Below are 113,156 nucleotides of genomic sequence, written 5' to 3' on the forward strand. Positions count from 1 at the left end.
TCATCGAACTCGACATCGCCTATCCAGGCCGCATCAGGTAAAGACCGCTCTCAAGCTCTCAGGAACGATCTTTACACACCTGAAGTGACAACCTCTGGCTGCCAGCCGGTAGGGGTCCGGCCGGACCGAAGGCCTCCTCGGTCATCGGGTGGTGAAGTTGGCCATCATGGCCATGTCCTCGTGTTCCAGATTGTGGCAGTGGAAGACGTACTTGCCGGGATAACCGTCGAATCTGATCGCGATTGCTGCTTCTTCCGAAGCCCGTACGTCGATGGTGTCCTTCCATCCGGCGTCGAATGCCCCGGGGCCGCCGATACCTCGGGAGAGCACCTGGAAGGGGCTGAGATGGAGGTGCACGGGGTGATGGAAGTCGGCGATGAGCCGCCAGACCTCGATGGTACCGAGCTTCGGCGCGGCGGCGATGTCGTCGGGGCTGAATGGCTGCCCGTCGATGAGCCAGCCCTTCATATGGTTTACGTCTCCCGATTGAAAGCGGAAGGTGCGGGTCGTGACGGCCTGGGCCGCGGTGAGCGATTCGACTGTGGAGAGTTTGTCGGGAACGGTGAACGGCTCGTCGGCCTTCTCGCCAACGATGAAGCGCATGATCTGGGACATGTTCCCGTCACCGAAGTCGTTGAGCAGCGTCACCGCGGTTCCGGGTTTGTAGCTGGAGAAGTCGATGATGACGTCGAGACGTTGCGCGGGGGCGAGTTCGACATGCTCATGACGAATGGGTGCGGCCAGGAGCCCGCCGTCCGTGCCGATCTGTGTCAGGAGGCCATCAGGTTGCGGGTCGAGACGCAGGTCGAGGCGTCTGGCATTGCAGGCATTGATGATGCGCAGGCGGTATGTGGCGCCCTCGACTCTGGCAACCGGCCAGGGGGTGCCGTTGACGAGCATGACGTCTCCAAGGACGCCGGCGACGAATGAGCCGGTGACGCCGGGTGTCCTCATCAGGCTCCCGTCGATGCTCGGGTAGGACAGAGAGCCGTCCGCGGCGAAGCTGCGATCGGTGATCATGACAGGGAGCTCGCGTGGGCCGGAGGGCAGGCCGAGAGCGTCTTCTTCGTCGTCTCGCACGAAGTGGAGGCCGGCAAGTCCGCGCCAGACGCTCGGGCCGGTGAAGTCCATCCGGTGGTCGTGATACCAGAGCATCGCCGCGCGCTGGTCGAGTGGATAGGTGTAGGAGCGGTGGCCTTCGGTGGTGTCTCCGACCATCGAGCCGCCCATGTTCATGTGGTCCATGCTCATGTGCTGGTTCATGTACGACCTGTCGACGGGGTAGACGAAGTCGATCGGGTATCCGTCGCTGTCGGGCGGGGTACGGCCGGCGTGCAGGTGCACGACCGTGGGAACGGGAAGGTTGTTGGTGTGCCTTACCATGGTCGTGCGGGCACGTCGGCTGACGATGGTGGGGCCGGGGAAGATCCCGTTGTAGCCCCAGATCTCCGTCTTCACCCCGGGCAGGATCGAGGCCGTCGCCGCGGTCTGAGTGATCTCGTAGTAATCGGTATCGGCGTCGCTGCGCACCGGCTTCAGTACGGGCGGGGTCTGGAAGGGCATCGTGAACGGCTGCGGGAGTGGCAACCGGCTGCGGAGCAGATTGCCGGTCGAGGTGGATCCGGCCGCGCCGAAGGAGAACGGGATCCCCACTCCCAGGCCGATGCCGGCGACAAGGCCGGCGCCGATGAACGCCCGGCGGCTCAACGTGATCCGGCGCTTCTCCTCGGTCATCGGGGTCTCCAGGCCCAGACAGCGAGAGCGGTGGCGAGCAGGATGATCGCCACACCGAGCGGGATATGCAGGCTGATCGCTCGCGAGAAACCGAGAACGATCTGCAGCGCGATCAGGCCGAAGAGGCCGAGGCAGGCCAGGATGGGCCACCAGGGTCCGCGTCCGGGCCAGCGCTGAAGTACGGCCGCGACGGTAGAGATGAGGACGGAGATGCCGGAGAAGGTCGCGTTCTCGCGGTGCACGTGCAGTGAGTCGTAGCTGCCGGAGAGGAACTGACCGGCGAAGACCGCCTGATCGAACAGCATGATCACCGCGACTGTGCTCGTGATGCGGAACACCCAGCACGGCCAGCGCGGCGCGAGCCTGCATGCCACGGCGGCATCCCCCGTTGATTGTGTCGTCGTCACACGCCGTCCTCGCTTCACCAAATAGATTCACTTGAATCCGATCCATTTGAATCTAACATAGGATGGGACCATGCCGAAACCGCGGAGAGTCGACCTCCAACTCGGCCTGTTGCTGCGCCAGTCGCACCAACGAGCCGCCGGGACGCTGAACAACGCCCTCTCCTCGCTCGGCCTGACCGGCCGCCACTTCGGCGTGATGATGCTCCTGGGCCGCGACGGCGTCTCGACCCAGCGTGACCTGATCCAACAGACCGGCAGCGACAAGGCGGGCATGGTCCGTACCGTCGAAGACCTCGAAACCCTCGGATACCTCTCCCGGGTCCGGTCCACCACCGACAAACGGGTGGCCAATCTCAGCCTGACCGACAAGGGCATTGACGCTCTCGACACCGCCCAGCGCCTCGCGGCCGGCGCCGCGGAAGACCTGTTCGGATCATTCACCGATGCCGAACTCGACACCCTCCAAACTCTCCTGACCAGGTTCGTCGCCCCGACAGAACGCGACGTATGACTCGCCTGACGCGGGCAAGCACGGGCCCGGGCTCGCCCAGGGCGAACTGACCGCGTCCGCCTGGCCCAGCACCTACCCGGCGGCGGAACCCTCGACTTCCTGTCCTGGCTGACCCGGCCGGGCAGGCGGCTCTCTTACTCGATCGGCTTCACCCTCACTCAGGAGATCCAGCAGGCCATCCTGCGCCTGCCCGACAGCGCCTGGACGCCCGCCTACGACGCCGACCGGCAGGTCCGGCCCGGCGCCTGGGTCGCTGAAATCACCGCCATGCTGGACCTGAACAGCTGGCCCACAGGCATGTGGACGCGGACTTGATCGCCGAGTCGATCAAGCGGAACGACTTTTATGGCACGGTCCTGGACCCCGGCGGGGTGTTGGTCATCGCCAACCTGGTCGAGCGCGCCCCCCTTACTGACGAGCAGCGCGGCAGACTGGAGGCCTCCTACCACGACTCCCACATTGACTCGATCATCCCGCTGCGGAACTATCCCGGCTTCATCGCGGACAGCGGACTCGCGCTGAAAGAGATCATCGACATCTCCGAACACACGATGTCTCCGACACTGCATCGCATCGTCGAGAGAATCGCCGGACTGCGTGAGGAGTTCCCAGAGTTCGACGGCGTGATCGAGCCGCCGCCGTTCGTGGCCCGGCTCATCGAAACGCCGGAAATAGGGTACGCGATCATCGTGGCCGCAAAGCCTGAGCGCCTGGCGGGGAGCTAAGCCTTCGCCAGGGCCGCGAGCAGGCGGTCCTCGGTCACCTCGGCGCCGTTGAGCTGCTCGCTGATCGCGCCGTCGCGCAGGACCACCACGCTGTCGCAGTTGCCCGCCAGCTCGGCCACGTCCGAGGAGATCAGCAGGATGGCCAGCCCGTCGACGGCCAGCTCGTCGAGCAGCGCCTGCATCTCCAGCTTGGTGGCCACGTCGACGCCGCGGGTCGGCTCGTCGAGCAGCAGCACCTTGGGGTGCATGGCCAGCCAGCGGGCCAGCAGCACCTTCTGCTGATTGCCGCCCGACAGCTCGCCCGCGGGCTGCCGGGGTGAGACGGCCTTGATGCCGAGCCGCTTCATGAACGTCGCCACGATGCCGTCGATCTGCGCGTCGGAGACGATTCCGGCGCGGGACAGCCGGGGGAGCGCGGCCAGGGCGATGTTGTCGCGCACCGAGAGGGTCGGGATGATGCCCTCGGTCTTCCTGTTCTCGGGCACGAGGCCGACGCCGGCGCGGATGGCGCTCCTGATCGACCACTTGCGGGCCGCCGCCCCGGCCACGGTCACCTGGCCCGCGTCCACCGGCATGACACCCGCGATCGCCCTGGCCGTCTCGCTGCGTCCGGCGCCGAGCAGGCCGCCGAGGCCGACGACCTCGCCCGCGCGCACCGCCAATGACACGCCGTCCAGCACGTGATGGCGGGTGAGCCCCTTCGCCTCCAGGACGGGGTCGTCGCCTGGTTCGTCGGGCTGGGCAGCGGAGTGCGGCTCCTCGACGGGGTGGAACGGCCTGCCGAGCATGAGCGACACCAGCCGGAGCCGATCCAATCCGGTCAGCGGGCCGGTGTGCACGACGCGGCCGTCACGCAGCACGGTGACGCGGTCGCAGACCTCGTACAGCTCCTCCAGCCGATGGGTGACGTAGACGACCGAGCGGCCCTCGTCGCGCAACCGGGCCACCGCGCCGAACAGTATCTCCAGCTCGGCGTGTTCGAGTGCCGAGGTGGGCTCGTCCATGATGACCAGCCGGGCGTCCGCGGTGGCCGCCCTGGCCAGGGCCACGAGCTGCCTGGCCCCCTCGCCCAGCGTGCCCAGGGGTTTGCGGACGTCGGTGCGCAGGCCGTACTCGGCCAAAATCCGCTCGGCGCGGGCGTTGGCGGCCGTGAAGTCGATCAGCCCGAGGCGGCCGCGCGGCTCCCGGCCGAGCAGCAGATTGCGGGCGACGCTCATGGTCGGGACGAGGTTCGTCTCCTGGTGGATGGTGGCGATGCCGGCGCGCCGGGCCTCGGCCGGGCAGCCGAACCTGACGGGCTCGCCCAGGTAGCGCAGCTGGCCCGCGTCCGGCTGGCACGCGCCGGAGAGCACCTTGACCAGGGTGGACTTGCCGGCGCCGTTGCCGCCGATCAGCGCATGCACCTCGCCGGGGCGCACGGAGAGCGTGACGTGGTCGAGCGCGGTCACGCCCTGGAATGTCTTGAGAACTCCAGCCACCTGCAGCACGGTTGCCTCCGCCTCGATCGTGGTCGCGGCAGGAAACAATCCAGTAACAGAAGTGTCACATTCGATCAGATCCGGGCGACGTGCAGCCTGACGCCCCTGCCGCTCAGCTCGTCGAGCACGTCGCCGGGGGCGCCCTCATCGGTGACCAGGTGGTCGATCTGCTCGGCGGCGACGGTCTGCACCATCGTGTCGACGCCGATCTTGGTGTGGTCGGCCAGCACCACGACCTCCTCGGCCGCCGCGGCCAGCGCCCGGTCGACGCCCGCCACCTGCATGTTCGGCGTGGACAGGCCGCGCTCGGCGGTGAGCCCGTTGCCGGAGATGAACGCCCGGCGCACCCGCAGCCCGGACAGCGAGTGCTCGGCCGCGCTGCCCACCAGGGCCAGGATCGAGCCGCGCAGCGTGCCGCCGGTCAGCATCACCTCGATCCGCGGCGAACCGGCCAGAACCTGGGCGACGAGCAGGGAGTTGGTCACCACGGCGAGCTCGGCGTGCCTGGTCAGGCGGCGGGCGAACTCCTGCGTGGTGGTGCCGGGGCCGATCACGATGGCGTCGCCGTCCTCGACCAGCGCCGAGGCGAGGTCGGCGATCGCGCCCTTCTCGGCGGACTCCAGCGAGACCTTGTGCGCGTAGCCCGCCTCCCGCGACAGTTCGCCGGGCAGGGTCGCGCCGCCGTGGTGGCGGTTGAGCAGGCCCTCCGACTCCAGCGCGCGCAGGTCGCGGCGGACGGTCACCTCGGAGGAGTGCACGGACTGGGCGAGCTCGCGCAAGGACACGGCGCCGTTGGCGCGCACCAATTCGAGGATGCGCTGCCGGCGTTCTGCGGCGAACACCGGCCGTCGGCCGTCGCTCTGCGTGTCGCTCACGTCCCGATCATAGTCGAATGCTCAACTCCGGCTCACCTCTGATCATATGAGAACGAATTTGATCGGAAATCTTGACCGGCTCGGTCCACGGGTGCTTATTTGGGAGCCAGACAGGGTCATAACCTGTCCGATCCTGATCGAAGGACATGCCATGCGTCTTGTCTGTCCGGTCGTCGTCCCGCGGTCCTCCGCTTGCTCCCTCCGCCCCCCAGCGTGAAAGGACACTCCGTGCGAAAGTCACTCGCGGCTATGATCGCCGTGCTGCTGGCCGTGTTATGGCAGGTTCCCACCCCCGCGGGCGCCGCGGCCGAACGGCACGGGCTGCGCGGCGACTACTACCTCGCCTCGGCGCCCGGCGCGTTCGACTTCGGCGAGCTCAAGGCCAGTGTCGTGGATCCGAGCCTCGAACAGGGCGATCTCAACCCCGTGTTCAAGCTGCTGGCCGGCCGGGAGGACGACGTCACCGTCCGGTGGACCGGCAAGATCCGGCCCGCGTACTCCGAGACGTACACCTTCTCGATCATCGGTGACAACGGCTTCCGGCTCTGGGTGGACGGCAAGGCCGTCATCGACCACTGGGTGGACGACTGGGACAGGGAGCAGGTGGGCACGCCCATCGCGCTGGAGGCGGGCAAGGACTACGACATCAAGGTCGAGTACTTCGAGCACTTCGGCGGGGCGAACCTGCACCTGCGCTGGCAGAGCGCCAGCCAGCCGAAGGCCGCGGTCCCGGCGACGGCGTTCACGCTGCCGGACGGGTTCGACCCGCCCGGACCGGCGGCCGCGTCGGTCGGCGCCTCCGGTGATCTGGCCACGCTGACGTTCGCCAAGCCCCTGAGCTCGCTGCCGACCACCCTGACCGACCACCTGGCGCTGACGGTCGCAGGCACCAAATGGCCCATAGCCTCCACAGCTCTGAAAAATCGGGACACGGTGGTGCTTAAGCTGCAATATCCGGTTCCGGCAAAGGCGGGCAACACACTCCGCGCCACCTACGACGGCACCGGCCTGAGCTACGCCGACGGCACGCCGGTGGCGGCCTTCCCGTACGCGTACGTCCTCAACGACTCCAAATACATCCTCAGCACCCGTTGGTCCAAGGACGTCGACCGGAAGAATCCGCTGCCCGAGTACCCCCGCCCCCAGCTGGTCAGGGACAGGTGGCGCAGCCTCAACGGCGTCTGGCAGTTCGCCGCCGCCAAGCAGGGCGAGGCCGCCCCGGCCGGCCGCGACCTGGCCGAGCGCATCGTCGTGCCGTACCCGGTGGAGTCGCAGCTGTCGGGCATCGGCCGCCACGAGGACCGCATGTGGTACCGCAGGACGTTCGAGGTGCCGCGCTCGTGGAGCGGTGACCGACTGCTCCTGCATCTGGACGCGGTCGACTGGGACGCCACGATCTACGTCAACGGCAAGCAGGTCGGCACGCACAAGGGCGGCTACGACCGCATCACCGTGGACGTCACCGACGCGCTCAAGCGCGGCGGCCGGCAGGAGCTCGTCGTCGGCGTCGCCGACCCGACCGACTCCGGCGCGCAGCCGATCGGCAAGCAGCGGCTCGACCCGAGCGGCATCTGGTACACCGCCGTCTCCGGCATCTGGCAGACGGTCTGGATGGAGCCCGTCGCCAAGGACCACATCGAGCGCGTCGACACCGTCCCCGACGTCGCGGGCCAGGCGCTGCGCGTGACCGTCCAGGGCGCAGCGGGCACGGCCACCGTGGTCGCCAAGGACGGCCACCGCGTCGTGGGCACCGTGACCGGCCCCGTCGGCACCGAGCTCAGGCTGCCGGTCCCGAACCCCAAGCTGTGGTCGCCGGACAAGCCCTTCCTGTACGACCTGAAGGTCCGTACCAAGAAGGACGATATTTCGTCCTACTTCGGGATGCGCTCCATCGAGCTGAAGAACAACCGCATGCTGCTCAACGGCCGGCCCGTCTTCCAGCTCGGCCCGCTCGACCAGGGCTTCTGGCCTGACGGTATCTACACCGCCCCCACCGACGAAGCGCTCAAGTACGACCTCACGCAGACCAAGAAGCTCGGCTTCAACACCGTACGCAAGCACACCAAGGTCGAGTCCGACCGCTGGTACTACCACGCCGACAAGCTGGGCCTGCTCGTCTGGCAGGACATGCCCGCCATGTTCAGGACCAGCGACAAGCCCCAGTTCGAGGTCGAGCTGCGGGAGATGGTCGACCAGCACCGCAGCGTCCCGTCGATCGTCATGTGGGTGCCCTTCAACGAGGGCTGGGGCCAGTACGACCAGGCGCGCATCGCCGACCTGGTCAAGAGCTGGGACCCCTCGCGCCTCGTCGACAACATGAGCGGCATCAACTGCTGTGGCGCCCAGGACGGCGGCAACGGCGACGTCAAGGACTACCACATCTACCCGGGCCCCGGCGTCCCCGGAAAGCCCACCGGCACCCGCGCGGTCGTCATCGGCGAGTACGGCGGCCTGGGACTCCCGCTCATCGGCCACACCTGGTCGGGCGGTGGCTGGGGCTACGCGGTCGAGCCTGACCCGGCGGCCCTCACCACCCGCTACGTCGGCATGATCCAGGAACTCCAGAAGCTGCACGCCTGCGACCAGCTCAGCGCCGCCATCTACACCCAGACCACCGACGTCGAGACCGAGCTCAACGGCCTCATGACCTACGACAGAGCCGTCACCAAGCCCGACGTCGAGCGGGTCAGCGCCGCCAACCGGGCGCTCACCGGGCAGATCAGCCCGGCCTGCGCCTGATAGGAAGGAACCCCCATGAATCTCCGGACAGCCTGCCTGGCGCTGGCCGTACTCCTGACCGCGTCGGCCTGCGCCAAGGCGGAGGAGCCGCAGAGCGCGCCCGCCGCCACCAGCACGGCCGGGCAGCAGGTCCTGCAGAGCCCCAGCGGTACGGCCGGGCCGACGTGCACGCTCGACCAGTTCGGCGGCAAGAAGTTCGACCTCAAGACGGCCACCGTCGGCTTCTCCCAATCGGAGAAGGAGGCCAACCCGTTCCGCATCGCCGAGACCAAGTCGATCAAGGACGAGGCGGCCAAGCTCGGCATCGCCAACCTCAAGGTCACCAACGCCCAGTCGCAGTTCTCCAAGCAGATCACCGACGTGCAGCAGCTCATCGCCCAGGGCGCGCAGCTCCTGGTCATCGCGCCGCTGAACTCCGACGGCTGGGAGCCGGTGCTCCAGCAGGCCGCGGCCAAGAAGGTGCCGATCATCACGGTCGACAGGAAGATCAACGCCAAGGCGTGCAGCGACTATCTGACCTTCATCGGCTCCGACTTCTACGAGCAGGGCAAGCGGGCCGCCGACCGGATGATCGACGCCCTCGCGGGCAAGGGCAAGGTCGCCATCCTGCTGGGCGCGCCCGGCAACAACGTCACCACCGAGCGGACGAACGGGTTCAAGGACCGGATCAAGGAGAAGGCCCCCGGCATCACGATCTCCTTCGAGCAGACCGGTGAGTTCGCCCGCGAGAAGGGTCAGCAGGTCACCGAGCAGCTCATCCAGTCCAACCCCGACATCAACGGCATCTACGCCGAGAACGACGAGATGGCGCTCGGCGCCGTCACCGCTCTGAAGGGCGCGGGCAAGGAGGCGGGCACCATCAAGATCGTGTCCGTCGACGGCACCCGCAGCGCCGTCCAGGGCATCGCCGACGGCTGGCTGCACGCGGTCATCGAGTCCAACCCCCGCTTCGGGCCGCTCGCCTTCGAGACCGCGCAGAAGTTCCTCGACGGCCAGGCCATCCCCGACAAGGTGATCATCTCCGACCGCGACTACGACACGTCCAACGCCAAGGACTCCCTCGGTGAGGCGTACTGAGTTGGCAGCGGTTCTCGAGGCGAAGGGGATCAGCAAGCGCTTCTCCGGCGTACTCGCTCTCGACGGTGTGCATCTCGCCCTCCTTCCCGGCGAGGTGCACGCCCTCGTGGGGGAGAACGGCGCCGGCAAGTCCACTCTGATCAAGGTCTTCACCGGCGTGTACCATCCCGACGGCGGCGAGCTGCGCCACCACGGCGCGCCCGCCGCCTTCGGCACGCCGCTCGACGCGCAGCGCGCCGGGATCTCCACCATCTACCAGGAGGTCAACCTCGTCCCGATGATGAGCGTCGCCCGCAACCTGCTGCTCGGCCGCGAGCCACGCGGCCGATTCGGGGTCATCGACGCCACGAAGATGTACGCCGAAGCCGCCCGCGTCCTGTCCGGCTACGGCGTCGAGACCGACGTCCGGCGGCCGCTGCGAACGCTCGGCATCGGCGCCCAGCAGATGGTCGCCCTGGCCAGGGCCGTGGCCGTCGACGCCCGCGTGGTCATCATGGACGAGCCCACCTCGTCCCTGGAGCCGCGCGAGGTCGAGACGCTGTTCGGGGTGATCAGGCGGCTGCGCGACGAGGGCATCGCCGTCATGTACGTCAGCCACCGGCTCGACGAGCTCTACCAGGTGTGCGACCGGGTCACCGTGCTGCGCGACGGCCGCGTCGCGCACACCGGGCCGCTGGCCGGGCTGGACCGGCTCAAGCTCATCTCGCTCATGCTGGGCCGCGACCTGAACGAGGTCAAAGCGGACGGCCTGACCAGGTTCTCCCGCGACCGCCACCGCGCCGCCGACGGCCAGGAGCCACCGGCCGTCGAGGCGCGCGGCCTCACTCGGCGGCACATCCTGGACGGGATCGACGTGTCCGTACGACCCGGCGAGGTCGTGGGCCTCGGCGGTCTGCTCGGCGCCGGCCGTACCGAGACCGCCAAGGCCATCGTCGGTGCGATGCCCCTGGACGGCGGGCAGGTGCTCGTGGCCGGGCTGCCGCTGCGCGGCGGCTCCACCACCGCGGCCATCAGGGCGGGCGTCAGCCTGCTGCCCGAAGACCGCAAGGCCGAGGGCATTGTCCCGACGCTGTCCGTCCGCGAGAATATCGCGCTGGCCGCCCTGCCCGCCCTGGCCAGGGCGGGCGTGGTGTCCGACGCGAAGATCGACCGGATGGTCGAGATCTTCATGCGGCGGCTGCGCATCAAGGCGGCCTCGCCGAACCAGCTCGTCTCGGAGCTGTCCGGCGGCAACCAGCAGAAGGTGCTGCTGGCCCGCTGGCTGGCCGTCCGCCCCAAGGTGCTGCTGCTCGACGAGCCCACCCGCGGCATCGACGTGGGAGCCAAGGCCGAGGTGCAGGCGCTGATCGACGAGCTGGCCGAGGAGGGGCTGGGCGTGCTGCTGATCTCCTCCGACCTGGAGGAACTGGTCGAGGGCGCCGACCGCATCCTGGTGCTGCGCGAGGGCGCGGTCGTCGGGGAGCTGACCGGCGACGAGGTGACCGAGGAGAGGATCATGGCAACTATCGCGGATGACCGCGCTCACCTCGACGGCGACGATCGCGGGGCGGTCCGATGACTGAGCTCACCTCGAAACCGGCGCCTCGGAGCGGGGCGATGTCGATGACGGACCTCAAACCGCGGATCTTCGCCTGGGTGCAGGACTACGGGGTGTACGCGGCCGTGCTGGCGCTGCTGCTGTTCAACGTGCTGTTCACGCCGCACTTCCTCGACGCGTCGAACTTCCGCACCCAGTTCGTCCAGGTCACGCCCATCGTGATCGTGTCGCTGGGCATGGCGCTGGTGATCGGCACGCAGGGCATCGACCTGTCCGTCGGCTCGGTCATGGCGCTGGCCGCCGCGCTCGTCGCCCTTTACCTGGGGTACGGCGCGCTGCCCGCGCTGATCGTCGCCGTGATCGGCGGGGCGGTCGTCGGCGCGGCGGGCGGGGCCCTGGTCGCCTACGTGGGCGTCCAGCCGATCGTGGCCACCCTGGCGCTGCTCGTGGGCGTACGCGGCATCGCCAACGTCCTGGTGCCGCAGCTCGTGGAGTTCCGCAACCCGGACCTGATCGCGCTGGGCAGCAGCTCGATGGCCGGGATCCCGGTCATCGTGCTGATCGCCGCGGGGCTGACGCTGATCGTGCTGTTCGTGGTGCGGCGCACGACGTTCGGCCGCCAGGTCGTCGCGATCGGCGGCAACCGGTCGGCCAGCGAGCTGTCCGGGCTGCCGGTCAAACGGGTGCTGCTGATCGTGTACGTCATCTCCGGGCTGCTCGCCGCGCTGGCCGGGGTGCTGGCCACGGCCCGCCTGCAGGCCAGTGACCCGACGTCGCTCGGCCTGTTCATCGAGCTGTCGGCGATCACCGCCGTCGTGGTCGGCGGCACGCCGCTCACCGGCGGGCGTATCAGGGTGCTCAGCACGGTCATGGGCGCGTTGCTCATGCAACTGCTCGCGGCGACGTTGATCAAGCACAATCTGCCGCAGTCGTGGACCCAGATGGTCCAGGCGGTCATCATCCTGGCCGCCGTCTACGCCACCAGGGAGCGTGCGAACCGATGACCTCTGCTTCTTCCGCTTCATTTGCTTCTTTGCGACGTGAGCAGGTGAGCCGGGTGCTTCAGCAGCACGGGGCGCTCATGGTGCTGGCGCTACTGGTGATCGTGGGCAGCGTGGCCTTCGACTCCTTCGCCACGGCGGGGAACGCGGCCAGCGTGGTGGTCTCGTCGTCGTTCCTGGCGATCATCGCGATCGGGATGACGTTCGTGATCATCAGCGGCGGGATCGACCTGTCGGTGGGTTCGCTGTTCGTGCTGGGCGGGGTGCTGGCGGCCTATGGGTCCCAGTACGGCCTGCTCGTGGCGCTGGCGCTGCCGCTGGGCGCGTGCGGGATCGTCGGCTTGCTGCAGGGTTTGGTCATAGCTCGCACCGGTATGGCTCCCTTTATCGTGACATTGGCGGGTTTGTTGGGTGTGCGGGGGTTGATGCTCGCGATCTCGGGGGAGGGCGCAACCACCTATTTGGTGAAAAATCCCGCTTTCGCGTCCTTGGGGCAGGGGGAGTTGCTCGGCCTGACGTACCCCGTGTACATCACCGCGGCGCTGGCGCTGGTCGCGATGGTGCTGCTGCAACGCACCGGCTTCGGGCAGAACGTCTACGCGATCGGCGGCAACGAGCAGGCGGCGGCGCTCATGGGTGTGCCCGTGGCGCGTACCAAGGTGACCGTGTACGTGATGTCGGCCCTGCTGGCCGGCCTCGCCGGCGCGCTGAACGCGGCACGGCTCTCGTCCGGGGTGACGATCCTGGGCATCGGCCTGGAACTGGACGCGATCGCCGCCGTCGTCATCGGCGGCACCCTGCTGACCGGGGGCGCGGGCGGAATCACCGGGACGGTGGCAGGAGTGCTGCTGCTGGGCGTGATTCAGAGCCTGATCAACCAGGTGGGGAACCTGACATCGGCCTTTCAGCAAGTAGTTAGCGGGGCGTTCCTGGCGCTGGTGGTGGTGGCGCAGCGACTGCTGAGCAAGGCACAGCGGCTGTCGTAGTGGTGGCGTGGCCGCCCCCGAGTCGCGTCTGGTGCCGTGTCCTCTCGAACCGAGACAGTCAATGCTGAGGCTTTATTCACCTTTGCTTTTCCTGTCCGGGGAAGTCCCTTTCGGCGTGGCGCCGAGGGGAGCCTGGCTATGACTGTAAGCATCTTTATCGTCACGCTGGGTTGCTCAGCGGGCAGGAATGGGCCGTCTTCCGGCCAATGGGTTAGCCGCGACCGCTGGCCGCGCTCCAAAAGAAACGGTACCTCTATGTTCACGCACACTCCGAGAGCCGACGCCACAGGCATACCGACCCGCCCGGCGAGGCGGCGGGCCAGAAGACGGATGATGCTGGCCGTGGCGGCCCCTCTGTCCGTGGCCCTTGCCGGCATCACGACCACCCCGGCCAACGCCGATCCGCTACCGGACCATCGGTTCAACCGCCACCACCACTTCTTCCATAGGTTCCACAAGCCAGTCCTGACCGACAGCGGGAATGGCTGCGAGCCGGGAACCTTCGTCAGGGCTCACTCTCTGAGGCCCCACAACTTCTTCATTCCTCGCACCAGGTACACCGACGGTCCCGGCGGCTCGATGACCGTCTCGGTCCACCACGAGTATGAGGTGCTCGCGTTCGTGGAGGCCGACAAGATCAAGACCAAATCGGTCACCGACTCGGTCGCCAAGACGATCGGCAGCACGGTCACCACCGAGGACATCCTGCGCGCGCTCACCAGGGAGGTCACGCCACACCTCGAGAAGAGGCACATGATCTTCACGGGGCACGACTACACGCAGAACATCAGCAAAGGCAAGTACGGAAACATGTGGTATCGCGTCTTCGGTTACCGCATCGGCTGGGGTCAGTGGGCCCGGCTCCACAACTGCGCCGAGGTCAGAATCGCTACGGGTATCGCCGACATTCCATCGAGAATCGAAGGCTGGCGCTACTGGGAGACCGACCACCCGATTTTCCGCGGTCACAAGCTTTCCGACAAGTAAGGGCCGAGCCGCCCGGGGCCTCCCGGCCCCGGGCGTCAAAAGGCGAAGACGGCTATCCGTTCTTCCTCTCCCCCGAAGGCAGCTATGACGGGCCGTCTTCCTCGGCTCCCCGGAGGGGTATTCCTCCATGGGACCCGTGTCGCGACGAGCCCTCGTCTTCTCCTCCTCCGGAGGAGGTATCCCTTCAGGGGGCCTGTGCCACGACGGGCCGTCTTCTTCCTGTCCCCCGAAGGGGCATTCCGCTAAAAGGACCCCAGCCGCCACGGACCGTCACGGGCATCGGGACGGTCGTGTGGCGAACTGCTCGGGAGCCATCGTGGTCGCCGCACTAGTTGTGCTGGGGCTCTTCGGCGGGGAGGGGGATGCCGAAGTGGGCGAACAGCGTCTCGAACATCCGAGTGTGCTTGGCCAGGGTCTGACCGTGCTCGGCCAGCGTCTGGGTGTGCCCGGCCAGTATCTGGGTGTGCCCGGCTAGCGTCTCACTGTGCCCGCCCACCACCGTGGCGAGCTCGTTGAACGTTTCGTCGAGCTTGTCGAACTTCTCGTCCAGCGCGTCGATTTTCTGCGTGTGCGTACGCTGGACCTTCAGGATCTCGTCCTGAGTCAGAAGGATCTTGGAGACCTCTGAGCCGATGACCTGGATGTCTTCTCGCTGGTTGTCCGTGCGCTCTTCGAGGCGCGTCACCCGGATCTCCAGCTCCTGGAGGGTTGTCATGCCGAGAATCCTAGCGGTGATCAGTACATCACACTGCGTCACAAGTCGAGATCGAGGAGGGCATCTTTACTCCCGGGATGAAGATCCTGTAACCGCGGCTCGGCCCCCCGTCATTAGCGCAGCGGAGAGGAAGCTCGCCACGAGCATGCCGCCCGCGACGCAGCAGGTCACCTGGATCGCGCCGCCAGGCGAGCCGGCCGTGGAGCCGTTGAGGTAGACGCTGCCCAGGACGGCGACGCCGAGCGTGGCGCCGAGTTGCTGGACGGCGTTGAGCAGGCCGGCGGCTGAGCCGATCTCTTGAGGCTTGAGCGGTTCCAGCGCGGCGGTGAAGAACGACGGGGTGAACACCCCGACGCCGAGGCCCGCGACTCCCAGGGCGCCGAGCAACGGCGTGGGATAGGCCATGGGGGAGGCCGTGTGGTAGACGACGATGGCGGCCACTATGCCCACCCCCAGCGTGGCGAGTCCGGCGAACATCACCCGCCGCCCGTAGCGAGGAACCAGATACGCGCCCGCGACCCACGACGACACCGCCAGGCATACCGACCAAGGCGTCATGGTCAGGCCCGCGGTGCGCGCGTCAGCGCCCACTCCCAGCTGCAGGTGCAGGACCACGACGAACATCAGCCCGGTCGTCACCGCGAAGAACAGGGCCGACGTCACCAGCGCGGCAGGGAAGGCGCGGTGCGCGAACAGGCTGGTCTCCACCAGCGAACTGCGGCCGAGCCCGGCCCTCCGTCGCTGCTGCAGGCCGAAGCCGAAGACGGTCGCCAGGCCGATGCCGATGGCCACCCAGTTCCCCGTCGACATGTGCGCCGTCCCACTCCCGATCAGGGGGTAGACGATCAGAGTCGTGCCGAGCATCGCCAGCGTGGTGCCCGTGGGGTCGAGACTCGGTCGCCGCGGCGCGTGGTCCTCGATCAGCGTCGGCGCGACGGCCAGCACGGCGACGCAGAGCGGGACGTTGACCAGGAACGCCGAGCGCCATGACGAGCCGAACAGGTCGGCCTGGGTCAGCACGCCACCGAGAATGGGCCCGCAGACAGCGGCCAGCCCCATGACGGGACCGATGCTGCCTAAGGCCTTGGACATCTCCTCGCCGTCGAACATGGCGCGGATCAGGCCGATGGTCTGCGGAATGATCGCCGCGGCCGCGGCGCCTTGCACGGCGCGGAAGCAGATCAGCGCGCCGACCGAGTCCGCCAGGGCGCAGGCCAGCGACGCGGCCAGGAACCCCGCGACACCGATCCGAAAGACCAGCCGCCGACCGGCGATGTCACCCAGCCGGCCCCCGGCGATCAGAAGCAGGGCGAAAGGCAAGGTGTACGCCGTGCTGAACCACTGCATGTCCGACGCCGACCCGCCCAGGTCGACCCGGATCGCCGGTGTGGCGACCTGCACGATCGTCGAGTCCAGCAGATTCATGGCCTCGGCCAGCAGCAACGCCGCCAGCGCCACCCACCGCCACCGGTAAGCCCCCCTCGGGGGCGATGACACATGTACCGACATCCCACGTTCCTCTCCAACTCCGCTAACCCACGCCGTCGACGGGCGGGGTCCCAGCGTGAAAGAGGCCGGGTCGGTTGTTCCATCCAGAGCGTATAGTTGGCGACTATCTTCCAAAACTGACGGATCTGTGAGGGAAATGCTCACGCTCGACGATGTGGACCGAGGGCTGATCCACGCCCTGAGCATTGACGGGCGAGCACCCTTCGGCCGTATCGCCGAGGTGATCGGCACCTCGGCGCAGACCGTGGCTCGCCGCTATCGGCGACTGCGCGCCGAGGCCGCGTTGCGCGTGGTCGGGCTCCCGAACCCGGACCGGGCAGGCCAGACCCAGTGGATGATCCGGCTCACCGCCACCCCGTCCACCGTGCGAGATCTTTCGCATTCGCTGGCCCGGCGAGCCGACACCTCGTGGGTCAAATTGGCCTCCGGAGGTACGGAGATCTTCGCCGTCATCCACGCGCCGAGCGGTGCGCAGGCCGTACCGTCGCTGCTGCTGCACGACATCCCCCGAAGGGCCGGCATCACCGCGGTCTCCGCCCACTGCCTGCTGCACACCTACCTGGGCGGGCCGACCGGGTGGCGAGGCCGCCTCGAGACCCTCACCGAACAGCAGCAACAGCGGCTCGCACAGGCCCGCGACACTGATTCGCCAGCCCGCCGGCCATCACCGACCCATCAATCGGCCCACCCGCCATCGTCGACCCATCAGTCGGCCCGCCAGTCATCTCCGACTGATCGGCAGACTGATCAGTCGACCGGTCGGCTGGCCGGTCAGCTGACCAGTCGGTCGGCCGATCAGCCGACCGATCAGTCGGACGGTCGGCCGCCGCTGGCGGGTGTCGATCACGACCTGATCGACGCTCTGCGTCACGACGGCCGGGCCACGTACGCAGACCTCGCCGCGGCCACCGGACTGTCCCAAGCCACCATCGCCCGCCGTCTGGCCGAACTGCGCACCAACGAGGCGATCTTCTTCGATGTCGAGGTCGCCCCCGCCGTTCTCGGGGCCACCACCCAAGCCCTGCTCTGGATGTCCGTTCAGCCAGGACACCTCGACCGCGTCGCGACCACCCTGGCCGGTCACCGTGAACTCGCCCTGGTGGCCGCCACCACCGGCCGGACCAATCTGCTGGCCAACGCGCTCTGCCGCAGCCCTGCCGATCTGCACGATTACCTCACCCATCGGCTGGGTGGCCTCGACGCCATTCACACACTCGAAACGGCCCCCGTACTGCACACCGTCAAGGCCGCGGGCCCGCTGGTCCCGATGGGTATGCGCGCCCCGTCGTCCATGCTGTACTGACACGAAATTTCCGGACAGGGCAAGTTAAGTCATTCGCAAGAAGCACGCCCATAATTTGGTCATGCCGTCGATGAGTGAGCTGAGAGCAGGAGATCCCGCCGGTCTCGGAGGTTATGAGATCCGCGGACGGCTGGGAGAAGGCGGACAAGGCGTCGTTTATCTGGGCGTCGACGAGCAGGGCGACCAGGCCGCCATCAAGTGGTTACGGCCGAACCTGGCGGGCGACGAGGTCGCGGCCGAGCGGTTCGCGCGGGAGGCGGCCGTGGCGCAGCGGGTGGCGCCGTTCTGCACCGCGAAGGTACTGGCGACCGGGGTGCACGAGGAGCGGCCGTTCATCGTCAGCGAGTACGTCGAGGGGCCGCCGCTGCGGCAGGTGGTGACCGAGGAGGGGCCGCGCGCGGACGCCGCCCTGTACCGGCTGGCCATCGGGAGCGTCACCGCGCTGGCCGCCATCCACCAGGCGGGCATCGTGCACCGCGACTTCAGCCCGAACAACGTGCTGCTCGCCGGCGAAGGTCCCCGGGTGATCGACTTCGGCATCGCCAAGGCGCTCGACGCCACCTCCACGATCACCTCCACCCCGGTGGGGACGCCCGCGTTCATGGCGCCGGAACAGGTGTTGGGACAGCCGGTGGGACCGGCCGCGGACATGTTCGCGTGGGGGAGCACCATCGTGTTCGCCGCTACGGGCACCGGGCCGTTCGAGGCGGAGTCGGTGCCGGAGATCGTCGATCAGGTGCTGTACAACGAGCCCGATCTGTCCTCGCTGACCGGGCCATTGCGCGAACTCGTGGCCGCCTGCCTGTCGAAGGACCCCGTCCGGCGGCCCACCGCCGAACAGGTGATCATGCGGCTGCTGGAGCATCCCACGTCGAACCCCGCGGAGCTGGAGCAGGCGGCCGCCCTGGTCAGCGGCTCCCCATCCCATCCCTCGGTTCCGCCTCAGCCCTCGTCCAGCCCGACGGCTCCGCCTCCACTCCAATCCCAGCCGCCGTCCCAGCCGGGGTCGGGGCTCCCTATGCAGCCCCCATATGGACAGCCCTCATACGGTCAGCCTCCGTACGCGCAGTCGGGGCCATACCCCCAAGGGCCGTACTCCCGGGCTCCGTACGGGCAGTCGGGGTCATACTCCGAGGGACCGCAACCGCAGTCGGCGCACCCGTACGGGCCACCACCCCAAGGTCCGATCCCACCGGGACCGCCGCTACAAGGACCGCCACCACAGGGCCCGCAAGTACAAGGACCGCAAGCACAGTCGGGGCCGCACCAGCAGTCGCAGTGGGTCCCTCCGACCACGCAGGGGCAGTCCCCGCAGTACGGCTCCGGCCCGCAGGTGCCGCCGCCTCGATCGGGCGGGAAGAAGAGCTACGTGGTGGCGGCGATCGCCGCGGCTCTGGCCATCGTCGCGACCGTCGTCGTGGTGGCCATCGCGCTGACCAACCTGCCTGCCCCGCCGACCCCGACCTCCTCCCCGAGCGCCGAAGGCACGGCCACATCCGCGGCCCCGGCGGTCGTTCCCACGGCGAACCTGGTCACCTCGACGCTCCCCGGCACCGACGCGGTCATCTACGAGAATCCGGGCGACGCCGTCAGACTCACCACCTACATGGTCCGCGACGCCAAGACTCAGAACTGGATCTACTACGCCCGGGACTCCCTGACCGGACCGTTCACGAAATATCCGGATATGTGGGAGAGCATGCTGTCGCCCAACGGCCGCTATCTGGCCCAGCGCGGCAAGAACTTCGTCGACGGCTACGACAGCGTCAAGATCACCGACAAGGTGTCGGGTGAGGCGTTCACGGTCAAGACCTCGCGCCAGCCGCTCAGCGCGTACGTGCAGGGCTGGTCGCGTGACAGCGGCCGCCTGCTGTTCAACGTCGGTAACCCGGTGAAGGGCGTCTGGCAGTCGACCGGGTTCGCGATCGTGACCGTCGCCACCAGGCAGGCCACGGTCGCCTCGCTCAGGGAGGGCTCGCTGCACGGCATCCGTTACGGTTTCGACCAGGCCGACATGGGCGTGGTGGCCCTGTCGAACGACGCCAAGCAGCAGGCCCTGCGCTTCTTCGACGCGAACGGGCTGCGGCTGCGCCGGATTCCGAACGTGGGACCGGGCATCGCCGATTCGCTGTTCTCGCCGTCGGGCAAGCAGTTCGTCACCAACTGCCCCGGTCTGGGCAACGGCAACAACTGCGTCTACGACACCCAGACCGGTGCCGAGCTGAAGCGCTTCGAGTCGCCCTGTACCGGCCTGGCCACCTGGTACGACGACAGCCACTTGGTCTGCTGGGTCAGGCCCGACGCGAGTGCGGAGAAGCAGCAGGTGCAGGTGGTCGATTTCGCGGGCACCGCGGTGCGCCTGCTGGCCGAGATGCCGACGAACGGCACGAACATGGACGTGATCTACACCTTCCCACACCGGAACTAGCCCTGTTTCCGCACGTCACCGGACCTGGCCCTGTTTTCTGTACGCCACCGGCACTGGTCCTGTTGTCCGCACGTCACTGTCCCCGGGCAGCATCGATGACATTGAGTGCTGGATCAGCCATAGCAGCTGACCTGCGGCAAGGCGGGCGGTATGTGCGGGAAACGGAAAACTAGCGGACGCGGCCCCTGGGCCGCAGCCGGGTGCCCGGCAGGACGGGCGCGGGGAGCGGGCCGCCGTCGAACCCTTCGACGGCGCCGAACCCCTCGCCCTCCATCCACTCCTTGCGGAACGCGACGATCTCGTCGTGGTCGCGGCCGACGAAGTTCCACCACATCACGATCTCCTCGGCGAACGGCTCGCCGCCGATCAGCAGTACCCGCCCGCGCCCGCTCAACCGCAACAGGCTGCGGCCCGGCGGCAGGTAGAGCAGCGGTCCCGCCTCCAGCGGCTCGACCTTCCCGTCGAGCAGCAGCAGCCCGTGCTCGAAGCCGGGGTCGAGCGGCACCTCGGCGCTCCCTTCGACGGCCACCTCGGCGCCCACCAAAGGGCTGTAGGTGGTCGCGGGCGAGGTCACGCCGCCGAGCGACCCCATGATCACCGTGGCGTCGAACCCGGGGCCGGACCGCACGGGCAGTGACGCGTGGTGTTCGAACCCGGGCCCGGTCCGCCGGTCCGCGCCGGGCAGCGCGACCCACAGTTGAACGCCGTGCAGCAGCGTCTCGGGCGACTCCTCCGAGTGGGAGATGCCGTGCCCGGCGGTCATCAGGTTCAGCTGGCCGGGGCGTACCTCCTGGAGACTGCCGACGCTGTCGCGGTGCAGCACCTCGCCGGCGAGCAGCCAGCTCACGGTCTGCAGGCCGGTGTGCGGATGCGGAGGCACCCGCATCACCGCCACCTCGGGGCCGTAGGCGTCCACGAAGCACCACGCGCCGATCATGCGGCGGTGCGCGTTGGGCAGTGTCCTGCTCACCGACATGCCGCGCGGACCGCCCAGCGGCACCGCGCGCCCGGCGAGCACCTCGGTCTCGCCGCCGCTCTCGGCGCCGCAGCGGATCTCGTTGGGGTCCTGCTCCAGGTTGCTCACGTTATGAACTGTACGACGGCATGGATCAGCTCTCGGCGGGGGCAGGAGCGGAGGCGCGGCGGCGGACCAGAAGCGACTGCGCGATGCCCACCACGACCACCGCGAGCGGGAAGACGGTGCCGACCAGCAGCCCGGCACGGAGTCCGGAGCCATCGCCGAGCAAGCCGCCCTGGGGGACGAGCAGACCGCCTTGGGCGACGGCGCCCGCCAGCCACGGACCCGCCGCCGCCCCCGCGTCGCCGAACATCGCCAGGACCCCGAACATCGCGGTCCCGCCCAACGGGAAGCGGGCGGCTGTCAGGCTGAACGTCCCCGGCCACATCAGGCTGACCGCCAGCCCGCACATCGCACACCCGACCAGGCTGAGCACCGGGTCCCGGGCCAGGGCGGCGGCGAGGTAGCAGGCGGTGGCCAGCGCACCGCAGGCGATCACGGCGGGCAGCAGGGGGATCCGGCTGCCCCAGAGACCGTAGGCGATCCGGCCGAGCCCCATGAGCACCGCGAACAGGCACGGTCCCGCGAGGTCCCCCCACACCTTGGCCACGCCCAGCCCCTGCTCGGCGAAGAGCGAGGACCACTGCGACATGGTCAGCTCGGCCGCGCCCGCGCAGAGCATGAGCAGCAGCGCAGCCGCGAAGAACGGGGTCCGCAGCAGCGCCCCGAGCCCGGTCCGATGCTCCTCGGGCACCGTCGCGGGCAGCGGGACCCGCAGGAAGAGCACGAGCCCGGCCAGTGGTACGAGTGCCCACAGCAGCGGCAGCGCCTGCCAGGCCGCGTCGCCGATCCAGGCCAGCACCAGCGTCGTGCCCAGCACGACGGCGACCTGGCCCCAGCAGTAGAAGGAGTGCAACAGGCTCATCCTGGCGGCCCGGTGCTCAGCCGGTGCGGGCAGGGCGTCCACCACCGGGCTGACCAGGACCTCCAGCAGCCCGCCGCCGATCCCGTAGACCACCACCGCCACGGCCAGCCCTGTGTACGGCGATGGCAGCGCCGACGGAGCGACCGCCAGCAGCACCAGCCCGGCCACGCTGAACACGTGCGCCAGTGCCAAGGGCACCCGGTAGCCCGTCCGGTCCACCACCTTGACCGCGATCAGGTCGGTGACGAGCTGGGTGGCGAAGTTGAGCAGGACCAGGCGGCCCAGCATCTCGTACGGCACCTGATAGCGCGTCTGGAAGACGATGAACAGCAATGGCGCCAGGTTGTTGACGATGGCCTGGGTGACATATCCGGCGTAGCAGGCCCGCCGGGTGTGGTCGAAGGTGGTCAGCCCAGGGTCTCCCACCAGCCGTCGACGGCCGGAGCGCCGTCGGTGTCGACGGCCTCACCGGGGCGCGGCACCACGATCTCGACGTCGCGGGCCTTCGCCTCGCGCCACAGCCGCTCCACCGGCTCCGCCCATGGGTGCAGCGCCAACGTGAACGTCGCCCAGTGCACCGGCAACAGCAGCCTGCCGCCCAGGTCGAGGTGGGCGTTGATCGCCTCTTCCGGGTTCATGTGGATGTCGGGCCAGGAGGGGCTGTAGGCGCCGATCGGCATGAGCGTCAGGTCGAACGGGCCGTGCGCCGACCCGATGCCCCGGTAGCCCTCGAAGTAGCCGGAGTCGCCCGCGTAGAAGACCCGCTTGCTCTCTCCGGCCACCACCCAGGAGCCCCACAGCGTGTCGTTGCGAGTGAGCACGCGGCCGGAGAAATGGCGGGCGGCCGTCGCGATGAAGCGCAGCCCGGCCACCTCGGCCTCCTCGTCCCAGTCGAGCTCGATGATCCGGTAGGCGGGCACGCCCCATCGCTCCAGGTGGGCGCCGATGCCCAGCGGGACCAGGAACGGCGCCTTCTGCGTCGCGGTGAGCGTGCGCACGGTTCCCATGTCGAGGTGGTCGTAGTGGTCGTGTGAGATCGCGATCGCGTCGACCTGCGGCAACCGGTTCAGCGGGATGGGCACCGGGTGGTGCCGCTTCGGCCCGACAAGCTGCGACGGCGACGGCCTCCTGCTCCACACCGGATCGAACAGCACCCGACGCCCCTCGATCTCCACCAGCGTGGAGGCGTGGCCGTACCAGATCGCTCTCAGCCCGGTCGGCGACGGGTCGCCGGTCGGCGGGACGCGCAGCGGAACGGGGCCGGACGGGCGGCGCAGGTCTCTGTCCTTGGACATCTCGCGCAGCAGACCCGGGGGTGGCGCGGACAGCATGGTGGTGGATTCCGGCATCGGGTTGTAGAAGGCGCCGTCCTTGAACTGCGGTGAGCGCCGCACCCTGGCCGCCCGGTCCGGTCCCGAGGTCAAAGGCCGCACGCCCAGCTCGGCGGGTACGTCACGCAGGGCCCAGCCCGCCGCGGCCAAGGCCGCCCCGCCTACGAGAATCCGTCGTATCGTCCGCAGTCTCGCCATCGCTCACACTCCCCTGAAAGTCGGTCCACACCACTCAACTGATCGCGATATCCCCGATGTTCCCGATTTCGACGATATATCGCGATAGATTCAGACCGTCTTGATCGCGCCGCCGTCGATGACGTAGTCGGCGCCGTTGACGCTCGCGGCGTGTGGCGAGGCCAGATAGGTCACCAGGGCGGCGACCTCCTCGGGAGCGACGAACCTACCCGTCGTCATCCCCGTGCTCGACGGCAGCCCCGCCAGGAGCTGATCGTGCTCCAGGCCCATCTTGGCGGCGAGCGCCGCGCCGTAACCGTTGGGGTCCTCCCACATCGACGTGCGGCTGGCACCGGGGGAGACGGTGTTGACCCGCACCCCCTGCGGCCCGAACTCCTCGGCCAGCGCCTTGCCGAACGCGGTCAGCGCGGCCTTGGCCGTGGTGTAAGTGATCGGGCCGGCGTGCGGCATGCGGGCGCCGTTGGAGGAGATGTTGAGCACGGTCCCGCCCCGGCGCAGCAGGCTGGGCAGGGCGGCCCTGGTGGCGCGGACGGCGCTGAGGAAGTTGAGATCGTGGGCCTGGCGCCAGTGCTCCTCGGTGAACCCCAGGAACCCGTCCAGCTGCCCCTCGCCGCCGTCGCCGCCGCCCACGTTGTTGACCAGCAGATCGAGCTCGCCCAGCTCGGCCAGGGCGGTGCCGATCAGCTCGGCCGGGCCTTCGGCGCTGGACAGGTCGACCGCGATCGCCGTCGCGCCGGTCTCCTTCAGTTCGGGCGAGATCGTCCGCGAGCCGGCCACGACCCGCATCCCCTCCGCTCGCAGCGCGGCGACGATGGCGAGACCGAGGCCCCTGCTGGCGCCGGTGACGACGGCGGTCTTGCCGGTGAGTCGCATGTCCATGGTGACGCGTTTCCTCCATAAGTGCATCGCTGATGATGCCAAGAACGTAGCACTTGCAACATTGGTGTTGCAACTCTGGAGTGTATGGTTGCACTGTGGAAGCGATTCAGCAGGGGCGCGCGCTGCGTTCCGACGCCGAACGGACCGTACGCACGATCCTGGAAGCGGCCGAGCGGGTGCTCAGCAAGAATCCGTCGGCCAGCATGGAGCAGATCGCCGAGGCGGCCGGGGTCGCCCGGACGACCGTGCACCGGCGCTTCGCGTCCCGCGATGCCCTGGTCAGCGCGATGGAGGGGTGGGCCACGCGGCAGTTCGCGGCGGCGGTCGAGTCCGCCAATCCCGAGACCACGCCGCCGCTGGTCGCGCTCTACCAGGTCACGGCCAGCGTGTTGCGGGTGAAGATCGATTGGGGGTTCGCGATGAGCCGCGCGTCGTCGGACCCCGAGGTGGCCCGCGTGCACTCAGAGGTCGAGGACAGGTGCGACCAGCTGTTCCGCAAGGCGCAGGCCACTGGCCTGCTGCGGGCCGACGTGGATCCGGAGTGGGCCAGACGCGTCTACTACGCGCTGATCCACGAGGCCGCGCAGAGCCAGGGCGACGACGCCGACACCCTGGCCACGCTCCTGGTCGACACCCTGCTACGGGGTGTCGGCACCGACCGGGGCCTGGGATAGTCGTCCCGCAACGCGTCGGCACCGACCGGGGCCCGGGATAGTGGTCCCGCAACGCGTCGGCGCCGACCGGGGCCCGGTCGACACCTTGCCATGCGGTGTGGGCACTGACCGGGCCCGGGCTGAGAACTGGGTCGGCAGATGGCACCTGGCAGATGCTGCTGACCGCGATCCAGACCGAGCCGCCCGGCTGCTCTCACCGAGGCGGCGCCGGCGATGCGGTCGCATGTTCGGGTTCAGCTTGCTTTGACCAGCAGTCGGCGTGGCCAGTAGACGAACCCGTCGCTCCACACCACGGCCGACGGGTCCTCCTGCGCGTGCAGTCCTGGCAGGCGCGTCACCAGAGCGTGGAACGCCTCCTGCAGTTCCATTCTCGCCAGGTTCGCGCCTAAGCAGTAGTGAGGGCCATGGCCGAATGCCAGGTGCGGAGTGGACTGGGCATCGGTGAACCTCTTCACGTCGAACCGCAGCGGGTCCTGGAACACCGACGGGTCGTGGTCGGCGGCCCAAAGGTTGGGCAGCACAACCGTGCCGGCCGGGATGGTCCCGCCGGACACCTCGACGTCATCAGTGATCCGCCGGAGCATGCCGTTGGAGCCAGGTCCTTCGTGACGCAGGATCTCCTCCACCGCAGGCTCGACCAGTTCGGGATGGGCCGCGAGTTCGGCGTACTGGTCGGCGTGGCAGAGCAGGCGGAAGCTGCCCCGGACGATCATTGAGGCGGTCGTCTCGTGCCCGGCCATGATCAGCGTGAACACCATGTTGGTCAGCTCGTCCTCGCTGAGCCCATCGCCTTCGTCGCGTGCCGCGATGAGCAAGTCGATCAGGTCCTCGCCGGGCTCGGTCCGGTGCTGCTCGATCAGCTCCCGCGCATAGGCCGTGAACGCGGCGAATCCCTGGGCCCGAGCGTCGGCGCTCGCGTCCGAGGCGGACAGAAACATCTCCGTCCAGCCGCGGACCTGCTCGAAGCGGTCCATCGGCACGCCGAGCAGCTCGCAGATCACCCGAGCGGGCAGCGGCAGCGCGAAGTCCGCGACCATATCGAACTTATCACCGGCCGCGTCGATCAACTCGCCGGCGATGGCCGCCACGCGGGGCCGCCAGCGTTCGATGTGCCTGGGCGTGAACGTGCCGTGCATGATGCGCCGGTATCGGGTGTGCTCCGGCGGATCCTGGTTCATCAGCGCCGCCGGGTCGTTGTCCAGGAACGTGCCGCTGACCATTCTGGGCAGGCCGGGCTCGCGCAGGTTACGACTGCTGGCCGGCGAGGTGAGCACGCCGCGGACATCCGCGTACCGGACGATCATGGGCACCCGGTCGCCGCTCGGCAGCGTGGCCGCCTCCATCGGCGCCTCAGCGTACCGGCGGGTCAGGTCGGGCGACGGGGTGCCGTACGGTCCAGGGGGAAGGTCCGGCCAGGTCGATGTGGTGCTGGACTGTTCTGTCAAAGCCGCCTCCGGGCGATGTCGTCGTCCAACAAGCTCGCCGGGAACGTACGAAACAAGCCGCCGACGGTCAAGACCCCAACCATGCGTGGAAGGGGTGCGTGGAGCGGCTGGCCTGGTCCTTTGGCTCCAAACCTGATCCAAGGAACAGCTCTCAGCCGTCCTGCCCGCCGTCTGGGGGCCGGATGTCGATGGGCGGGCTCAGGCGGGGATGCGCGCGTACGGGCTGATGTCGATGGGCGGGCTCAGGCGGGAATGTGCGCGTACGGGCTGATGTCGATGGGTGGGGGTTCGCCCAGTGCGAGAGCGGCGGCGATCTGGCCGGTGAACGGGCCGGCCGTCAGGCCGTACGCGCCCAGGCCCGTCGCCACCACCACCCGGTCTGTGAGCCGGTCGATGAGTGCCGTGCCCGCCGCGTACACCGGACGCAGGCCCACCCTCGTCTCCACCACCCTCGCGCCGTCCAAGCCCGGCGCCAGTCGCAGGCCCGCCGCCAGCACCTCGTGGATGCCGCCGATGGTGATGTACGGCGAGAACCCGGCGTCCTCCACGGTCGCGCCGACCACCAGTCGCGAGCCGGGGAAGCCCAGCAGGTACGGCCCGCTCCGGGGCAGCACGATCGGCCAGGAGGTGGTGTCCACGCCGTCGAGGGCGGCATGCACGATCTGCCCGCGTCTGGGGGACACCGGGATCTCCACCCCAAGTCCGCGGCACACCTCCCCGCTCCAGGCTCCGGCGGCCACGATCACCACATCCGCCTCCACACGTACCCCGGCCTCCTCGACCGGCGCGAGGACCCTCTCGCTGGGCGTCCCCGCTCGCTCAACCGGTGACCTGAGCCTGTCTCTTGGCGCCCCCGCTCCCTCGGTCGGCGGCCTGGGCCTGTCGCTGGGCGCTCCCGCTCCCTTGCCTGGCGACTTGAGCCTGTTGCTCGGTGCTCCCACCTCCCCAGCCGGGGACTCAAGCCTGCTACCCGGCATCCCCGCCTCCCCGATCCGTGCCTGCGCGCTCGGCTCCGGGCCGGGCGCGCCAGTGGTGGTGCGGCGGAGCGGATCGTCGTCGGGTGCGGTGTGGAGGAGCACGCCGCCGTCGGGGGTGAGAGTCGCGGTGCCCATACGGAGGTCGGCGCCTTGGCGGATGGCGGCGCGGAGGAGGGCGTCACGTACCGCCCGACCGTCCACCCGAGCGGCCCCCGGCACGTGGATCGCGCTCAGACCGTTCCTGAGCGGCGGGAACAGTGCCGACGGAGCCGCCACATCCGTGATGTCCCCCATTTCGGGTGCCTCCGGATGGCGGCACAGCAGGAGGGCGCGTATCGGCTCCAGTTCGACCGGGTCCGTGGCCACCAGCAGGGCTCCCACCCGTGCGTACCCGATGTCCTCGCCCAGCGCCGACACCAGATCCGGGTAGCGGCGAGCCCCCTCGCGCGCCAGCGTGTACCAGGCGTCGTCGTCGGGATGGTCCACCCACGGGCACACGATGCCCGCGCCGGCCTCCGTCGCCCGCCCGCTGAAAGCCCCGTCCACCACCGTCATGGACACTCCGCGCCCGCTCAGGTGCCAGGCCGCGGCCGCTCCGACGATCCCGCTCCCGATCACCGCAACACGCATGTCCCCATGATCGCAGCCAGGAGGACGCCGAACGAAGCGGGTCAGCCGCCGGCGGTCCAGCCGTACGTCTTCATGAGGTGGGCCGCCACGCGGGCGAACCGCGTACCGTCGAGCACCGCGCCCTCACGCCTGATGTCGTCCTCGTCCAGGCCGAACACGCGGTCCAACCGCAGGTAGGACGTCTTGCCGTCGCGCCCCCACACGCCGACCTCCAGCCAGTCGGGGCCGTCGTCGCCCTGGCTGGACAGCATCATGCCCAGCAATCTGCGTCCGGTGCGGCCCACGATCAGCAGTGGCCGGTCCTTGCCGCGCTCCGGGTCCTCCTCGTAGGGCACCCAGGCCCAGACGATCTCGCCGGGGTCGGCCAGTCCGTCGAGGTCGGGGGAGTAGGACAGGGTCGCCGCCTGGCTGAGCGAGTGGATCTCCCGCACCGCACCGCGGGCGGGCCGGGGGTCCTCACCTGAATCACGCACGCGAGGGAGCTTACGCCACCGGGCCGTCGTTGATCGAATCCGGTGCGGCCGCCCGCCAAGGGGACCACGACGTCAACACGTCAACGGTCACGACGCGAGCCCTCCGCCGGTGATCCCGGAGGGGCGAGCAGGCGGCGCAGCGCCGCGGGGGTGCGGCCGGCGTGGCGGCGGACCGTGCGGGTCAGGTGGGCCTGATCGGCGAACCCCAGCTCGGCGGCCAGCAGCGCCAGGTTCGCCGCGCCGCCCTCCAGGTGGTCGAGGGCCCGTCCGACGCGTACCCGGTTGCGGTAGTGGGTCAGGGACACACCGAGCTCCCGGGTGAAGGCCCGGCTCAGCTGGTACGGCGAGACGGCCAGGAACTCCGCCAGCGGCAGGAGCCCATCGGCGGCGGGATGGCCCGCGGCGATGGCCTCCCGCGCACCCTCCACGATCACCTCCGAGCTCGCCGGAGCCCGGCCGCGCCGGGCCGGCGCGGGGGTGAGCTGGTCGAGGGCGGTGGAGAGGAGGGGCAGCAGGGCCTCGGCGAGCTCGAAAGCCGTGTCGCCGGTGCGGGCGGCGGCCAGGAAGCGGCGGTGCGCCAGGTCGAGGCGGGCATCCACATAGATCGTGGAGCGGGAGGGCACCACATTGTCGCCCGCGAGCGAGCGCCACAGGTCCGGCGTCACGCACAGGGAGGTGCACACGTCGCCACCCGCCGGGTGTGCGTAATGCTCCTCCTCGCCAGGAATGCCGAGATAGGCCATCGTCGGATCCACCACGGCGGCCCGCCCGTCGGCCTTGCGGCGGAAGCGGCCGCGGCGCACCAGCACCACCCGGTAGGCGGAGCTCGTTTCGGGCGGCGACCACCTGCGATGATCGTCGTGGCAGGTCACCGCGTCGAGGGTGAACCCGGACCCGGTGCCGAGACGGACTGCTGAACGCACGTGCCGAACCCTACGCTCCGGCTACGACAATCCTGCCGCCGTCGCAGCCAGGCGGCGGTGCAAGGATGTTCAAGACCCGGCCGCCCGCCCCGCCCCACCCTGGACCCATGACAACAACCATCACGGTCTCCACCGTGATCTTCGACTGCCAGGACCCGGCCGCTCTCGCCGACTTCTACGCCAAGGCCACCGGCGGCCGGATCGCCCACAGTGACGATGACTTCGCCACCGTCGAGGGCGGCCCCGTCGGGCTGGCGTTCCAGCGTGTCGCCGGCTACCGCGGCCCCGGCTGGCCCGCCGACGCCAAGCACGTCCACCTCGACCTCCAGGTGACCGACGTCGAGATCGCCGTCAAGGAGCTGGTCGGGCTCGGCGCCGCCGTACCGGAGTTCCAGCCGGGGGGCGCCGACTGGACCGTGCTCACCGACCCTGAGGGCCACCCGTTCTGTGTCGCGGCAGGTGGCTGACCCCATGGCCGCCATTCACAAGGAAGCGGTGCTCGACGTCCCCGCCGAGCGGGTGTGGGCGGTTCTGCGCGAGGCCGGCCGGGTTGATCTGCTCGCTCCCGGGTTCGCGCTCGAGTGCCACATGGAGGGCGATGTCCGGATCGTCACGTTCTTCAACGGAGCCGTCGCCCATGAGCTCATCCTGGACGTCGACGATGAGGCCCGCCGCATCGCCTACGCCATGGTCGACAGCCCGCTCGGGCTGCGGCATCACAACGCGTCCTCGACGGTGGTGGACGAGGGCGACGGCCGTTCGCGGTTCGTCTGGCACGCCGACCTCTACCCTGAGGAGGCGGTGCCCGTCGTCGCCGAGTTCATGGATCGGGGGCTGAGCGCTATGAAGAACGCCTTGATGTCCTCGGCGAGCAGCGTCGGCGCCTGAAGCGCGGCGTAGTGGCCGCCGGCGGGGAACTCCGACCAGCGCACCACGTTGTGCGCGACCTCGGCGTAGCGCCGCACCGAACTGTCACCGGGGAAGACCGCCACGGCGGTCGGCGTCCTGCCCGGCTCGGTGGGTGGCTCCCAGGCTGAGGCGCCCTCACGGTAGAGACGCGCGGAGGAGCCCGCCGTGTCGGTGAGCCAGTAGATCATCACATTGGTCAGGATGTCGTCGCGCGACAAGCCGCCGATGTCCTGACCCCAGGAGGCGTACGCGTCGAGGTTCCAGGCGAGCTGGCCGGTCGGCGAGTCGGCCAGGCCGTAGGCCAGGGTCTGCGGCCTGGTCCCCTGGATCATCGCGTATCCGGAGTAGTGGCGGTGCCAGCGCTCCACCCCCTTGGCCCGCTCCACCTCGGCCGCGCTCAGCCCGGCCTGGTCGTCGTTGACGATCGTCGTGAGCGCGTTCAGGTGCACCCCGACGACGTGGTCCGGGTCGAGCCTGGCCACCTCCGGGGAGATCAGCGAGCCGAAGTCGCCGCCCTGCGTGCCGTACCGCGTATAGCCGAGCCTGCTCATCAGCTCCGCCCAGGCGGCGGCGACGCGCCGCACGCCCCAGCCGGTCTCCGCCGTCGGTCCCGAGAAGGCGAAGCCGGGGATCGACGGGATGACCAGGTGGAAGTCGCGGCTGAGGGGTTCGGCGACGCGCGCGAAGTCGGCGAACGTGCTGGGCCACCCGTGCGTCAGCAGCAGCGGCAGTGCGTCCTCGTGCGGGGAGCGCAGGTGCGCGAAGTGCACGCGCTGTCCGTCGATCACGGTCGTGTACTGGGGAAGGGCGTTCAGCCTGGCCTCGTGTTCACGCCAGGAATAGCCGTCGAGCCAGTAATCGGCCAGCTCGCGTACCGCTGGAAGCGGTACGCCGTAGGACCAGCCCACGCCCTCCAGCGCGTCGGGCCAGCGAGTACGGCGCAGCCGCTCCGCCAGATCGGTCAACTCGGCCTGCGGGACATCGATCACGAATTTCTCCATGTCGCCAAAGCTAGGCGGCATCGCGGCCAGGATCAGGACACAATTGCCCTTGTGTTGGACACCTCCGCCAGGCTGCTCCGCCTGCTGTCCCTGCTGCAGGCGCGGCGCGACTGGCCCAGCGCCGACCTGGCCGAACGGCTCGGCGTCGCGGTCAGGACCGTACGCCGCGACGTCGAGCGGCTGCGCGGTCTCGGGTATCCGGTCCACTCCACGCCGGGTGTCTCCGGCGGTTACCGGCTGGGCGCGGGCGCCGAGCTGCCGCCGCTGCTGCTGGACGACGACGAGGCCGTGGCCGTCGCCGTCGGCCTGCGCACGGCCGCGGGCGGCACGGTGACGGGCATCGAGGAGACCTCCCTGCGCGCCCTGGCCAAGCTGGAGCAGGTGCTGCCCGCCCGGCTGCGGCACCGGGTCAACGCGCTGCAGACCCACACCGTGCCGATCACCACCGACGGTCCGACGGTCGCCGCCGAGGTGCTGACCGCCGTGGCCGCCGCCTGCCGCGACCACGAGCAGCTCCGCTTCGACTACACCGGCCGCGACGGCGTCACCACCGAGCGCAAGGCCGAGCCGCTCACCCTGGTCAACTGGTCGCGCCGCTGGTATCTGGTCGGCTGGGACGTCGACCGGCGGGACTGGCGCACCTACCGCGCCGACCGCCTGCGCCTGCGCACGCCGAACGGTCCCCGCTTCACTCCTCGCGAGCTGCCAGGCGGCGACGTCGCGGCCTGGGTCGAGCGCCGGCTGGGTCACGACATGTGGCCGATCCAGGCGCGCGTCCTGCTGCACGCCCCGGCCGGTGAGGTCGCGGGCCGTACGGCGGGTGTCGTCGAGCCGGTCGGGAAGGACACCTGCGTGCTCACCCTGCGCGGCGACGACCTGCATCTGATCGCCGTGGTCGTGGCCTTTCTCGACCTCGACTTCGAGGTGCTGGAGCCGGTCGAGCTCAAGGAACGGCTGCGCGGGCTCGGGCGGCGACTCACCACCCTCTAGAATCTCATTCTGTGACGTCAGCGTTCTTCACGCGTAAGACGGGCGAGTTCGTGCCCGCTCCGCACGCCCGCAGCCCTTGGTCGCCCGACATGCTCCACGGCCGCCTGCTCGGGGGCCTGGCCGCCAGGGCCGTCGAGCAGGAGTACGGTGAGGCGGACCTGCGCTTCGCCCGGCTCACCGTCGACCTGTTCCGCAACAGCCCGATGCTCCCGGTCACCGTCGAGACCGAGCTGGTCAGGGACGGGCGCCGGATCCGGGTGGCCGACGTGACGATCCGTACCGACCAGGGCGTGATCGGCCGGGCCAGCGCCGTGCTGCTCAGGCAGAGCGAGCAGCCGGACGGCGAGCGGAGCGACACGCCCGCGTGGGACGAGCCGCCGCCCGCCGGACCGCCTGTGACGGGCGGGGAGTGGGAGCCGCCGTTCGATCTGTGGCGGCTGACCGACTGGAGCGAGCCGGGCCCCAACCGGGTCTGGCTGCGCGAGACCCATCCGCTCGTGGACGACGAGCCGGTCACGCCGTTCACCAGGGTGGCGCTCGCGGCCGACTTCGCCAGCCCGCTCAGCACCGGCGGCACCGGTGGCGTGCACTTCATCAACGCCGACTACACGATCACACTCGGCCGGGTCCCCGAGGGGGAGCTGGTCGGCGTGGAGGCGACCGGGCACCTCAGCGATGGCGGCGTCGCCACAGGGCAGTGCACCCTGCACGACGCCGCTGGGCCGATCGGCTTCTGCCTCGTGACCGCGGTGGCCAACCCGATCCCCTTGCGGACCCGCTGAAGTAGAAAGCTGCGGGAAACTAAGCGGGACGCTCGGTGCGGTCGCCGGACCAGTCGGTGTGGTAGGCGCCCTCACGGTCCACCCGAAGGTAGGTGTGCGCGCCGAAGAAGTCGCGCAGACCCTGGATCAGCGCGGCGGGCAGCCGCTCGCGGCGCAGCCCGTCGTAGTAGGCCAGCGCCGAGGAGAAGCCCGGCGTTGGCACGCCGATCTGCACCGCCGTGGTCACCACCCGGCGCCAGGACTCCTGCGCCAGGTTAAGTGCCGCCGCGAACGTCGGGTCGGCCAGCAGCGTCGGCAGCGCCCGGTCGGTGTCGTAGGCGGCGCGGATCCGGTCGAGGAAGCGGGCTCTGATGATGCAGCCGCCCCGCCAGATGGTGGCCATGGCGCCCAGGTCCAGGTCCCAGCCGTACTCCTTGGAAGCGGCGGCCATCTGGTCGAAGCCCTGCGCATAGGCGACGATCTTGGAGGCGTACAGGGCCTGCCGTACGTCCTCGATCAGCTCCCGCCCGCCGACGCCCGACAGCTTCGGCCCTTCCAGGGACGCGGCGGCGGCGCGCTGCTCCGGGTGGCCCGACAGCGCGCGAGCGAACACCGCCTCGGCGATGCCCGTCACCGGTACGCCCAGGTCGAGCGCCCCCTGCACGGTCCAGCGGCCGGTGCCCTTCTGCTCGGCCTGGTCCACCACGACGTCCACGAACGGCTTGCCGGTGGCCGCGTCGACCTGGTCGAGCACCTCGGCGGTGATCTCGATCAGGTAGGACTCCAGCTCGCCCTGGTTCCACTCGCGGAAGACCCCGGAGAGCTCCGCCGGGGTGGCGCCGAGAGCCTGACGCAGCAGGTCGTAGGACTCGGCGATGAGCTGCATGTCGGAGTATTCGATGCCGTTGTGCACCATCTTGACGAAGTGCCCGGCACCGTCGGGGCCCACGTGGACGGCGCACGGGACGCCGTCGACCTTGGCCGAGATGTCCTGCAGGATCGGGCCGAGCGCCTCCCACGACTCCTTGGAGCCGCCGGGCATGATGCTCGGGCCGTTGAGCGCGCCCTCCTCGCCGCCGGAGATGCCGGTGCCGACGAAGTGGATCCCCTTGTCGCGCAGGGCCGCCTCGCGCCGCCGGGTGTCGGCGAAGTGCGCGTTGCCGCCGTCGACGATCATGTCGCCCGGCTCCATCAGCTCGGCGAGCTGGTCGATCACCGCGTCGGTGCCCGGACCCGCCTTCACCATGATGATCGCCCGTCGCGGCCGCTTGAGCGAGGCCACGAAGGCGGCCAGCTCCTCCGACGGTACGAACGTGCCCTCGCCGCCGAACTCCTTGACCAGCTGCTGCGTCCGGCTGGGCGTGCGGTTGTGCACGGCCACCGCGTAGCCGTGCCTGGCCAGGTTGCGCGCCAGGTTCCTGCCCATGACCGCCAGGCCGGTGACCCCGATATCTGCCAAGTCCATATCAAGCTCCTCTGTGGGGGATACGCATGATCCAGCGGTAGAGGTTCGGCTGGATATTCCAATATTTCAGTCGCTTTGGCGTACGCCCAGCTCGTCGAGCCGATGCAGCATGTCAGCCGGATCGGAGTACACGCGGAAAGCACCCGCGCGCTCCAGTTCGTCCCTGCCGTATCCGCCGGACAGCACCCCGATCCCGAGCGCCCCCGCCCGGCGGGCGGCGAGCAGGTCCCAGACACTGTCTCCTACCACCATCGCATGCCGCACATCCACCTCCAGCAGCGCCGCACCCGCAAGGAACAGGTCGGGGTCCGGCTTGGCCCGGCGCACCATGTCGCGGGTCACCATCGGAGTGTCCTCCGGCAGGCCCAGCATGCCCAGCGCCAGCCGGGCCGTACGCGCGTAACCGCTGGTCGCGATCGCCCACGGCACGCCACGCGAGGTCAGCTCGCTCAGCAACTCGGCGGCGCCCGGCAGCGGGCGGACGGAGTCGATCTGCTCGGTGTAGGCGTCACCGTGGATCGTCTGCAGCTCGTCGATCTGCTCCGCCGACAGTTCCAGCCCCGTCTCCCGCAGCAGCGCGCTCACGAACAGCCCGCCGCTCATCCCGATGCGGCGGTGGATGCGCCACACCGACAGGTCGATGCCTAGTCCGGACAGTGCCTGGCGCCAGGCGATCACATGCTGGTAGACGCTGTCGATCAAGGTGCCGTCGAGGTCGAACAGGAACGCCGGTGTGGGTGCGTGCGGGAACGTAGGTGCGTGGGAGAACTCCGTCATGGTTCCATGACACCACGGCCGCCATGAACGCCCTCATCGCGGGCGGCCACGGGAAGCTCGGGGATGCGTGATCGACGAGGCGGTCATGCCAGAGTGAGGGCATGACGGAATATCGGGTACTCGGACATACCGGTCTCAAGGTCAGCCCTCTTTGCCTCGGCGCGATGATGTTCGGCGGGTTCGGTGAGGAGTCCGCCGAGAAGTCGGCCGACATCATCGACCGCGCCCTCGACTCGGGCATCAACTTCATCGACACCGCCGACGTCTACTCGCGGGGCCAGTCGGAGGAGTTCGTCGGCAAGGCTCTGGCCAGGTCGGGCAAGCGCGACGACATCGTCCTGGCCACCAAGTGCCACGGCGCCATGGGTGACGGCCCCAACGAGGGTGGCAACTCAAGGCGCTGGATCTTCCAGGCCGTCGAGAACAGCCTGCGCCGCCTCGGCACCGACTGGATCGACCTCTACCAGATCCACCGCCCCGACCCCGCCACCGACATAGACGAGACGCTCGGCGCCCTCACCGACCTCGTCCGGCAGGGCAAGGTCCGCTACATCGGCAGCTCCACCTTCCCCGCGCACCAGGTGGTCGAGGCCCAGTGGGCGGCCGAGCGGCGCGGGCTCGAACGCTTCGTCTGCGAGCAACCGCCGTACTCCCTGCTCGCCCGTGGCATCGAGGCCGACGTGCTGCCCACCGTGCAGAAGTACGGCATGGGCGCCATCGTCTGGAGCCCGCTGGCGGGCGGCTGGCTGAGCGGCCGCTACCGCAAGAACCAGGAACTGCCGGAGAGCCGCCGCGCGAGCCGGCTGCCGCACCGCTACGACATGAAGCTGGAGGTCAACCAGCGCAAGCTGGACGCCGTCGAACAGCTCGCCGTCCTGGCCGAGGAGGCCGGGCACACGCTGATCGAGCTGTCCCTGGCGTTCACGCTCAGGCACCCGGCGGTCACCTCGGCCATCATCGGGCCGCGCACGATGGAACACCTGGAGGGCCAGCTCAGCGCCCCCGATGTACGGCTCAGCGACGACGTCCTGGACAGGATCGACGCCATCGTGGCGCCGGGCGTCACCATCAACCCGGGCGACGAGGGCTGGCAGCCCCCGGAGCTGTCCGACGCCAAGCTCCGCCGGCGCCCCTGACCGTCACCGGGCGAGTGCCGCCAGCTCACGGCACTCCTCCAGGGTGTGCTGGGACAGCTCCTCGCGTACGGACGGCACGCACACCGCCGCCATGGACAGGCTCGTCACCCCCAATCCCACCAGCACCGGGGCGAGCCGGGGATCGCCGGCGGCCTCGCCGCAGACGCCGACCGGCTTGCCGGCGGCGCGACCGGCGTCCGCGCAGGCGGCGATGAGCTTCAGGAGCGCGGGCTGCCACGGGTCCAGGAGGTCGGCCAGGCCGGGGTGCTGACGGTCGGCCGCGAAGGTGTACTGGCTGAGGTCGTTGGTGCCGATGCTCAGGAAGTCCACCTCCGCCAGCAGGCGGTCGGCCAGCAGGGCGGCGGCCGGCACCTCGACCATCGCGCCGACCCGGGTCAGGCCCCGGGCGCGGGCGCGGCGGGCGAAGCCGGCCGCCTCCGCCGGGGTGGTGACCATCGGGGCCATCACCCAGGCGTCGGCGCCCGTCGCGCGGGCCGCCTCCGCTATCGCGTCGAGCTGCGTATCCAGTACGGCCGGGAGCACCCGGTCCACCCGCAGGCCGCGGATGCCCAGCGCCGGGTTCGGCTCCGGGAGCAGGCCGAGGAACGGCAGCGGCTTGTCCGTGCCCGCGTCGAGCGTGCGCACCACGACCGTCCCGGCCCGCGCGAACACCTCGGCGTAGGCGGCCACCTGCTCCTCGAACGACGGCTCCCGCTTGCGATCCAGGAACAGGAACTCGGTCCTGAACAGTCCGACCCCCTCCGCGCCCGGCCGGAGGTCGGCGGCCGAGCCGATGTTGAGCAGCAGCTTGACCGGGTGGCCGTCGGCCGTCCTGCCGGGGCCGCTGCTGTTCGCCAGGCGCTCGCGCTCCTCCCGGTCGCTCCTGCGGACCTCCGCCACGGCCTCATCCGTCAGGCCGACGCCGACCTGGCCGGTCTTCCCGTCGACCGAGATGACCGTGCCGTCGGCCAGGGCGGTGATGCCCGCGCAGGCGACCACGGCGGGCAGGCCGCGGCCGCGCGCCAGGATCGCGGTGTGGCTGGTCGGGCCGCCCTTCTCGGTGACCAGCGCCACCACGTCCGTGCCCAGGCCCGCCGTGTCGGCGGGGGAGAGGTCCTCGGCCACCAGGATGTACGGGTGGCCGGGGGCCGGGATGCCGGGCATCGGCAGGCCCAGGCAGGCGGCGATGGCGCGATGCTTGAGATCGTCCAGGTCGGCGGCCCGCTCGGCGAGGTAGCCGCCCAGGGCGGCCAGGGTCTCGCGGTGGTGGGTGAAGGCGGCGTCCAGGGCGTGGGGCGCGTCCAGGCCGTCACGGACGGCGGCCTCGGCGTCCTCGCGCAGCATCGGGTCGTCGGCGATCATGGCGAGCGCGTCGAGAATCTCCGCCGCGTCGTCCGCGCCCGCCGAGGCCGTGCCGTCACCGCCGCCCGTGTCCCGCGCGGCGTTGGCCGCGCGTTGCCGCAGGTCGGCGGTGACCGACTCCAGGGCCTTCACTACTGCGGCGGCCTCCGCGGCAGGGTCGGCGACCTGCCGGGGACTGGGAAGTACGGGCGGCGGCGCCATGCGTATCACCGGCCCCGCGGCCCGCCCCTGACTGACCCCCAGCCCCGCCAGCTCCGCACCCGCGAGCCCTGCCCTCGGCGAGCCCTCGTCCGGTGGGCCCTCGCCCGGCACGACTGGTCGGCCGGGGTCAGCCATCGAGGGCCCCTTCCGCGTCCAGGTCCTGGGCGAGCAGTGCCACCAGCGTGTCCAGCGCGGCGTCCGCGCCCGGCGCGTCCGACTCCAGCGTCACCTCGGTGCCCTGGGTGGCGCCGAGCGACAGCACGCCCAGCATGCTGTTCGCGGGCACCGACCTCTCGCCCACCCGGATCCGCACCGGAACCCCCAGCCGCACCGCCTCCTGGACGAACAGCTTCGCGGGCCGCGCGTGCAGGCCGCTCGCCGATGCCACCGTCACCGTACGTTGTGCCATCACAACCCCCTCAGGGCTCGATCGTGACCTTGATGGCCGCGCCCCGGCTGACGAGGTCGATCCCGTCGAGCACCTGGGACAGCGGCAGCCGGTGGGTGATCAGGTCCGCCACCGGCACCAGACCTTCGGCGATCAGCCCGAGGGCCTCGGCGTTGTGCGCCGGGCTGGAGCCGTTCGCGCCGACGATGGTCAGCTCGCGGTAGTGCACCAGGTTGGAGTCCAGGGCGATGATCGGGGCGTCCTTGGGCAGGCCGCCGAAGAAGCTGATCCTGGCCTGCCTGGCCGCCATGCGCAGCGCCTGCTCCTGGGCCGCGCCGGAGGCCGCCGCCGTGATCACCACGTCGGCGCCGCGGCCACCGGTCAGCTTGAGCACCTGGTCCACCGCGTCGGTGTCGACGACCGCGTCGGGGCGTACCAGCTCGGCCGCCATAGCCAGCCGGTCGGCGTTCACGTCGACCAGGAACACCCGCGCGGCGCCGCGCGCGCGGGCCAGCCGCACGTGCAGGCAGCCGATCGGGCCCGCGCCCATGACGACCACGTCGTCGCCCGGGCCGACCCGCGCCAGCGACTGGCCGTTCAGCACGCAGGCCAGCGGCTCGGCCACCGACGCCTCGGCGAAACCGACGCCGGACGGGATGACGTTGACGCCGTCCACGGCCCGCACCTTCGCCGGAATCACCATGTACTCGGCGAAACCGCCGTCGTAGTGGTACCCCATCGACTCCTGGTTCGGGCAGACGGTGAGGCGGCCGCGCCGGCACTCCTCGCAGGTCCCGCACGGGATGGCCGCGATCACCTGCACGCGTTCGCCCGTGCCGACCACCTCGCCGGCGATCTCGTGGCCCATCACCCGGGGCGGGCGGATGTGGTGGTGGCCGTGCTTGAAGATCTTGGCGTCGGTGCCGCAGGTCGAGCAGTTGCGTACCCGGATCTTCAGCTCGCCGGGACCGGCGACCGGCTCCGGCGCGTCCTCCACGCGGATGTCCCCCGGGGCGTGGAAACGGGCCACCTTCACGATCTGAGCTCCTTCATGACTTGGCCGACCTCCGTCGCCTCACGGAGTGCCCGGGCGCGTTCGGGGTCGAGCAGGATGTCGGCGAGTGCCGCCAGCAGTTGTACGTGCCCGTCGTTCTTCGCGGCGATGCCGACGCAGAGGGTGACGGGCTCGCCGCCCCAGTCGACGCCGTCCGGGAAGCGTACGACGCAGATCGCGTCGTGCCGGACGACCTCCTTGGCGGCCGCGGTGCCGTGCGGGATGGCCACGCCCTCGCCGACGTAGGTGGAGATCGTCTGTTCGCGTTCGAGCATGGCGTCGATGTACGGCTCGGCGACCGCGCCCACCTCCACCAGGGCGCGCCCGCACCGCCTGATCGCCTCGTCCCGATCGGCCGCGCTCTCGTGCAGGAGTACGGCGCGCGGATCGAGCAGGTCGTCACGCATCGACCGTGCCGCCGTTCTTGATGGTGGCGACCAGCCTGGTCACGGCCGGGTCGCCGAGGAAGATCTGGAAGGACACCAGCACCTTGCCCGGCGCCGAGACCCTGGCCCGGGCGGCGAGCCCGGAGTGGCAGACCACCACGTCGGCGTCGGCCGGGATCTCGTTGACCGGCGTGTGCTCCACGGTGACGCCGGTGTCCTTGAGCTGCTTGCGCAGCTGGCTGGCGAGCATGACGCTGCTGCCCATGCCCGCGTCGCAGGCCACGATGATCTTGTGAACGTCCTTGCTGTCGATGCTGGCCATGGTTCACGCCTCCTTGGCGACGGGCTGGGCCTGGGTCTCGCGGTCGTTCTGGCCGCTCTCCTCGACGCGGTCGGCCGGGGGTTCGGGGGCCTCGACGGCCGGCTCGGGAACGTCGGCGGCGGTCTGCGGGGTGTCCTCCGGCGGCTCCTCCTTCTCGCCGCGGCCGAAGCCGAGCAGGAGCGAGGAGACCGCGAACGATACGGCGGTGGCCACGAGGATGCCGGCGATCACGCCCAGCCAGCCGCCCTTCGGCGTCACCGCCAGGTAGGCGAAGATGCTGCCCGGCGAAGGAGTGGCCACCAGCCCGGCGCCGGTGATCATGAAGGTGAACACGCCGGCCGCGCCGCCCGCGATGACCCCGAGGATGAGGCGGGGCTTCATCAGGACGTACGGGAAGTAGATCTCGTGGATCCCGCCGAAGAAGTGGATGATCATCGCGGCGGGCGTGCTCGGGCGCAGCGGGCGCGGGCCGAACAGCAGGAACGCGATGAGCAGGCCGAGCCCGGGGCCCGGGTTCGACTCCAGCATGAACAGGATCGACTTGCCGTGCTTGACTGACTCGGCGACGCCGAGCGGCCCGAGGACGCCGTGGTTGACGGCGTTGTTGAGGAACAGCACCTTGGCGGGCTCGATGAGGACCGAGGCGAGGGGCAGCAGGTTGTTGACGATGAGCCACTCGACCGCGTTGCCGGCGGCCGTGGTCACGACGCGGACGACCGGCCCGATGGCCAACATCCCCACGATGGCCATGGCGGCGCCGACGATGCCCGCGGTGAAGTTGTCGACGAGCATCTCGAAGCCGGACTTGGTCCGGTCCTCTGTGAACTTGTCCACATATTTCAGGATCAGGGCGGTGAGGGGGCCGATGATCATGGCGCCCAGGAACATCGGGATGTCCGACCCCACGATGACGCCCATCACCGCGACCGCGCCCACCACCGCGCCGCGTTGCCCGTGGACCATCCGGCCGCCGGTGTAGGCGATGAGGATGGGCAGCAGCGTCTTGATGATCGGGTCGACCATCGCGCCCAGCGCCGCGTTCGGCAGCCAGCCGGTGGGGATGAACAGCGCGGTGATCAACCCCCAGGCGATGAACGCGCCGATGTTCGGCATGATCATGCCGGCCAGGTGGCCGCCGATGCGCTGGATGGTGGCCTTGGCTCCGGTCCCATAGACCGCGGGTGTGTAGGTTTCGGCCATTGGACGTGCTCCTTCGGGGGGATGAGCAGGTGCCTGGTATGTCGAAGTCGGGTCGGCGAGGGCTTCCAGGAGGCGGGTCAGGTGGGGTCGGCGGGGGATTCCAGCGGGCGGGTCAGGAGGGGCGGGCCGGTGCGGACGCCGTCGCTGCGGATGTCGGCCGGTGCGGGCATTCGGCTGCCCGGCAGGCACACCGCCGCCGCGCCCCAGGCCAGCGCCTCGACCAGCGCCCGCTCGCCGTGCCCGCCGCCGGCGAGGAAGCCCGCCAGCATGGCGTCCCCGGCTCCGACCGAGCTGCGCGGCTCGGTCACCGTGGCGTGGCCGTACCAGATGCCGCTGTCCTCGACGAGAACCGCGCCGTCGGCGCCGAGGCTGGCCAGGACGGTACGCGCGCCCGCCGCCCGCAGCTTGCCCGCGGCCTCCACCACGTCGCCGAGGCAGCGGATCGGCATGCCGGTGGCGGCGGCGAGCTCCTCCAGGTTCGGCTTGACCAGGGCGGGGCCGGCGGCCAGCGCGTTGGCCAGCGCCGGGCCGCTGGTGTCGACGGCGACGTGGATGCCCGCGCCGGCGAAGCGGCGGCAGAGCCTGGCGTAGACGTCGGCGGGCACCTCCGGCGGCAGGCTGCCCGAGGCCACCACCCAGTCGGCCTCGTGCGCGGCGGCCAGTACGGTGTCGGCGATCGTGTCCAGCTCGCCGGGGGACAGGGCGGTGCCGGGCTCGTTGATCTTGGTGATGGTGCCGTCGGGCTCGGCCAGGGTGACGTTCGACCGGGTCGTGCCGGTCACCGGGACCGTCACCATGTCGAGCCCTTCGAGGGTGAGCAGGCGGACGAGCTGCCTGCCCTCGTCGCCGCCGAACGGGACCACCGCGCGCGAGGCGACCGCGTTGGCGAGCAGCGCGCGCGAGACGTTCACGCCCTTGCCGCCGGGGTCCAGGCGGGCGGCGGCGGCCCGGATGACGGCGCCCCGGTCGAGCGAGCCGATCTCGATCGTGCGGTCCAGGCTGGGGTTGAGCGTCAGCGTGAGGATCATGGCCGCCACCCTCCGCCGAGGTCTCCGTAGGAGGTCACGCCCGAACCGCCGCCGAGGTCTCCGTAACGGGTCATGCCCGGACCACCTCCGGGCCCGCGGCGGACAGGTCGGCGGCCAGCGCCAGGTCGAGACCCGCGTCGGTGATCACCACGTCGATCTCGCTCAGCTCGGCGAAGCTCGCGAGGTAGGTGTTGGTGAACTTGGTGTGATCGGCCAGCAGCACGCTGCGCTCCGCGGCCGACACCATCGCCCGTTTGATCGCCGCCTCCGCCGGATCGGGCGTGGTCAGGCCCTTGGCGACCGAGCAGCCGTTCGTCGCCATGAACGCCACGTCCACGTGCAGCTGGGACAGCGGCCGCAGCGCCCAGTCGTCCACGGTGGCCAGCGTCCGGCCGCGCAGCCGGCCGCCGAGCACGATGACGCTGATGTTGGCGCGGGCGGCCAGCGCGGTGGCCAGCGGCGGTGAGTTGACCACGACCGTGAGCTCCCGGTCGGCGGGCAGGATCTGCACCAGGCGGCCGGTGGTGCTGCCGGCGTCGATGATGACCGAGCCGTCCTCCGGCAGCTCGGCCAGGGCGGCCTTGGCGATGCGCTCCTTCTCCGCGGTCATCACCTCGTCGCGGGTGGCGAGGGCGGGCTCGAACCCCATCCGCTCCACGGGAATCGCGCCGCCGTGCACCCTGCGCAGCACGCCCGCCCGCTCCAGCGCGGTCAGGTCGCGGCGGATCGTCTCGGTGGTCACGTCGAGCTCGCCGGCCAGCGACACCACGTCGACACGGCCCGCGGCGCGGGCCCTGCGAAGGATCTCCTGCTGCCGCTCCTCGGCGTACATGATGTTGATTCACCGCCGTTTCAGTGTGGTTTCATCTGTGTTTATACCCGATTCTGTTGGTGGGTCAAGACTCTGGTAGGTATGTCGGATGCGAACCAAGCCCTGGGCCGCCGTCGCGGCAGCCTTACCTCTCGCCGTGGCATGCGTCGCCGGGCCGCCGGCGGCCGCGTCCACCGATGGCGTCAAGCCTCCGACGGTGCCGGCCGGTACGACGGCGTCGTGGCTGGTGTTCGACAGGAAGGCGGGCAAGTTCGTCGCCACCCGCAACGCGCACCGCAAGTTCCGCTCGGCCTCGGTCGTCAAGATCCTGATCGCGCTCGACTACCTGGACAAGCGCAAGACCGTCCCCGCCGCCGACGCCCGGCTGCTCAAGATCATGCTGCGCTCCAGCGACGACGGCGCGGCCACCACGTTCTGGAACCGCGGCGGCAAGGGCGCGATCATCCAGCGGATGGCACGCAAACTCGGGCTGTCCGACACCACGCCGCCGCCCGCGTCCAAGCCCGGGTTCTGGGGTTACACGTCGCTGAGCGCGTACGACATCGTGCGGACGTACCGCTACCTGCTCGACACGGCGGCGCCCGGGGTGCGGGAGACGATCCTGGGGCACCTGCGCAACTCCACGCCGTGCGGCACCGACGGCTTCGACCAGTACTTCGGCATCCCGCGCGCGGTGCCCAAGCCGTGGGCGGTCAAGCAGGGCTGGTCGGGGTTCGGCGACGTCGCGCCCACCAAGTGCGGCACCGGCGCCTCGGTGAGCCCGGTCCCGCTGCGGGCGCCGGGGGCCGACCTGTCGATCAGCGGGGTCGCGTCACGGGCCACCGGGTCCGGCGTGCCCGACTACGGCCGTCCGGTGCTGCACACCACCGGCCTGCTGGGCAAGGACGACCGGTTCATCATGGCGCTGCTAACGGCGCACCCCGTGGGCGGCACCTGGAGCTCCTCGGTCAAGCGCATCACCGGGCTGACCCAGGGCCTCTACCGGAGCGTGTCCTAAAGAAAGGTGAACATCCGGACACCCGGCTCCAGCTGTCTGGGCGGGCCGGTGTAGCGGTGCACGCCGACGCCGTAGCGGCCGTCGCTGTCCAGGTGGATCCGCTCGAACTCATCCTGCTCGAACCAGCCGCAGATCGTCGTCAGCAGGTCGGGTTCGTGGCGGCCTCTGGTCCAGATCACGGTCGCGCCGGGCGCGCAGAGGCGGGGGAGTGTGGCGACCGTGCGCCGGATGTCGGCGTCACTGATGTTGCCGAAGATCCCGCAGGCGAGGACCAGGTCGGCGGGCACAGCGCCCGCGTAGGCGTCGGTCAGCGCGGCGTCGCCGCACACCACCTCGACGCCGTCCGGCGCGTCACGCTCGGCGATCCGGGCGTTGTGCTCGTCGAGCTCCACCAGCCTGGCGCGTACGCGGTCCCGGCGGGGGTGGGCGGCGAGTATGGGCAGCAGGTCGCGGCCCTGTCCGGCGCACAGGCTCACCACCCGTTCGGCGCCGGCGTCAAGGGCGAGCCGGACGCGTTCGCGTACCACGGCCAGCCGCCGGCTCAGGGAGGAGCCGGGCGTGTCGTAGTGGTCGTGCCAGGTAATCCAGTCGCGCTCACTCATGATCACGATCATGCTTGGGTGATGGGTGATGAATCAACGGCTTTGCGGGCGCTCAGGAAAGCGGGCGGTCCCGAGATCCTCGACGTGCTGGCCGAGCGGCTTTCCGGCGCCGACCTCTGGCGCCGGTCGTGCCGCTCGCGGCGCACCGCAAGGAGCGCCTGCTGATCAGCGCGTTGGGTGTTGACCGGCTGAGCTGATGTAGGCGGCGTAGACCTTCTTCGGGACCGCCAGCCGCCACGCCTCGACGACCAGCTCCCGCATCTCGTCGGCGTCGATGGCGGCCAGCCGCGCGACGACCCAGTTGAACCGCATGTCGGACTCGCCGGGCAGCAGGAACTTGTCCGGCTCGGCCGCCACCAGGGCGGCCCGCTCCTCCTTGGGGAAGCCGAAGCCCATGAGGGTCTCGTCGCGGGAGAAGGCGACATAGACGATCGAGCCGACGCGGAACTTGATCCGGTCTCTGATGAGATGCTCCGACGAGCGTGGGAGCGTGATCGCCAGCCGCCGCACGTCCTCCACCGTGATCACATCGCCACCGTAGTCCATTACGGCTTCAGCCCACTTTCCGTGGACAGTCCACTTTCCGCGGTTACCTCACGGCGCGGGACTCCTCGTACGCCGCCAGCACCTGCTTGCGGCGCTTGGCCGGGAGGCGGTCGATGTAGAGGTAGCCGTCGAGGTGGTCCGTCTCGTGCTGCAGGCAGCGCGACAGCATGCCGGTGCCCTCGACGGTGACCGGCGCGCCCTCGGCGTCGAAGCCGTGCACGGTGGCGTGGTCGGGGCGGGGGAGCGGGGCGTACTGGCCCAGGACCGACAGGCAGCCCTCCTCGCCCGCGTCGAGGTGCCGCTCGCCGAGTCCGGGCAGCTCGAGCGACGGGTTGACCACGACGCCCTTGTGCCGGTCGCCGTTCTCATCGGGGCAGTCGTAGACGAACACCCGCAACGCCACGCCGATCTGGTTGGCGGCCAGGCCCACGCCCTCCGCCGCGTACATGCTCGCGAACATGTCCTCCACCAGCGCCGCCAGCGCTCCGTCGAACCGGGTGACCGGTTCGCAGGGCGTATGCAGCACCGGGTCTCCCACCTGAACGATCGGCCGGACCTCTCCCACGACCAGTGCCCTTTCCACATGCGGATGTGTCGCCACAAAGTCTACGAGCGACCAGGAGATGATCAGCACTCAATGATGCTCATATAGTGAGACATATGTTCTTGAATTGTGAGATAGAGGCTATGGTCGTCCTACCGAGGCGAGACGAAGGAGTTTCGATGGACGCCGTCTACACCCATGGCCACCACGAGTCCGTGCTGCGCTCCCACCGCTGGCGCACCGCCGAGAACTCGGCCGCGTACCTGTTGCCCCACCTCAAGCCCCAGATGAAGCTGCTGGACGTGGGCGCCGGGCCCGGCACCATCACGGCCGACCTGGCCGGCCGGGTGGCGCACGTGACGGCGTCCGAGGTGAGCACGGAGACGCTGGAGCTGACCAGGGCCGGAGTGGGAGCCGTGAGCAACGTCGAGTTCGCCGTCGCCGACGTGCACGCGCTCGACTATCCCGACGCCACGTTCTGCGTCGTCCACGCCCACCAGGTGCTGCAGCACGTCGGCGATCCCGTACGGGCGCTGCGGGAGATGCGGCGGGTGACGAAGCCGGGCGGCCTGGTGGCGGCGCGTGACAGCGACTACGCCGCGTTCGCCTGGTACCCGCTGCTGCCGGAGCTCGACGAGTGGCTGGCGCTCTATCAGCGGCTGGCGCGGAGCAACGGCGGCGAGCCGGACGCCGGGCGGCGCCTGCTGTCGTGGGCCAGGGCCGCGGGCTTCGACGACGTCACCGCCACCTCGTCCACCTGGTGCTTCGCCACGCCGGAGGACCGGGCCTGGTGGGGCGGGATGTGGGCCGACCGGATCAAGCAGTCCGCCATGGCCGAGCAGGCACTCGCCACGGGCGCCGCCACGGAGGAGGACCTACGGCGCATCTCCGAGGGCTGGCTGAAGTGGGCCGCGGCCGACGACGGCTGGATCTCGATCACCCACGGCGAAATCCTCTGCCGCATCGCGCGCTAGCCCGTTCTCGCCTCGACGGACCGCCTGCCTCTTCTCCGCCGAAGGGGGTATCCGTCCTTAGGGACCTGTGCCACGACGGACCGCCTGCCTCTTCTCCCCGAAGGGGGTATCCCTCCCAAGGGACACCAGCCACAACGGACCGTCACAGGGAGCGGACCAAACCCGGGGGCGTCACTAAAGGCCGGAGGTGCGGGCCCACTGCGGGTCGCGGTAGAGGACCACGTCGGCGCCGTCCAGCAGCTCGTCAGGAGCCGACAGCATGGTGATCTCGCCCGCCGCCTGCAGCCGCAGCAGCAGGTCGCGGACCCGTGGCCCCACCGGCAGGCGGCCGGGCGGGAGTCCGAGGCCCGATCGGACCGCGTCCGCGACCTCCGACAGGTGGAACGGCCCGCCGAACTCCGCCACCACACCCCGCACCAGGCTCATGGTGATCACCTGTTCGGCCTCGGCGTGGGCCAGCTCCCAGACGATCTGCTCCCTGCGCCGGCCCGTGGCCGCGCAGGCCGTGCAGGGGCGCATCAGGCCACGCGAGATGCCGGGCGCCAGGCCGGGCAGCACCGGCTGCTCCGCCGAGCCGAGGCAGACGGTGCACTGGTTGGTCTCGGAGGCGTGCAACTCGGCGGACATGAGGTCGGGCAGGTCCGCCTCGCAGTCGCAGGAGTACGCGCCGAGAACGCCGGTCCGCGGGCTGATCGTGTGGTTCGTCATCTCGGGAGACTCTACCCGCGGGCGTCCATCAGGCCGTGCCGGCGCAGCGCCTTGCGGGCCGCCGCCACCACCCGCTCGTCCGGATGGTGGTCGATGAACACCTGTAGCACCCGTTCGGTCCAGGGATGGTCGCCGAGGGCCAGGAGGGCGATCGTGCCCGCCTGCTCGTCCTTCTCCATGCCCTGGGAGACCGACTTGATGACCTCGGCCGCCTCCCCGCCGAACTCCAGCAGCGCCGCCGCCATGTCCACGAACGCCCACGCGATCTCCTCGGGCGTCGGCGGCCGTTCCTCGCGGCCCAGCCGGGCGGCCACGACGGCGCCCATCCTCGGCGCGCCGAGCAGCCCGTCGAGCGCCTCCGTGCCCGCGTCGCCCAGCCCTGTGGCGAGCAGTTCCACGCCGACGGCCCGGCTCAGCGGGCTCACCTCGCCGAGGGCGGCCGCGATCTCGGCCGCCGCCTCGCCCTGATCCCGGCCGGCCAGCCAGCCGGCGAGCTCCTCGTCGCGCTCCGGCTCCGGGTAGGAGCGCAGGCCGTACAGCAGCGCGCCGGCGTCCCGGCCGGCCAGCGAGCCCATGACCGGGATGTCCTGCCCGGTCGCCTCGCCGATCACCAGCCCGGCCGCCCAGATGCCGAGCGGGGTCAGGGTGCGCGGCGGCGCCTGGCGTACCAGGCCCAGGTCCGTCAGGACGGCGGGCACCTCGTCGGTCAGCGGGCCGCGGCCCAGATATAGGCGTACCACCTCCATGAACAGCGTCTCGTCGGTGCTCAGCGTGCGGCGGCAGACGTCCGCCCACACCTGGAGCACCTTGTCGTCGGAGCCGTCACGCAGCGCCTCGACCGCGTCCGGCGCGAACGCCGGATGTGCGGAAGCGTCGGCGTCGCCGGTCGCCAGAGGAGTCTCGCGTACGGCCGCCACCAGCTCGTCGTCGGCCGGCAGCCGGACGGGAGGCTGGAGCGGAAGCGTGTCGTCGTCGTAGGAGCCCACGTCCTTATCCTGTCGGAACTCGCCTTACATTTGCGATAAAGTCCCCGCTGACCGTGAAAAGTCCGGAAGAAGGGAGACGTCGAGATGGTCCGTGTTGTCCGGGCGCTCCCCGCGTCCGCTGTTGTAACCTTCCGGAGGAATCGTGCTTTCTGGCACAACGCTTTTCCGCTCCACGGTCGAGGCTGACCTCGACCGGCTGCTCGACTGCGCCGTCGACGAGCCCATCAGCTGGGCCGACCCCGACCGGCTGCGCTCCTTTCTCGAGACCGGCCACTACCGCCACGACCGCATGTGGGTCGCGGAACAGGACGGCCGCATCATCGCCCGCGCCGTCTGGTGGGGGTTGCCCGACGGCGACAGCCCGCTCGCGCTCGACTGCCTCTGGGTCCACCCGTCGGTGCCCGACCGCGTGGAACTGGCCGCCGAGCTGCTGCGACACGCCCATAAGGGGTACGGCGACGCGCCCGCCTATCACGTGTTCGTCGCGAACGGCTGGCGGGACGACCCGGAGGTCACGGCCGCCATCGACTGGCGGTGGCGGGCCGGGGCCCTGGCCGGGCTGACCGACGAGCTCGAACGGCTCAGGTACGAGTGGACGCGGGGCACGCCGGTGCCGGAGGCGTCGGACCGGCTGGTGTTCCGGGCGGAGGACGACGACGAGGTGTTCGTCGAGGCGTTCAGCCGCGTGGCCGTCGGGACGCTCGACCACCACACCCGGCAGGCCCTGGCCACTACCGACCCCGAGGCGCAGGCCCGCGAGGACGTCGAGGACTACCGGAGCATGCCGGGCGACAGGGGCTGGTGGCGCCTGGCGTACACGCCGGACGGCGACCTCGTCGGCGTGGCGCTGCCGTCGGCCAACGCGGGCGGGCCCGTGGTCGGCTACCTCGGCGTGGTGCCCGAGCACCGCGGCCACGGCTACGCCGACGACCTGCTCGGCGAGATCACCCGGCTGCACGCCGAGCGGGGCGCCGAGCGGATCGTCGCCGACACCGACGCCGTGAACGTCCCGATGGCCAGGGCCTTCGAGCGGTCCGGTTACCACAACTTCGCCGTCAGACTCGTCCTGTCGGCGCCGTCTGACCCCCTGAACGCATGATCCGGCGGCGCCGCCTGATCACGTGAACACGGTGGCGAGGCGCGCCCGGACCACGAGGTCGTGCATGGCGTCCCGGACCGTTGCGGCCTCCGGCAGCGGTGAGGAGTCCCTGGCCGCCTCCAGCTCGGCGGTCAGGCGCGCCACGTCGTCACCCGCCGTGCTCACCCCCGGCGCGCGGCCGTGCTCGGCCTCCCGCTTGGCCGCCACCAGGTCGGGCAGGTACGTCGGTACGTACGCGAACAGGTGGGTCAGGTCGGCGTCCAGCTCACCGGTGCGCATCAGGTGGATGCCGGTGGCCAGCACACGGAAGGTGTAGAGCAGCGGCTTGAGCTCCCCGTTCTTCTCGAACAGCCGCCACTGCGTACGCGCGAACCCCAGATAGTGGTGGGCGTGGTGCCGCGTCAGGCAGCCGGGCGCCAGGTCCTTCAGCTCCTCGTGCAGCGGAGAGGAGGACACGACCAAGGGGGAGAGGAGCTGTTCCAGGACATAGCCGTTGCGGTTCAGCAGCAGCCCGCAGAACTTGGCCAGGTCGTGCGTGACCAGGTCCACCTCGACGCCGTCGCGCGTCCAGGTCCGGTCGAGGGTCGCCGGTCCGGTACGCAGGCCGACGACCTCCCGCAGCGGCAGCAGGTGTACGCCCCGCAGGTCCACGTCCGAGTCGGCCGAGGGGAAACCGTAGAGGTGCGCGCCGCTGATCGTGGCGAACACCAGCGGGTACGGCTGCTCTTCGGGGATCTCCGGCAGCCAGGCAGGCAGGTTCACACGCGCTCCCGGGACAGGTGGGCCCTCCGTACGGCCACGAGGTAGGTCTCGACGGACGCCCGGTCCGGCGCCGCCGGCAGGACGCCGGCCGCGTCGGCCAGGTCGCCGGTCAGCTCGGCCCGCCAGGCGGCGATCTCCGCCCACGCCACCTCGCCCCGCTTGATCGCCAACAGCCGGTCGCGGTGGTCGCCGACCTGGATCAGGGGCTCGCCGTGGCGTACCAGGTGGCGGCCGCTCAGCAGCAGCCTGATCAGGTGCATCGCCTGCTTCCACTTCGGCGCGGCCGGGTCGAGGCGGCGGAACTGGGCGTCGGCGTACCGGGTGAACGACTCGTGCGCCCGCCGCGACAGGAACGCCCCACGCAGGTCGCGCAGCCGCCCGCCCTCCGGCGTGAGCACCTCCGTGAGGGGAGACCACAGGCACTCCAGGACCGTGGGGTTCGCGTCGAGGGCGAGCCCGCAGAAGCGCTCGACCTCCCACGAGAACTGCTCGGGCAGCGGCCCGTCGCGGTGCGTCACCGGCTTGTCCAGCCGCCAGAACGCCTCCGTCGGCACCACGAACACACCGCGCCGGTCGGTGTCGGACTCGGCGGTGTCCAGACCGTAGGCCCGCGACCCCACCACGACCGAGAGGATCAGGTCTTCGCTCACGTGGCCACTTTCACGGGGTCGGGGGACAGCCCGCTCAGCAGGTCGGCTGCTCCAAGCTGGTGTACGTCGCCGAGGCCGTCCGGGTGCAGCGCGTACGCCGCGCAGCCACTGGGCAGGGGCAGGTCGCCCTGGACGAGCATGGCGAGCTCGACCCCGTCGAACGACGCGGGCCGCCCGACGGCCGGGGCGCCGGCGCCGGCGATCAGCCGGTCGGCGAACGCGGCCACGTCCTCGCCCGGCCGCCGCTCGTAGCGGACCACCTCGCCCTGGCGCTTTCGGACCAGGACCTCGGTGGCGCGCGCGGCGGCGTGCCAGCAGCCCACCTCCCACAGCGTCACCCGGTGCGTGAACGCCTGCTCCAGCGCCGCGCCCAGCAGGCTCAGCTCGTCGGCGCTACCGTCCACGCTGTGCCCGTAACCGGCGGCGCCCAGGTTGAAGTCCGCCCACCGCATCGTCCGCGTCCACAGGTCGGCCACCAGCGGCACCAGGATCTTGGCCTGCCCCGTCAGATCGAAGCGCTGCCGGACGGCCAGCGGGTCGAACAGTCCCTCCGGCTGCTCCATGAACCCGGCGAACCCGCGTACCAGATCCTCGAACGGCACGTCGTTGTAGCTGAAGACGACCGGCACGAGGTAGCGGCCGCGCAGGGCCCGCACGTTCACGTCGATGAACTCCGACGCGCCCAGCGGCTCGGGCGCCGACGTCAGGTCGCCCGAGTGGGTGACGGCCGTGCCCAGCCGCAGGTTCGTGTAGTCGCACAGCCCGACGAACGCCCAGCGCTCGTCGAAGACGGCCACGGACAGGTCGAGGTCCACCCGGGTGTCCTTCGGCTCGGCCCAGTGGAGGAAGAACCGGAGCCGCTCGCCGCCGGGGATGGGCTGGACGCTGCCGCGCGGCAGCTGTACCAGCGCCTTGACCGCTGTCCTCTCGGACGTCGGCGCGATCAGGTCGGCCAGGCCCTCATCCAGCAGCACCCGCCGCAGCGGGGGGAGCGCGGCGGTGCGGCGCAGCAGCTCGGCGGCCAGCGTCCGCTCGGCCTCCAGCACGACCTCGTCCGGCAGCTGCGGCCGGTCGTCGCGCCGGGTGTGGAAGCGCGCGGTGCCGCCGCGCGGCAGGAACAGCCGCAGCCCGCCGGGCGGCGTCCGCAACTGCCCCAGAGCGGCGAGGAGCACCCCGGGCGCGACCCGCGCCGCCACACCCGCCAGCCCGGTGGACGTCGCCACGCCCGCCAGTCCGGCAGGCGCCGGTCCGGACGCGGGTGTGTCCGCCTCTGCCCGGCCGATGGTCTCCAGCAGGTCGGGGGAGAGGCGGAGCAGCTGCGACAGCCGCCGCATCAGCTCGCCGGGCCGGTGGGCCAGCAGGTCGGCCGCGTCGGAGTGGCGGCCGTCGGCTAGGGCCGTCTCCACACGGCTCGCGAACGACGTGGCCACCAGCCGCCCGTCGCGCACCCGCACCACCCCCGGCCGCCGCGCGGCCAGCTCCAGCAGGGTCCGCCCGAACGCCGTCTCCGGGTCGAGCCGGGTGCCGCGCAGGGCGGCGAAGGCCAGCGCGGCGTTCGGGTAGCGGGCGTGGTGCTCATGGGGGTGCAGCACCTCGGCCATGCGCTTCCACTGCTCGCCGTACCGGAACAGGTCCTCGATCGCGTACGGCATGGCGTCCAGGCACGACAGCAGGGTCCGGCGGACGGCGCGCGGCAGCGACACGCGGCGCCGCGGGCGGATCCGCAGCCCGGGGTCGGCGTCCATCAGCACGTACAGCAGCCGCAGCACGTCCGTGGCCGTCTCCAGATGGTTGCGCAGCAGCTCGGGGGCGCCCTTGCGCAACGCGACGGCGAGCACGACGGCGCGCGTCTCCTTGACCGGGACGCTCTCCGGCAGCCAGTCGCCCGACTCGGGCCAGAACGCCTCCAGCAGCGCCTCCAGATCGGCGCGGTCGTGCGGCGGCATCGGAGTGCGGCGGGTCATCAGGTCCACGGCCACCTCACGGCAGGCCGCCGTGGGGTCGTCCGCGAGACGCAACAGGCCGGTGGCGGTGACAGCGGCGCGGTCGACGCTCGCGCGCTCCTCCGACGGGAGCAGGAACGGATCGTCCGGGTCGACGCGCCGGTGGCAGATGGGGCAGGCGCTGAAGTCGGCCCCGTCCCAGCACGAACGGCACACCAGATGCGCGCAGGGCGCCACGGCGTGGACGGTGCCGACGTTCCCGCACAGGACGCACGGCCGCTCCGGCTGCTGCAGCAGCAGCGAGAACACCCGCCGCACGTAGAAGTCGCCGGTGTCCCTGGGCACGCTGTCCGGAAATTTCCGGAAAAGGGGTACGTGCGAGACCGCCGCGCCCAGCTCGCCCCGCAGCCCGTGCAGCAGCCGCCGCCCGACGCGCGTCAGCTCCTTCGACGACAGCGCCGCCAGCGCCCGATACAGCTCCGCCGACACCAGGAAGCCCAGCTGTAGCAGCTCGAACTCCAGCGCCGCCACCCCGGACCGCACATCGGCCCGCGTCATGTTCAGGGACTTGGGCAGCTTGCCGACGGCTTCGGGCATGCGCGGATCGGCGGCCAGCAGCGCGGGCGCGACCACCCGCGTACGGCGCAGCAGGATCTCGGCGGGACCGTTCATGGAGGCACCTCCGATGCCCTAGAGACCGCGGAGCGACTCTTCGCATTGAGAGAGGTCGCGTGGGAGCACCGCGCGACCTCTGGAGAGGTGGAGAGCGGGCGCGCTGGACTCATTTGAAAGATGAAGAAGGAAGCACGCCCAAAGAGCCACCCCGGTGATCCACGGTACCGGCACAAATCGCCAAATGTCCGCCGAATTTCCAGTCCGGCAAGGCCCGGCATGCGCCAGAGCCGCCTCGATGGATAGGGTCTCCGAATTCGATGAGGACAGAGACCAGGAGAGAAGGGCCGACCGGTGACCATGCGGAGCTGGCTGCTACACGGGCTGCAGCCGACGTCCGGGATGCACGACGAACATCCCGGCAAGCGTCACTCCTGGTGGCAGGTCATGTGCCTCACAGGTGTCGACTACTTCTCCACCCTCGGCTACCAGCCGGGCATCGCCGCGCTGGCCGCGGGCGCGCTGTCGCCGATCGCCACGCTGATGCTGGTGGCGCTGACGCTGTTCGGCGCGCTGCCCACCTACCGCGTGGTGGCGGCCGAGAGCCCCAACGGCATGGGCTCCATCGCCATGCTCGAACGGCTGCTGCCGAGCTGGTGGGGCAAGCTGCTGGTGCTGGTGCTGCTCGGGTTCGTGGCGACGGCGTTCATCTTCACGATCACGCTGTCGGCCTCCGACGCGACCGCCCACATCCTGCAGAACCCGTTCTTCCCTGACGCGCTCGCCGGTCAGCAGGTGCCCATCACGCTGCTGCTCATCGCCGCGCTCGGCGCGATCTTCCTGCGCGGGTTCAGCGAGGCCATCGGGCTGGCCATCGCGCTCGTGGCCGTCTATCTGGCTCTGAACCTGGTCGTCGTCGGCACCGCCGTCGCCCAGGTGCTGTCCCGCCCGGAGCTGGTGGGCGACTGGCAGGACGCGCTCACCGCGGGGCACTCCAGCCCGCTCGCGATGATCGCGCTGTCCGCTTTCGCGCTGCCGAAGCTGGCGCTCGGCCTGTCCGGGTTCGAGACGGGCGTCGCGGTGATGCCGCAGATCGAGGGAGACCTGGAGCAGCGCGTCAAGGGCGCCAAGCGGCTGCTCACCACGGCCGCGTTGATCATGAGCGTGTTCCTGGTGTTCAGCGGGTTCGCCACGGCCGTGCTCATCCCGCACAAGGAGTTCGAGGAGGGCGGCCACGCGGCCGGGCGCGCCCTGGCGTACCTGGCGCACGAATACCTGGGCGACTGGTTCGGCACCCTCTACGACATCAGCACCATCGCCATCCTCTGGTTCGCGGGCGCCTCGGCGCTGACGGGCCTGCTCAACATCGTGCCGCGCTACCTGCCCCGCTACGGTATGGCGCCCGACTGGGCGCGGGCCGTACGCCCGCTGGTGCTGGTGTTCACCGCGATCTCGTTCGTCATCACGATCCTGTTCGGCGCGAACGTCGAGTCGCAGGGCGGCGCCTACGCCACCGGCGTGCTCGCGCTGATCCTGTCGGCCGCGGTCGCCGTCACCATCTCGGTCGCGCGCGCCGGGCGGCGGCGCGCGGCGGCGGCGTTCGGCCTCATCTCGCTGATCCTCACCTACACCTTCGCCGCAAACGTGATCGAACGCCCCGACGGCCTGTCGATCGCGGTGTTCTTCGTCGTGGCGATCATCGTCACCTCGATCATCTCCCGCGCCACGCGCTCCACCGAGCTGCGGGTGACGGGGGTGGCGCTCGACAAGGAGGCCAAGCGGCTCATCGACGAGCTGCCGCCGGGCGAGCTGCGCATCATCGCCAACGAGCCCGACGCCCGCGACGAGGCCGAGTACGCCGAGAAGGACAGCGAGACGCGCCAGTACCATCACCTGCCCGACGACGAGCCGATGCTGTTCCTGGAGGTCACGCTCGGCGACACGTCGGAGTTCGAGTCCGAAGTGCTCGTGCGCGGCGAGGTGCGGCACGGCTATGGGGTGCTGACCGCGACGAGCGCGGCGGTGCCCAACACGATCGCCGCGATCCTGCTGCACCTGCGCGACACGTCCGCCCGCCGTCCGCACGTGTACTTCCACTGGGCGGAGGGCAATCCGGTGCTGGCGCTGGTGAGATATCTGCTGTTCGGCGGGGGTGACGTGCCGCCGCTCACGCGTGAGGTCCTGCGCCAGGCCGAGGAGGAGCCCGGCCGCCGGCCTCAGGTGCACGTCGGCTGATCTGTTACGGCACAGCCGCACCCACCGCCACCCGCCGCACGGGGCGGGTGGCCTCCAGGAATACGGCCGCTGAACCCGCACGGGGCCGGGCGCCGTTACGCGCGTCTTCTTGGCCATGGCTGCCGTTTGCGCTTGCCATCGGGGGTGAGGCGCTGATCTGATCGGATTATGAGTGCTTATGATGCGGTCTACCAGCGGAGCATCGTGGAGCCAGAGGCGTTCTGGGGAGAGGCCGCCCGGGACATCGAGTGGGATGTGGCTCCCACGATCGTGTTCGACAAGGGGCGCTGGTTCGTCGACGGGCGCCTGAACACCTGCCACAACGCCGTCGACCGGCACGTGGCCGGCGGACGGGGCGAGCAGGCCGCGTTGATCTACGACAGCCCCGTGACCGGGGTCGTGCGGAGCTTCAGCTACGCCGAACTGCTCGACGCGGTGTCCCGGACCGCCGGGATGCTGCGTGATCTCGGCGTCGTCGCCGGGGACACCGTGGTGATCTACATGCCGATGGTGCCCGAGGCGGTGATCGGGATGCTGGCCTGCGCCCGGCTCGGCGCCGTGCACTCGGTGGTGTTCGGCGGCTTCGCCGCCAATGAGCTGGCCGTGCGCATCGACCACGCCAAGTCCAAGGTCGTGCTCTCCGCCTCCTGCGGGATCGAGCCGACCCGGATCGTGCCGTACAAGCCGCTGCTCGACGCCGCTCTTGAGCAGGCCGAGCACCGGCCGGCGCACTGCGTGATCCTCCAGCGGCCCGAGTCGCCCGCCGACCTCGCCGAAGGGCGGGATCTGGACTGGGCCGAGACCGTACGGGACGCGGCGCCCGCCGGCTGTGTGAGCGTGGCGGCCACCGATCCGCTCTACATCCTCTACACCTCCGGCACCACCGGCGTGCCCAAGGGCGTCGTCCGCGACAACGGCGGGCACGCCGTCGCGCTGCGCTGGAGCATGTCCAACGTCTATGGCGCCGCGCCGGGTGAGGTCTACTGGGCGGCCTCCGACGTGGGGTGGGTCGTCGGCCATTCCTACATCGTCTACGCGCCGCTGCTGGCCGGGTGCACGACCGTGCTGTACGAGGGCAAGCCGGTCGGGACGCCTGATCCGGGCGCGTTCTGGCGGGTCGTGGCCACACACGGGGTGCGGACGCTGTTCACCGCGCCGACCGCGCTCCGGGCCATCAAAAAAGACGACCCATCAGGAAATTTCGCGCAAAAGTGGGATTTGTCGGGTCTGCGGTATCTGTTCATGGCCGGGGAGCGGCTCGATCCCGACACCTACCACTGGGCGTCCGACCTCCTCGGGATCCCGGTCATCGACCACTGGTGGCAGACCGAGACCGGCTGGCCGATCGCGGCCAACTGCGTCGGCCTCGAGCCGCTGCCGATCAAGCCGGGCTCGCCGACCAAGGCCGTGCCCGGCTGGGACGTACGCGTCCTGGACCCGGAGGGGAAGGAGTGCCCGCCCGGGGTGGAGGGCGCGGTCGCGATCAGGCTGCCCCTGCCGCCCGGCGCGCTGCCGACGCTCTACCGCGACGACGCCCGCTTCGCGGAGTCGTACCTGTCCCGTTACCCCGGCCACTACCTGACCGGCGACGGCGGCTTCCTTGACGACGACGGCTACCTGTACGTCATGGGACGCATCGACGACGTCATCAACATCGCCGGCCACCGGCTGTCCACGGGCGCGATGGAGGAGGTCATCGCGGCCCACCCCGACGTGGCCGAGTGCGCGGTGATCGGCGTGGACGACGCGCTGAAGGGTCAGCTCCCGTTCGGCTTCGTGGTGCTCAAGGCGGGCGCCGACCGCGACCCGGCCGAGGTCGAGCGCGAGCTGGTGGCCCTGGTCCGCGAGCGCATCGGCCCGGTCGCCGCCTTCCGCCGCGCCGTCGTCGTGGCCCGCCTGCCCAAGACCCGGTCCGGGAAGATCCTGCGCGCCACCATGCGCGACATCGCGGCCGGTCGCGACTACCGCGCCCCCTCGACGATCGAGGACCCGGCGGCCCTGTCGGAGATCGCCGACGCACTCTAACCCATTCCGCCCAAACGCTCCCTCAGCGCGATGGAACGCGCCATCATGGGAATTCCTCTGCTCTTCAGAGACCGTGCTGACGGAGACCGTGATGACGGAGACCTTGAGCTACGCCGACGCTCTGAAGATCCTCGGCTGCAAGGACAGCAGGCTCGTCAAGGTGATCGACTTCGCCGCGACGGCCGCGCTGACCGGATGGGCGCTCGCCGGCGGCGCCGACCTGGCGCTGGGCCTGCGCGATCTGCAGGAGGACGCCGTCCGGTACGGCAACGACGTGGTGCGGCGGGTGCCCGAGTGGCGCGGCGGCGCCGGTCGGTTCGCCCGTACCCAGCGGCTGGCCGCCGTCCACGCCGTGGTGATCGTCTCGGCGTACTTCGAGGCGCTCGGCGGGGCCAGCCTGCCGTTCGGGCTGGACCGGCTCGACCGGGACCGCGCGGCCGGCGGCACCCGCGCGGCGGCGTTCGCCGAGCTGGTGGAGAAGCTGCTCACGCGGCCGTTGCCCATGCCGGAGCCGTACCGCCCCTACGCGGAGACCCGTGAGGCCGTCGAACGCCACTACCGGCGGATGTCGGAGGCCGTGGCCGGGTACGTGCGCGAGGTGGCGGCCTGGGACGAGCTCTCGGCCGACGAGCGCGCCCGCGTCCCCTTCATGCTCGTGGAGGGACCGTCGGCGCATGCCCTGCGGATCTATGACGAGGACTACCGCTCGCTCACGCTCGACAGCCCCGAGTTCCGGATGTGGAGCCTGGTCACCGAGACGCAGGCGTTCGCCCCCGGGTTGTCGCGCGTGGCGCGGCTGCTGGCGGAGCTGGCGCCGCCGCGCGTGGGCGACCGGCCGATGATCCACCTGGTCAGGATGGCCGCCGCCGCGCTCGACCAGTCGCTCATGGCAGTCGGCAGGGCGCCGGACGACGTCACGCTGCCGCTGCTCGGCGAGGGGTACATCAGCCCCCGGTGCAAGGTCGCGGAGATGACGCGCGAGTCCGCGCCGGCGGCGAAGAGCTGGTGGAAGGGCCGGTTGGAGCTGCCCGACGCGGAGGCGTTCCTGGTGGGGCACCTCACCTCGCCGCACGCCACCCAGGCGCCCCTGGTGGTGCTGGGCGAGCCGGGGTCGGGCAAGACCAAGCTGACCGAGGTGCTCGCCGCCCGGCTGGCCGCCTCGGAATTCCTGCCGATCAAGGTGGAGCTGCGCGACGTCGCCGCCGAGTCGTCCGTGATCTCGCAGATCGAGCAGAGCGTTTCCCCCTTACTCCGCGAGAAGGTGAAATATCGGGACTTGGTGGAGGCAGCTGAGGGGATGCTGCCCGTCGTCATGCTCGACGGGTTCGACGAGCTGCTCCAGGCCGCCGGCACCAACCGCTACGACTACCTGGAGCAGGTCCAGGAGTTCCAGGACGAGCAGTCCAGGCACGGTCGGCCCGTCGCGGTGATCGTGACCAGCCGGACCGTCGTGGCCGACCGGGTCCGCTTCCCCGAGGGCGTACTCACGATCGAGCTCCAGCCGTTCGAGAAGGAGCAGGTCCGCCAGTGGCTGGAGATCTGGGCGGAGACCAACCGCGCGGTCCTGTCCAGACGCGGCAGGACGCCGCTGCCGGCCGACGTCGCGCTGGCCCAGGGCGAGCTGGCCAGGCAGCCACTGCTCCTGCTGCTGCTGGCCATCCACGACGCCGCCGAGAACGCGTTGCAGCGCGACGAGGCGGTCCTCGGCCGCGGCCGCCTCTACGAGTCGCTGATCAGGGACTTCGCCTACCGCGAGCTCCTCAAGGACCCGGAGGTACGAGCGCTGCCGGCCGCCCGGCGGGGTGGGCTGGTAGATCAGGAGCTGGTGCGGCTTGGGACCGTGGCGCTGTCGATGTTCGTCCGCGGCCGGGCGGTCGTCTCGGAGACCGCCCTCGACCGGGACCTGCCCGCCTTGTGCGGGGCGCCGGGGGAGGAGTGGGACGGCGAGGGCGGCTGGGCGCGGCGGGCGACCGAGCGGTTCTTCTTCGTGCACGTGAACGACCCAGGCGGCACTCGGGGTCATGAGTTCCTGCACGCGACGTTCGGCGAGTTCCTGGTGGCCTGGCTGGCCGTGTACGCGCTGCGCGACCTGATCAGGCGGCACGGCCACGACGAGGAGCTGGCGGGCCAGTTGGTCGACGACGACCTGCTCTACGCGATCACGTCGTTCTCCTGCCTGGCCGAGCGGGGGCCGACGGTCGGCTTCGCCATGGAGCTCATGGGCGCGCTGCCGGCCGAGGTCCGGGCCAGGAGCGTGACGCTGCTCAGCGCGCTGCTGCGCGAGTCGCTCCACGAGCGCCCGCGCCGCTCCTTCCTCGCCTTCCGCCCGGTACGCCATCCCGTGCCGCGCCGCCTGGCTGCCTATTCGGCCAACCTCACCCTCCTGGTGGTGGCCGCGTCGGACAAACCGGTCAGCGTCGCGGAGCTGCTCGGCGACTCGGGGGACTTCGCCCGGTGGAGCTCGTACGCGCATCTTTGGAAGAGCCAGCTCGGCGGGGAGGGCTGGACCGGCCTCATCGGCGCCATGCCGGCCCGTCGCGTCATGGACGGCGGCAAGCGCGACATCCGGCTCGGCGGGAGCGGCGAGTCGTGGGAGTTCGAGGGCGCGGGCTGGTGGTTCGGCCGCCCGCAGCCCGCGGCGCGCACCAGGGCGCTGGGCCGCTACAAGTCCTACGCCCTGCTGGAACGGCCCTACCTGCTCAACGTCGACGCCGACCTGCTGACCGACTCGCTGCGCGCCGACGACGAGACGCACCCGAGCCTGATCGTCGTGCAGCGGGGCTCCGGTCAGGTGGTGAGCTGCACCCGCCTGGTCGAGGAGGTGCTGATGAACCGGCCGTCGAGCGTCGAGGCCCGCGTCGCGCTCTACGCCGACGCGATCGAGGCGGTCACCGCGTTCCACACGCTCGAGAACCGGCGGCTGCTCGACCTGGTGCTGCGGGCGCTCGCCCTGGAGGGATCGGCCATGCCCTTCCAGGACCGGGCCGGCCTGCTCAGCGGGCTGGCCGGTGACGGCGTCGACCCGGCGCTGTGGCGGCCGCTGCTGGAGTCGATGTTCTTCGAGCGGTCCGACAGCTGGGAGCTCCTCCTCCGGGCGGGCGTCCCGGAAGCGGTCATGCGCGAGGTGCGCTCGCCCTAACCGGCTGATCGGTCCAGGGGCAGCTCGACCGTGATCGTCAGGCCGCCCTCCTCGCGCGGCCGGGCGACGACCGTGCCGCCGTGGGCCTCGGTGATGACGCGCACGATCGACAGGCCAAGGCCGCTGCCCCGGTCGGAGCGCAGCCGGTCGCCGTGCAGCCGCCGGAACGGCTCGAAGATCGTCTCGATCTCGTACGACGGCACGTGCAGGCCGGTGTTGGCCACGACCAGCTCCACCTGCTCGGTGCGCCGCCGGGTCGTCACCCACACCTCGCCCTTGGGCTGGTTGTGCCGGATCGCGTTCTCCACCAGGTTCTGGACCAGCCGCTCCACCAGCACCGCCTCGCCGGTCGTCGGCGCGGCGTCCAGCAGCCGGTGGATCGTCACCTCCCGCTCGGCCGCCTCCTCCGCCGCCTGGTCCAGCACGTGCTCGGCCACGTCCGTCAGGTCGAACGGGCGCCGGTCCAGCACCGCCTGCTCGCCCTCGGTCAGCGCCAGCAGGCCGTCGATGAGCCGCTCGTGCCGGGCGTTGACCAGCAGCAGCGACTCGCCGAGCCGCTTGACGTCGTCGGTGGCGTCGGGCCGCCGCACCGCCACGTCGACCAGCGTCCGGTTGATCGTCAATGGGGTGCGCAGCTCATGGGAGGCGTTGGCGACGAAGCGCCGCTGGCCGTCGAAGGAGCGGGCGAGGCGGCCGAGCATGGTGTCGAAGATGCCGGTCAGCTCCTTCACCTCGTCGTTCGGCCCCTCGTACCCGATCCGCTCGGCCAGGTCGTGGCTCTGGGCGACCCGGCGCGCGGTCTCGGTGACCGATGTGATCGGCCGCAGCACCCACCCGGCCGCCCGCCAGCCCAGGCCGAACGCGCCACCCGTGACGGCCAGCACCGCCAGCGCGCCGATGTTGCGCACGTTGGTCAACGTGTCGCGCTGGTAGGCCGCCATGACCTGGAGGGTCCGGGCTCGCGCCACCTCGTAGTAGTCGTCGTATCTGTAGAAGCCCCTGCCGTTGCCCAGGCTGATGGAGTTGGGGGTGACGAGATCGGCGCGGTAGGAGAGGTTCGACCGTACGAGGAAGTAGACGGCCGTCAGCAGCAGGCCGCCGCCGATGAGGAACACCACCGCGCAGGCCAGGGCGAAACGCAGACGGACGCTCATGGAATGCGATACCCCGATCCCGGCACGGTCTCGATGACCTGCGGCTCGCCCAGCTTCTTGCGTAACTTCATCATCGTGGTCCGCACCGTGTTCGTGAACGGGTCGATGTGCTCGTCCCACACCTTCTCCAGCAGCTCCTCCGCCGAGACCACCGCGCCCTGCGCCCGCAGCAGCTCGGCCAGCACCCCGAATTCCTTGCGCGCCAGCGGCACATAGCGCCCCTCGCGGAACACCTGCCGGTGCGCCCAGTCCAGCCGCACCCCGGCGCGGGCCAGCATCGGCGGGTCGGCCCGCCTGGCCCGGCGGCCGAGCGCGTGCACCCGCGCCACCAACTCCTCGAACGCGAACGGCTTGGGCAGGTAGTCGTCGGCCCCCAGCGACAGCCCCGCCACCCTCGCCCGTACGTCCCCGGCGGCGGTCAGCATCAGGATCCTGACCGGCCACCCCCGCTCGACCACCGCCTGACACACCTCGTCGCCGTGCACCAGCGGCAGGTCCCGGTCCAGGATCAGCACGTCATAGTCGTGCACGCCGAGCCGCTCCAGCGCCCCGTCACCGTCGTAGGCCACATCGACGGCCAGCGCCTCCCCCCGCAGCCCCTCGGCGATCGAATCGGCGAGCATGCGCTCGTCCTCCGCGACCAGAACACGCAATGTCGCCCCCATGAAGATCGAAAGTCCCGACAGTCTGCTCCAGCCTGCATAACGCGGACATAACCACTTTTGGTGACGCTCAGGTTAGCGCCGACTCGGTGAACTGCCCTCCCTACGGCCGGGACTCGCCCGGCCTCTCACGGGGGAGAGATGTCATGGTTGCCGCTCTTGTGGCGCCCGCGCGGCCCCGCCTGGCCGATCCGGTCTTGAGGAAGACGGGTCACCGACTGTTCGGGGTGGTCCTGGTGCTGGCTGCGGCGCTGCGCGTGCTGGTCATGCTCGGGTACGACACCGCGCAGGTCTACTGGTACGACTCGTTCACCTACCTGAACACGGCCGTGCACATGAAGCCGCAGGGCGCCTTCCATCCGGCGGGCTACTCGTGGTTCCTGTGGCTGCTGCGCCCCTTCCACAGTGTCGAGCTGGTCGTCGGCGTACAGCACGCGATGGGCCTGGGCGTCGGCGTGCTCATCTACATGCTGCTGCGCCGCTGGTCGCTGCCAGGCTGGGGGGCCGCGCTGGCCGCGGTGCCGGTGCTGTTCGACCCGGCGTTCCTGCGGCTGGAGCACGCCGTGCTCTCGGACCTGCAGGTGATCTTCCTCGTCATGTCCGCGCTCACGGTGCTGATGTGGCGCCAGGAGGTGTCGTGGCGGGCCGCCGCGCTGGCGGGGGCGCTGCTCGCGCTGGCCGGACTGACCCGGACCGCCGCGGTGCCGCTGCTCGCTCTGGCCGCGCTCTATCTCCTGCTGCGCCGCACCCCGTGGCGGAAGGTCGTCGTTCTGGTGGTCGCCGGGGCGCTGCCGCTGCTCGCCTACGCGGGCTGGTACGCCCAGTATCACGGCCGGTTCGCGCTGAGCGGCTCCGACGGCGTCGCCCTCTGGGCCCGCACGATGACGTTCGCCGACTGCTCGATCATCAAGCCGCCCGCGGCGGAGGCCAGGCTCTGCCCGAACGGCACCGTCGTCGACGCCGCCTCCGAGTACGTCTGGGCGCCCGGCGCCGCGCTCAACCGGCTGCCCGGCGACCGGTTCGCCTACAACGACCTGGCCAGGTCGTTCGCCCTTAAGGCCATCGCGGCGCAGCCGCTCGACTATCTGCGCGAGATCGTCAAGGACACCTCGCTGGCCTTCACCTGGGAGCCGGTGGCTCATCCCAAGCGGGTGGGCGCCATGTCGAACTTCCCGCACGGCTCGTGGGGGCTGCCGGAGGAGCACGCCCTCATCGGGCAGGTGCGCAAGGAGTATGACCCGGCCATCCGTGGCATGAGCTCGGTCGAGCCGTTCGGGTCCATCCTCGCCGCCTATCCGTACCCGTGGTTCCTGCACGGCACGCTGTTCGGCGTGATCCTCCTGGCGGGGGCGGCCGGGGCGATAGGCCGCCGCCGTCCGGCCCTGCTGCCGTGGGCGTTCGCGATGTTCCTGCTCGTCGCGCCGGTGGCGGCACTGGACTTCGATCACCGCTACGTGCTGCCCGCCATTCCGATCGCCTGCGTGGCCGCCGGGCTGGCCGTACACGGGCTGCCGCGGCGGCGGAATCGCGCGGTGGGGAGTGAGCGGATTACCGTACCGGTGTGATCCGGATTCTGATCGCGGAGGACATGCACATCCTTCGCGAAGCGCTGGTCGAGTTGCTGTCGCTCGAGGACGACATCACGGTGGTGGCGGGGGTCGCCTCGGGTCTGGAGATCGTCTCCGCCGCGCTGGAGCACCGGCCCGACGTGGCCGTGATCGACATCGATCTGCCGGGGCTGGACGGCATCTCGGCGGCTGCCGAACTGCGCGGCCGGCTGCCCGGCTGCCGGGTCCTGATCTTGACCGCGCTGGCCAAGCCGGGCGTCCTGCGCCGGGCGCTCGGTGCGCAGGTCGCCGGATTCGTCCAGAAAGACATCCGCCCGGCCGAGCTGGCCGCGGCGATCAGGACCGTCGCCGCCGGGGGACGGGTGGTGGACCCGGCACTGGCCCTGGTGGCGCTGGAGGCGCCGGAGAGCCCGCTCAGCCAGCGGGAGACCGAGGTGCTGCGTCTGTCGGCCAGCGGGGCCCAGCCCGCCGAGATCGCCGAGCGGCTCTTCCTGACCTACGGCACGATCCGCAACTACCTCACCTCAGCCGTCACCAAGCTGGGTGCTCGCAACCGAGTGGACGCCATTCGGATCGCCACCGAGTCCGGCTGGATCTGAACCGACTCCGGCTGGGCCTGAGTTGAGTCCGGCTGGATCTGACCCGAGTCCGGCTGGGCCTGAGCTGGGTCCGGCTGGGCCTGAGTCGAACTCGGCGACCACCTCGAACCTGTCGCCGGGCAGGCGCACCGCCGTCAACCGCCCGCCAGTGCGCTGCGCCAGGCTGCCGAGCCCGGAGCCGTGATGCCCCGGCTCCGACGGCGTGGACGGTTCGGTTCGCGTGACGGGCCGGGCGCCGTCGTTGACGACACGCAACCGTACGAGTCCGTCGGCGCCGGAGATGGTCAGCTCACACGTCCGGGCCCGGCTGTGCCGCAGGACGTTGGTGACGGTCTCGCGGAGCGCGGTGGCCACCGCCGTGTCGACCTCGGCCGGCAGCGGGCCCGTCGTGACCCGTGCCCTCGCCTCGATCCCGGCGGCCGTCAGCACCTCGCGCGCCGCGTCCAGCTCGGCCGCCAGCCGCAGCTCGACCCGGTCGCCGGCGATGGACCCCAGCTCCACCTGCGCCTGTTCGACCAGCGACACGAGCGAGGCGAGCTCGGTCCTGGCCCGTCCGGGGTCCGTGTCCAGCAGCCGCTCGGCCAGCTCGCCCTTCAGGGCGACCGCCGACAGGCTGAAACCGAGGACGTCGTGCAGGTCGCGCGCGACCCGGGTCCGTTCCCGCCGTACCGCGGCCTCGGCGAGCTCATGCCGGGCCCGGTCCAGCACGGTGATCAGCCCGGTGAGGCGCCCCAGGCTGTACGCCAGCCACGCGAGCATGACGTGACCACCGAAGTTGGCCAGCGCGTTCAGGATGCCGATGCCGGCGGTGATGCTGTCGTACAGGAGCCAGGCCAGATGCCCGGCCAGGACGGCACCGGCGATCGCCCACGATCGAGGCGGTCGTACGGTGAGCAGCACCTTGCCGGTGAAGAAGCTCAGCACGCGGTCCCAGGAGCCGGGGACGACCGCGAGGGGCAGCAGGAACAGCAGGCCCTGCACGACGAACGTGACCCGGGTCTGCGGCAGCACCTGCAGGACCACGATCACGATGAGCCCGAGCAGCGCCCAGGCGACCGTCGGCGGGGCGGCGTGCTCCCAGTAGTAGAGGTTGATCAGCACCAGCACGCACTGGATGAACAGCACCGCGAGCAGGACGAACCGCGCCAGCCGGGGTGACTCGATCCGCGCCGCGGGCTCGGCGATCGGCTCGGCGCGGTAGGCCCCGGCCGTCGCCCGCACCTCCGCCAAGGTACGCCGGGCGAGCGCCACGCCCTCACGGATGTCCTGCCGGGCGTCCACCGGCTCTTCCCCGGCCGCATCGCCCACCCGGAACGCGGCCGCTTCCCCTATCCGGAACGCGGCCGCCTTCCGCATGCGGAAGGCGATCGCCCCCAGTTTCCCGCCCAGGACGTTCCGCAATTCGCCGTCCAGCCTCAGGCGCTCCCTGACCAGGGCCAGCCGAGCCAGCTCTCCTTGGGTGTCGTGCAGCCGCCGTGCCGTCCCGACGAGCGCGGCGAGGCTGAACACGATGAGGGCGTCGTCCGCCGTGACGATCACGAACCAGATCGAGTCGTAGACCCCGTACCCGAGCAGCGCGGCCGTCGTGCCGGTGGCGGCCAGGACAAGGGTGAACAGCGGCCAGGCCGGCCGCGCCGGGAGCACGCAGAGCACTCCGGCGGCCACCGTCCACGGCATCCAGTCCCACGCCGAGCCGATCACGAGGAAGGGCAGCAGGTAGAGCAGCATCACTGCCGCCAGCAGTCCGTACCGACCGGCCGGGCGCCGGTGCCGCACAAGGAGCGCGATCAGTGGCGGATACGACGCCATCGTGAGCAGCAACGCGAGCGGGGCGGCGTCGCGCGACACGCCGCTGATCGTGCGGATGTAGACCAGGATGCCGAACGAGGCCCACAGCATGCCCTGGGCGACCCGCAGCGGGAGGTCGTCAGCGGTCCGTGCCAACCCGATCTCCCGATGAACTATGCAAAATGCATAACCGCCTGATTACAGGGACACTATCGGCGCCTTCTCGGTCGCTGTCACCCTTTGGGGAGATCACCTGAGCGGACATCCGTTCACCATGACCTGCGTCATGGCCGTACAAGGGCAGGGAGCCTGATGGAGCCCACCAAAGTCTTGCCGATCATCGCGATCGCCTCGCTGGTCACGGTCGAGTTCGGCGGGCACGCGCTGCTGCGCTTCATCACCACCGATCGCGACAAGCTGGGCGAGTTACGCGAGCGGTTCTTCCGCGCCGGCCACGCGCACGCCGGAGTGCTGCTGGTGCTCGCGCTGGTGTACCTGCTGTACCTGCCCCGCGCCGGTTTCTCCGATGGGCTGGAGTGGCTGACCGGCGGTGTCCTGCTGGCCGGGGTGCTGGCGCAATCGGGTGGGTTCTTCCTGCATCTGGCCGTTGGCGAGCAGGGTGCCCGCTCGTCCGGCACGATGGTCACCCGAGCCGGGGGCCTGCTCCTCGCCGCCGCGCTGATCGCCCTGGCCGTAGGCCTCGCCGGCGGGGCGTAGCACAAGTTGATGACCTGATGGGAGACATGATGATCTTAGTGACCGGCGCCACCGGCAATGTCGGATCGGCACTGGTGGCCGCTCTGGCTCAGGCCGGGCAGGGGGTGCGCGCGCTCGTACGCGATCCGCGGGCCGCCACGCTGCCGCCCGGCGTCCAGCCCGTCACCGGCGACCTGAACGAGCCCGGCAGCCTGGCCGATGCCCTGACCGGCGTGCGAGGGGTGTTCCTGCTGCCGGGATATGCGGACATGCCCGGACTGCTGGCCCAGATACGGCGGGCGGGGGTGGAACGGGTCGTGCTGCTGTCGGGCGGCTCGGCCGGGCAGGCGGACATGAGCAACGCGGTCTCCCGCTACATGGCGCTGTCCGAGCAGGCCACGCGGGCGGCGGGTGTGCCCTGGACCTTCCTGCGGCCCAGGGCGTTCATGTCCAACGCGCTGCGCTGGCTGCCGCAGCTTCAGGCCGGCGACGTGGTGCGCGTACCGTTCGCCGGGGTGGCGGCCGCGACCATCGACCCCGCCGACATCGCGGCGGTCGCGGCCCTGGCGCTGACGAGCGACGGGCACGAGGGCCGGATCTACGAGCTGACCGGCCCGGACTCGCTGCTGCCCGCCGACCAGGTCGCCGTGCTGGCCAAGGTGCTGGACAGGGACCTGCGCTGCGAGGGCCAGCCGGACGAGGAGGCGCGGGCGCAGATGGAGGCGACCATGCCGGTCGAGTACGTCGACGCCTTCTTCAGCTTCTACGTCGACGGCACACTCGACGAGTCCCAGGTCCTGCCGACCGTTCAGGAGGTGACGGGACACCCGCCCCGCACCTTCGAACAGTGGGCGCGGGCACACGCCGACGCCTTCCGGTAGATGGCGGCGGACAAGCATGACGCGGAGCCGTCGGCGGCTCTCATGTCGGCGATCGTGACGGAGCATTTCGTCCTGCAATCGGCGGCCGGCACGACCGTCAGTGAGGCGCTCGGGCGTTCGTCGCTGTACCTGTCGGCGCTGTCCAGCAGCCTGATCGCGCTGGGGTTCGCCGCGCAGACGCCAGGACTGCTGCTGCCGTTCGCCGCCGCCGCGTTGCCGACGGTCTTCGTGCTGGGCGTGTTCACCACGGCCCGGCTCGTCGACACCGGGGTGCAGAACGTGCTGTACCTGAGCAGCATCGCCCGCATCCGCGGCTACTACCGCGAACTCGACCGCGAGGCGGCGCGCTACTTCGCCAGGTGGGACGCGGATGGCGGGGAGACCGCCGACGCGCTCGGGTCGATGGCTGTCAAATCGGGCCCGATGGCCGGTCTCTTCACCGCCGCCAGCATGATCGCTATCATCAACGGCGTCCTGGCCGGCGTCTGTCTCGCCCTGCTGACCTACTACCTCGTGACGGACCACCACCTGGCGGCGGCCCTGGCCGTCGGGCTGGTCACCGCCGCCGCCGGCCTGACCGTGTTCTTCCGCTACCAGCACCACCGCTACCGGAACATCCAGCGCTGAGCCGCCCCGCACAAAGAGCCCTGGTCCGGGGGCTGTCGATCATGGAATCGATCGGTGAGCGCGACCGCCGGTTTCCTCGTCTGTCCTCGGCGAGGCTGCCGCTCTGACGAAATGTTACGTAGTATCCGGACATCACGAGCGTTGGGGGCGCCAGGGTGCCGGGACAGAGCGTGGGTGTGGTCGTCGATCCGGGAGTACCCCCGGAGGTCGCCGGAATGCTGCGTGCGAACGCCCCGCTCCTGTCCAGGATCCGAGCAGGCTGGGTGCCTCCTGCCGTGCAGCCGGTCGAGCGGCGCTGGCCGTCGAGCCTGGCGCTGCTGGCCGCAACGCCCCTGGTCGTCGCGCTGATGTCCGCGCTGCTGGCCTCCCCGGTGAAGCCGATCGGCTTCGTGCTGCTGGGCGGCTTCGTCTTCGTCGTGCTCGTCAAGATCGCCTCCATCAACGAGGTGCCGTTACACGACCGCCCCTACGAGCGTGGCGTCTACGAGCGTGGCGTCTACGAGCGGGCCCGCTGGTACGACGGGCGCTACCTGCTGGCCGACGACTTCGACGCGGAGGCCAAGGCGGTGCTGGCCAGAGCGCAACGGGCGATCGGCGCCGTGCTGCGTTCCCACGTCAACGCCGAAGGACTGCTGGACGACGCGCGCAACGCCGTGATGCTGCCGGAGCAGGAGTGGGAGATCGCCCGGCTGCTGGCCAAGCTCTCAGCCCTGCGCGGTGAGCACAAGGAGCTGCTGGCCCGCGGCATCGCGCCGGAGGTCGCGGCGGTGATCGAGCCGCTGGACCGCGCCCTGGTCACCAGCGAGGCCGCGGTCGTGGCGCGGGTCGAAGCGCTGGAACGTTACGCCGGGCACGTCGCCGAGGCCGAGCGCGCCTACCACGCCCGCGGCCAGATCGAGGAACTGCAGGCCCGGCTGCCGCGCTACGAGGAGCTCCTGGCCGAGTCGGGCGCCGACGCGCTGGCCGTACCCGAGATCGAGAAGCTCGCCGAGGACGCCGACGACCTGGAGCGGCTGCTGCGCAGGAGCGTGAGCTCGGCGCACGAGGCGTTCCGCCACCTGGAAGGCTGACGCCGGAACAGGCCGTGAGCAGGTGGTTGCGTCTTGTCGCATGACACGTTCCAGCACCTCTCCGGGTGACAATCCCATAAAATCCGTTTTCGTGGCGGATGTGGTGGTCGATCCAGATGTCCCGGAGGATGACGCCCAGCTGATCACGGAGAGCGAGCATCTCCTGATCCGCATGCGGCGCGGCTGGGCGCCCGACCCCCTGCCGTCCAGGGCATCCGGTAAGGCCGGGCGCGTGGCCCTCGCGGCGATCACGTTGATGGTGATGTCCCTTCTACTGTCCGGGACGCACACCTACCGGGCGGGCGGCCTGCTGCTGCTCAGCCTCATCGCCATCCCCGTCCTGCTCGTGATCTTCATCCGCAAGGACCTCGACGAGGACGAGGAGACGGCCGTCGACCGGGAGACCTACGAGCAGCTGCGCTGGTACGAGGGCCGCTACGTGCTCGCCGCCGACCTCGACGAGTCCTCCCGCAGGCTGCTCGCCCGGGCCAGGCGGGCCGTGGCCACGGTGACGCACTCGGCGGTCAACGTCGAAGGACTGCTGGACGACGTGCGCAACGCCGTGATGCTGCCCGCCCAGGAGTGGGAGATCGCCCGGCTGCTGGCCAAGCTGTCGGCGCTGCGGACCAAGCACCGGGAGACCATGTCGGAGGTGAACTCGCCGGAGGTCGCCGCCGTGGCCGAACCGCTCGCCCGGGCACTCGACAGCAGCGAGGAGGCCGTCGTGGCCCGGGTGGAGGCCTTGGAACGCTACGCCGCCAACGTGGCCGACGCCGAGCGCGCCTACCGGGCCCACCATCAGATCGAGGAGCTGCGGGGCCGGATCCACCAGTATGAGGAGCTGGTCTCGGAGTCGGGCGCGGACGGCTTCGCCGTACCGGAGATCACCCGGCTCGCGGAGGACGCCGACCAGCTGGAGCGGGCGCTGCGGCGGAGCGTGCGCTCCGCCCACGAGGCCTTCCGCTACCTGGACCCCTGACAGCTGTCCGGGACTATCGGACGTGCGCGGCCTCCAGCAGCACGTCGCACAGAGCCTCGGCCGCGTCGATCCGGCCCAGCTTGCGTGCCGCCTCGGCCATCGTCGCGCGCAGGCCCGGATCGGCCAGCAGCGGCATCAGCTCGGCCAGCAGCTGCTCGCCCGTCGGATGCGGCTCCAGCAACGCGCGGCCCGCGCCCGCGGAGGTCAGGTAGCCGGCGTTCTTGCGCTGCTCGTCGCCGCCGGTCGGGATCAGCGGGATCAGCACCGACGGCTTGCCGATGGCGGTCAGCTCCGACACCGTCCCGGCGCCGCTGCGCGCGATCACCACGTCGGCCGCGGCGAACAGATCGGGCAGCTCCGCGCCCACGTACGGCACCGGGTGGTAGCGGTCGGCCAGGTCCGGCGGCAACGCGGTGGCGCGCATCTGGTCGATCCACGCGGGCCCGCACTGGTGCACGATCTGGGCGTGCGGCAGCAGCCGCGGCAGGATCTCCGCGATCAGCGTGTTGATCTGCTTGCTGCCCGTCGCGCCGCCTGTCACGTAGATCAGCGGCACCTCGAACGTCAGCCCGAACAGGTCGTACGCCGCGGCCCGGTTGCCCTGCAGCAGCTCCGGCCTGATCGGATTGCCGGTGACCACGGCCTTCGCGCGCGCCGACGGGGGCAGGTATTCCAGCGACGACTCGTGGGACAGCGCGATCCGCGTCGCCAGCCTGGCCAGGATCCGGTTGGCCAGCCCCACCACCGTGGTCTGCTCGTGCATCACCAGCGGGCGGCGGATCAGCTTGGCCGCCACACCGATCGGCACCGCCACGTAACCCCCGGTCGACAGCACCACGTCGGGCAGGTAGCGGGCGGCGTGCCCGACCGCCTGGAACACGCCCACCGGGATGCGGAACACGTCGGCGATGTTGGTGCCGAGCTCCTTGAGGTTGGGCCGGCGCCGCAGCTTTCCGGTGGTGATGGCCTTGAACGGGATGCCGTGCTCGGTGGTGATCCTGGCTTCCAGGCCGTTGGCCGTGCCCACCCAGAGCACATCGTGCGGCACCTGACGTCGCTGAACGGCCGACAGGGTCGTCAGGGCCGGATAGGTGTGACCGCCGGTGCCGCCGCCGGTGATCAACAGTCGCAGGGTTCGTGACATGCGATCAGACTAGGGCCCCGGCGGGAAAGGTCGTCGCGCCGCACGGTCACTTAGGGCTCGGCTTCGCCGTACAGGCGGTTGACCGGTAGCGTTTCCTCATGCGACTCGGCGTGCTGGACATCGGCTCGAACACCGTCCACCTACTCGTCGTGGATGCCCACCGCGGCGCGCGGCCACTGCCCGCCTACTCGCACAAGGAGGAGCTGCGCCTGACCGAGCACCTCGACGAGCGCAACGAGCTGTCCGCCGAGGGCATTGAGCGGCTCGGCGAGTTCGTCGAGGAGGCGCTGAGCATCGCCGAGGACAAAGGCGTGGAAAACTTCCTGGCCTTCGCCACCTCGGCCGTGCGCGAGGCCGCCAACGGCGAGCACGTGCTCGCCCAGATCAACGACCGCTGCGGCGTGCACATCGAGGTCCTGTCCGGCAGCGACGAGGCCAGGCTGACGTTCCTGGCGGTGCGGCGCTGGTTCGGCTGGTCGTCGGGGCGCCTGCTCGCCTTCGACATCGGGGGCGGCTCGCTGGAGATCGCCGCCGGGGTCGACGAGGAGCCCGACGTCGCCGTCTCGCTGCCGCTCGGCGCGGGGCGGCTCACCCGCGGCTGGTTCGCCTCCGACCCGCCGTCCGCCGACGAGGTCCGCAACCTGCGCCGGCACGTACGCGCCCAGATCGCCCGCACGGTCGGCGACATCGTCCGATACGGCGAGCCCAACCGCGCCGTGGCCACCTCCAAGACCTTCAAACAGCTGGCCAGGATCGCCGGGGCCGCGCCCACCAACGACGGCCTCTATGTCTCCCGGTCGCTGTCGCGGCAGGACATGGCCGAGTGGGCCGTCAAGCTGACCACCATGAGCTCCGCCGAGCGGGCCGCGCTGTCGGGCGTGTCCGACGGGCGGGCCGCGCAGCTGGCCGCGGGGGCCATCGTGGCCCACGCGACCATGGACCTCTTCGAGGTCGACCGGCTGGAGGTCTGTCCCTGGGCGCTGCGCGAGGGGGTCATCCTGCGTCGCCTCGACATGCTGCCCAGTCGGCCGGATGTGACGTCGAGGTAACCGCGATCTACCCGAATCTCGCGCATAACTGCCGGTTCTCGGGGCATCTCCGGCTGATGTTGGCAGTGCTCAGCACGATCGCCTCGCTGGTGATCGTCCTCATCCTGGCGTTCCTGGCCGTCTTCCTCATCTCCGTGGCCGTCCTGCTCGCGCTCGCGCTGATGGCGGGATCGACGGCCCACAAGCCCGAGGCACGGCCGGTCATGGGAGGGCTCGAGGCACGGTTGCGGGGGACGACGATTGGGAGAACGACGATTGGGAGAACACGATTGGGCAGAAGGGGTGAGCAGGTACGACCGTCCGCCTGAGGGTGAGGGCCGTGCTTCGGAAGCCCGTTCAGTTGGCGATGAAGTGCGGCCCCGCCGCGCCCGGCGCGAAGCGCAGGCGCTTCTCCAGGCACACCACCGACCCGTCCTCGTGCCGGTTGGTGAAGCGGATGTCGTCGGCCAGTGCCCGCATGATCTGGATCCCGCGGCCGGACTCGGCGTTGGGCGCCGCCTCGCCGTTGTTGGGTGGCGGGTCGAAGCCGCCGCCCATGTCGATCACTCTGATGACGCAGAGCTTGTCGTAGACCCCCGCGCTCACCACGAACTCGTCGCTGGGGCCCGCGTGCCTGACGACATTGGAACACGCCTCGGTGAGCATGAGCTCGATGTCGTCGCGGATCTGCGGCTCCACCCCCAATGACCTCAGTGTGCCGTCGAACATCTGCCTGATCAGGGGGACGCTGGCCGCATCCCTGGGCAGCCGGAGCGCTATCGTGGCCTCCACCGCACCTCCTCCGTAGTCCCTTGGACGCGTCAGTGGCCACTCCTCTGCCCATTCAGACCCGCCCCAATCGTCCCTACGGTTCCATGAGGCGGAGCGCCACCTCCATCGCGGCCTCGCTGATCTCCTCTTCGGTCAGCTTCTCGTCCTGCGTCATCCACTTGCCGGCGTGCAGCGTGAACAGCGCCATCGAGCGGCTGATGCGCACGGCCAGCGGGTCGCCGGGATCGGTGATCTCGGAGGTCAGCTCCAGCATCACCTCGCGCATCCGAAGGATCTTCGGGTGATCGCGCAGCGCCGTCTGGTTGCGCTCCATGAAGCGGGCGACCTCGAGGTAGCGCTCGTTCGTCAGCTTGTCGGCGTAGCGCAGGAGCAGCTCGCGGCGCGTCTCCGGCGTGTTCGACCGGCTCCTGAACCAGGCCAGGAGCTCCTCCATGTCCGCCACCCGCAGGTCGGCCAGGCTGGCGACGATGTCTTCCTTGGTCTTGAAGTGGTAGTAGAGCGCCGCCTTCGTCACGCCGAGCTCCTCCGCGATCTCTCGCAGCGAGGTCGCTTCGTAACCCTGCTCGATGAAGAGCTTGAGCGCGATCTCTTGGATTCGGCTCCGCGTGTCTTCCCGCAATGTGCACCTATTTCGACTTGTATCGACTTGACCGTCGGCAAGTAAGGTTTCTAGCTTATTCTATGCTTGCCGGTCGGCAGGTAAGCAAGGACGTCCAGTGGGGGTGTGTATGGCGGAAACGGTCGCACGACGGCGTGAAGTCATGGTGGTCCTGCCCGGGCTGATGCTCGCGATGCTCCTCGCCATGCTCGACAACATGATCATGGGTACGGCGATGCCGCGCATCGTCGGCGAACTCGGGGGACTGACCCATCTGTCATGGGTCGTCACAGCCTACGTTCTCGGTACGACGGTCTCCACTCCCATCTGGGGAAAGATCGGCGACCTGTACGGCCGTAAGACCATCTTCATGATCTCGATCGTGATCTTCATGATCGGCTCCATGCTCTGCGGGATGGCGGGCTCCTCCCTGCTCGGCGGTCCCGACGGCGGAATGGCCGAGCTGATCGGGTTCCGCGCGCTGCAGGGTCTGGGCGCCGGCGGCCTGGTGGTCAACGTGATGGCCATCATCGGCGACCTGGTGCCGCCCCGCGAGCGCGGCCAGTACCAGGGCATCATGGCGGGCGTCATGTCGCTGGCCATGATCGCCGGCCCGCTGGTGGGCGGCTTCATCACCGACAACCTTGACTGGCGCTGGGCCTTCTACGTGAACCTGCCGGTCGGCGCCATCGCCCTGGTCGTGCTGGCGCTGAGGTTGAAGCTCCCCAAACTGCACAACCGGGTGCGAATCGACTGGCTGGGCGCGATCCTGCTGTCCGTCAGCATCACCGCGATGGTTCTCATCACCACCTGGGGCGGCAACCAGTACGGCTGGGGCTCCTGGCAGATCCTCACTCTGGTCGCGGTCGCCGTGATCACGCTGGCGGTGTTCATCTTCGCCGAGGGCAGGGCGGCCGAGCCGATCATGCCGCTCCAGCTGTTCCGCAATCGCAACTTCGCCCTGATCTCGGGCATCGGCTTCCTGCTCGGCTTCGCCATGTTCGGCGCCATCAACTTCCTGCCGCTGTTCCAGCAGACGGTTCAGGGCGCCTCGGCCACCAACTCGGGCCTGCTGCTGCTGCCGATGATGGCCTCGGCCATGGTGGTGTCGTTGTTCGTCGGCCGGGCCATCACCGCCACGGGCAAGTACAAGATCTACCCGGTGCTCGGCGGCGTCGGCATGGCCGTGGCCATGTGGCTGCTGTCGACCATGGACGTCGCCACGCCCAGCTGGCGCACGGGCGTCTACATCGCCGTCCTCGGCCTCGGCATGGGCTTCCTCATGCAGACCACGATGCTCATCGCGCAGAACAGCGTCGAGCAGAAGGACCTCGGCGTCTCCAGCAGCGCCGCCACGTTCTTCCGCTCGATCGGCGGCTCGTTCGGTGTCTCGATGTTCGGCGCCATCTTCAACAACCACCTCCTGTCCGAGCTGACCGGCCGGTTCGGCCCGCAGGCGGCGGACAAGATCGCCAAGGGCGGCGGCCGGTTGGACCCGGCGGCGCTCGGCCAGATGCCGCCGCAGATGCGCACCGGCCTGCTGGAGTCACTCGCCGCGTCGATCTCCGGCGTCTTCTGGTGGGCCATCCTGTTCGCCGTGGCCGTGCCGGTGCTGGCGGTCTTCATCAAGGAGATCCCCCTGCGCGGCGGCCCGTCGGCCGACGCCGCCCAGCAGGAGGTGGTCAGCCCGGCGGCAGGCTGAACAGCTTGTCGAGCCCGGTCATCCGCATCAGGTTACGCAGATAGGGCGTCAACGCCACCACGCGCAACTCGGCGTCGGCGCCCTCGACCTGCCGCTGGAGGCGTACGAGAGCGGCCAGACCGGAGGAGTCGATGAAGGCCAGCTCCGACAGATCGAGGTCGAGCCGGCGATAACCGGCGTCGAACGTCAGCCCCGACAGGTCGGCGGCGGTGTCGAAGTCGAGGTCGCCGCTGAGCGCCAGCCGGATCGTCATTCCGTCCAGCGTGGCGACATCGATGCGCAACGGCGTCTTGTCGAGCACCGTCTCAGCTTATCCACAGCGCGGATAATGGGAGGCGTGGGGCGCCCGGGTTCGGGAAAATCGCCGCTATGAAGCCCTCTGGTGCCCATCGGTTCAGCCGCCCACGGGCGGCGGACGCCCCCGCCATCCACGAGCTCGTCGCGGCCTGCGACCTGGCCGTCATCGGTGTTCCCGACGCCACGCCGGCCGACATCGCCGACGAGCTGGCGGAGCCGGACTTCAACCTCGACACCGACGGCTGGCTCGTCCACGACGCCGACGGCACGCTGGTCGGCTGGGCCTGGGCGGGCGCCAAGGGCGACAGCGACATGCTCGACATCGAGGTCCTCGTGCGCCCCGGCGTCGAAGGGCTCACCGACGAGCTCTGGCGCCTCGTCCTCGACCGCGCCGGGGAGCTGGCGCTGGAGCGGGGCCACGACGCCGCCACGGTCGACATCGGCATCTACCGGGCCGACACCGTCAAGCAGGCGCTGGCCAAGGAGCGCGGTTTCGAGCCCGGCACCAGCTTCCACCGCATGCGCGTCGACCACGAGGGCCCGGTCGAGCCGCCCACCCCGATCCCCGGGCTGACCCTCCACAGCGGGGAGACCGACGCCGTCCGCCGGGAGGCGCACCAGATCTACCAGGAGGCGTTCGCCGACCACTTCGGCTTCGTCAAGAACGACTACGACCATTGGCTCGAACGCAGGCAGGCGCAGAGCATCACCGACTGGTCCCAGCTCGCCGTCGCCAGGATCGACGGGCGGCCGGCGGCGGTGCTGATCGGCAACAACCAGTTCGTGCCGGACGAGGACTGCGGCTACGTCGCCACGCTGGCCGTCCTGCCCGAGCACCGGGGGAAGGGGCTGGGCCGCTTCCTGCTGCGGCACGCCTTCGCCGCCGACGCGGCGCGCGGGCGGCGGGGGACGCTGCTGCACGTCGACTCCAACAACACCTCGCCCGCGCTCGACCTCTACCTGTCGGCGGGCATGCGGCCGGTCCTGGTGATCGACGTCTGGCGCCGCCTGATCCGCCCCACCCGAGCCTCCTGGTCCGCCCCGCCCGGCCCGCTCCGTCCGGTCCATCCGCCTGGTCTGTCCGAGCCACCCGGCCCGTCTGACGGTTGAGTCTCACGGGTGGTGGTCCTTCCGGTCTAGCGTACGAACGTACTAGTTCGTACATTTGATGGGACTGGAGGAGAGTGAGAGCGGATGAGCTCCTATCTGATCGGCCTGATCGGCGCCGGGATCGGCCCGTCGTTCAGCCCCGCGCTGCACGAGCGCGAAGCCGACGCGCACGGCGTGCGCTATGTCTACCGGCTGCTCGACATCGGCGAGCTGGGACTGGGGGCCGACGCCGTGGGTGAGCTGGTCCGTACGGCGCGGCGGCTCGGGTACGACGGCCTCAACATCACCCACCCGTGCAAGCAGACCGTGATCCCCTTCCTGGACGAGCTGTCTCCGGACGCGGCGATGCTCGGCGCGGTCAACACCGTCGTGTTCGAGGGGCGGCGGGCCGTGGGGCACAACACCGACTGGGCCGGGTTCGCGGAGTCGTTCGCCCGGGGGCTGCCCGACGCGCCGACCCGGCGGGTGGTGCAGCTGGGCGCGGGCGGGGCGGGGGCGGCGGTGGCGCACGCCCTGCTGACCCTCGGCGCCGATCAGGTCGTACTGGTGGACGCCGCCGAAAGCCGGGCGGCCTCGCTCGCCGCCGACCTGGCCGGCCGGTTCGGGCCGGACCGGATCCGCACCGCGGCCCAGGCCGAGCTGGGCGGGCTGCTCACGATGGCGGACGGGCTGGTGCACGCGACCCCCACCGGGATGGCGCAGCACCCCGGGCTGCCGCTCCCCGCTGAGCTGCTGCGACCGGAGCTGTGGGTGGCCGACATCGTCTACCGGCCCCTGGAGACCGAACTGCTGCGCAGGGCCAGGGCGCTCGGCTGCCGGACCATGCACGGCGGCGGCATGGTGGTCTTCCAGGCCGCGCACGCCTTCCGCCTGTTCACGGGCCGCGAGCCCGACGCCGAACGGATGCTCACACACCTCACCGACCTGATCGACGCCTGACCGGGAGGTCCCCTCATGCGCAAGTCCATCGCCACCGTCTCGGTCAGCGGGACGCTGGCGGAGAAGCTGACCGCCATCTCCGCCGCGGGCTTCGACGGCGTGGAGATCTTCGAGAACGACCTCCTCGTCTCCCCGCTGAGCCCGGAGGAGGTACGCGCCAGGGCCGCGGATCTGGGTCTCGGCATCGACCTGTACCAGCCCTTCCGCGACTTCGAGGCGGTGCCCGGCGACGTACTGGCCCGCAACCTGCGCCGGGCCGAGCGCAAGTTCGAGCTGATGGAACGCCTCGGCGCCACCATGCTGCTGGTCTGCTCCAGCGTGTCTCCCGACGCGGCCGACGACGACGAGCTGGCCGCCGAGCAGCTGCGCCTGCTCGCCGAACGCGCCGCCGGACACGGCATCAGGATCGCCTACGAGGCGCTGGCCTGGGGCAGGCACGTCAACGAATACCTGCACGCCTGGCGGATCGTACGCATGGCCGGCCACCCGAACCTCGGCACCTGCCTCGACAGCTTCCACATCCTGTCGCGCGGCTCCGACCCGATCGGCATCGAGGCGATCCCGGGCGACCGGGTGTTCTTCCTGCAGCTGGCCGACGCGCCGCTGCTGGCGATGGACGTGCTGCAGTGGAGCAGGCACTACCGGTGCTTCCCGGGCCAGGGCACCTTCGACCTGGCCGGGCTGGTGAGTCATGTGCTGGACGCCGGGTACGCGGGGCCGCTGTCGCTGGAGGTGTTCAACGACGGCTTCCGGCAGGCCGACGCCGGCCGGACGGCCCTGGACGCCATGCGGTCGCTCATCGCCCTGGAAGAGGCCACGGCTCTGCGGCGCACCGCGACCCCGCCGATCCCGTCCCCGGTCGGCCCGGCTCCCGTCCGCCTGGCTCCGGTCGTCCCGCCCCCGGTCATTCCGTCCGGCTTCGCGTTCGCCGAGCTCTCCGTCCCTCCCGCCGACCTGCCCGGGGGATCCGGTGGCCTGTCCGGAGCGTCCGGCCAGCTGGCCGGACCGGGGGAGTCGCTTGGGCAGTCCGGTCATGCGTACGAGCTGGGCGGGCTGCTGGCGGCGCTCGGGTTCGTCCGCACCGGGACGCATGCCCACAAGCCGGTCGAACTCTGGGAGCAGGGAGAAGCCCGGATCCTGCTCAACGCCACCGGCGAAGGACCCGCGCTCGCGGCGATCGGGATGGAGAGCCCGGACCCCGCTGGTTCCGTGCGGCGCGCCGAGTCGCTGCTGTCACCGGTCCTGCCCCGCCACCGCGCCCCTCGGGACGCCAGGCTGGACGCGATCGCCGCACCGGACGGAACCGAGCTCTTCTTCTGCCGCACCGGACATCCCGACCATTCCAGCTGGACCGACGACTTCGAGCCCCGCGCGGAGGGTGAACCGGCGGCCGGAGGCATCACGCACATCGACCACGTGGCGCTCACCCAGCCCAGGCACCACTTCGACGAGGCCGCGCTGTTCTACCGCACCGTCCTCGGCCTGCGCCCCCAGGAGAGCCTGGAGGTCCCCGACCCCTACGGCCTGCTGCGCAGCAAGGCGATGTCCACGGCGGATGGCGCCGTACGGATGGTGCTCAACCTCAACCAGGTCGGCGCCCAGCACATCCCCTGGCAGCACATCGCCCTGGCCTGCGACGACATCGTGGCCACCGCCCGCAGGCTGCGCGCCCTACACCCCGACCTGCTGCTCGTCGTCCCCGCCAACTACTACGACGACCTCGCCGCCCGCTACGACGTGCCACCCGAGCTGCGGGAGCTCGGCCTGCTGTACGACAGGGACGAGCACGGGGAGTTCCTTCACCTGTACACGATCACGGCCGGGCGGGTGTTCTTCGAGCTCGTCCAGCGCGTCGGCGGCTATCAGGGCTACGGCGCCGCCAACGCGCCCGTCCGCCTGGCCGCCCAGCACGCCCGGGAAGGACACGCCTGGGAAGGTGGCCTCGGAAGGAGACGCCTCGCAAGGACAACGGTCATCTAGGATTAACGCGACCCCCGTCGGCCCGACCGTGGAGCCCCATGACCTCGCAGCCTCTCGCTCGCGCCGCCGGTGAACGTCAGCGTGACGCCGACCGGACCAGGGCGGAGATCCTTCAGGTCGCGCAGCGGGAGTTCGCGCGGCATGGGTACGCCGGCGCCAGGGTGGACGAGATCGCCGAGCGGACGCGCACCACCAAGCGCATGATCTACTACTATTTCGGCGGCAAGGAGCAGCTCTACATCGCGGTCCTGGAGAAGGCGTACACCGAGGTGCGGGCCGCCGAGCGGACCGTTGACGTGGCGCACCTGGCGCCGGTGGAGGCCATCCGTACCCTGGCTGAGCTGACGTTCGACCACCACGACGCGCACCGCGACTTCATCAAACTGGTCGGCATCGAGAACATCCACGAGGCCGAGCACATCCGCAAGTCCGAGGTGCTGGCCAATCTGGGCGCGCCCGTGCTCGACATCATCTCCCGCATCCTCGACGCGGGGCAGGAGTCCGGCGACTTCGTCACCGAGGCCGATGCCATCGACGTGCACATGATGATCAGCGCGTTCTGCTTCTTCCGGGTCGCCAACCAGCACACGTTCGGGGCGCTGTTCGGCCGCGACATGACCGCGCCGGAGCACCGCGCCCGGCTGCGCACGATGGTCGGCGAACTGACCGTCGCCTACCTGCGTGGCGCCGGCGCCCCCGCGTAGCGTCGGTGCTCTCGCGTAGTGCCCGCGCCCTGTAGTGCCGCCCACCTGCGGCCGGACGGCCGCACCCGATCTCGGCCGCCCGGGAGAGGGTTTGTTCACACCCTTGTAATGTACGAACCAGTGAGTTAGTTTCGGGGCTATTCTCACCCGGGAGGAGCCCCGTGACCGACATCCCCACTCCCCAGGGAAAGCCGCGCAAGGCCGCGATCGCCGCCTGGATCGGCAGCGCCCTGGAGTACTACGACTTCTTCATCTACGGCACCGCCGCCGCCCTGGTCTTCGGCAAGGTCTTCTTCCCTTCGTCCGCTCCGGGCACCGGAACGCTGCTGGCCCTGGCCACATTCGGCGTCGGTTACCTGGCCAGGCCCGTCGGCGCGTTCGTGCTCGGGCACGTGGGGGACAAGTTCGGGCGCAAGAAGGTGCTGGTCTCCACGCTGGTGCTGATGGGGCTGTCGACGTTCCTGGTCGGTTGCCTGCCCACCTACGACCAGGTCGGGGTGCTGGCCCCGGTGCTGCTGGTGGTGCTGCGGCTGATGCAGGGGTTCTCCGTCTCGGGTGAGCAGGCGGGCGCGAACTCCATGACGCTCGAACACGCGCCGGAGGGACGCCGCGCGTACTACACCAGCTTCACGCTCAACGGCACGCAGGCCGGGCAGATCATCGCGACCGCGATCTTCCTGCCGATCGCCGCGCTGCCCGAGGAGCAGTTGCTGAGCTGGGGCTGGCGGGTGCCGTTCTGGCTGAGCATCGTGGTGGCGGCCGTCGGGTTCGTGATCCGCCGCACGCTGGAGGAGACGCCCGCCTTCGAGCGGGAGGTCGCCGAGAACGGCGTCGCCAAGCTGCCGCTGGTCGTGCTGTTCCGCGAGCACGGGACGGACGTCCTGCGGGTGATCGTGGCCGCGGTGATCGCGTCGGTGAGCACGATCTTCACCGTGCACGCGCTGTCGTACGCGGTCAACACGGTGGGGCTGGATCGCGCGCCGATGCTGTGGGTCGGTGTGCTCGCCAATGTCGCGGCGGTGATCACGATCCCGCTGTGGGGGAAGCTGTCGGACCGGGTGGGGCGCAAGCCGGTGTTCATCGGCGGCTCGCTGGGGTGCGCGGTGCTGATCTTCGCCTACCTCTGGGCGATCTCGGCCGGCGGCTATCCGCTGATCTTCGTGGCGGGGATCCTGATGTTCGGGGTCGTGCACAGCGCGACCAGCGGGGTCTGGCCGTCGTTCTACGGGGAGATGTTCAGCACCCGGGTACGGCTGTCCGGGATGGCGATCGGCACGCAGATCGGGTTCGCCATCGCCGGGTTCGCGCCCACGCTCGCCACGGCCGTGGCGGGGACAGGCCGGGACAGCTGGCTGGGCGTCTCACTGCTCACCGCAGTGCTGTGCCTGATCAATGTGGCCGCCGTGGCCACCGCGCGGGAGACGTACCGGATCCCCACTGATCAGCTCGGCGTCAAGCCCGCCACCCCCGCACCGACGGCGACGGCGCGCGCGACGTGAGCGACGAGCGCGGCCTGAGCGGCCGGCACGACGTGGGTGGCGAGCGTGGCCTGAGCGGCGGGCACGATGTGAGCGACGAGCACAGCGCGGGTGGCGGGCGCAGCGCGGATGGCGGTGAGTTCCGCGTCTACGCCATCCAGTACGCGCGGCGCGACGCCCTGCGCGGTGAGCACTTCCACGGTCACGACGGGCGGGCAGGCGAGCCGCACCCGACTGCCTACTACACCTGGCTGGCCGTCTCCGACCGGCACACCGTCGTCGTCGACACCGGCATCAGCCGCGCCCGCGCCGCCCGGATCGACGGCCTCGACTACCTGGCCGCACCCGCCGAGACGATGGCCGAGCTGGGTGTGGACGCCGACGCGGTCGGCCACGTGGTGCTCACCCACCTGCACTACGACCACACCGGCACGGCCCGCGACTTCGGCGCCGCCCGGTACGTCCTGCAGCGCGCCGAGCTCGACTACTGGACCGGCCCCTGGTCCCGGCGCGTCGCCAGGGAGCGCTGGCTGATGGACGAGGACGACGTGGCGCGGCTGCGGGCGGCGGAGAAGGAGGGGAGGATGGACCTGCTCGACGGCGACGCCGAGGTGGTCCCCGGGCTGAGTGTCCACCTGGTCGGCGGGCACACGGCGGGCATGCAGGTGGTACGAATCCGGACCGCGCGCGGCCACGTGGTGATCGCCTCGGACGCGAGCCACTTCTACGAGAACATCGAGGATGACCGGCCGTTCCCGATCCTGCACAGCATGACCGGCATGTACGGGGCCTTCGACCGGATCAACGAGCTCGCCGACGGCCCGCACCTGGTGGTGGCCGGCCATGATCCTGAGGTGCTCACCCGCTTCCCGCCGCTCACCGGGGCCCTGAGCGGCCGGGTCGCCGTGATCGCCCCGTAGCACCTGCGGGGCTCACAGGCCGAGGTAGATGCGCCGGACCTGGGGATCGACCCGTAGGGCGGCCGAGGTTCCGGTGGCCGCGATCTCCCCGTTCTCCATGACCAGGCAGGCGGAGGTGACATCGAAGGTGAGTTTGGCGTTCTGCTCGACCAGCAGGATGCTCAGCCCGTCGGCGTTCAGCCTCTTCAGCCCGGTCACGATCTCCTCGACCAGGATCGGCGACAGTCCCATAGACGGCTCGTCGAGCAGCATCACCCGGGGTCGGCACATGAGCGCGCGGCCGATCGCCAGCATCTGCTGCTGACCCCCGGACAGCGCCCCGGCCAGGCGGTGCCGCATCTCGCCGAGCACCGGGAACAGGTCGTAGACCTCGCCGATCGGCGTCCGCTTCCAGTTGCCGGTGTAGGCGCCCAGCAGCAGGTTCTTCTCCACGGAGAGCCCCGGGAACACGTGCCGCCCCTCGGGGACGTACCCGATGCCGTGGCGGACCAGGGTGTGCGCGGGCGCCCGCAGCAGGTCGTGCGCGCCGAAGGCGATGCGCCTGGCCTGCCGGGGCGCCAGGCCCATGACGGCCTTGAGCGTGGAGGTCTTGCCAGCCCCGTTGGCGCCGATGATGCCCAGCGACTGACCCGGCTCCACCGTGAAGCTCACGTCGTGGGCGGCCCGCACCCCGCCGTAGTGCACCGACAGTCCTTCGACGATCAGCGTGCTCATCTGGTGGCCTCCTCGGCAGCGGACCCGGCATCGGACTCGGCGGCGGACTCGGCGGCGGTCCGGGACGGCGCGGACATTGAGTCGCCCAGGTAGGCCGCGACCACGTCGGGCTGGACGGCGACGTCCGCGGGCGCGCCGTCGGCGATGACCTTTCCGCCGGACAGTACGGTGACCCGGTCGCACAGCGACATGACCAGGCCCATGTTGTGCTCGATCACCACGACCGTCACGCCGGAGTCCCTGATCGAGCGGACGATCTCGGCGAGCTGCCGGACCTCCTCGCCGTTGAGCCCGGCCGCCGGCTCGTCGAGCAGCAGCAGCGCGGGCGCCATCGCCATCGCGCGGGCCATCTCGATCCGCCGCTGGATCCCGTACGGCAGGGCGCGCGGCGCCGCGTCGGCGAAGTCCCGCAGCCCGAACCGGTCGATCAGCTCATCGGCCCGCACCCGCAGCGCCTGGTCGAACCCGAGCACACTCCAGGGCAGCACGAGGTATCGCCAGACCCAGCGGGTCCGCGTGCGATCCAGGCCGACCAGGATGTTCTCCCGGACGGTGAGATCGCCGAACAGCCGCAGGTTCTGGAACGTGCGGGCCACCCCCAGCTGCGACAGCCGGTACGGAGCCGCGCCGGTTACCTCCCGCTCCCGGAAGAGGACCCGGCCGGACGTCGGCGTGTAGAAGCCGCTCACGACGTTGAACAGCGTCGTCTTGCCCGACCCGTTCGGCCCCACGACGCCGCGGATCTCGCCGGCCGTGATCGTGAGCGACACCTGGTCGAGCGCGGTCAGCCCCTTGAACCGCATGGTCAGCCCGTCGACCTCCAGCAGATCCGCGCCCGAGCCCGCGTCCGCGCCTGCTCGGTCATCGGTCCGGTCGTGCGCCTGCTCGTCCGCCCGGCCGTCCCCCAAGCCATCCGCGCGGTCGTACGGCTGGAAGGGACCCAAGACGGCTCTCGCCCCGGCGGCCCGGCGGCGCCGGAGACGGGCGGGCAGCCCGGCCAGCCCGGTGGGGGCGAAGACCACCACGAGGACGACCACGCTGCCATAGCCAAGCTGGGCATAGGCCGACACGTCCAGCAGCGCCTCCCTGACCAGCGACAGCGCCACCGCCCCGACGACGCAGCCGAGGATGCTCCGCCGCCCGCCGATGATCACCATGGCCAGCAGGAGGAACATGTTGGCGATGCTGAACGTCTCCGGCGCCACGAAGCGGATGAGCCCGGCGTACAACACCCCGGCGATCCCGCCGTACAGGCCGGACAGCACGAAGGCGGTCATGCGCAGCAGCGGGATCTCCGCGCCGAGCGCGCCGGCGGCCAGGTCGTCGTCGCGCATGGCGCGCAGTCGCCGGCCGAGCGGCGAGTGGGTCACGAACAGCGCGAACGCCAGGGAGAGCGCGAACACCACCAGTTCGACGTAGTAGAAGAGGTATTCACTGGACAGGTCCACCCCGAACAGCGGCGGCACCGGAATGTCGCTGATGCCCTCGGCCCGACCGGCAATGGTCGCGTTGGTGATCCAGTTGACGAAGGCCAGTGCCAGCCCGAGCGTGACGATGCCCAGATAGTGCGACTGCATCCGCAGCGCGGGCAGGCCCACCAGCAGCCCGACGAGGACGGCGGCCAGCAGGGCCAGCGCGGCGGCGGTCCAGAAGCCGAGCCCGGCACGGGTGGTGAGGATGGCGACGGCGTAGGCGCCGACACCGAAGAAGGCGATCTGCGCCAGGTTGATCTGCCCGGCCACGCCCATGGCCAGCCCAAGGCCGATGCCGAGGACCGCGAAGATGATCGCCACGTCGACGACGTGGATCGCGTAGCCGCCCAGCCCGTACGGCAGCAGCCAGGCCGCCACGGCGGCGGCGATGAGAGGGATCAGCCGTTTCACGCTCGGTTCACCGTCGTCTCTCCGAAGATGCCGGTGGGGCGGACCATCACGATGGCGGCGAAGACCAGGAACGTCACCAGCTCGGAGTACTCCTGGAAATGGCCGGCCGCGAAGGAGTCGAGCAGCCCGAACGCCATGCCGCCGGCGATCGCGCCCCGCATGCTGCCGAAGCCGCCGAAGATCGCGGCGGCGAAGCCCTTGATGCCCAGCGAGCCGCCCATCGTGGGGTTGACGTAGAGCATCGGCCCGATGAGCCCGCCGGCCAGCGCCGCCAGGCCCGCGCCGATGGCGAAGGCCATGGCATTGCTGCGGCCGACGTGGATGCCGACCGCGGTAGCCGCCTCGTGGTCCATCGCGACCGCCTGCATGGCCGCGCCGCGCTTGGTGCGCTGCAGGAACAGCCCCAGCAGGACCGTGGCCGCGGCCGCCACGGCGATGACCAGCAGGCTGTAGGTCGGGATCTTGATCCCGGCGACGTCCAGCGGCGCGGTCGCCACCGGCGACGGCACGGCGTGGCCGGTCGCGCCGAACACGCGGATCGCCCCGGCCTCCAGCACGGTGCCGAAGCCGATCGTGCCGATCAGCATGAGGTCGAAGTCCTTGTTCTCCAGCGGGCGCAGCACCCGCTCGATGACCAGGCCGATCAGCGCGGTCACCGCGATGGCCACCGCGACCGCGACGGGGAAGGGCAGCTTGGCGAACATGTACAGGTTGGACGCGGCGTAGGCGCCGATCATCACCACGTTGCCGTGGGCGAAGTTCACCAGGCCCATGGTGCGGTAGACGATCGAGAAGCCCATGGCGACCAGCGCGTACACCGCGCCGAACGTCACGCCGCCGATGAGGGTCTGCAGAAAGACCTGCACGGTTCTCCTAGCCGGCCGACTCGGCGACGATCTTCCCGGCCTTGATGAGGCCGATCTGGGTCGCGTGGATGCCCACTCCGGAGTCGTCGTAGGCGAAGTCGCCGAGCAGGCCGTCGTGCTTGACCGCGCGAATCGCGTCGGCGAGCGGCCGGCCGCCGGCGCCCTTGGTCTGCTTGAGCGCCTCGATGAGGATCTTGGCTCCGTCGTAGGCCTTGGCGCCGTGCAGTTCGGCGGCCTCGCCGAAGGCGGCCTGGTAGGCGGCCGAGAAGGTCTTGCTGGCCTCGCTCGCGTCGTTGCTGAGGTAGGGCGAGCTGATGACCGAGCCCTCGGCGTTGTCCGCGCCCGCGGTGGTCACGTACACATCGGTGCCCATGGGGGCGCCACCCGCCAGGACCGCCTTCAGCCCCAGCTCGCGGGCCTGCTTGGCGATCAGCCCGGACTCGACCTCCTCGGCGCCGACGAACAGTACGTCGGGGTTCTTCTGCCGGATGGCGGTGAGGGAGGCGCTGAAGTCCTTCTGGTCGGGGGTGACGGCCTCGTCGGCGATGGGGGTGACGTTCCTGGTCTTGAGCGCGGCCAGGAACGCGTCGTGCTCGCCCGCGCCGTACGTGCCGTTGTTGCTGATCAGCGCGATCTTCTTGTAGCCCTTGTCATCGACCAGGTACTTGGCCAAGGTCTCGTCGTAGGTCACGCTGGTCGGCGCGTTGAGGAACAGGAACGGGCTCTTGAGCGCGGCGAGCTTGGGCGACTGTCCCGAGGTGATGTTCGGGATCCCGGCGTCCTTGAGGATGGGAGCCATGGCCAGGGTGACGGCGCTCTCGGCGGTGCCGAGCATGGCGACGTAGCCCTCGCCGGCGATCTTCCTGGCCAGGTTCGTGCCGACCGTGGGGTCGCCCTGGTCGTCGAACAGGTCGAGCTGGATCTGCCGCCCGTTGACGCCGCCGGCCTTGTTGGCCTCGTCGACGGCCAGCTTGACGCCCTTGTTCTCCCATTTGCCGAGCGAGCTGAGCTGGCCGCTCTGGGCGTTGATGTTGGCGACCTTGATGGGTCCGGTGGCGTCGGCCTGCTTGCCGGCCTGCTGTCCGGGAGCGGAGCAGGCGGTCAGCGTGACGATGAGCGATACGGCGGCGATGGGGAATCTCGCGGGAAACACGGTTCACCTCGTTTGGGGGAGTTCGACATGGCCGTGTAATGCACGAACTAGTACGTTAGTTATACGGCCGGGTGTGACCAGAGGAAATATCGAACGCGCAACGGTTTCAGGCGGGGAAGACGCCCTGGTAGATGTCCTTGATGTTCCAGTGGCCGGGGGTCGGGACCGGCTCGTTGACCATGGGCACGTCGATCACCGCGGGCCGCCGGTCCGCCACCGCCTTGCGCAGCGCCGTACGGAGATCGCCGGGCGCGGCGACCGTGTGCCCATCGGCCCCGCAGGCCCGCGCCAGGGCGGCGAAGTCCGGGCTGTAGGGCCGTCCGGCGGGATCGGTGAAGTCGCAGCCGTGGCTGCGGCCGAAGTGGGCGGACTGCAGGTCGGAGATCGTGCCGTGCGACCGGTTGTTCATCACCACGAAGATCACCGGCGCGCCCAGCTCGACGGCCAGCGGCACAGCGGGGAGCTGGGCGCCCATGCCTCCGTCGCCGATCAGCGCGACCACGGTCCTGTCCGGCGCGGCGAGCTGCGCGCCGACGGCGGCGGCGGGGCCGAAGCCCATGGTGGACGCGCCGCCGGGGGTGATGAACCGGCCTTCGGGCGGCAGTTCGTAGCATTGCGCCACGCCGTTCTTGTTCCAGCCGACATCGGTGACCAGGATCGTGTCCGGGGGGACCGAGTCGCGCAGGTCGGCCAAGATGCGCTCGGGCCGCAGGGGGAAGTCGTCGCTGCTCCCGCGTTCCCTGCTCGCGCCGAACAGCTCCGACCTGGCCGCGCGGATCCGCTCCCGCAGCGCGGGACGGCTTACCCCCGGGTGCGCCACGGCCGCTGCGGCGATGGCCCTGATCGCCAGAGCGGCATCGGCGACCGCGCCGATCTCCGCCGGGTAGTTACGGCCGATCTCGGCCGGGTCGAGGTCGATCTGGAGCAGCCTGCCCTTGTCCCCGAGCGTCCAGGTGAAGCGCGGGTCCCAGGAGCTCGAGTCGGTCTCGGCGAAGCGGGTGCCCAGCGCCAGCACCACGTCGGCCTCCCGGGCGTAGTCGTTGGTGAGCTCCAGCCCCCAGAACCCGGTCATGCCGAGGACCAGGGGGTGCGTGTCGGGCACGGTCCCCTTGGCCATCAGCGAGTGGGCGATCGGGATGTCGAGGTGCTCGGCCAGGCGAAGCAGCGCGTCGGCGGCGTCGCGCAGGCCGCCGCCCGCGTGGATCAACGGCCGCTCGGCCCCGGCGAGCGCGGCCGCGATCCGCTCGGCGACGTCCGCCGGCAGACCGGGCGGCTCGGCGCCGCTGATGGACGGGTACGGCTCGGCTGGTCTGGAGAAGACGTCCATGGGCACGTTGACCAGCACCGCGCCCGGCCGGCCCGTCGTCGCCGTCCAGAAGGCGCGCTCCACGGCTCGGCCGAGGTCCTGGGCACGGTGTACGTTCCACGCCCGCTTGACGAACGGCCTGAAGACGGCCGCCTGGTCGGCGTCGGCGTGCAGGTTGATCTCCTGGTGCGGGTGCCGCCCGTGGTAGTAGGAGGGGACGTCGCCGGAGATCACCACCATCGGCACCGAGTCGAGCGCCGCGGTCAGCACGCCGGTGGTGGCGTTGGTCAGGCCGGGGCCGACGTGGACGAGCAGCACGCCGGGTTTGCCCGACACGCGGGCGTAGCCGTCGGCGGCGTGCGCGGCGGCCTGCTCGTGCCGGGCGATGACGAACCGGATCCGGCTGTCGGCGAGCGCGTCCAGCACGGCGATGTTGGTGTGGCCGCAGGTGCCGAAGACGTGCGTGACGCCTAGGTCCTCTAACTGCGCGACGAGCGCGTGCGCGGAGGTGGTGGTCGTGGAGGTGGCGGTCTCAGGGCGGGTGGTCACTGTTCTCCCCAGATGCTCAGGCCCCGCAGCAGGAGGGTCTTGGTCACGGTGAAGTCCTCGATCATCCAGCGCGGCGACTCGCGGCCGATGCCGGAGTCCTTGACGCCGCCGAAGGGGACGTGGTCGAGGCGGAAGTTCGACGACCCGTTGACCACCAGCCCGCCGACCTCCAGCTCCCGCCACGCCCGGACGATCCGCCGCACATCATGCGTGAACAGTCCGGCTTGGAGGCCGTACCGGCTGCTGTTGCACGCCTCGATGACCTCATCGAAGCCGTCGTAGGGCAGCACGGCGACGAGCGCGCCGAACACCTCCTCGCGCACCAGCCGGGCATCGGCGGGCGGCGCGGCGACCACGGTCGGCTCCATGACCGCCCCCGACCGGGCACCGCCGGTCGTGATCGCGGCGCCCTGGCCGGCCGCCTCGCCGGCCCAGCGGACCACGCGCTCGGCGGCGTCGTCGTCCACCATCGAGCCGACGTCGGTGGCCGGGTCCAGCGGGTCGCCCACGACCAGGGACTTCACCTCGGCGGTCAGCGCGGCCACGAACTCCTCGAACCTGCCGCGCTGGACGTAGACCCGCTGCACCGAGATGCAACTCTGGCCCGAGTTGCTGTAGCCGGTGCGCGCGCAGACCCGCGCCGCCTCGGCCACGTCGGCGTCCTCGCACACGATCGTGGCGGCGTTGCCGCCGAGCTCCAGCAGCACCCGCTTGGGCCCGGCGGCGCGCGCGACGGCGGCGCCTGCGCTCACGCCGCCGGTGAAGCTGACCACGGCGATCTCGGGCGCGGCGCACAGCCGCGCGCCCACGTCGGCTCCGCCGTGCAGCACCTGTACGGCCTCGACCGGCATCCCGGCGTCGAGCAGGATCCGCACCAGCTCCGTCGAGACCGCGGGCGCCTGCGGCGGCGGCTTGACGATCGTGGTGTTGCCCGCGGCGAAGGAGGCCCCGAGCTTGTGCGCCAGCAGGTTCGCCGGGGCGTTGAAGGGGGTGATCGCCAGCACGGGACCGGCGGGAGCGCGGCAGGTCAGCGCGGTGTTGCCCACGCCGCGGGCCCAGCCGGCCACCGGCAGCACCTCGCCGCCCAGCGCTCTGGCCTCGGCCGCCGAGACCGACAGCGTGTCGGCCACCCGCAGCACCTCGCCGCGCCCGTCCTTGACCGGCTTGCCGAGCTCGACGGCCAGCAGCCGGGCCAGCTCCTCGCCACGGGCCGTGACCTCGGCCGCGGCGCGCTCCAGGATCGTGGCCCTGGTCGCCGGGGCCAGCCGCGCCACCGCCCCGGCGGCGGGACCGGCGTAGGCCAGGGCCCGCGTGATGTCGTCGGGGGTCGCCGTACGGGCCCGGCTGACCGTCCGGCGCAGATAGGGGCCGGTTCGCTCGGCCGGCGGGCCGTCGGTCAGCCACGTCCCGGCGACCAGGCAGCCCGCTTGGTAGATCGCATCCATCTCGACTCCACTAGGTGGTGCATCAGAACCGCACTGTGGACTTGCTCAAAGTATGAGCACATCTCAGTCCGCGCAAGAGGAACCGCGTAGTGGAACATCTGGACCGTATAATGGACCGAGTGTTAGCGTACGGACCGCATGAGAGGGTGAGCAGGAGTTCACCTTCGACCGACAAGTGAGGACCCGTGCCCGCGAACTTCCCGGCAGAATCCGGCGAGGCCGGTGGCGTGCGCAGCGTTCAGCGAGCGTTCGACATCCTGTCCCTGCTCGGCGAGGATCGGCGGATCCTGACTATCCGCGAGGTCGTCGACGAGACCGGCCTGGCGAAGACGACGGCGCTGCGCCTGCTGCAGACCCTTGAGCACATGGGCCTGCTGTGGGCCACGCCCAAGGGCTACACCGCAGGGCCCGCCCTGTGGCGGTGGGCGCACCTGGCCCGTAGCGCGTGGGAGCTGCCGCCGGAGACCGTCAAGCTCATGCGCGACCTGGCGGCCCGGCAACGGGAGACCGTCAACCTCTACGTCGCCAGGGACGTTCACCGGATCTGCATCGCCCAGCAGGAGAGCCCGCAGCCGCTGCGCCACGTGGTGCGGGTCGGCGACGAGCTGCCCATGTGGGCGGGCGCCTCCTCGAAGGTCCTGCTCAGGGACGCGCCGGTGCGGCTCCTGTCGCGGATCGCCCGCTCCTCCCCGTACGGCGAGGCGCACCTGGAGACGCTGCGGCAGTGGATCGACCAGGCGGCCGGCGACGGCCACGCGGTCAGCCACGGCGAGCGCGAGCCCGGCCTGTCGGCCGTCGCCGTGCCCGTCACCGGCGCCACGAAGGCGATCGTGGCGGCGCTCACCCTCAGCGGGCCGACCGTGCGCTTCACGGACGAGCGCGTGGCGGAGTTCGTCGCGGACCTGAGCGAGGTGGCGGGACGGATGTCGGAACGCGGGTTCGACCATCCACTGACTTGACCGATGGGGAGCCTTAGCGATGGGAGAGCGTGAATGCAGTTGCCACTGGACGGGGTCAAGGTCGTCGATCTGACCAGCGTGCTCGCCGGACCCTATTGCAGCTACCAGCTGATGCTGTTCGGCGCCGAGGTCGTCAAGGTCGAGCTGCCCGGCAGCGGCGACCTGGCCAGGCGCCTCGGCCCTGACGACGAGCTCAACCGGGACCGCATCGGCGCCTCCTTCCTGGCCCAGAACGCGGGCAAGAAGTCCGTGGAGCTCGACCTGAAGAGCCCGGCGGGGCGGGTGGCCTTCGAGTCGATGGTCACCGGCGCCGACGTCCTGCTGGAGAACTTCCGGGCCGGGGTGCTGGCCAGGCTCGGCTACGACCGTGACCGGCTGCGCGAGCTCAACCCGCGGCTGATCTACTGCGCGATCTCCGGCTTCGGGCAGAGCGGCCCGATGAGCGGGGCCCCCGCCTACGACCAGATCATCCAGGGCCTGTCGGGCATGATGAGCGTCACCGGCACCCCCGACACGGTGCCGATGCGCGTCGGCTTCCCGGTCTGCGACACGATCGGCGGGTTGATGGCCGCCATGGCGATCTGCGCCGCGCTCGCCGGGCGGCACCGCACCGGCCGCGGCAGCTTCCTCGACCTGTCCATGCTGGAGGCGTCGATCTCGGCCATGGGCTGGACCGTGTCCAACTACCTGGTCAGCGGCGTCGAACCGGAGCCGATGGGTGACCAGAACGCCACCGCCGCGCCGTCCGGCACGTTCGAGACCGCCGACGGGCCGCTCAACATCGCCGCCAACCAGCAGACGCAGTTCGAGACGCTCTGCCGCCTGATCGGCCGCCCCGAGTTGCCGGCCGACCCGCGCTTCGTCCTCCCCGAGGGTCGCAAGGCCCACAGGAAGGCACTGAACGCCGAGCTCAACGCCGCGCTGCGGGCCAGGACCGCGCTGGAGTGGGAGGAGCTGCTGTCCGGTCACGGTGTGCCCGCGGCCCGCATCCTCACCGTCCCGCAGGCGCTGGCACTCGACCAGCTGCGCCATCGCGGCTTCCTCACCGAGCTGAGCTTCCCCGACGGGACCGATCGCCGCCTGACCGTGACCGGTAACGGCGTGCTCGTGGACGACGAACCGCTGCGCCCCCCGGCCTCCCCACCGCGGCTCGGCGCGCACAACGAGGAGTACGCCCATGAGTGAGGCGGCTGACTGGTGGGGCACCGCAGTCTCCAGGATCGAGCCGGACGTCATCGAGCTGCGCGGCAGGCCGGTCCAGGAGCTGATCGGCCGGGTGGGGTTCGCGGAGATGGTCTGGCTCATGCTCCGCGGCGACCTGCCCGACCCGCGGCGGGCGGCGCTGCTGGAGGCCGCGCTCGTCTCCTCGGTCGACCACGGCCCGCACGCGCCGTCCATCGCCGTCGCGCGGATGGCGATCACCTGCGGCGTCGGGCTGAACAACGCCGTCGCCACCGGCGTCAACCTGCTGGGCGACGTCCACGGCGGGGCGGGGGAGCAGTGCGTGGAGCTGCTGGAGGAGGCGCTGGCCTGCGGCGACACCGCGGCCACGGTGGCCCGCTGGCGGGCCCGCGACAAATACCTGCCCGGATTCGGGCACCGCTTCCACTCCCGCGACCCGCGCCGTGATCCGCTGCTCGGCCTGGTGGAGCAGGCCGTGGCGGACGGTGTCGTGACGGGCGGCCATCTGCGGGTGGCCAAGGAGGTCGAGGAGCTGATCAGCCCGGTCCCGATGAACATCGACGGCGCGACCGCCGTCGTCTACGCCGAGCTCGGCTTCCCCGCGCCACTGGCCAGGGGGCTGTTCGTGCTCGGCCGCAGCGTCGGCATCCTGGCGCACGCCTGGGAGGAGTCGGGGCAGGGGCGGCGCAACAAGGGCCCCCTGCCCCCCTCGATCCGGCCGACGTATCTCGGTCCGCAGACTCCGGGTCCGCAGACTCCGGGTCGGTAGGCGAACAGATCAGTAGACGACGATCTTCCCGGTGTTCTGCGGGAAGATCGCGTCGTTGTAGAAGTACTCGCCGGGCGTGGCGAACGTGTGCGTGAACGACTGCCCCGGCATCAGCACACCGCTGTCGAACTCGTACTCGAAGAACGACACGGCGGCGTGCGCAAAGGCGTTGTCCGCCGGATTGACGAACGTGACGGTCGTCCCCTTGGGCACCCGCAGGTGCTGCGGCGACATGGCGTTCTGGGCGACGGTGTTCTCGGCCGGGCCCGGACGCTGGTTCGCCGCGTCCCAGACGCGGCCCAGCGTGACCGTCGTGCCGGCGACGGCGGCGGCCCTGATGTCGTTGCGCTTCTTGGGCGGGACCGGGGCCGCCGCGGGTGCCACCTTGCCGCCGAGCTTGAACGCCCACAAGTGGTCACCGCGCGGGATGTCCGGGTACGGCAGCCCGTTTCCGCCCGCCAGGACCGCGATGTACTGCTCGCCGTCGATCTCATAGCTGATCGGGCTGGTGTGCACCCCGGCGCCGCACTGGAAGCTCCACAGGATCTTCCCGTCGGTGTCGTCCATCGCGTGCAGCACCCCGTCTGGGCCGCCCTGGAACATGACCCGCCCGGCCGTGGTGAGGATGCCGTTGCCGTGCGCGAGCGACCATTCCCTGTCGAGGGTCCACACCGGCTTGTTGGTATGGGGATCGACGGCCGCGATACCCCCGGCGAAGTACTCGCCCAGCGGGCGCGAGGTGTTGACCCGGCCGTCCCGGCTGTTGGAGAAGCCGGAGTTGATCAGCCCGTACCCGACGTAGATCCAGCCCGTGTGGGGGTTGAACGACAGGTGCGCCCAGTCGGCCCCGCCGCCCGCGCCGGGGAAGATGATGGTCGCCCGGTCCCAGTGCGGCGTGTAGAGGCCGCCCCAGGCGTAGAACGGCACCGGCCGCGTCGCCTTGCCGAACTCCGGTGCCTGGGTGATGAACGGCGCGCCGCCGGGGAACGGCTGCGTCGGCGCGGTCTTCTGGCGTAGGTCCTGGGGCACGGACCGCTCCGTGACTCCATGGACCGGCTCACCGGTGGCCCGGTCGAGGAAGTAGAACATGCCGGCCTTGCTGCCGTAGACGACGACCTTGCGCACGCCGCGGCCGATCCGCACGTCCACCAGCACCGGCGCCATGACGTTGTCCAGGTCCCAGATGTCGTGGTGCACCGACTGGAAGTGCCACTTGCGCTTGCCCGTCTTGGCGTCGATGGCCACGATCGAGTTGGCGAACAGGTTGTCGCCGCCCCTGCTCGAACCGTCCAGCCGGGGGTAGGAGCCGCCGAAGGTCCAGTAGACCAGCCCGAGGTCCGGGTCGATCGCGGGGTGGATCCACGGCACCGCGCCGCCGGTCTTCCAGGACTCGCCCTCCCAGGTGTCGTTGCCGAACTGGCCCTCGCCGGGGCACGCCCAGAACGTCCACGCCACCTCGCCCGTGGCCGCCTTCAGGGCGTAGGCGCGGCCACGGGCGCCGCCGGTGCTGCCCTGCATGCCGACGTAGATCAGGCCGTCCCAGTACACAACCGCGCCGGCCAGGGTGCCGGTCAGGCCGCCGCACTGCCCGTTCTGGGGGTCGCAGCCGCCGGTGTCGCCGCCGCCCTCGTCCTCGGTGATGAGCTGCCGCTGCCACACCACCTTGCCGGTGTCCTTGGCCAGGGCGTACACGATGTTGGCGCCGGAGGTGGAGAAGACCAGGCCCTCGCCGAGCGCGACCCCGCGCATGTTGGTCTGTTTGGTGCCGAGGTTCGTCTTCCACTTCAGCGCCCCTGTCCTGCCGTCCACGGCGAAGACGTTCTGCTGGGTCGTCTGGACGTACAGGATGCCGTTCTCCACGACGCAGGTGCTCTGCTGGGGCGCGCTGGTGCTGCCGCCTTCCAGGTTCAGGTGCCAGGCGCCGCCGAGGCGGTCCAGGTTGCGCGCGGTGATCTTCTTGAGCGGCGAGTGGTTGTGGTTGCCGAGGTTGCCGCAGACCTTGGGGAAGTCCTTGCCGGCCGCGCCCAAGGCGGCGGACTGCGGCGGAACGTCCTGTTCGGGAACAGCGCTGTCCGGACGAGCGGGTACGGCGGCCAGTGTCGCGGCCGCGCCGAGGAGGAAGTTGCGTCGTTCCACTGGCACCACGCCTTCTTGTGGTCCACTAGATGGACCTATAGATCCGCTTAACGGACGCACAATAAGCCGGTGCCGCGGTGAAGACAAGACCTTGCCGGGCTCCGATGCGCTAGTTACGCTGTGGAACGATCGATCCACCTGGTGGACTTCGGAGGTGCCCGTGAGACCCTCTACGCTCGTGACCGCCGCCCTTCTGCTGGCGGTCGCCCTGCCCGCCTCAGCCACCTCCAACGATCCCGCGCCCGCCGGCGGCGTGTGCCGGGGCACCGACGCCCGCTGCTACCACGACTGGGGCAACTTCGACCCGGCCAAGGGCTACCGCCTGCTCGTCTACACGCGCACGGCCGGACCGCGCCACGCCCACCTGGGCACCGTGCTCGGGCCGGGGCTCAACCCGCCGCTCAACGACGACAACGTAGCCGTGAAGGCCGTGCTGAAGCTGGGCCAGGACAACGGCTTCGCGGTCGACTACACCGAGGATGTCACCCAGCTCGCCTCGGCGCAGAGCCTGCTGAAGTACAACGCGGTGATGTTCCTGAGCACGACCAGGGACGCGCTCGACGACGCGGCGCAGACCGCGCTGCGCCAGTACGTCAGGGCGGGCGGCGGCTTCGTCGGCGTGCACAACGCCTTCGGCACCGAGTACAACTGGCCCTGGTACGAAGGGCTGCTCGGCGAGACCAACTTCTACGACCACGGCCCCGACCAGCCCGCCACCGTGCGCACGGTCGACCGGCGCGACGCCTCCACCGCGGGGCTGCCGCCGGCCTGGACGTTCAGCGACGAGTGGTACAACCTGGTCCCGGCCCCCACCCGTGTCCGCGTCCTGGCCCAGGTCGACGAGAGCACCATGCTGAAGGGCACCCGCGGCAACCTCGGCCATCCCGGGCACGGCAGGGACCACCCGGTCTCCTGGTGCCAGTACTACGACGGCGGCAGGTCGTGGGTCACCACGCTCGGCCACGAGGTGCAGGCGTGGACCGGCGACCAGCGCTTCCTCGGCCACCTGACCGGCGGCCTCCGGTCGGCGATGGGCATGGCGCCCTTCTGCCGCTGATCACTTCTTGCCGCTGAACGCTTCTTGTCGCTGATCACTTCTGGGCAATGTGATGCAGGCCGCGCATGGCCAGCACGTAACCGTGCACGCCGAACCCCACCACGATGCTTCGCGCGACCGGCGAGATGTAGGAGTGGTGCCGGAACGGCTCGCGCGCGTGCACGTTGGAGATGTGCAGCTCCACCACCGGCAGCTCCACGCCCTCGATGGCGTCGTGCAGGGCCACCGAGGTGTGCGTGTAGGCGCCGGGATTGAACACCGCGCCCACGCACCGCCCGGCCTTGACCTCCGCCCCGGCCTCGTGGATCCAGTCGATCAGCTGCCCCTCGTGGTTCGACTGCCGGAAGCGGAGGTCGAGGCCGAGCCCGGCGGCCTCCTCGCGGCACATCTCCTCGACGTCGGCCAGCGTCGTCGTGCCGTACACCTCCGGCTTGCGGGTGCCGAGCAGGTTGAGGTTGGGGCCGTTGAGAACGTACACGGATGTCACACATGCCTCACTTCGTGATCGTCGCCGCTACACCCGGTGGCGGGCCAGATGCTCCAGGACCGACTGGTTGGCCTCCCAGCCGTCGGGGAACTTCACCGGCACGCCCAGCCGTACCGGCTCCGCCGACGGATGGGCGTCGAGCAACTCGGCGATGCCCGCCCTGGCCACCACCACGCACGCGTGCCGGTGCCGCGAGGCCAGCACGCACAGCCGCCCCGACTCCAGGTGGAACGCGGTGGCGTCGCGGCGGCCCGACAGCGGGTGCAGCACGATCGTCACGTCGTACTCGCGGCCCTGCAGCCGGTTGGCGGTGTCGACCGTGATCTCCGGCGGCAGACCCGCGGCCCTGATCGCCGCCACCTGGTCGCGGTGCGCCGCGCCGACCGCGATCCGGTCGGCGGTCACCGGCCGTTCGCCCTGCTCGGAGCCCGCCACCGCGCCGCGCTGCAGTAGTCGCTCGGCCAGCAGCGCCACCGCCTGCACGGCCTCGCCGTCGGTGCGTACGGTGTGGCGGTTGGGCAGCTCCAGCAGCGCCCAGCCGGAGCGGGCCGCCTCCTCCAGCGCCCGGTCGTGCACGGTGCCCATGCCGCCGGTGGCCAGTTCCAGCCGCCGCTCACCGGCCCCGGTGCCCGACCGGAAGCCGGTGAACGGGTAGAACGCCTTCGACACCACCGGCGCGGCCGAGGCGGGCAGCCGCCACGACACCGGCAGGCGGTGCACCGGCAGATCGGGATTGTGCCGCAGCAGCACCGAGACCGCGCTCTGCAGCGGGTCCCACGACAGGCCGGACCAGCGGTCGCCGTCCACGATCGAGAACGGGTCGAGCTGGCCGGGATCGCCCACGAACAGTGCCCGCTCGAACAGCCCGGCGATGCGCAGCAGCTTGTCCGAGCGCATCTGGTACGCCTCGTCCACGATCGCCCACGGCCAGGTACGGCCGGAGATCCACGCCCACTTGTCCGACGTGGCGATCGTGATGTCGGGGTCGCCGAGATCCTGGATCCGCGTGCCGACCGTGACACCGGTCAGCTCCAGCAGCCGCAGCGGCGGCACGTAGCCGCTCGCCGACAGCCGCCCGACCGTCAGCCGCGGGTGCCGCTCCGAGATCCGGGTCACCAGGTCGTCGACCTGCTCGTTGGTCTGGGCGACGATCATCAGCGGCTCGCCGGTCTCGGCCAGGTGCGCGGCGGCCCGGACCACGAGCGTGGACTTGCCCGCCCCCGGCGGGGAGTCGACCACCACGCCGCGGTTCCTCGGCAGGTCGGCGAGCACGTTCCTGATGACCTGCTCCGGGCTGATGACCTGCTCCGGGCTGATGGCCTGCTCGGGGCTGGCGTCCTCGCCGGTCACGACCACTCCTCGCGGGCGTCCTCGTCGGTGGGGCGGTATTCGCGCGGCGGTCCGCCGTGCGTCCACGGCGTCGCCTCCGCGTCGGGCAGGCTCGGCGCGCCCTGGAAGTCGTCGGTCAGCGAGGTGTAGCAGACCCGCTCGCCCACCTCGGGCACCGCGCCCGGAGTGGGCGTCTTGCCGCGGCCCATGCCCTTGGTGATCTTCAGGGTGACCAGGCCGTCGCTCGCCTCGACCAGCTGGGCGCCCTGGCCGCGCCGCTGCGGGGTGCCCAGCGTGGTGCCGGGTGCCAGGCGTACGGGATCGTCGGTCTTGACCACCACGAGCGGGCGCAGCTTGCGCGAGCGGCCCTCGCCCTCGAAGTTCTCCGGCTCGGTCTCCACGACCTCGCCCGCGAACGCCTCGCCGGTCAGCCGGTATTCGGCCATGACGAGCGGGTCGTCGTAGGCTCGCTGCACCTCGTAGGCGGCCTGGGCGCGCTCCATGCGCGCCAGCCGCGCGGCGGCGGCGATCGCGCCGTCATGCCGGGCCTGTGGTGGCGCGCCGTCCTCGATCTGCGCGGCCAGGCCGCTGAAGGAGGCGCGGTCCTGCTCCCACCGCTGCGCCACACTGTTGCCCTCGGGCAGGCCGGCGAGCAGGTCGATCGCCTGCCACATGAGTCGCCAGGTGGGTTCGAGCTGGGAACGGAGGGCCTCGGTGACGCGTTCGGCCGAGCCCTTCTCGATCGCCGGCGCCAGCACCTCGGCGTCGAACCCCGGATCGGTGACCGGTCCCGCGGGCGGCCAGATCAGCGGGTCCTCCGCGTCGTCACTGGGCCCCTCGGTGATCCAGGCGAGCAGCGCGGCCAGGTTCGCGTCCTCCAGGCCGCTCTGCCCGCTCGCCCAGTGCCTGCCCAGCTCGTCGGTCGCGGCGATGGTCAGGGACGACCCCGGATATCCGGCCCGCTCGGCGAACCAGGTCAGCCACCTGCCCAGCAGCGGCACCCCCGTGGGCACCGGGTAGGGGCCGTCGGCCCGGCGAAATCGGGTGGACCGGCCGAGCAGCCGGGTGAACGCCACCCCCGCCTGGTTCGGCACGATCAGCTGCGGCGCGTCGAGCGCCCGCTCGTACGGGTCGGCGTTCTTGCGCTCCACCGTCTCCGTCTCGCGCAGAAACCCCTGGATATACGGCAGGAGCAGCCCGGCCAGCTCGGCGGCCCAGGCGAAGCGCAGATCACGGTTACGCGGCTGGGTGACCACCAGCAGGTGGGGTTCGGCCCGGTCGGTGCCGAGCATGGCGGCCAGCGGCGCGGCGGCCTCGCCGGAGAGCTTGAGCGGGATGAACACCATCGGCCGCGCCGACAGATGGCAGTGCCGGACGGTCGCGATGGGCTGCGCGATGCCCTCGTCGAGGGCCCGCAGCCGGGCGAGCGAGGTGAGCAGGCTCACGTCAGGCACTCTCTGCGCAGGCGTTCGGCGTTGCGCAGGAGCCGGGCGATCTCCTCCTGGCCCGGCGCCGGGTCGCGGGTGCCGTCGGCCAGCCCGAGCGCCTCGCCGACGGAGGCCACGCCGCCCAGCTCGTCGCGTACGTTACGGCCGAGCAGGTCGGAAGCACCCTCCTGCCGGGCCTCGTCGCGACAGAAGAAGCACAGGTCACAGGTCGACAGGCAGTCGGGCGCGTAGCGGGCGTCGGACCGGCGCAGCGCGTCGGCCAGCTCGGCGGCGGACCGGGTCGGCAGCCCGTCCTCACCCGGCAGGAGGTCGAACGTGACCTCGTCGGGCAGGACGTCGAGCAGCCGGTCGAGCCCCGTCATCCGGTCGAGCTGGCGTTCCAGCACGGCCAGCTGCTTGCGCACGTCCACCAGCGTCGCGACGGGCCGGTTGGCGAAGTTCTCCGGGCAGACCAGCACGACCTCGTGCGAGACCCGCAGCGGGTCGTGTCCCAGCTCGTCGAGCAGTCTGCGCAGCGCCAGCACGTACACCGCCGCCTGCCGGGCCGCCGCGGCCACCGCGGCCGGGTCCGCCTGCCCGTCGATCACCGCGAACGACTTGATCTCCACGATGTGGAAGCGCCCGCCGAGCTGGAAGGCCACCACGTCCGGCTCCAGGTAGGCGGCGTGCCCGGCGATCTCCAGGGCGAGCAGCGGATGGTCGTAGACCGTCCCCGCGTCGTGCCCTTCGGCCACCGCCCGGTCGAACAGCGCCCGGGTGTGGGCGTGGCGCAGGTGCGCGCCGACGTTCTCCACGTCGTGGTAGGCCACTTCGGCGATCGGCAGGCCGAGCTGCTCCCGCAGCATGCGCAGCAGCTCCGCGCAGCCGTCGGCCTTCACCAGCGCCTCGAACACGTTCCCGCGGGTGATCGCGAACGGCGACTGGCCGAACGGCGCGGGGAAGCCCAGATGCCGGGCCGCGGCGTCCTTGTCGATCCCGGCGCCGTCCATGAGCGCCCGGCGTGAGCAGCCGGGGTTCGCCGCGAGCGCGGCGATGGCGCGGGCGTCGTGCGGCTTCGGTGGCGTCGTGCCTCGCAGCGCGTCAAGCCGGTTCATCGGCTGCCTCTCGTCTCGCTGTTGCGCGCTCTCACCCAGTGATCCTTTTCTTCGCGACAGTGCTCAGCGTAGCGGCGCCGAACAGCCGCGCTGTGTCACCGAGCTGCGTCGCCGCACGTTCGGCCAGCTCAGCGCGGTCCCGCGTGTCGCGCTCCACGTGCACCGCGAGCTCTGCCCGCGCCGCCTCGATGACCCGGCCGGGGTCGGGCGGCCCCAGATCGCCGTCGGCGGCGCCGGGGATGTTGCGCGCCATCCTGGTCAGCAGCCGCGCTCCCGCGGGCTCTACGAGGGCGTCGGTCACCTGCTCGGCCACCGCTATGGCGCAGGTGAGGAAGTCGACGCGGGGGCTGAGCGGGCCGACCATCCGGCGCGCCTGTGGCCACGTACTGGCCGCCAGCAGGCCACGGGCGGGGGAGAGGCGGTCGGTCAGCGCCGCGCACAGATAGAACGGGCGGCCGTACGGGGAGGACTTGAACGAGCGTTCCTCGTCGCGGCGCAGGCTGGTGAGCTGATTGCTCCTCAGCGTGCCGCCGCAGAACGCCGCGCCCACGGCGACGATCAGCCGTGGCTGGGCACAGGCGCCCAGCAGGAGGAGACCCTGATGCACCTGCTCGCGCACGGTCACCAGCCGCGGCGCCGGGGGCTCGGGTTCGCTGTCTTTCTGATCATCCGCCGGGGCGGTGCTCACCAGGGCGTCCCAGGTGCGCTCGGCGCCGCGCAGCTCGGCGCGCAGGGTCCTGGCCGTGGCCGTGTCCTTGACCCGCATGGCTCTGCGCACACCGGCTCGGAGCTCGTCGATCCGCCTCTCGAGATCGTCCAGCCGGTCACTCATGGCGCGAGCGTAGCAAGAGTTCCAGTATTTCCCAGTATTTTCAGGACATCGAGACGTTCGTGTGATCTACATTGTAAAGGGCGCGGGCCTGGTTCCCCGCCAAGTAGGGCTCACGTCACGGCGTACCGGCGATGGCGCATGCACGGCACGGGGGACGTGCGCAGATGCACTGCATGATCGCGTCGAGAACGTCCTGGTCGTGATACAGGCACCGATCATTGCAGGTGTGGCGCGGAACGAACCCCGCCTGGATCTCGTCGGGCCACGGCTCTTCGCCTTCGCGGCAGCGGACGAACTGTTCGGGGTCTTCCGAGTGCAGGCCGTGCATGCGTTCCCGGGCCTGGGTCTCCAGGGTTCGCGTCTCCGCCACCATGGCCTTGAGTTCGGCGGCGAGGTCGGAGTACCTGTCATCGCCGGTTCGTACGTGCGCGGCCCGCAGCGCCATCACCGCATTGCCCAGGAATCGGCCGGCGTCCTGGAGGTCTGTGGTGTGGTGCAACTGGATGCCGGTCACGCTTCGGACCCACACGGCGTCGTTGTTCATTGATCAATCCTTCGGAGTGGCAGGCGCACCCACCCGTTTGGGAATTGCCCTAGGTCGGGAGGCATGTCAGGGGTTTGTGCGACTACACCTGAGGATAACCATCTATTTGCGCAAGCTTCGGGCTAGGGGCGCGGGGTTGACCGTTGGCGGAGTGACGGCGGCGGTCGAACAGCCTTTGCGCGGGGTGTGTCGAAATGGCGGCAAGCCTGGCGTGGAAGGGGGATCGGTCCATCGGGCCGCACTCTGGCGCGGTAAACGACTTATGGGGATAAATAGGGGAAGATATTACGCGGCGCCGAGCGCCGGGCGGCGTGCCGTGATCGCGATGGCCACCGCGCGATCTGTGTTCCTCTCTCTCGCGATCGGTCGTCGATGCGCGGTGGCCGTACTCGTTCTCAGGCGCCGTTCGACCAGGAAGATCACTCCCAGGGCCGTCGCACGCGTCATGCGGTGGCGGTCAGCTCGTCACGGCGCACTGTCCGCGCTCCTTCCTGACTGGTCCTTCGGCATTCGGGCGTACGTCGAAGTCGAAGATCGCGGTGGGCAGGTAGAGCGAGCAGCAGGCGTTGGGAATGTCGACGATCCCGCTGATTCGCCCTTCGATCGGAGCCGAGCCGAGGATCAGGTAGGCCTGTTCGCCGGTGTAGCCCCACTTCTTGAGATACTCGACGGCATTGAGACATGCCCGGCGGTAGGCCACCGTCGCGTCGAGGTAGTAGTTGGTGTCGGTGTCGTGGTCCACCGAGACCCCGATGAACGACATGAACTCGGAATAGCGCGGCTCGACGTTTCCCGGCAGGAAGACCGGGTTGGTGGAGACACCGTACTTCTCCATGCCGCCCTTGATGAGGTCGACGTGGAGGTCGATGAAACCGCCCATCTCGATCGCGCCGCAGAAGGTAATCTCGCCGTCGCCCTGGCTGAAGTGCAGGTCACCTCCGGAAAGTTTCGCATCCTTCACGTGGACCGGGTAGAAGACCCGGGCTCCGCGAGTGAAGTTCTTGATGTCTTGATTGCCGCCGTTCTCCCTTGCCGGCACGGTACGGGCGCCCTCCTCGGCGATCCGCCGCGCCGCCTCGCCGCTTGCCGTACCGGTGATGGCGTTGTCGGTCAGCGGTGGCAGGCCGAGCGGCGGGACCCGTTGCGGATCGGTGTCGATGAGTGCCTGCTCCCTGCGGTTCCAGGAGGCGAGCAGCTCGGCTGACGGCGCGGTGCCGAACAGCCCTGGGTGGGTGATGCCGGTGAACCGGACACCTGGCAGGTGACGGGATGTGGCCGCCTGGCCGTGGAAGTCCCAGATCGCCTTGTACGCGTCGGGGAAGTAGTCGGTCAGGAATCCGCCGCCGTTCGCCTTGGCGAACACGCCGGTGTAGCCCCATCCCTGGCCTGGTGCCTGCCCGATCTGCTGGGGTACCGCGCCGAGGTCGAGGATGTCGACGACCAGGAGATCGCCCGGCTCGGCTCCCTCCACCCCGATGGGCCCGCTCAGCACGTGCGCGACGGTCAGGTCGACGTCCCGCACGTCGTTCGCGGAATCGTTGTTGCCTATCTGGGCGTCGGTCCATTCCCGGCAGTCCATTCGGAACTCATCTCCGGGGCGGACCATCTCGACCACCGGAACATCCGGGTGCCATCGATTGTGTCCCGGGATTTTCTGGTCGCGCATGGACATCGATTGATCGACGCTGAATACGACTTTCGGCATGATGAATGCCTTTCTCGAATACGGATGCCGTCAGGCATGAAACGCATCGACCACCTCCTTGCAGGCGTCGCGGGTCTTCTCGTCAGGTCCACCGAGGACGATGTGTCCGGTCACCGGCGCCCATCGCATCGGCCGGTGCCGCCGCCGTGGGTTCACGTCCACGGGTCAGCGGCCACAGCCCGATGAAGACCACCACGCCGAACACGGCGAGGATGAAGGCGATGAGGTTGGTGTTCCGCCAGTAGCCCGTCAGGATCATGAACGCGGGGATCGCCGCCGTGACCCACCCCTGGATCGCCGTGACCCAGCCCGTGTACCTGGTGATCTGCTCGTGTTTCAAACCCAGCAGCACGAAGAAGAGGAACCACAGGAAACCCCAGTAGAGCCAGATGACCCCGAACGCCGGATCGCCCAGGAGCCGGAAGTTCGCGTAGGAGTATCCGAGCGCCATGATGGCCACGAACAGGGAGAAGTAGCCGACTCCCGTGGAGTCGAAACCGCCCAGCAGGTTGATCCCGACGTACAGGTAGGTGAAACCGAACAGATAGATCCCGGACGCGCCGAGGACCTGGGCCGGGTCCCCGGGGTTGAGGATGATCAGCACAGTGGGCGTGATCACCTGCAGGGCGCCGACGAAGAGATTGAAGATGGCCGCCGCGCGTGGATCGATCTTCTTCAGCAGCATCATCCCGTTGATGAAGAGCACCGCGCCGACGTAGAGAAGTCCGACGGCTCCCATGAGCGACGCACCTCCTGGTGTTGTCGTGGGGCGGCATCACTCACGCCGGGCGGCCTGTCACCGCCTCCGGACCGGCGGAGCCGCGTGTGTGAGCGGTTCACACGCACGCGCCGCGTTGTTTGTGTTGATCAAGATGTTTCTGTTGCTCAAGGCTTCTATTGCTTCAAGGCTTTCTGTTGCTTCAAGGCTTTCTGTTGCTCAAGGCCGAGGCAGGCGTGACAGCGCCGGGTGCGGCGGCGGTTCGCGCCGCTTGGGAGGCACGCTCGTGACCACCTCGGGTGCTTCCTGGCTCTGCTCCTCGCGGGTGAGCGCGGCACTGACTACTGAAGGCACCCGGCTGAGGTACGGAGAGGAGAAGACTCGACGAGATGGGCGGTGGCACGCGGGGCATTCGCAGGCCGCCGCGGCGGTCCCGATCGGTCGATGCACGTCGAATCGTCCGCAGTCGGGGCAGCGATACTCGTACGTCGCCATAGGCATTCCTCCGCAGAGATCCGACTCGATCTTCTCCGGCCTTCGGCGCCGCAGAGCCATCGCCGGCCTGCGGCGATCTAGGCATACTTCAAGTAACCTCCGCCGCCAAGCCCATGTCAAGGTCGTCGAATGCTGCGGCAATTTCCATGAAAACCAGCTCTGCGCGGAAAAGGGAGTAAGAGTAGCGGAAGGGTGCCCACGGGGGCGATAAACGTGGTCAGACTTTTAACGTTGACTCGCGCATAATTGCCTGATCGGCTGAGAGAATTTGCCGGACATTTGATGGATTTCACGATTCTGACCAACAACGAAGACACTGCCATCGACGGCCGCGGGCGGGTCGCGGCGCGTCCGATGTCAACGCGCGGCTACGGGAGGCCGGGGACGGCGAGTGCCCAGCTGCGGTCCTCGGTGAGGAAGCGGTCCAGGCGGAGCCCGCACTCGGCCAGGGCCGCGCGCAGGTCGTCGTCCGTCAGCCGCCGGGACGTGAACGACTGGGTCCACACCCGATCCCGGTGCGTATAGCGCATCGTCGCGTTGAACAGGCCAGGCCCGGCCTCCTCCAGGGCGGCCAGCGTGACCGTGATGTCGCCGTCCGTCCTGACCCGGCCGGGCCGCCTGGCGTCGTGCGTCTCGGGCGGCGTCCACTCGATCAGCACCGCCCCGCCGGGCGCCACGTGCCGGGCGCAGGCCGACAGCAGCGCCCGCCGGTCGTCCTCGTCGGCCGTGTTCACCAGGTAGGAGCCCAGCGTGACCGCGTCGAACCGCCGCTCCAGCCGCAGATCCTGCGCCCGACTCTGTACGGTCCGCGCCCCCCGTACGTGGGCCAGCATCTCGGCCGACTCGTCCACGGCCACCACCTCGAAGCCGTGCTCCAGCAGGGCGTGCGTCACCCGGCCGACGCCCGCGCCCAGCTCCAGGACGGAGCCGCCAGGCGGCGCCACCCCCGCGACCAGTTCCGCCTCGCCGCGGGGTTTCAGCAGCGTGTAGAACTCGACGGGAGAGCCGTCAGGGGTGATCGAGCCGGGTCCGGTGCCGGAGCGGGGGATGATCGCCATGCCTTCGAATCTAACTCCGGGCGAGCGCACATGGGATCCCGTTCTCGCGGGGACGAAGCTGCTGTGTCCCCTCAGGTGCGTCATCTGATCGGCGCGGTGGCCGGGTCGGCCGCGCTGCCCCTCGTCTACTACCTGACCGAGGCGGGCGCCAGGGCCCTGCGAGCGGCGTACGCCGCCTTCCGGCCCGCGCCCGCCGGGCTCGGCTACCTGGCGGCCGTGGCGGCCATCGTGGTGCTGCTGGCCGCCTGGTCGTGGCTGTCGCCGCTGGCCGCGCTGGCCTGCGGGCTGCCGCTGACCGCCGCGGCCGCGCTGTTCGCGTTCGACCTCGACGTCGCGCTCGATCTGGCGGGCCGGCTGCCGAGCTTCGCGGTGCCCACCGGCCAGCCGGTGGGCGCCCTGGCCGGTGAGCCGCCGGGCGCCCTGGCCGGGGTGACGGGCCTGTACGCCGTCATCGGCGTCCTGCTGGTGCTGTCGGCGCTGCTGCCGCGCAGGCGGCGATCTATCCTGGGCGAATGAGCGGACGGGACCCGGATCGGCGCAAGGCGCTGCTGGACGCGGCGGACCGGGTCATCCTGCGCGAGGGCCCTGAGGCGTCCATGGCCGCGATCGCCGCCGAGGCCGGGATCACCAAGCCGATCCTCTACCGCCACTTCGGCGACAAGAGTGGCCTCTACGAGGCGCTGGCCGACCGCCACGTGCGCAAGGTCATCGCCCAGTTGCGGCCAGGGTTCGCCGAAGCAGCCTCCGACCTGCGTGGCCGGGCCAGGACGACGATCACCGTCTACCTGGACCTGATCTCGGCCAACCGCAATCTCTACCGGTTCCTGTTCCACCGGGCCAGCGCCGAGGACACCCGGATGCGCTCCCACATGACCGCGCTCGTGCGCAGCCTGGGCGAGGAGCTGGGTGGGGTGCTGACCGCCGGGCGGGTGGTGCCGGAGCCCGTACGCGCCCAGGTGCTCGGTCACGCGTTCGTCGGCATGGTGCAGACCACCGGCGACTGGTGGCTGGAGCATCCGGAGGTGGACCGGGCGGAGGTCGTCGAGGGACTGGTGGACGTGATCGTCGCGGCCGTCAGTCACCGAAGCGGGAGAGCGTCTTGAATTCCCTGTAGTTCCCTGAAGGAATCAGGCAACTCGGACGGGCGTGGCCTGGCCTGGGCCGCCCCGGTGCTTGGCGAGCATGAGCACGGGGGTGGCTTTGGCGTGGTGGAAGCCGGTCCGGTGGTGAGAATTCCTGACATGTCCTGTCCTGTCCTGTCCGGTGCGGCTGGGGCCGGGCAATGCTTAAGCACCGACGTGCCGTCCCCGCACCGGGGGCAGTATCGGGAGGTGCCGCGGGCTGGGACGGTGACCACGGCGATGGCGCTCTTGGCGGCCAGGTGCCGGATCGCCTCGACGATCTGCCCGCGTACCTGCCCCGACGGGCGTGTGTTCGCTTGGCGGCCAGGTGCTCACGCTCGGCCCGCAGTCGGTGCAGCTTGGCCGACACACCGCTCGCATCGTAGAGCAGCGGCCGCCCATCGCCGATCACCCGGCCGCCGGAGATCACCCGCCCATCGGCCACAAGACGTCCCACCACACCGGTCAGCAGCCCGTTGACGCCCCAGTCGAAGCCGCACCCGATCACATGACCGGTAGCGGGTACGAAGCCGATCAGGATCTGGAACGGCAGATCGACGCGCACCCGACCCTTGGTCACCCGCAAGGTGGGGGCGCACAACCTCGCCTCCGGCGGCACGGTCGGCGGCAAGACGACAGGCAGCACATGCCAGGCCCAGTCCCTGGCGGACGCGGGCGATTCGACCAGGGGAAGCCGCACCCGCAGCCGGGCGCTGCGGTGGCCGACGCGCTCCAGGGTGAGCAGTTGCCGGTCGGCCGCCGCCAGCACCACCTGCGCCGCAACGTTCGGCGGCTCCTCCAGTTCGGTCAGATCTGCCGGGAAGACCCCACACTCGCCGCCGCCTCCGAAGACGCGACCGAATCCGTGCCCCAGACCACGTTCCACCGGCACAACACGGACTACGAGCCCATAGCAGAACCCGAGGTTCTCATAGCGAATATGAGGAACGGTTCATACCCTCCCATGCCGCCGGGCGTAGTTGAGCGCCCACCCGAACACCCCGAGTGCGGCGGCAAGATAGACGGCGTTGAGCCCCATGGGATCCCGATCAGCCCGAGCGACCAGCCGAGCAGGAGCAGGATGCCCATGAACGGCACCAGCCCCACGCCCAGGCTCGTCACCCCGAACCCGTAGAGCACCAAGGCGAGACCCGCCATCACGGCGACCGCGAAGACCACCTTGCCCAGGGAGAACAGCATACGATCAACGGCAACGGGTTTTCGGCCGAGGGGCAGTGGCACGGGTTCTCAGCCGAGCAGCCGCAGCAGGTCCCACTCGTTCTCGCACACCCGGCGCCCGATCGCGGCCAGCTCGACCGAACGCGCGCCGCCGCGCAGGTGGCGCATCGTCTGCATCACGCAGATGACGCCCCACTTGAGCACGCCGAACGTCTCCCACCAGCGCAGCGCGTCCCGGTCGACGGGCTGCCCGCCGGCCTTCTCGTACGCGCTCACCAGGTCGTCATAACCACCGAAACCGCCCACCGGCAGCGGCGAGCCGAACCGCCACGCCTTCACACACAGCCAGCCGAGGTCCTCGACCGGGTCGCCCGCGTGGGCCAGCTCCCAGTCGAGCACCGCCCGGATCCCCTCGGGCCCGACGATCAGGTTGCCGTTGCGGAAGTCGCCGTGCACCACGGTCGGCCGCGCCGCCGCCGGCCGGGTCGCCGCCAGCCGCCGGAAGGCCAGCTCGAACACCGGATGCGGCTCCCCGATCTGATCGAGTACATCCCGCCACCGCCGCAGCGGATCGTCGGCCATGGGAACAGGCACGGGAACAGGGGGGAGCGCCGACAGCGGCATCCGGTGGATCGCCGCGAGCGCCTCGCCGCACTGGGCGGCCAGCCGCGGCCGGGCCGCCGCGTACGCCTCGTCACGCAGGATCCTGCGCGGGATCGTCTCGCCCGCCACCCGCGTCATGAGGATGTACGGCTCACCGGCCGCCACTGTCCGCGGCACCGGCACCCCGGCCCCACCGGCCGCCACGACCCGCGGCACCGGCACTGCGGCCTCGGCGGCGGCCCGCATCAGCGTGGCCTCGCTCGCCAGGCTGCCACCGGCCTCCAGGGCGGCGCCGGGGGAGTCGAGGCGCAGGATCAGTTCGTGCCGTTCGTCCCCGTCGAGCACGTCGAGCGCCCACGTCTCACGCGAGGCTCCGCCGGGAAGCCGCGCGCTGAAGGGCACCGACGCGCCGGGCCCGAAGACCTCGCGGACGATCGAGTGGACGATCGAATGGACCGGCTCCGTCATCGCAGCCCGAACTCCCAGTTCCCGCCCGCCGCGTAGGCGCCGAGTATCCGCCGTCCCACGGAGTCGATGTGCACCTCGTCGGGGCCGTCGTAGATCCGCCCGGCCCTGGCGTGCCGGTACATCCGGTCCAGCGGGGTGTCCGGAGTCAGCCCCGCCGCGCCGTACACCTGGATGGCCCGGTCGATCACGTTGTGCAGCATGCGCGAGCCCACCACCTTGATCGCGCCGATCTCGACCCGGGCTTCGGAGCCGGCGTCGATGGCCCGCGCGGCGTCGAGCGTGAGCAGCCGCGCGGCCTGGATCTCGGTGTAGGAGTCGAACACGTGTTGCCGCATGAGCTGCTTGGCGGCCAGCGGCTCGCCGAACGCGCTCCTCTCGCGCAGCCGGCGGCACATCAGGTCGAAGGCCCGCTGCGCCTGGCCGAGCCAGCGCATGCAGTGGAAGATCCGTCCGGGTCCCAGGCGCCGCTGCGCGATCACGAACCCGTCGCCGCGCTCCCCCAGGAGGTTCGAGGCGGGCACCCGGACGTTGTCGTAGCGGACCTCGCAGTGCGCGCCGTCCAGCCCCAGGACCGGCGTCTCGCGGATGATGTCGTAGCCCGGCGTGTCGGTCGGCACGAGGATCATGGAGAAGGACCGGTGCGGGGCCGCGCCGTCCTCCGTCCGGCACATCACGGTGGTGTACGCGGCCCGGGACGCGCCGGTCGTGAACCACTTGTGCCCGTTGATCACCCATTCGCCCCCGTCGAGGACCGCGGCCGTCCTGAGCTGCGTCGGGTCGCTGCTCGACACGGACGGCTCGGTCATCGCGAAGCTCGGTGAGATGTCGCCGCGCACCAACGGGTCGAGGTAGCGTTCCCGCTGCTCGGCCGAGGCGTGCTCGTGCAGCATCAGCGAGTCCTGCAGCGTGTACGTCCCCAGCGCGATCTGCCCGAACTCACTGCGCCCCTGCACCTCGTTGACGTAGACGTAGTCGAGGAAGGGCAGCCCGCCCCCGCCCAGCTCACGCGGGTGACCGAGGGCCCACAGACCCTCCTTCTTGGCCTCCGCCCGCAGTTCGTCGAGCGCCGCCCCGGCGGCCGGCCCGCCCTGGTGGAGCACGTTCTCGGCGGGCTCGACCCGCTCGGTCATGAACGCGTGGACGGCATCGCGGATGGGACGGACGCTGTCTGGGACGGCGAAGCTCATGACAGGATCACAACCGATAATCGTTGCCCGGTCAACGGATAAGGAGTCCCTTATGGCGGCCCCGCATGACGTCCCCTCGGCGGCCCACCTGGTGGCGGCCGTCCGCGGCTTCCTGGCCGACGACGTGCTGCCCGCGGTCGAGGGCCGGGTGCGCTTCCACACCCGGGTGGCGATCAACGTGCTCGGCATGGTCGAGCGGGAGATCGAGCTCGGCCCCGGCCACACGGAGGAGCACGGGCGGCGGCTGGCCGGGCTGGGCGTGAGCGACGACGCGGAGCTGGCGGCGGCCGTCCGCGAGGGCCGCTTCGACGACTCGGCTCTGGTCGAGGCGCTCAGGGATGCCGTACGGGCCAAGCTGGAGGTGGCCAACCCCGGATATCTCGGCGACGGCTAGCCGATCTTGACCGGCTGACGGCCGGTTCCCGGTTGGGAACCGGCCGTCAACCGGCGGGGAAGGCGATCAGTGCGACGACGCCAGGTCCAGGTCCTTGACCTTGGGGTCGCCCTCGTCGGCGAAGTAGTCCTCGCGCGAGGTCGCGTCCGGCCCGTCGGCCACCTTCATGGCCCGGAACACCAGCGTGCCGAGCGCCGCCACGATCAGGTTCACGGCCAGCGCCAGGAAGCCCGCGTAGATCGTCATCTTGGTGTCGATCCCGAGGTTGGCCAGCCCGAACGCCGACCCGCCGAAGTGCGCCTTGCCGTTGGCCGGGTTCGGGACCATGTACAGCATCCAGATGCCCGCGCCCATCCCGGCGATCCAGCCGGCGATCAGGCCGCCCTTGTGGAACCAGCGGGTGTAGAGGCCCAGCCCCACCGACGGCAGCGTCTGCAGGATGATCACGCCGCCGATGAGCTGCAGGTCGATGGAGAACTGCGGGTCGAGCAGCAGGATGCACAGCACCGCGCCCACCTTGACCACCAGGGAGACCAGCTTGGAGACCTTGGCCTCCTGCGCGTCCGTGGCGTCCTTGCGCAGGTATTCGCGGTAGATGTTGCGGGTGAACAGGTTGGCCGCCGCGATCGACATGATGGCC

General features: G+C 70.4%; 107 protein-coding genes and 1 pseudogene (1 of these 108 running past the window's edge). 48 read left to right on the top strand and 60 right to left on the bottom strand.

Annotated elements, in window-relative coordinates; translation table 11 throughout:
• Positions 1-141: 141 nt before the first annotated feature.
• Positions 142-1,734: a multicopper oxidase family protein gene (locus AB0L53_RS33010; RefSeq protein ID WP_364002247.1), complete on the bottom strand. Its 1,593-nt coding sequence runs from the start codon at positions 1,732-1,734 to the stop codon at positions 142-144.
• Positions 1,731-2,108 carry a hypothetical protein gene (locus tag AB0L53_RS33015; protein WP_364002250.1) on the bottom strand — a complete coding sequence of 126 codons (378 nt, stop codon included), beginning with the start codon at positions 2,106-2,108 and terminating at the stop codon, positions 1,731-1,733. Before AB0L53_RS33015 ends, AB0L53_RS33010 begins: the two co-directional genes overlap by 4 nt.
• A gap of 103 nt (positions 2,109-2,211) precedes the next feature.
• Here AB0L53_RS33015 and AB0L53_RS33020 point away from each other — a divergent pair, with 103 nt between their 5' ends.
• The 3 genes and pseudogenes from AB0L53_RS33020 (at position 2,212) to AB0L53_RS33030 (ending at position 3,377) form a co-directional block, all read left to right on the top strand.
• Positions 2,212-2,652, top strand: a complete 441-nt coding sequence (locus tag AB0L53_RS33020) for a MarR family transcriptional regulator (RefSeq protein WP_364002253.1) — start codon at positions 2,212-2,214, stop codon at positions 2,650-2,652.
• An 81-nt stretch (positions 2,653-2,733) separates the two neighbouring features.
• A pseudogene (locus AB0L53_RS33025) lies at positions 2,734-2,952 on the top strand (IS1380 family transposase); the annotation flags it as partial.
• A gap of 11 nt (positions 2,953-2,963) precedes the next feature.
• The gene (locus AB0L53_RS33030) at positions 2,964-3,377 is read left to right on the top strand and encodes a hypothetical protein (RefSeq protein ID WP_364002256.1); all 414 of its coding nucleotides are present in this window, start codon (positions 2,964-2,966) and stop codon (positions 3,375-3,377) included.
• Here AB0L53_RS33030 and AB0L53_RS33035 read toward each other — a convergent pair.
• Entirely contained in the window at positions 3,374-4,864 is a 1,491-nt protein-coding gene (locus AB0L53_RS33035; protein ID WP_364002259.1) for a sugar ABC transporter ATP-binding protein, read from the bottom strand. The genes AB0L53_RS33030 and AB0L53_RS33035 overlap by 4 nt on opposite strands.
• A 65-nt stretch (positions 4,865-4,929) precedes the next feature.
• Positions 4,930-5,730 (bottom strand): DeoR/GlpR family DNA-binding transcription regulator, encoded by an 801-nt coding sequence (locus AB0L53_RS33040; RefSeq protein ID WP_358542685.1) that lies wholly within the window; start codon positions 5,728-5,730, stop codon positions 4,930-4,932.
• A gap of 228 nt (positions 5,731-5,958) precedes the next feature.
• Between AB0L53_RS33040 and AB0L53_RS33045 the strand changes: the two genes are divergently transcribed.
• The 6 genes from AB0L53_RS33045 to AB0L53_RS33070 all read left to right on the top strand — a co-directional run bounded on the left by AB0L53_RS33045 (position 5,959) and on the right by AB0L53_RS33070 (position 14,057).
• A complete protein-coding gene (locus tag AB0L53_RS33045) occupies positions 5,959-8,469 on the top strand; it encodes a PA14 domain-containing protein (protein WP_364002262.1) in 2,511 nt (836 codons plus the stop codon).
• A 15-nt stretch (positions 8,470-8,484) separates the two neighbouring features.
• Entirely contained in the window at positions 8,485-9,546 is a 1,062-nt protein-coding gene (locus AB0L53_RS33050) for an ABC transporter substrate-binding protein (protein WP_364002265.1), read from the top strand.
• Positions 9,533-11,104, top strand: coding sequence for a sugar ABC transporter ATP-binding protein (locus AB0L53_RS33055; RefSeq protein ID WP_364002268.1), 1,572 nt, complete (start codon positions 9,533-9,535; stop codon positions 11,102-11,104). Before AB0L53_RS33050 ends, AB0L53_RS33055 begins: the two co-directional genes overlap by 14 nt.
• A 38-nt stretch (positions 11,105-11,142) precedes the next feature.
• Entirely contained in the window at positions 11,143-12,087 is a 945-nt protein-coding gene (locus tag AB0L53_RS33060; RefSeq protein WP_364002271.1) for an ABC transporter permease, read from the top strand.
• A 53-nt stretch (positions 12,088-12,140) separates the two neighbouring features.
• Positions 12,141-13,070, top strand: a complete 930-nt coding sequence (locus AB0L53_RS33065; protein WP_364002274.1) for an ABC transporter permease — start codon at positions 12,141-12,143, stop codon at positions 13,068-13,070.
• A gap of 138 nt (positions 13,071-13,208) precedes the next feature.
• On the top strand, positions 13,209-14,057 hold the full coding sequence (locus AB0L53_RS33070; RefSeq protein WP_364002277.1) for a hypothetical protein: 849 nt from the start codon (positions 13,209-13,211) through the stop codon (positions 14,055-14,057).
• Between the two features lie 328 nt (positions 14,058-14,385).
• Here AB0L53_RS33070 and AB0L53_RS33075 read toward each other — a convergent pair whose 3' ends face one another.
• Positions 14,386-14,772 (bottom strand): hypothetical protein, encoded by a 387-nt coding sequence (locus AB0L53_RS33075; protein ID WP_364002280.1) that lies wholly within the window; start codon positions 14,770-14,772, stop codon positions 14,386-14,388.
• Between the two features lie 66 nt (positions 14,773-14,838).
• On the bottom strand, positions 14,839-16,281 hold the full coding sequence (locus AB0L53_RS33080; protein ID WP_364002283.1) for an MFS transporter: 1,443 nt from the start codon (positions 16,279-16,281) through the stop codon (positions 14,839-14,841).
• 136 nt (positions 16,282-16,417) lie between these two features.
• On the opposite strand from AB0L53_RS33080, the gene AB0L53_RS33085 reads away from it, so the two are divergent.
• Together AB0L53_RS33085 and AB0L53_RS33090 are read left to right on the top strand one after the other, a co-directional pair.
• Positions 16,418-17,584 (top strand): Lrp/AsnC family transcriptional regulator, encoded by a 1,167-nt coding sequence (locus AB0L53_RS33085; RefSeq protein ID WP_364002759.1) that lies wholly within the window; start codon positions 16,418-16,420, stop codon positions 17,582-17,584.
• Positions 17,585-17,645: 61 nt separating this feature from the next.
• Positions 17,646-20,012 (top strand): protein kinase, encoded by a 2,367-nt coding sequence (locus tag AB0L53_RS33090; protein WP_364002286.1) that lies wholly within the window; start codon positions 17,646-17,648, stop codon positions 20,010-20,012.
• A 169-nt stretch (positions 20,013-20,181) separates the two neighbouring features.
• Here AB0L53_RS33090 and AB0L53_RS33095 read toward each other — a convergent pair whose 3' ends face one another.
• From AB0L53_RS33095 to AB0L53_RS33110, 4 genes are all read right to left on the bottom strand, one after another.
• The gene (locus tag AB0L53_RS33095; protein WP_364002289.1) at positions 20,182-21,096 is read right to left on the bottom strand and encodes a pirin family protein; all 915 of its coding nucleotides are present in this window, start codon (positions 21,094-21,096) and stop codon (positions 20,182-20,184) included.
• Positions 21,097-21,121: 25 nt separating this feature from the next.
• Complete coding sequence (locus AB0L53_RS33100) at positions 21,122-22,381, bottom strand: MFS transporter (protein WP_364002290.1); 1,260 nt, start codon at positions 22,379-22,381, stop codon at positions 21,122-21,124.
• Positions 22,363-23,484, bottom strand: coding sequence for an MBL fold metallo-hydrolase (locus AB0L53_RS33105; RefSeq protein WP_364002291.1), 1,122 nt, complete (start codon positions 23,482-23,484; stop codon positions 22,363-22,365). Before AB0L53_RS33105 ends, AB0L53_RS33100 begins: the two co-directional genes overlap by 19 nt.
• Positions 23,485-23,574: 90 nt before the next feature.
• The gene (locus AB0L53_RS33110) at positions 23,575-24,363 is read right to left on the bottom strand and encodes an SDR family oxidoreductase (protein WP_364002293.1); all 789 of its coding nucleotides are present in this window, start codon (positions 24,361-24,363) and stop codon (positions 23,575-23,577) included.
• Positions 24,364-24,458: 95 nt separating this feature from the next.
• On the opposite strand from AB0L53_RS33110, the gene AB0L53_RS33115 reads away from it, so the two are divergent.
• Entirely contained in the window at positions 24,459-25,037 is a 579-nt protein-coding gene (locus AB0L53_RS33115; protein ID WP_364002296.1) for a helix-turn-helix domain-containing protein, read from the top strand.
• 233 nt (positions 25,038-25,270) lie between these two features.
• On the opposite strand, the gene AB0L53_RS33120 is transcribed toward AB0L53_RS33115, so the two are convergent.
• The 4 genes from AB0L53_RS33120 to AB0L53_RS33135 form a co-directional block, all read right to left on the bottom strand.
• Positions 25,271-26,482, bottom strand: a complete 1,212-nt coding sequence (locus AB0L53_RS33120) for a cytochrome P450 (RefSeq protein WP_364002299.1) — start codon at positions 26,480-26,482, stop codon at positions 25,271-25,273.
• A gap of 242 nt (positions 26,483-26,724) precedes the next feature.
• A complete protein-coding gene (locus tag AB0L53_RS33125; protein ID WP_364002302.1) occupies positions 26,725-28,089 on the bottom strand; it encodes an FAD-dependent oxidoreductase in 1,365 nt (454 codons plus the stop codon).
• A gap of 41 nt (positions 28,090-28,130) precedes the next feature.
• Positions 28,131-28,562 (bottom strand): type II toxin-antitoxin system PemK/MazF family toxin, encoded by a 432-nt coding sequence (locus tag AB0L53_RS33130; RefSeq protein WP_358542730.1) that lies wholly within the window; start codon positions 28,560-28,562, stop codon positions 28,131-28,133.
• 80 nt (positions 28,563-28,642) lie between these two features.
• Complete coding sequence (locus AB0L53_RS33135) at positions 28,643-29,485, bottom strand: AraC family transcriptional regulator (protein WP_364002305.1); 843 nt, start codon at positions 29,483-29,485, stop codon at positions 28,643-28,645.
• 107 nt (positions 29,486-29,592) lie between these two features.
• On the opposite strand from AB0L53_RS33135, the gene AB0L53_RS33140 reads away from it, so the two are divergent.
• Positions 29,593-29,952 (top strand): VOC family protein, encoded by a 360-nt coding sequence (locus tag AB0L53_RS33140; protein ID WP_358542734.1) that lies wholly within the window; start codon positions 29,593-29,595, stop codon positions 29,950-29,952.
• Positions 29,953-29,956: 4 nt separating this feature from the next.
• Positions 29,957-30,373, top strand: a complete 417-nt coding sequence (locus tag AB0L53_RS33145) for an SRPBCC family protein (RefSeq protein ID WP_364002308.1) — start codon at positions 29,957-29,959, stop codon at positions 30,371-30,373.
• Here AB0L53_RS33145 and AB0L53_RS33150 read toward each other — a convergent pair.
• Positions 30,271-31,395 (bottom strand): epoxide hydrolase family protein, encoded by a 1,125-nt coding sequence (locus AB0L53_RS33150; RefSeq protein ID WP_364002311.1) that lies wholly within the window; start codon positions 31,393-31,395, stop codon positions 30,271-30,273. The genes AB0L53_RS33145 and AB0L53_RS33150 overlap by 103 nt on opposite strands.
• Positions 31,396-31,446: 51 nt before the next feature.
• On the opposite strand from AB0L53_RS33150, the gene AB0L53_RS33155 reads away from it, so the two are divergent.
• Both AB0L53_RS33155 and AB0L53_RS33160 read left to right on the top strand, forming a co-directional pair.
• Positions 31,447-32,385: a YafY family protein gene (locus AB0L53_RS33155; protein WP_364002314.1), complete on the top strand. Its 939-nt coding sequence runs from the start codon at positions 31,447-31,449 to the stop codon at positions 32,383-32,385.
• A gap of 11 nt (positions 32,386-32,396) precedes the next feature.
• Positions 32,397-33,167 (top strand): thioesterase family protein, encoded by a 771-nt coding sequence (locus AB0L53_RS33160; RefSeq protein ID WP_364002317.1) that lies wholly within the window; start codon positions 32,397-32,399, stop codon positions 33,165-33,167.
• Positions 33,168-33,186: 19 nt separating this feature from the next.
• On the opposite strand, the gene gndA is transcribed toward AB0L53_RS33160, so the two are convergent.
• Positions 33,187-34,611, bottom strand: coding sequence for an NADP-dependent phosphogluconate dehydrogenase (gene gndA, locus AB0L53_RS33165; protein ID WP_364002320.1), 1,425 nt, complete (start codon positions 34,609-34,611; stop codon positions 33,187-33,189).
• A 66-nt stretch (positions 34,612-34,677) separates the two neighbouring features.
• The gene (locus AB0L53_RS33170) at positions 34,678-35,388 is read right to left on the bottom strand and encodes an HAD family hydrolase (protein ID WP_364002323.1); all 711 of its coding nucleotides are present in this window, start codon (positions 35,386-35,388) and stop codon (positions 34,678-34,680) included.
• Positions 35,389-35,489: 101 nt separating this feature from the next.
• On the opposite strand from AB0L53_RS33170, the gene AB0L53_RS33175 reads away from it, so the two are divergent.
• A complete protein-coding gene (locus AB0L53_RS33175) occupies positions 35,490-36,524 on the top strand; it encodes an aldo/keto reductase (protein WP_364002326.1) in 1,035 nt (344 codons plus the stop codon).
• Positions 36,525-36,527: 3 nt separating this feature from the next.
• Here AB0L53_RS33175 and ptsP read toward each other — a convergent pair whose 3' ends face one another.
• The 8 genes from ptsP to AB0L53_RS33215 form a co-directional block, all read right to left on the bottom strand.
• A complete protein-coding gene (ptsP, locus tag AB0L53_RS33180) occupies positions 36,528-38,222 on the bottom strand; it encodes a phosphoenolpyruvate--protein phosphotransferase (RefSeq protein WP_364002329.1) in 1,695 nt (564 codons plus the stop codon).
• Positions 38,215-38,496: an HPr family phosphocarrier protein gene (locus AB0L53_RS33185; RefSeq protein WP_364002332.1), complete on the bottom strand. Its 282-nt coding sequence runs from the start codon at positions 38,494-38,496 to the stop codon at positions 38,215-38,217. Before AB0L53_RS33185 ends, ptsP begins: the two co-directional genes overlap by 8 nt.
• 10 nt (positions 38,497-38,506) lie before the next feature.
• Positions 38,507-39,511 (bottom strand): zinc-dependent dehydrogenase, encoded by a 1,005-nt coding sequence (locus AB0L53_RS33190; protein WP_364002335.1) that lies wholly within the window; start codon positions 39,509-39,511, stop codon positions 38,507-38,509.
• Positions 39,508-39,936 (bottom strand): PTS sugar transporter subunit IIA, encoded by a 429-nt coding sequence (locus AB0L53_RS33195; protein WP_358542758.1) that lies wholly within the window; start codon positions 39,934-39,936, stop codon positions 39,508-39,510. The genes AB0L53_RS33190 and AB0L53_RS33195 overlap by 4 nt, the downstream gene beginning before the upstream one ends.
• Positions 39,929-40,237, bottom strand: a complete 309-nt coding sequence (locus AB0L53_RS33200) for a PTS lactose transporter subunit IIB (RefSeq protein WP_364002338.1) — start codon at positions 40,235-40,237, stop codon at positions 39,929-39,931. Before AB0L53_RS33200 ends, AB0L53_RS33195 begins: the two co-directional genes overlap by 8 nt.
• Before the next feature lie 3 nt (positions 40,238-40,240).
• Positions 40,241-41,437 (bottom strand): PTS mannitol transporter subunit IICB, encoded by a 1,197-nt coding sequence (locus AB0L53_RS33205; RefSeq protein WP_364002341.1) that lies wholly within the window; start codon positions 41,435-41,437, stop codon positions 40,241-40,243.
• 77 nt (positions 41,438-41,514) lie between these two features.
• On the bottom strand, positions 41,515-42,465 hold the full coding sequence (gene pfkB / locus AB0L53_RS33210; RefSeq protein ID WP_364002344.1) for a 1-phosphofructokinase: 951 nt from the start codon (positions 42,463-42,465) through the stop codon (positions 41,515-41,517).
• Positions 42,466-42,535: 70 nt separating this feature from the next.
• A complete protein-coding gene (locus AB0L53_RS33215; protein WP_358439762.1) occupies positions 42,536-43,297 on the bottom strand; it encodes a DeoR/GlpR family DNA-binding transcription regulator in 762 nt (253 codons plus the stop codon).
• Positions 43,298-43,385: 88 nt separating this feature from the next.
• On the opposite strand from AB0L53_RS33215, the gene AB0L53_RS33220 reads away from it, so the two are divergent.
• Positions 43,386-44,294 (top strand): hypothetical protein, encoded by a 909-nt coding sequence (locus AB0L53_RS33220; RefSeq protein WP_364002346.1) that lies wholly within the window; start codon positions 43,386-43,388, stop codon positions 44,292-44,294.
• Here the strand turns inward: AB0L53_RS33220 and AB0L53_RS33225 are convergent.
• Positions 44,291-44,896, bottom strand: coding sequence for a class I SAM-dependent methyltransferase (locus AB0L53_RS33225; protein ID WP_364002349.1), 606 nt, complete (start codon positions 44,894-44,896; stop codon positions 44,291-44,293). The genes AB0L53_RS33220 and AB0L53_RS33225 overlap by 4 nt on opposite strands.
• A 21-nt stretch (positions 44,897-44,917) precedes the next feature.
• On the opposite strand from AB0L53_RS33225, the gene AB0L53_RS33230 reads away from it, so the two are divergent.
• The gene (locus tag AB0L53_RS33230; RefSeq protein ID WP_364002352.1) at positions 44,918-45,061 is read left to right on the top strand and encodes a hypothetical protein; all 144 of its coding nucleotides are present in this window, start codon (positions 44,918-44,920) and stop codon (positions 45,059-45,061) included.
• Here AB0L53_RS33230 and AB0L53_RS33235 read toward each other — a convergent pair whose 3' ends face one another.
• Complete coding sequence (locus tag AB0L53_RS33235; protein ID WP_357953198.1) at positions 45,062-45,424, bottom strand: MmcQ/YjbR family DNA-binding protein; 363 nt, start codon at positions 45,422-45,424, stop codon at positions 45,062-45,064.
• A 61-nt stretch (positions 45,425-45,485) separates the two neighbouring features.
• Positions 45,486-46,025, bottom strand: coding sequence for a peptide deformylase (def, locus tag AB0L53_RS33240; RefSeq protein WP_358182591.1), 540 nt, complete (start codon positions 46,023-46,025; stop codon positions 45,486-45,488).
• A gap of 140 nt (positions 46,026-46,165) precedes the next feature.
• Between def and AB0L53_RS33245 the strand changes: the two genes are divergently transcribed.
• The gene (locus AB0L53_RS33245) at positions 46,166-46,960 is read left to right on the top strand and encodes a methyltransferase domain-containing protein (RefSeq protein WP_364002356.1); all 795 of its coding nucleotides are present in this window, start codon (positions 46,166-46,168) and stop codon (positions 46,958-46,960) included.
• Positions 46,961-47,134: 174 nt separating this feature from the next.
• On the opposite strand, the gene AB0L53_RS33250 is transcribed toward AB0L53_RS33245, so the two are convergent.
• Positions 47,135-47,668 (bottom strand): hypothetical protein, encoded by a 534-nt coding sequence (locus AB0L53_RS33250; protein WP_364002359.1) that lies wholly within the window; start codon positions 47,666-47,668, stop codon positions 47,135-47,137.
• 11 nt (positions 47,669-47,679) lie between these two features.
• On the bottom strand, positions 47,680-48,654 hold the full coding sequence (locus tag AB0L53_RS33255; RefSeq protein WP_364002362.1) for a hypothetical protein: 975 nt from the start codon (positions 48,652-48,654) through the stop codon (positions 47,680-47,682).
• 142 nt (positions 48,655-48,796) lie between these two features.
• On the opposite strand from AB0L53_RS33255, the gene AB0L53_RS33260 reads away from it, so the two are divergent.
• Positions 48,797-49,753 (top strand): GNAT family N-acetyltransferase, encoded by a 957-nt coding sequence (locus tag AB0L53_RS33260; RefSeq protein ID WP_364002365.1) that lies wholly within the window; start codon positions 48,797-48,799, stop codon positions 49,751-49,753.
• An 18-nt stretch (positions 49,754-49,771) separates the two neighbouring features.
• On the opposite strand, the gene AB0L53_RS33265 is transcribed toward AB0L53_RS33260, so the two are convergent.
• The 3 genes from AB0L53_RS33265 to AB0L53_RS33275 are packed head-to-tail and all read right to left on the bottom strand — an operon-like array spanning position 49,772 to position 53,780.
• Entirely contained in the window at positions 49,772-50,515 is a 744-nt protein-coding gene (locus tag AB0L53_RS33265; protein WP_364002368.1) for a nucleotidyltransferase domain-containing protein, read from the bottom strand.
• Positions 50,512-51,165 carry a nucleotidyltransferase domain-containing protein gene (locus tag AB0L53_RS33270; RefSeq protein ID WP_358542784.1) on the bottom strand — a complete coding sequence of 218 codons (654 nt, stop codon included), beginning with the start codon at positions 51,163-51,165 and terminating at the stop codon, positions 50,512-50,514. The genes AB0L53_RS33265 and AB0L53_RS33270 overlap by 4 nt, the downstream gene beginning before the upstream one ends.
• Positions 51,162-53,780: an MXAN_6230/SCO0854 family RING domain-containing protein gene (locus AB0L53_RS33275; protein WP_364002372.1), complete on the bottom strand. Its 2,619-nt coding sequence runs from the start codon at positions 53,778-53,780 to the stop codon at positions 51,162-51,164. Before AB0L53_RS33275 ends, AB0L53_RS33270 begins: the two co-directional genes overlap by 4 nt.
• Positions 53,781-54,080: 300 nt before the next feature.
• Between AB0L53_RS33275 and AB0L53_RS33280 the strand changes: the two genes are divergently transcribed.
• From AB0L53_RS33280 to AB0L53_RS33290, 3 genes are all read left to right on the top strand, one after another.
• Complete coding sequence (locus tag AB0L53_RS33280; protein WP_364002762.1) at positions 54,081-55,955, top strand: amino acid transporter; 1,875 nt, start codon at positions 54,081-54,083, stop codon at positions 55,953-55,955.
• Between the two features lie 168 nt (positions 55,956-56,123).
• Positions 56,124-57,980, top strand: a complete 1,857-nt coding sequence (locus AB0L53_RS33285) for a propionyl-CoA synthetase (RefSeq protein ID WP_364002375.1) — start codon at positions 56,124-56,126, stop codon at positions 57,978-57,980.
• Positions 57,981-58,071: 91 nt separating this feature from the next.
• On the top strand, positions 58,072-61,119 hold the full coding sequence (locus AB0L53_RS33290) for an AAA family ATPase (protein WP_364002378.1): 3,048 nt from the start codon (positions 58,072-58,074) through the stop codon (positions 61,117-61,119).
• Here AB0L53_RS33290 and AB0L53_RS33295 read toward each other — a convergent pair.
• Positions 61,116-62,273 carry a HAMP domain-containing sensor histidine kinase gene (locus AB0L53_RS33295; RefSeq protein WP_364002381.1) on the bottom strand — a complete coding sequence of 386 codons (1,158 nt, stop codon included), beginning with the start codon at positions 62,271-62,273 and terminating at the stop codon, positions 61,116-61,118. The two genes, AB0L53_RS33290 and AB0L53_RS33295, sit on opposite strands and share 4 nt — an antisense overlap.
• A complete protein-coding gene (locus AB0L53_RS33300) occupies positions 62,270-62,926 on the bottom strand; it encodes a response regulator transcription factor (protein ID WP_358542794.1) in 657 nt (218 codons plus the stop codon). Before AB0L53_RS33300 ends, AB0L53_RS33295 begins: the two co-directional genes overlap by 4 nt.
• Positions 62,927-63,081: 155 nt before the next feature.
• Here AB0L53_RS33300 and AB0L53_RS33305 point away from each other — a divergent pair, with 155 nt between their 5' ends.
• Together AB0L53_RS33305 and AB0L53_RS33310 are read left to right on the top strand one after the other, a co-directional pair.
• Positions 63,082-64,500, top strand: coding sequence for a hypothetical protein (locus tag AB0L53_RS33305; RefSeq protein ID WP_364002385.1), 1,419 nt, complete (start codon positions 63,082-63,084; stop codon positions 64,498-64,500).
• On the top strand, positions 64,497-65,102 hold the full coding sequence (locus AB0L53_RS33310; RefSeq protein WP_358542799.1) for a response regulator transcription factor: 606 nt from the start codon (positions 64,497-64,499) through the stop codon (positions 65,100-65,102). The genes AB0L53_RS33305 and AB0L53_RS33310 overlap by 4 nt, the downstream gene beginning before the upstream one ends.
• On the opposite strand, the gene AB0L53_RS33315 is transcribed toward AB0L53_RS33310, so the two are convergent.
• Complete coding sequence (locus AB0L53_RS33315; RefSeq protein WP_364002389.1) at positions 65,028-67,046, bottom strand: histidine kinase; 2,019 nt, start codon at positions 67,044-67,046, stop codon at positions 65,028-65,030. The genes AB0L53_RS33310 and AB0L53_RS33315 overlap by 75 nt on opposite strands.
• A gap of 156 nt (positions 67,047-67,202) precedes the next feature.
• On the opposite strand from AB0L53_RS33315, the gene AB0L53_RS33320 reads away from it, so the two are divergent.
• The 5 genes from AB0L53_RS33320 (at position 67,203) to AB0L53_RS33340 (ending at position 71,143) form a co-directional block, all read left to right on the top strand.
• Complete coding sequence (locus tag AB0L53_RS33320) at positions 67,203-67,607, top strand: hypothetical protein (RefSeq protein ID WP_364002392.1); 405 nt, start codon at positions 67,203-67,205, stop codon at positions 67,605-67,607.
• A gap of 26 nt (positions 67,608-67,633) precedes the next feature.
• A complete protein-coding gene (locus AB0L53_RS33325; protein ID WP_364002395.1) occupies positions 67,634-68,467 on the top strand; it encodes an NAD(P)H-binding protein in 834 nt (277 codons plus the stop codon).
• Positions 68,468-69,094 carry a hypothetical protein gene (locus AB0L53_RS33330; RefSeq protein ID WP_364002398.1) on the top strand — a complete coding sequence of 209 codons (627 nt, stop codon included), beginning with the start codon at positions 68,468-68,470 and terminating at the stop codon, positions 69,092-69,094.
• A 155-nt stretch (positions 69,095-69,249) separates the two neighbouring features.
• Complete coding sequence (locus AB0L53_RS33335; RefSeq protein WP_364002401.1) at positions 69,250-70,164, top strand: hypothetical protein; 915 nt, start codon at positions 69,250-69,252, stop codon at positions 70,162-70,164.
• 91 nt (positions 70,165-70,255) lie between these two features.
• Entirely contained in the window at positions 70,256-71,143 is an 888-nt protein-coding gene (locus tag AB0L53_RS33340; RefSeq protein WP_364002404.1) for a hypothetical protein, read from the top strand.
• Positions 71,144-71,156: 13 nt separating this feature from the next.
• On the opposite strand, the gene AB0L53_RS33345 is transcribed toward AB0L53_RS33340, so the two are convergent.
• The gene (locus tag AB0L53_RS33345; RefSeq protein WP_364002406.1) at positions 71,157-72,287 is read right to left on the bottom strand and encodes a UDP-N-acetylglucosamine--N-acetylmuramyl-(pentapeptide) pyrophosphoryl-undecaprenol N-acetylglucosamine transferase; all 1,131 of its coding nucleotides are present in this window, start codon (positions 72,285-72,287) and stop codon (positions 71,157-71,159) included.
• Between the two features lie 98 nt (positions 72,288-72,385).
• Here AB0L53_RS33345 and AB0L53_RS33350 point away from each other — a divergent pair, with 98 nt between their 5' ends.
• Entirely contained in the window at positions 72,386-73,336 is a 951-nt protein-coding gene (locus AB0L53_RS33350; protein WP_358542815.1) for a Ppx/GppA phosphatase family protein, read from the top strand.
• 56 nt (positions 73,337-73,392) lie between these two features.
• On the top strand, positions 73,393-73,644 hold the full coding sequence (locus tag AB0L53_RS33355; protein ID WP_364002409.1) for a hypothetical protein: 252 nt from the start codon (positions 73,393-73,395) through the stop codon (positions 73,642-73,644).
• A gap of 28 nt (positions 73,645-73,672) precedes the next feature.
• On the opposite strand, the gene AB0L53_RS33360 is transcribed toward AB0L53_RS33355, so the two are convergent.
• Positions 73,673-74,107: an ATP-binding protein gene (locus AB0L53_RS33360; protein WP_364002412.1), complete on the bottom strand. Its 435-nt coding sequence runs from the start codon at positions 74,105-74,107 to the stop codon at positions 73,673-73,675.
• Positions 74,108-74,180: 73 nt separating this feature from the next.
• Entirely contained in the window at positions 74,181-74,726 is a 546-nt protein-coding gene (locus AB0L53_RS33365; RefSeq protein ID WP_364002415.1) for a helix-turn-helix domain-containing protein, read from the bottom strand.
• Between the two features lie 109 nt (positions 74,727-74,835).
• Here AB0L53_RS33365 and AB0L53_RS33370 point away from each other — a divergent pair, with 109 nt between their 5' ends.
• Positions 74,836-76,407 (top strand): MDR family MFS transporter, encoded by a 1,572-nt coding sequence (locus AB0L53_RS33370; RefSeq protein ID WP_364002418.1) that lies wholly within the window; start codon positions 74,836-74,838, stop codon positions 76,405-76,407.
• On the opposite strand, the gene AB0L53_RS33375 is transcribed toward AB0L53_RS33370, so the two are convergent.
• Positions 76,388-76,708 carry an STAS domain-containing protein gene (locus tag AB0L53_RS33375; RefSeq protein WP_364002421.1) on the bottom strand — a complete coding sequence of 107 codons (321 nt, stop codon included), beginning with the start codon at positions 76,706-76,708 and terminating at the stop codon, positions 76,388-76,390. The genes AB0L53_RS33370 and AB0L53_RS33375 overlap by 20 nt on opposite strands.
• A 68-nt stretch (positions 76,709-76,776) precedes the next feature.
• Here AB0L53_RS33375 and AB0L53_RS33380 point away from each other — a divergent pair, with 68 nt between their 5' ends.
• From AB0L53_RS33380 to AB0L53_RS33405, 6 genes are all read left to right on the top strand, one after another.
• Positions 76,777-77,814 carry a GNAT family N-acetyltransferase gene (locus AB0L53_RS33380; protein WP_364002424.1) on the top strand — a complete coding sequence of 346 codons (1,038 nt, stop codon included), beginning with the start codon at positions 76,777-76,779 and terminating at the stop codon, positions 77,812-77,814.
• 84 nt (positions 77,815-77,898) lie between these two features.
• On the top strand, positions 77,899-78,753 hold the full coding sequence (locus AB0L53_RS33385) for a shikimate dehydrogenase (protein ID WP_364002427.1): 855 nt from the start codon (positions 77,899-77,901) through the stop codon (positions 78,751-78,753).
• Between the two features lie 15 nt (positions 78,754-78,768).
• Complete coding sequence (locus tag AB0L53_RS33390) at positions 78,769-80,733, top strand: TIM barrel protein (protein ID WP_364002430.1); 1,965 nt, start codon at positions 78,769-78,771, stop codon at positions 80,731-80,733.
• Positions 80,734-80,771: 38 nt separating this feature from the next.
• Entirely contained in the window at positions 80,772-81,437 is a 666-nt protein-coding gene (locus AB0L53_RS33395) for a TetR/AcrR family transcriptional regulator (protein WP_364002433.1), read from the top strand.
• Between the two features lie 161 nt (positions 81,438-81,598).
• A complete protein-coding gene (locus tag AB0L53_RS33400; protein WP_364002436.1) occupies positions 81,599-82,936 on the top strand; it encodes an MFS transporter in 1,338 nt (445 codons plus the stop codon).
• Positions 82,933-83,835 (top strand): N-acyl homoserine lactonase family protein, encoded by a 903-nt coding sequence (locus AB0L53_RS33405; protein WP_364002439.1) that lies wholly within the window; start codon positions 82,933-82,935, stop codon positions 83,833-83,835. The genes AB0L53_RS33400 and AB0L53_RS33405 overlap by 4 nt, the downstream gene beginning before the upstream one ends.
• Before the next feature lie 12 nt (positions 83,836-83,847).
• On the opposite strand, the gene AB0L53_RS33410 is transcribed toward AB0L53_RS33405, so the two are convergent.
• The 6 genes from AB0L53_RS33410 to AB0L53_RS33435 all read right to left on the bottom strand — a co-directional run bounded on the left by AB0L53_RS33410 (position 83,848) and on the right by AB0L53_RS33435 (position 91,751).
• On the bottom strand, positions 83,848-84,549 hold the full coding sequence (locus AB0L53_RS33410; RefSeq protein WP_364002442.1) for an ABC transporter ATP-binding protein: 702 nt from the start codon (positions 84,547-84,549) through the stop codon (positions 83,848-83,850).
• On the bottom strand, positions 84,546-86,432 hold the full coding sequence (locus AB0L53_RS33415) for a branched-chain amino acid ABC transporter ATP-binding protein/permease (protein ID WP_364002445.1): 1,887 nt from the start codon (positions 86,430-86,432) through the stop codon (positions 84,546-84,548). Before AB0L53_RS33415 ends, AB0L53_RS33410 begins: the two co-directional genes overlap by 4 nt.
• Positions 86,429-87,298, bottom strand: a complete 870-nt coding sequence (locus tag AB0L53_RS33420; RefSeq protein ID WP_225292901.1) for a branched-chain amino acid ABC transporter permease — start codon at positions 87,296-87,298, stop codon at positions 86,429-86,431. The genes AB0L53_RS33415 and AB0L53_RS33420 overlap by 4 nt, the downstream gene beginning before the upstream one ends.
• A 7-nt stretch (positions 87,299-87,305) precedes the next feature.
• Positions 87,306-88,451 carry an ABC transporter substrate-binding protein gene (locus AB0L53_RS33425; RefSeq protein ID WP_364002449.1) on the bottom strand — a complete coding sequence of 382 codons (1,146 nt, stop codon included), beginning with the start codon at positions 88,449-88,451 and terminating at the stop codon, positions 87,306-87,308.
• A 106-nt stretch (positions 88,452-88,557) separates the two neighbouring features.
• Entirely contained in the window at positions 88,558-90,306 is a 1,749-nt protein-coding gene (locus tag AB0L53_RS33430) for a thiamine pyrophosphate-binding protein (RefSeq protein ID WP_364002452.1), read from the bottom strand.
• Entirely contained in the window at positions 90,303-91,751 is a 1,449-nt protein-coding gene (locus AB0L53_RS33435) for an aldehyde dehydrogenase family protein (RefSeq protein ID WP_364002455.1), read from the bottom strand. The genes AB0L53_RS33430 and AB0L53_RS33435 overlap by 4 nt, the downstream gene beginning before the upstream one ends.
• 185 nt (positions 91,752-91,936) lie before the next feature.
• Between AB0L53_RS33435 and AB0L53_RS33440 the strand changes: the two genes are divergently transcribed.
• Genes AB0L53_RS33440 through AB0L53_RS33450 form a run of 3 tightly spaced genes read left to right on the top strand, consistent with a single transcriptional unit; the run spans position 91,937 to position 94,661 of the window.
• The gene (locus AB0L53_RS33440; protein WP_364002458.1) at positions 91,937-92,710 is read left to right on the top strand and encodes an IclR family transcriptional regulator; all 774 of its coding nucleotides are present in this window, start codon (positions 91,937-91,939) and stop codon (positions 92,708-92,710) included.
• A 33-nt stretch (positions 92,711-92,743) separates the two neighbouring features.
• Positions 92,744-93,895 (top strand): CoA transferase, encoded by a 1,152-nt coding sequence (locus tag AB0L53_RS33445; protein ID WP_364002461.1) that lies wholly within the window; start codon positions 92,744-92,746, stop codon positions 93,893-93,895.
• Complete coding sequence (locus AB0L53_RS33450) at positions 93,888-94,661, top strand: citryl-CoA lyase (RefSeq protein WP_364002464.1); 774 nt, start codon at positions 93,888-93,890, stop codon at positions 94,659-94,661. Before AB0L53_RS33445 ends, AB0L53_RS33450 begins: the two co-directional genes overlap by 8 nt.
• Positions 94,662-94,670: 9 nt before the next feature.
• Here AB0L53_RS33450 and AB0L53_RS33455 read toward each other — a convergent pair whose 3' ends face one another.
• Positions 94,671-96,803: a PQQ-binding-like beta-propeller repeat protein gene (locus AB0L53_RS33455; RefSeq protein ID WP_364002467.1), complete on the bottom strand. Its 2,133-nt coding sequence runs from the start codon at positions 96,801-96,803 to the stop codon at positions 94,671-94,673.
• 172 nt (positions 96,804-96,975) lie between these two features.
• Here AB0L53_RS33455 and AB0L53_RS33460 point away from each other — a divergent pair, with 172 nt between their 5' ends.
• Complete coding sequence (locus tag AB0L53_RS33460; protein ID WP_364002470.1) at positions 96,976-97,854, top strand: ThuA domain-containing protein; 879 nt, start codon at positions 96,976-96,978, stop codon at positions 97,852-97,854.
• A gap of 34 nt (positions 97,855-97,888) precedes the next feature.
• Here AB0L53_RS33460 and aroQ read toward each other — a convergent pair whose 3' ends face one another.
• The 10 genes from aroQ to AB0L53_RS33510 form a co-directional block, all read right to left on the bottom strand.
• Positions 97,889-98,341 carry a type II 3-dehydroquinate dehydratase gene (gene aroQ, locus AB0L53_RS33465; RefSeq protein ID WP_364002473.1) on the bottom strand — a complete coding sequence of 151 codons (453 nt, stop codon included), beginning with the start codon at positions 98,339-98,341 and terminating at the stop codon, positions 97,889-97,891.
• A 27-nt stretch (positions 98,342-98,368) separates the two neighbouring features.
• Positions 98,369-99,691, bottom strand: a complete 1,323-nt coding sequence (locus AB0L53_RS33470) for an AAA family ATPase (protein ID WP_364002476.1) — start codon at positions 99,689-99,691, stop codon at positions 98,369-98,371.
• Complete coding sequence (locus tag AB0L53_RS33475) at positions 99,688-101,115, bottom strand: hypothetical protein (protein ID WP_364002479.1); 1,428 nt, start codon at positions 101,113-101,115, stop codon at positions 99,688-99,690. The genes AB0L53_RS33470 and AB0L53_RS33475 overlap by 4 nt, the downstream gene beginning before the upstream one ends.
• Complete coding sequence (locus AB0L53_RS33480) at positions 101,112-102,212, bottom strand: hypothetical protein (RefSeq protein ID WP_364002482.1); 1,101 nt, start codon at positions 102,210-102,212, stop codon at positions 101,112-101,114. Before AB0L53_RS33480 ends, AB0L53_RS33475 begins: the two co-directional genes overlap by 4 nt.
• Before the next feature lie 31 nt (positions 102,213-102,243).
• Positions 102,244-103,044, bottom strand: coding sequence for a hypothetical protein (locus AB0L53_RS33485; RefSeq protein WP_364002485.1), 801 nt, complete (start codon positions 103,042-103,044; stop codon positions 102,244-102,246).
• 115 nt (positions 103,045-103,159) lie between these two features.
• Complete coding sequence (locus AB0L53_RS33490) at positions 103,160-103,588, bottom strand: hypothetical protein (RefSeq protein ID WP_364002488.1); 429 nt, start codon at positions 103,586-103,588, stop codon at positions 103,160-103,162.
• A gap of 457 nt (positions 103,589-104,045) precedes the next feature.
• Positions 104,046-105,293, bottom strand: a complete 1,248-nt coding sequence (fmdA, locus tag AB0L53_RS33495; protein WP_364002491.1) for a formamidase — start codon at positions 105,291-105,293, stop codon at positions 104,046-104,048.
• Between the two features lie 82 nt (positions 105,294-105,375).
• Complete coding sequence (locus AB0L53_RS33500) at positions 105,376-106,032, bottom strand: AmiS/UreI family transporter (RefSeq protein WP_364002494.1); 657 nt, start codon at positions 106,030-106,032, stop codon at positions 105,376-105,378.
• Between the two features lie 198 nt (positions 106,033-106,230).
• Positions 106,231-106,566: an FmdB family zinc ribbon protein gene (locus AB0L53_RS33505; protein ID WP_364002497.1), complete on the bottom strand. Its 336-nt coding sequence runs from the start codon at positions 106,564-106,566 to the stop codon at positions 106,231-106,233.
• Positions 106,567-106,874: 308 nt separating this feature from the next.
• Complete coding sequence (locus AB0L53_RS33510) at positions 106,875-107,564, bottom strand: class I SAM-dependent methyltransferase (protein WP_364002500.1); 690 nt, start codon at positions 107,562-107,564, stop codon at positions 106,875-106,877.
• Positions 107,565-107,627: 63 nt separating this feature from the next.
• On the opposite strand from AB0L53_RS33510, the gene AB0L53_RS33515 reads away from it, so the two are divergent.
• From AB0L53_RS33515 to AB0L53_RS33525, 3 genes are all read left to right on the top strand, one after another.
• Positions 107,628-108,080 (top strand): hypothetical protein, encoded by a 453-nt coding sequence (locus AB0L53_RS33515; RefSeq protein WP_364002503.1) that lies wholly within the window; start codon positions 107,628-107,630, stop codon positions 108,078-108,080.
• Positions 108,077-108,667, top strand: coding sequence for a TetR family transcriptional regulator (locus AB0L53_RS33520; protein WP_364002506.1), 591 nt, complete (start codon positions 108,077-108,079; stop codon positions 108,665-108,667). The genes AB0L53_RS33515 and AB0L53_RS33520 overlap by 4 nt, the downstream gene beginning before the upstream one ends.
• Positions 108,668-109,403: 736 nt before the next feature.
• Positions 109,404-109,820, top strand: a complete 417-nt coding sequence (locus tag AB0L53_RS33525) for a hypothetical protein (RefSeq protein WP_364002508.1) — start codon at positions 109,404-109,406, stop codon at positions 109,818-109,820.
• 113 nt (positions 109,821-109,933) lie between these two features.
• On the opposite strand, the gene AB0L53_RS33530 is transcribed toward AB0L53_RS33525, so the two are convergent.
• Both AB0L53_RS33530 and AB0L53_RS33535 read right to left on the bottom strand, forming a co-directional pair.
• Positions 109,934-110,935 (bottom strand): phosphotransferase family protein, encoded by a 1,002-nt coding sequence (locus AB0L53_RS33530; RefSeq protein WP_364002511.1) that lies wholly within the window; start codon positions 110,933-110,935, stop codon positions 109,934-109,936.
• Positions 110,932-112,122 (bottom strand): acyl-CoA dehydrogenase family protein, encoded by a 1,191-nt coding sequence (locus tag AB0L53_RS33535; RefSeq protein ID WP_364002514.1) that lies wholly within the window; start codon positions 112,120-112,122, stop codon positions 110,932-110,934. The genes AB0L53_RS33530 and AB0L53_RS33535 overlap by 4 nt, the downstream gene beginning before the upstream one ends.
• 52 nt (positions 112,123-112,174) lie before the next feature.
• On the opposite strand from AB0L53_RS33535, the gene AB0L53_RS33540 reads away from it, so the two are divergent.
• Positions 112,175-112,516 carry a DUF6285 domain-containing protein gene (locus tag AB0L53_RS33540; RefSeq protein ID WP_364002517.1) on the top strand — a complete coding sequence of 114 codons (342 nt, stop codon included), beginning with the start codon at positions 112,175-112,177 and terminating at the stop codon, positions 112,514-112,516.
• Positions 112,517-112,582: 66 nt separating this feature from the next.
• Here AB0L53_RS33540 and mctP read toward each other — a convergent pair whose 3' ends face one another.
• Positions 112,583-113,156, bottom strand: the 3' portion of a protein-coding gene (gene mctP / locus AB0L53_RS33545) for a monocarboxylate uptake permease MctP (RefSeq protein WP_364002520.1). 1,037 nt of this gene lie beyond the right edge of the window; only the last 574 of its 1,611 coding nucleotides appear in the window; its start codon lies off the right edge, out of view; the stop codon is at positions 112,583-112,585.

Origin of the sequence: Nonomuraea sp. NPDC052129 (assembly GCF_040680095.1) — a bacterium.
Lineage (GTDB): Bacteria > Actinomycetota > Actinomycetes > Streptosporangiales > Streptosporangiaceae > Nonomuraea.

Coding starts and splice junctions, on each gene's coding strand:
- AB0L53_RS33010 (WP_364002247.1), bottom strand. CDS start 1,734: ATGACCGAGGAGAAGCGCCGGATCACGTTGAGCCGCCGGGCGTTCATC.
- AB0L53_RS33020 (WP_364002253.1), top strand. CDS start 2,212: ATGCCGAAACCGCGGAGAGTCGACCTCCAACTCGGCCTGTTGCTGCGC.
- AB0L53_RS33050 (WP_364002265.1), top strand. CDS start 8,485: ATGAATCTCCGGACAGCCTGCCTGGCGCTGGCCGTACTCCTGACCGCG.
- AB0L53_RS33060 (WP_364002271.1), top strand. CDS start 11,143: ATGTCGATGACGGACCTCAAACCGCGGATCTTCGCCTGGGTGCAGGAC.
- AB0L53_RS33070 (WP_364002277.1), top strand. CDS start 13,209: ATGACTGTAAGCATCTTTATCGTCACGCTGGGTTGCTCAGCGGGCAGG.
- AB0L53_RS33075 (WP_364002280.1), bottom strand. CDS start 14,772: ATGACAACCCTCCAGGAGCTGGAGATCCGGGTGACGCGCCTCGAAGAG.
- AB0L53_RS33080 (WP_364002283.1), bottom strand. CDS start 16,281: ATGTCGGTACATGTGTCATCGCCCCCGAGGGGGGCTTACCGGTGGCGG.
- AB0L53_RS33085 (WP_364002759.1), top strand. CDS start 16,418: ATGCTCACGCTCGACGATGTGGACCGAGGGCTGATCCACGCCCTGAGC.
- AB0L53_RS33090 (WP_364002286.1), top strand. CDS start 17,646: ATGCCGTCGATGAGTGAGCTGAGAGCAGGAGATCCCGCCGGTCTCGGA.
- AB0L53_RS33105 (WP_364002291.1), bottom strand. CDS start 23,484: ATGGCGAGACTGCGGACGATACGACGGATTCTCGTAGGCGGGGCGGCC.
- AB0L53_RS33110 (WP_364002293.1), bottom strand. CDS start 24,363: ATGGACATGCGACTCACCGGCAAGACCGCCGTCGTCACCGGCGCCAGC.
- AB0L53_RS33125 (WP_364002302.1), bottom strand. CDS start 28,089: ATGCGTGTTGCGGTGATCGGGAGCGGGATCGTCGGAGCGGCCGCGGCC.
- AB0L53_RS33140 (WP_358542734.1), top strand. CDS start 29,593: ATGACAACAACCATCACGGTCTCCACCGTGATCTTCGACTGCCAGGAC.
- AB0L53_RS33145 (WP_364002308.1), top strand. CDS start 29,957: ATGGCCGCCATTCACAAGGAAGCGGTGCTCGACGTCCCCGCCGAGCGG.
- AB0L53_RS33150 (WP_364002311.1), bottom strand. CDS start 31,395: ATGGAGAAATTCGTGATCGATGTCCCGCAGGCCGAGTTGACCGATCTG.
- gndA (WP_364002320.1), bottom strand. CDS start 34,611: ATGGACTTGGCAGATATCGGGGTCACCGGCCTGGCGGTCATGGGCAGG.
- AB0L53_RS33170 (WP_364002323.1), bottom strand. CDS start 35,388: ATGACGGAGTTCTCCCACGCACCTACGTTCCCGCACGCACCCACACCG.
- AB0L53_RS33175 (WP_364002326.1), top strand. CDS start 35,490: ATGACGGAATATCGGGTACTCGGACATACCGGTCTCAAGGTCAGCCCT.
- ptsP (WP_364002329.1), bottom strand. CDS start 38,222: ATGGCTGACCCCGGCCGACCAGTCGTGCCGGGCGAGGGCCCACCGGAC.
- AB0L53_RS33185 (WP_364002332.1), bottom strand. CDS start 38,496: ATGGCACAACGTACGGTGACGGTGGCATCGGCGAGCGGCCTGCACGCG.
- AB0L53_RS33195 (WP_358542758.1), bottom strand. CDS start 39,936: ATGCGTGACGACCTGCTCGATCCGCGCGCCGTACTCCTGCACGAGAGC.
- AB0L53_RS33200 (WP_364002338.1), bottom strand. CDS start 40,237: ATGGCCAGCATCGACAGCAAGGACGTTCACAAGATCATCGTGGCCTGC.
- AB0L53_RS33205 (WP_364002341.1), bottom strand. CDS start 41,437: ATGGCCGAAACCTACACACCCGCGGTCTATGGGACCGGAGCCAAGGCC.
- pfkB (WP_364002344.1), bottom strand. CDS start 42,465: ATGATCCTCACGCTGACGCTCAACCCCAGCCTGGACCGCACGATCGAG.
- AB0L53_RS33215 (WP_358439762.1), bottom strand. CDS start 43,297: ATGTACGCCGAGGAGCGGCAGCAGGAGATCCTTCGCAGGGCCCGCGCC.
- AB0L53_RS33220 (WP_364002346.1), top strand. CDS start 43,386: ATGCGAACCAAGCCCTGGGCCGCCGTCGCGGCAGCCTTACCTCTCGCC.
- AB0L53_RS33225 (WP_364002349.1), bottom strand. CDS start 44,896: ATGAGTGAGCGCGACTGGATTACCTGGCACGACCACTACGACACGCCC.
- AB0L53_RS33230 (WP_364002352.1), top strand. CDS start 44,918: ATGGGTGATGAATCAACGGCTTTGCGGGCGCTCAGGAAAGCGGGCGGT.
- AB0L53_RS33245 (WP_364002356.1), top strand. CDS start 46,166: ATGGACGCCGTCTACACCCATGGCCACCACGAGTCCGTGCTGCGCTCC.
- AB0L53_RS33250 (WP_364002359.1), bottom strand. CDS start 47,668: ATGACGAACCACACGATCAGCCCGCGGACCGGCGTTCTCGGCGCGTAC.
- AB0L53_RS33275 (WP_364002372.1), bottom strand. CDS start 53,780: ATGAACGGTCCCGCCGAGATCCTGCTGCGCCGTACGCGGGTGGTCGCG.
- AB0L53_RS33280 (WP_364002762.1), top strand. CDS start 54,081: ATGCGGAGCTGGCTGCTACACGGGCTGCAGCCGACGTCCGGGATGCAC.
- AB0L53_RS33285 (WP_364002375.1), top strand. CDS start 56,124: ATGAGTGCTTATGATGCGGTCTACCAGCGGAGCATCGTGGAGCCAGAG.
- AB0L53_RS33290 (WP_364002378.1), top strand. CDS start 58,072: ATGACGGAGACCTTGAGCTACGCCGACGCTCTGAAGATCCTCGGCTGC.
- AB0L53_RS33295 (WP_364002381.1), bottom strand. CDS start 62,273: ATGAGCGTCCGTCTGCGTTTCGCCCTGGCCTGCGCGGTGGTGTTCCTC.
- AB0L53_RS33305 (WP_364002385.1), top strand. CDS start 63,082: ATGGTTGCCGCTCTTGTGGCGCCCGCGCGGCCCCGCCTGGCCGATCCG.
- AB0L53_RS33320 (WP_364002392.1), top strand. CDS start 67,203: ATGGAGCCCACCAAAGTCTTGCCGATCATCGCGATCGCCTCGCTGGTC.
- AB0L53_RS33325 (WP_364002395.1), top strand. CDS start 67,634: ATGATGATCTTAGTGACCGGCGCCACCGGCAATGTCGGATCGGCACTG.
- AB0L53_RS33330 (WP_364002398.1), top strand. CDS start 68,468: ATGGCGGCGGACAAGCATGACGCGGAGCCGTCGGCGGCTCTCATGTCG.
- AB0L53_RS33345 (WP_364002406.1), bottom strand. CDS start 72,287: ATGTCACGAACCCTGCGACTGTTGATCACCGGCGGCGGCACCGGCGGT.
- AB0L53_RS33350 (WP_358542815.1), top strand. CDS start 72,386: ATGCGACTCGGCGTGCTGGACATCGGCTCGAACACCGTCCACCTACTC.
- AB0L53_RS33355 (WP_364002409.1), top strand. CDS start 73,393: ATGTTGGCAGTGCTCAGCACGATCGCCTCGCTGGTGATCGTCCTCATC.
- AB0L53_RS33370 (WP_364002418.1), top strand. CDS start 74,836: ATGGCGGAAACGGTCGCACGACGGCGTGAAGTCATGGTGGTCCTGCCC.
- AB0L53_RS33380 (WP_364002424.1), top strand. CDS start 76,777: ATGAAGCCCTCTGGTGCCCATCGGTTCAGCCGCCCACGGGCGGCGGAC.
- AB0L53_RS33385 (WP_364002427.1), top strand. CDS start 77,899: ATGAGCTCCTATCTGATCGGCCTGATCGGCGCCGGGATCGGCCCGTCG.
- AB0L53_RS33390 (WP_364002430.1), top strand. CDS start 78,769: ATGCGCAAGTCCATCGCCACCGTCTCGGTCAGCGGGACGCTGGCGGAG.
- AB0L53_RS33395 (WP_364002433.1), top strand. CDS start 80,772: ATGACCTCGCAGCCTCTCGCTCGCGCCGCCGGTGAACGTCAGCGTGAC.
- AB0L53_RS33410 (WP_364002442.1), bottom strand. CDS start 84,549: ATGAGCACGCTGATCGTCGAAGGACTGTCGGTGCACTACGGCGGGGTG.
- AB0L53_RS33435 (WP_364002455.1), bottom strand. CDS start 91,751: ATGGATGCGATCTACCAAGCGGGCTGCCTGGTCGCCGGGACGTGGCTG.
- AB0L53_RS33445 (WP_364002461.1), top strand. CDS start 92,744: ATGCAGTTGCCACTGGACGGGGTCAAGGTCGTCGATCTGACCAGCGTG.
- AB0L53_RS33450 (WP_364002464.1), top strand. CDS start 93,888: ATGAGTGAGGCGGCTGACTGGTGGGGCACCGCAGTCTCCAGGATCGAG.
- AB0L53_RS33480 (WP_364002482.1), bottom strand. CDS start 102,212: ATGAACCGGCTTGACGCGCTGCGAGGCACGACGCCACCGAAGCCGCAC.
- AB0L53_RS33485 (WP_364002485.1), bottom strand. CDS start 103,044: ATGAGTGACCGGCTGGACGATCTCGAGAGGCGGATCGACGAGCTCCGA.
- AB0L53_RS33490 (WP_364002488.1), bottom strand. CDS start 103,588: ATGAACAACGACGCCGTGTGGGTCCGAAGCGTGACCGGCATCCAGTTG.
- fmdA (WP_364002491.1), bottom strand. CDS start 105,293: ATGCCGAAAGTCGTATTCAGCGTCGATCAATCGATGTCCATGCGCGAC.
- AB0L53_RS33500 (WP_364002494.1), bottom strand. CDS start 106,032: ATGGGAGCCGTCGGACTTCTCTACGTCGGCGCGGTGCTCTTCATCAAC.
- AB0L53_RS33505 (WP_364002497.1), bottom strand. CDS start 106,566: ATGGCTCTGCGGCGCCGAAGGCCGGAGAAGATCGAGTCGGATCTCTGC.
- AB0L53_RS33510 (WP_364002500.1), bottom strand. CDS start 107,564: ATGGCGATCATCCCCCGCTCCGGCACCGGACCCGGCTCGATCACCCCT.
- AB0L53_RS33520 (WP_364002506.1), top strand. CDS start 108,077: ATGAGCGGACGGGACCCGGATCGGCGCAAGGCGCTGCTGGACGCGGCG.
- AB0L53_RS33530 (WP_364002511.1), bottom strand. CDS start 110,935: ATGACGGAGCCGGTCCATTCGATCGTCCACTCGATCGTCCGCGAGGTC.
- AB0L53_RS33535 (WP_364002514.1), bottom strand. CDS start 112,122: ATGAGCTTCGCCGTCCCAGACAGCGTCCGTCCCATCCGCGATGCCGTC.
- AB0L53_RS33540 (WP_364002517.1), top strand. CDS start 112,175: ATGGCGGCCCCGCATGACGTCCCCTCGGCGGCCCACCTGGTGGCGGCC.